This is a genomic window from Lentibacillus jeotgali (assembly GCF_000224785.1).
Classification (GTDB): domain Bacteria; phylum Bacillota; class Bacilli; order Bacillales; family Amphibacillaceae; genus Lentibacillus; species Lentibacillus jeotgali.
On the sequence record NZ_AGAV01000005.1, the window covers coordinates 173,015 to 288,357 of the forward strand.

Below are 115,343 nucleotides of genomic sequence, written 5' to 3' on the forward strand. Positions count from 1 at the left end.
AGCAGCCCGGCCATGTTTTCCCGCTGATCGCCAAAGATGGTGGCGTTTTAACACGACAGGGTCACACAGAAGCTTCCATCGATCTGGCAGATTTAAGCGGTGCCTTCCCGTCAGGCGTCATTTGTGAAATTATCAAAGACGATGGCACAATGGCCCGGGTACCGGATTTACGTAAAATGGCTGATGAATTTGGTCTGAAGCTTATATCGATTGCAGATCTGGTTTCTTACCGGAAGCAGCATGAAATTCATGTCAGCCGGGCTGTAAAAACGACACTGCCGACCGATTTTGGTACGTTTACCGTGTATGGTTACACGAATGATTTAGATGATAAAGAACACATTGCACTCGTGAAAGGTAATGTTCATGAAAAAGAGACTGTATTGGCCAGGGTGCATTCTGAATGCCTGACAGGTGATGTGTTTAGTTCCCATCGCTGTGATTGCGGGCCGCAGCTGTATGAGGCTTTAAATAAAATTAATGAAGCAGGCGCCGGTGTATTAGTATACATGCGTCAGGAAGGGCGCGGAATCGGGCTGCTTAACAAACTGCGTGCCTATCAGCTGCAGGATTCCGGAATGGATACAGTTGAAGCGAATGAACAGCTTGGATTTGCTCCGGATATGCGCGAATATGATATCAGCGCTCAAATTTTGAAGGATATCGGCTCAGAAAAAGTAAATCTTTTGACGAATAACCCTGAAAAAATGCGGGGGCTTCAGTCTCACGGCATTCAAATCGATGCACGTGTACCGATCGAGACGGGTTCAACGGCGGAGAATGAACGCTACATGCACACCAAATCTCAAAAGATGGGGCATTTATTCAGTTTTCATCATAACTAAAGGAGATGATCAATTTGGGGAAAACATTTGAAGGCAGTCTTGTTGGCTCAGACTTGAAAGTTGGCATCGTTGTGGCACGGTTTAATGACTTTATTACGAGTAAGCTGCTGGAAGGGGCAGCAGATACCCTGAAACGGCACGGTGTCAAAGAAGAGAATATTGATATTGCCTGGGTTCCGGGCGCATTTGAAATTCCTGTCGCTGCCGGGAAAATGGTGGCCAAGGATGAATATGATGCTGTTGTGACACTTGGGGCGGTTATACGCGGCTCAACGCCACATTTTGACTATGTTTGCAGTGAAGCGGCCAAAGGGATATCCAATGCGGCAATGCAGTCCGGCAAACCGGTTATTTTTGGTGTGCTGACGACTGAAACCATCGAACAGGCGATTGAACGCGCCGGGACGAAAGCCGGTAATAAAGGATCGGAATCAGCTGCTGCGGCAATTGAAACAGCAAATGTCATCCGAGAACTAAACGGGTAATTGTTCATAGGCTCAATTATTTTTTCAGCTCCTTAAACTTTCATAATGGCATAGTCGGCCTCAGTAAGATACACTAGAGTTAGAAGATTGTATAACTGGAGGCAGTCAAAATTAAAGGCTTAATTTATCAAATCATCATAGTTGGCGTTATCTGGATTGGAATGGCGTTCTACTTCACATATATGGACCCGGCAAGCAAATTTATTTTCTACTTGGTGACATCCTGGCTGTTATTTTTAGTTGTCATGCTGTTAAAACAGCTAATTAAAAACCGCGGTAACGATAAAGATTCAACTACGGGAAGGTAATACAATGCTCACGATCGAGAACTTATATAAAACATATGGCGACAAGATATTATTGAATGATATTTCGTGTATGATCAAACCCAATGACCGAATCGGACTGATTGGTGTCAATGGCACCGGTAAATCCACTTTCTTGAAGGTCATTGCCGGGATTGATACAGCGGAAAAAGGCACCATCAACCATGCAAAAGATTATCAAATTGAATATTTGGCTCAGGAGCCTGAACTGGAGCCGGGATTGAATGTGATTGAGCAAATTTATTACGGGGAAGCAGCCATTATGAAGGTCATGCGTGAATACGAACAGGTACTTCTAGAGCTGCAGCATCATCCCGAAAATGAAAAAGTCCAGGAGCGCCTGATGGAAAAACAGCAGCAAATGGACGAACATGAAGCATGGGAAGCCAATACAGCCGCTAAAACAATTCTTACTAAACTGGGAATCACAAATTTCCATAAAAAGGTAGAGGAGCTCTCAGGCGGTCAGAGAAAACGGATAGCCATCGCCAAGGCACTCATTCAGCCAGCTGATCTTTTAATTCTTGACGAGCCGACCAACCATCTGGATAATGAAACAGTCGACTGGCTTGAGAAGCATTTGGCATCATACAAAGGTGCGCTGATGCTCGTAACACACGACCGTTACTTCTTAAATCGGGTCACCAATCAGATTTTCGAATTGGATAAAGGCAATCTTTATACGTATGACGGCAATTATGAATTATTTTTGGAGAAAAAAGCAGAGCGTGAAGCACTGGAAAGAAGCTATGAAGAGAAGCATCGGAATACATTGCGCCGCGAACTTGCCTGGCTAAAGCGTGGGCCAAAAGCACGCGGAACTAAGCAAAAAGCACGCGTTGAGCGGGTTCAGGAGATGCGACAACAAACATTTGATACGGAATCCCGGGATGTGTCTTTTGAAGCAGGATCCACCAGGCTCGGCAAAAAAGTCATCGAGCTTGAGGGAATTGAAAAAAGTTACGGTTCCGAACAGCTGATAGCGGACTTTGATTTTCTGGTTGTTCCGGGTGATCGTCTGGGGATTGTGGGACCGAACGGCTCGGGAAAAACAACACTTCTGAATATTATAGTCGGACGCCTCGCACCGGATAAAGGTGAAATTGAAATCGGACAAACAGTTAAAATCGGGTACTATACGCAGGGTGATGAAGAACTTGATGACGATAAACGGCTTATTGAGTATATCCGGGAAGTTGCCGAGGTGATCCATACAAAGAATGGTGACGTCATTACGGCGGAACAAATGCTGGAAAGATTTTTGTTCTCGCGCCGTGAACAATGGAATTATATCCGGAAATTGTCCGGCGGGGAACGTCGGCGTCTATATTTGCTTAAAGTTCTGATGTCGGAACCAAACGTGCTGCTGCTGGATGAGCCGACCAATGATTTGGACACACAGACACTGGGAGTCCTCGAAGAATATCTCGATCAGTTTCCGGGGGTTGTCATTACGGTATCGCACGACCGGTATTTTCTAGATCGTGTCGTTGATCATATGCTTGTTTTTAAAGAAAATAACCCGATTGAGCATTTCTACGGCAACTACAGTGAATTTTTGAAATGGGAAAAAGAGGCGCAAAAACAGTACGGACCAAAACCGTCAAAAAAGTCCGGCCAGAAACCGGCTCGAAAGAAGAAGATGTCTTACAATGAGAAGATGGAATGGGAAACAATTGAAGATGATATAACAGAACTGGAGACCATGATTGAAAACCTTCAGGAACAGATAGCCGGTGCCGGGAGCGATACTGGAAAAGTACAAGAACTTTATAAGGAACAACAGGAAATTGAGGAGAAACTGGAAGCAAAAATGGAACGCTGGGAAGAGCTTTCGCTTCTGGCAGAGGAATTGGAAATCAAATAGTTTAAAAAATGGCATGCATAAATTTGTATATTCACCAATTTTATGTTTAATTTGTATCGTATTGCGGAAAATAGAAGTGGTATAATCCATATCGGAGGAGGTAAGAGAATGAAGCTATTTCAAGTCAGAAAAGGACAATTTGTCTATTATAAGAATGAGCTTCATAAGGTGTATTCCGTAAAGCCTATGTTCAAGCAATCCGTACACCTTTATCGTTTAAAGGATATGCAGCAGGACATAACAAGAGCCAGCAATATTGAACCGTGCAGACCAAAACATAACGATTCATTTATTTTTTACGGGAAACGCTACACAGTTGATAAAAACAAGAAACCTGAGCCGGGTGATTACATTTTAATCATTAAGCCTGCGCCAGATTTTCTCGATCATTATTCACTTAATGAAATCGAAAAAGTCGACAATGTAGAAGATGGGAATGTCGTCACAACACGGGATAATGGCGTTAAACACAGCGAGTATGTTGTATTGGTTCCCGGAAAAACGGAAGATAGTGAAGATATAGCCTATTATGATAAAACACTTGTTTCAGAAGTACAGCTTGCAGAAGATGAATCACCGCAGATATCCGGTGACGATGGCAGCGACAATCCGGTAGTCGGGGATATTTATTATGATGTTAAAAACAACACGAAGGCAATGGTTGTTGCGATGACAGAAGATGAAGTATTTTTGGGACATAATGTCAGAGTCCATGTATCGAATTTGTCGGATGAAAACCAATTCCGATTAATCTACCGTTTTGATGAAGGATTTTAATAATTGAATTGAAGTTTAAAAAAGCATCGGCGTTCCGGTGCTTCTTTATCTTTGGCTCTTTTCGTTTACTTTGAATTTTTTCATCGAAGTTGAGATAAATTGCGACATAGTGAAAAATTTGTGTGCGATAAACCGCTTTGGAAATACACTTCGCTAAGTTTTGTTTACGGACTTTATATTTTACGACGGACAAAGCCCCGATTTCTCAACCATTAACCTAGCAGGAATACTTTTGCTGCCTAAATGACTCGCTTTTCTTCCAATCGAAGTTTTGTGTTGTTCGATCGCGTGGCGCTCTAAATTTCGCGCGAGGGTGGCACGGAATCGCGCGACACTCTTGAATTTCGCGCGAGAGTGGCACGGAATCGCGCGACACTCTTGAATTTCGCGCGAGAGTGGCACAGAATCGCGCGACACTCTCTGAATTTCGCGCGAGAGTGGAACAGAATCGCGCGACACCCTCCAGATTTCGCGCGAGAGGATTCTTCGTACTCAGAAATCGTGAACAAAAAATACACTGTCATTACGTCGCAGTTTATGGAAATTGTTAAGGATTCAAATAGTGGGGATAGCAATAAAAATTTCAAAAATAGTCTTACTTATCGACAATTCTTGACCTTGGGCTATCTCTCAACTCGTAGCGGAAAAAGTCAAAAAGTCAAAAAGTCAAACAACTTTAATTTATCCCGCATATAATGGACAGTAATCCGCCAAAGGACATCGACTAACTGTTCCTAAATGCCCGATTCTGTTCAACTAACAACCAGTGGGGAAAAACGCCTCACTGATTGCAGTTTCACTTTATGATTCAAGCATACTTTCCGCTTTATAGCCGAGGACATTAATTGGGTCTTTTGGCGATGAATATGGCGGAGCATAACCAAGCTCCAGCTCCGGAAGATCATAGACGGTCATTTTTGCCTTCATGACTGTTGCCATGACTGCTAGACGTTTATCAACGCCTTCCCTGCCAACGGCCTGAGCGCCATATATACGTCCGTTTTCAGCGTCAAACAAAACTTTTAATGTGATTTTTTCAGCACTTGGATAATATCCGGCATGAGATAGACCCTCATGCACAGCTTCTTTATAGTTGATGTCCAAATGCTTGAGCACGGCTTTATTCAGCCCTGTGGCGCCCGCACTCAAATTAAATACTTTGAATATAGCTGTACCCTGAACACCCGCATATGGATTAGTGCCGCCCTGGAGGTGGTTGACGAGAATAAAAGCCTGCCGGTGTGCCGGACCAGCAAGCGCAACATGTCTTGGTGTCCCGGTCAGCAGATCATTTGTCTGGATTGCATCACCCAGAGCATAAATATCAGGGTCGCTTGTTTGCATATAATCATTTACTTTAATGCCCCCTGTTTCGCCGATCTCCAGTCCACTGTCCTCAGCCAATACCTTATTCGGCCTGATCCCGACGGCCATAATAGTCATGTCCGCTTGAACGCTCTTTCCGCTTGTTAAGTCGAGTGTTGCACCGTTGTTGGAAAATGATTCAAGACTTTCATCAAGCAGAAGCTGGACCCCTTTTGCTTTGAGGTGGTTTTCGATTATAGCAGCCATATCCTGATCAACCAGTTTCATGACTTGTTCGCTACGGTCAATGATTGTACAGTCAATACCACGTGCGTGTATATTTTCCACCATTTCGAGCCCGACGAAACCAGCGCCGACAATGGCGCAACTCTGAGGCTTTTCCGTTTCAATATAATGTTCAATTGCGTCCATATCCGGTATGCTGTGCAGGGTGAATGTCCGATTGTCATTCATTCCTTCAAGTTCAGGCTTTTTGGCGGAAGCCCCGGGCGAGAGAATCAATTTATCATAAGATGTCCGATGTTCCCCTGCAGAGTCCCGATAGGTAAGCTGTTTGTTTTCTCGGTCGATCGAAGTCACTTCCGTATTGGTTCGCAGGTCCAGGTCAAATTTGCCGGCAATTTTATCGCTGCTGACAAGCAGTTGGTCCCGTTTATCAACAACGCCGCCGATATAATATGGCATGCCGCAAGTTGAGAAAGCGACATGTTCATCCTTATCAAACAACGTAATTTTCGAGTCATTATCATTTCGGCGGATTTGGGCAGCAACATTGGCCCCGCCTGCCACGCCTCCGACGATGACAATTTTATTTGCCATATGTAATTACCTCCCTTTTATAGTAAAATTCCCTTTTTTGAACTGGATTAACCTCAAATGCTAAAGTTCACAATTAAGCACACAATTAATCTTATGTTTCAGTATCCCCATAGATAAATGGAAGCCTGCTGTGCAGACTTCCGCGACTAAATGATCCCTAATGAATTTAAAAATACGATAATGATCGTAAGCGGCACGAGCCAGCGCATGATCTGAAACCAGAGCTGGAAAACCCCGGATGAAAGGTTGTTGCCATATAAAAATTCCTGTTTCATCAAGGCGCGATCCATCCTGATTCCGATAAATAACGCCATCAGCAAACATCCGCCCGGAAGCATTATGTTGCTGACAAGAAAGTCACTGGCGTCAAACACGGTCTTGCCAAAAATTTTAAAATCTGAAAGCGCACTTGAAGACAGGGCAGCAGGAATCCCAGCAAAGAAAACGATTAGACCGGAGACCCAGACGACTTTGGTCCGTGAATAGTTCTTTCTGGCAGTGACGGCTGATGTCATAATCTCCAGCATGCTGAATGCAGATGTGAAAATGGCAAATAGGAATAACAACAGGAATAGGGTTAAAAATACCTCACCAAACGGCATTTGCGCGAAAGCTGCCGGCAGTACCATGAACAGCAGACCAGGGCCTTCAGTCGGTTCCAGCCCGAATGAAAATACAACAGGGAAAATGGCCAGCCCTGCCAAAAGCGACACAAAAATGTTCATGAGTGAAACAGACGCTGCTGAAAAGGGTAGACTCACATCTTTTTCAAGATAGGAACTGTATGTCACCATTACGGAAAAACCGACAGCCAGGGCAAAGAAAGACTGTCCGAGCGCGTACAAAATACCTTCTGCTGTCATTTTAGAAAAGTCCGGCTGCAGAAAGAATCTTAAGCCTTCCGCCGCACCTTCAAAGGTAATGGAACGGAAGACCAGTATAATAAAGAAAATAAACAATAATGGCATCATCACTTTGCTTGCTTTTTCAATCCCCTCTTTAATACCAAAGGAAACAATAATGACGGCAAGGATTAAAAACAGGGCATGCCCGGAGATAGCGATAAGCGGATTGCCGGTAATCGCTCCAAATAACTGCTCATAATTGGCATTCTCTGAAATGACGGAGCCAAATAGCGACATGACGCTGTAAATGAGCACCCAACCACCGACAACACTGTAAAATGACAATAGGATAAATGAGCCGGCGACCCCCCAATAGCCGATAATTGACCAACCGCTGCCGGGAGCGAGCTTTTTGAAGGCGCTGACAGCTTCCTTCTGGGCCCCGCGGCCGATAACAAATTCAGTGATCAGCAAGGGGAGCCCGATGATTAATGTAAATACAATGAATAGCAGGAAAAAGGCACCGCCCCCATTCATCCCGGTCATATAAGGGAATTTCCATATGGCGCCGAGGCCGATTGCCGCTCCTGCTGATGATAAAATAAATCCAATCCTGGAAGACCAATAATCCCGCATAATTGACTCCTCTCCATATAAAAATGTAACCAATATTATAAACCATTTTGGACGCCATCCACAATCACAGACTGCAAGGAGTTATATGTCGGTCCGCAGTTCCCATAATTCCGGAAAGAAATAGTGCCCGAGCACCTGCTTCAAATAACCGACACCTGAGGACCCGCCCGTGCCTGTTTTATGTCCGATGATCCGTTCCACTGTTTTCATATGCCGGAAACGCCACTGCTGGAACCAGTCTTCAATATCGACCAGCTTTTCCGCCAGTTCATAAAGTTCCCAATATGTTGATACATCACGGTACACGTCCATCCATGCTTTCTCGACTGAAGTGTTCTTTTCGTACGTTTTGGAAAAATCACGATTGAGTACTTCCTGATCAATATCAAATCCATGCCGGGCCAAAGCCTTGATGGCAACATCATAAAGCCCGGGTTTATGATAGGCTTCCTCCAAATGTGCATAAACTTCCGCGTCTTTTTCATAAATCTTTAAAATATGTGGTGCCTTATAGCCCAACACGAATTCAACCAGACGATACTGGTATGACTGAAATCCTGAGGCATTTCCGAGTTTGTCGCGGAACTCCAGGAACTCGGCAGGCGTCAGGGTTGCCAGGACATCCCAGGCATGAATGATTTGCGACTGTATTTTTGAGACGCGGGCAAGCATTTTAAAAGAAGCCCTTAGATTATCCCGTTCGATCGCTTCAATCGCGCCTTTTGTTTCGTGGATAATCAGCTTTAGCCAAAGTTCGCTCACTTGATGGATGATGATAAACAGCATTTCATCATGATGATTGGAAAGCCGTTTTTGACTGTTTAATAGAGTGTCAAGCTGTAAGTAATCGCCATAGGTCATTTTTTCCAAAAAATCGGTGTGAATGTCTTTTTCCTGTTCGAACGGATTATCGCTCATGGCAAATCACCTCCTATTCGTCAATTGGCTTCAGCACGGCACGGACCGGACTGCCATCAGCACCGTCTATGGCAAGTGGCAGGGCAATCAGTTCGTAGCGTCCGGGCTTTACGTGATCAAGCATCAGGTTTTCCAATATAAAAATATTCTTATCATATAGTGCATGGTGTGCAGCCAAATCCTTACTTTCAGGCGGATCCACAGAGGGCAAATCAACGCCAATAAGCTTGACGTCCTGTTCATGAAGGAATTCCGCAATACTTGGGTCAAGCTCCGGCATTTGATCGGGAAAGCGTTTCGGGTTATTGGGCAATGATGTATGCAGTAAAACACGTGCAGCCCCGTACAGGTTATATGGACGAAGTGTTTCGGCTGTGATTTTGTCGGTATGACTCACGTCAAGCACGACAGCTTCACCGATATACAGGTTGAGGTCCAGCTGATCGACGGTTTTACCGCCGGCATCGTAGTGGAATGGTGCGTCAATATGTGTGCCGGTATGGATGCTACCGGTGATTTGACCGACGTTGACCGACCCGGTTTGTTCTGTCGTATAAGTAAGTGAATAGTCAAATGGCATGTCACCGGGGAAGTGGGCCATGTTATTAGTGAGCGGCTGTGAAATATCGATCCAATTTGCGTGTGTCATCAGGCAATGATACCCCTTTCGTTTTCAAAATGTTTATAGCGTGCCTCAATCATGATTGTTTTCAGAATCTGAATGGTCTCCCATACTTCTGTAAAGGTATTGTACAGTGCAACTGGGGCTAGGCGGATACCGTTGGGTTTCCGAAAATCAGGCACGACACCGTCAGCTTTTAAGGCCTTACAGATACGGGCGGCATCCGGATGTTCAATATAAACGTGACCGCCTCGTGTTGTGTCGTCCTTTGGATTTGCGATTGTAAATCCATAATCGGCCAGCTCAGTTTCAAGCAGATTCATTAAGTATTTTGTTAACTGGAGTGATTTTTGCCGGATATTGTCGATGCCGGCCTGTTTGAACATCTCCAGCGAGCCAATGAGCGGTACAGCACTCAGGAGATGCGGTGTACCAATCTGATAAGTTCCGGCATCCTGAGCGGGTGTGAGGGTATGCTCCATATCAAATTGTTTCGCCTTCGATGAACTGAACCACCCGGCAAGCCCCGGTTCACGGCCAAAATGTTTTCGGTTCACATAAAGCCCGGCGACGCTCCCTGGGCCGGCATTCAAATGTTTATACGTGCACCAGAAGGCAAAGTCGACGCCCCATTCCGACAATTGATGCGGCACCGATCCGATCGAGTGGCAAAGATCAAAGCCAATTGGAATCCCGCGTTTATGTGCTTCATCCGTTAATGTTTTCATGTCGAGCACTTGGCCGCTCCGGTACAGGACTGCTGGAAGTACAATCAGGGCAATGTCATCAGTCATCGCATTGATAATGTTCCTTGTGTCGAGCGTGTTGTCGTCGTTGCTTTCGACTTGAACGAGGTGTTCGGCCGGATCATACCTTTTCAGCTGCAGTTGGCTTTTCAGCGCATAAATATCAGAGGGAAAGTTCAGGGTATCGGCCAGTATCATTGTTTTCATTCCCTCAGGCTGGTAAAAGCTGGCGGTGAGCTGATGAAGGTTAGTGGTCGTCGAGCCGGTAACAACGACTTCTTCAGAGCTGGCACCGATTAACGGAGCTGTCATTGCCCCGAGTTTTTCGGACAGGTAATACCACGGCTCATTGCCTTTCGTCCATCCCTCAATCGCATAAGTTTTCCACGATGCCATCATGTCATCAACAGCCTGTTCTGCCCGCTTTGACAACAGGCCTAGCGAGTTACCGTCCAGATAAATCGTATTTTCAGGCAGATAAAATTCATCCCGGAAACTTGCCAGCTCATCTTGCTGGTCCAAATAAGCCGCATACGTTTTCTCAGTATTCATCATATCACCCCATTTAAATGAATTGGTGGATTTCTTTAATCATAACAATGAAATGAGCTGTTTGAAATATTTAATATGTTTTGCGTTTTAAAACGTGGTCTGGGAGCCTTCAAAAGAAACAGCTTACTCCTTTTAAAATAATTTATTCACAAACAGTTGCAATTTTTCAGACCGTGATTTACACTAACAGCAGATAATTGAAATGGCATTTCATAAAATGAAATGGAGGATACGGAATGTCTTTTGTTTCTGATAAAGTGAGTAATTTGCCGCCATACCTATTTTCCGAAATTCAGCAGATGAAAAAGAAGCTTCAGGAAGATGGTGTTGATGTGATCGATTTGGGGATTGGCGCACCGGATTTGCCGACACCTGACTTTATTGTTGATAAGCTGGCTGAGGAATCAAAAATTCCTGCCAATCATCGTTATTCCGCATATAGCGGTTCTAAAGAATTTAGGGAAGCGGTTGCTCATTTTTACAAAAAGCAGTACGATGTTGACTTGGATACGGAGACAGAAGTGCTCGCTGTAATCGGATCGAAAGAGGGGATTGCCAATCTGATGCATGCGACCATAAACCCCGGGGATATGGTGCTAGTACCTGATCCTGGATACCCAGTTTACGAGACGGCTGTCCATTTAGCTGGCGGGAAGAGCGCAGCATTGCCATTGGATGATACAAATGGGTATGCGCCGCTATATGATCATGTGGACCAGGAATCTATCAATCAGGCGAAATTAATGCTATTAAACTATCCCGGTAATCCAACGGCGGCAACAGCAAATTATGACACATTTTTGAAAGCGGTTGCATTATCCCGGGCAAATCAGCTGTTGCTTGTAAACGATGCAGCGTATGACATGATTACGTTTAAAGGTTATAAAGCGCCAAGTGTGTTGCAGGTACCGGATGCCAAAGAACTTGCTGTGGAATTCGGATCACTGTCGAAGAGTTTTAATATGACTGGCTGGCGGATCGGTTACGTTGTCGGGAACAGGGAGGTCATTAGCGCACTGGCAACGTTTAAAAGCAATATTGACACAAGCCAGTTTTTACCGATTCAAAAAGCGGCTGCTGCTGCACTGCGAAGCGATTTCTCAGCAGTTAAGAAGCATAACACGATTTACCAGCAGCGCATGGAGAAACTTTATAAAGCGTTCAAAAAGCTTGGTATTAAGGCAGACAAACCAAATGGTACGATCTTTCTTTGGGCAAAAGTACCGGATGGTTTCACATCGATGTCGTTTGCAAACAAATTGCTTCACGAAGGGGGTGTGATTGTTACCCCTGGAAACGCGTTTGGTTCACGGGGGGAAGGCTATTTCAGAGTGGCACTGACGGTCACATCTGAACGTTTAGATGATGTTATTGTCCGCATGAGCCAGCTGAATTTAAAGGAGGTGACCGATTAAATGAAAATAACTTCAAATCCCCGAACTACCAAAACGATGACCGCAGCACAAGCAATCGTGGAGTGTATGAAAACGGAAGGTATAAGCGATGCGTTCTGTGTTCCAGGCGAAAGCTATCTGCCTTTAATGGATGCACTGTATGATGAATCCTCCATCAGATTAATATCAGCAAGGCATGAAAGCGGGGCAGCTTTTATGGCGGACGGATATGCCAAGTCATCCCTGAAGCCCGGTGTTGTGATGGCTACACGAGGCGTGGGGGCATCCAATCTTTCCATTGGGGTTCATACCGCTTATCAGGATTCCACGCCAATGATTGTTTTCCTGGGACAGGTACACAGTAAGTTCCGCGGCAGGGAAGGCTTTCAGGAAATTGATCTTGAGCAGTATTTTCGACATACCGCCAAGTGGGCTGTTGAAGTGAAAGCCCCGGAACGCGTGGCGGAAATCGTGCAGCGGGCGTTCCGTATCGCTCAGACAGGAAGGCCAGGACCGGTTGTCGTGTCATTACCGGAAGATGTTCTGCCCGCTGAGGCGGAGATGACGTTCGGGCCGCCTGCTGTTAAACCGAAACCAGTACCGGCTCAGGAAGAAATTAAACTGGTGGAAGAGCTGTTGGCCACATCTGAAAAACCACTGATCATTGCCGGCGGGGGTGTGAAAACTTCAGAAGCTGAAGACGCACTCGTGTCATTTGCCGAAAAATATAGTCTGCCCGTGATTGCAGCGTTTCGCAGGCAGGATGTGTTTCCTAACAATCACCGATTATATGCGGGACATCTTGGGCTGGGGACAAATGCAAATATCCTCCAGACCGTGAAGGAAGCAGGTACGATACTGGCGATCGGAACTCGGCTGTCAGAAGTGACGACACAGGACTATCAGATCCTGGCACCAGAGAAAAAACTGATTCACATCGATATCAGTTATGACGTCATCGGCAAAGTATACAGTCCAGATATAGGTATTGTTGCTGATGCAAAAAAGGCACTTAAGGCACTGGAAAGAATGGAGATTAAAAGCACCTGGAAAAGCTGGGTGAACAGTCGTCGCCGTGCTTTTGAGGAGATAAGCAGTCTGGGTGTTTCGCATAAAGACGCAATCAACAAGCATATAGTGTCAGTGATGGCGGGCATGTTGCCTGATAACGCACTGGTTACCAATGACGCCGGGAATTTTGCTGGCTGGCTGCACGCGTTCTATCCGTTTAAGGGAAAACATACGTATGTTGGGCCGACTTCCGGTGCCATGGGATATGGTCTTCCGGGAGCACTTGGAGCGAAACTGGCACTGCCGGATAAACCGGTCATCGCTCTGGCTGGTGACGGGGGATTCATGATGACGATGCAAGAGCTGGAAACCGCGGTCAGATACAAGATCCCGGTCATCAGTCTCGTGTTTAACAATGACATGTACGGAACAATCCGGATGCACCAGGAGATGCATTATCCCGAAAAAGTTATTGGTACTGACTTGGGGCGTATTTCATTCAAAAATTTGGCCGAAAGCGTCGGGGCAGAGGGCTACTTGGTCAAGAGCGCCGATGAATTTTCTGAAGCGTTTGACGCGGCACTACAAAACAATGTGCCGGCAGTTATTGAAATTATGACCGAAAAGGAACAGATTTCCGTTTCATCCACGATTACACAAATCCGTGATCGTGCTAAGAGATAGGATATACACTATCAATTTTAGGAGGTATAACTTATGGCTCAAAGCTTGCTTGAGACAAAAAAGCTGAACAATTTTATTAACGGCGAATGGGTGGAAACGAGTGAATCCACTCGGGTGATCAATCCGGCCAATGGTGACACAATCGTGAATGTTCCTCTGTCAGATAGCGGGGCAGTCAACAATGCAGTGGAAGGTGCGAAAAAAGCGCAAAAAGAGTGGGCATTGGTACCTGCACCGCAAAGGGCTGAAGTATTGTTTAAAGTCGGGCAGATGATGAAAGAGCGGAAAGAACGGCTTTCCCAGCTGCTGACGATGGAAAACGGCAAAGTGCTGGAAGAGGCGCGCGGTGAAGTACAGGAAGGCATCGACATGGCATTTTACATGGCAGGGGAAGGGCGCCGCCTGTTCGGCCACACTACACCGGCTGAACTACCGAATAAGTTTTCGATGAGCCAGCGCGCTCCGGTTGGCGTTGTCGGTATCATCACACCGTGGAACTTCCCAATTGCAATTGCCACCTGGAAGTCGTTTCCGGCCATTGTTGCCGGCAACGCGGTTATTTGGAAACCGGCAACTGAAACGCCAATTATGGCCTATGAACTGGCAAAAATCCTTGAAGAAGCTGGGCTGCCAAAAGGCATTATGAATGTGGTGTATGGTAAAGGCTCACAGGTCGGTGATGCGATGGTCCATCATGCTGATATCAAGGTCATTTCGTTTACCGGATCGAATGACACTGGACGTCATATCGCCAGCGAATGCGGCAGGCAATTGAAAAAAGTTTCCCTCGAAATGGGCGGTAAAAATGCGATTACGGTCATGGATGATGCTGACCTCGATCTGGCAGTGGAAGGCATTCTCTGGAGTGCTTATGGCACAAGCGGTCAGCGCTGTACGGCGGCCAGCAGAGTGATTGTTCATGAAGACGTGAAAGAACAGCTTGAGGAGCGGCTGCTTGTCGAAATTGAAAAATTAACTATCGGCGACGGATTAGATGAATCCAATACAGTAGGGCCGATCATCAACAAGGCCGGTCTTGAAAAAATCGAAAAATATATTCAGATCGGCAAAGAAGAGGGGGCCAATTTGATTGCTGGCGGCTATGTGCTTGATGACGGTAAATATACAAACGGACACTATTTCGCCCCGACCCTGTTTACCGACTGTACAGCGGATATGCGCATTTCCCAGGAAGAAATTTTTGGTCCGGTTATCTCACTCATACCGGTAAAAAGTTTTGAAGAAGCAATCGAAGTGAACAATGGTGTTTCATACGGTCTTTCAAGTTCGATCTTCACAACCGATGCCAATCGTGTCTTCAAGGCACAGCGTGATCTGGATACCGGTATAGTTTATGTGAACGCCGGTACAACAGGTGCCGAAATCCATCTGCCGTTCGGTGGTACAAAAGGAACCGGTAACGGTCACCGTGACTCCGGCGTACAGGCACTCGATGTATTTACCGAGTGGAAGGCAGTTTACATCGATTACAGTGGAAAGCTCCAGCGTGCACAGATTGATACTGAGTAAACTGGTGGAACCGAGACTCTGTAATCGGAAATTTGATGTGTATACCGGGAAACGGACAGAAGTTTTTATCGGGGGAGTGACGAAACTATGAAAATAGGTGTATTGGGATCTGGACTGATGGGAAAAGAGGCCGCTCGTGATTTAGTATCAAGTAAGGGCGTTACAGCGGTTGGCCTGGCAGATATCGACATGACAATTGCCCAGCATGTTGTGGATCAATTGAATTCTCCAAAACTGACAGCCTATAAAGTTAATGCCAAGGATAAACAGGAGCTTGGCAATTACATGAGGCAGTTTGATGTCGTCATCAATGCGTTATTCTACTCCTTTAATGAAATCGTTGCTAAGACCGCGATTGAGGTTGGTGTCAACTCAGTGGATTTAGGCGGACACATCGGCCATGTGACCGATAAAGTCCTTGAGCTGAAAGAGGACGCTAAGGCTGCCGGGGTTACACTAATCCCCGACCTAGGCGTGGCACCGGGGATGATCAATATTTTATCCGGTCACGGGGTAAGTAAGCTTGACGGGCTGGAAGAGATTAAACTGTATGTGGGCGGAATCCCGGTCAACCCTGAGCCGCCGTTTGAATACAATCATGTTTTTTCCATGGAAGGTGTTTTTGATCATTATACCGATCCGGCATTGATTATCCGTGACGGTGTCAAACAGGAAATCGAATCTTTAACGGAAGTTGAGCGTGTCCATTTTGAGAAGTTCGGGCCGCTCGAAGCTTTCCATACATCAGGTGGTACATCAACGCTGTCCATTTCGTATCCGCATCTGAAGACGCTGGAATATAAAACGATCCGCTACCCTGGCCATGCAGAGAAATTCAAGCTGCTCGTCGACCTGAATCTGACACGCATGGATTATTCAGTCGATGTCAACGGTCGGGAAATCAACCCCAGGGAAGTACTGTTAAAAGTACTTGATCCGATTGTCGATCTTGGGGACAAAGATGATGTTGTATTGCTTCGAGTTAAAGTCAGCGGTACAAAAGATGCGCAAACGGAAACGCACGAATTTGAAATGAGGACGTACAAGGACAGGAAACATAACGTAACTGCTATGGCCCGCGCCACTGCTAACACGATTTCAGTTGTTGCCCAGATGATTGCAAAGGGAACGGTCACCAAGCGTGGTGTTTATCCGCCTGAGCAGATTGTTCCAGGGGATCCTTATATTGAAGAAATGGCTAGACGCGGTGTGAATATCTATGAATCAAACAGTACGAAGAAAGCACATGTAACAAATTAAATTTTATTGAAAGGGCTGCTATGCTTTTGCGGCAGCCTTTTTTCTTTAGGTATTGATAATAAAATAAAAATCACCACTTAGATAACTGCAAGGAGTATTCGCTATGAATCAGAGTGTCATCAAAGCACTGAAATTATTAAATTACTTCTCGCCAGAAACACCGGAACTGACATTAAAGGAAATTGCCGAAAGAGCCGGAATCCCAAAGCCAACCGCTTACCGACTGTTATCAGCACTGGAATCCGGTAATTTTTTATATAAAACAAAAGAGAACGAGCATGACAGCAAGTATCGGCTTGGACTGAAACTGCTCGAGCTGGGACAACTTGTTTCTGATCAGCTGGAAATCCGGTCAATCGCCTTGCCTGACATGCAGAAGCTTGCCGCTGATATTGACGAGGTGATTCACCTGGTTATTGCCAATCAGGATGAAGCTACCTATATTGAAAAGGTAGATAGTTCAAGAGCACTCAGGCTAAATACCAGAGTCGGCAAGAATTCGCCACTTTACTTAGGCTCCGGCCCGAAAATGCTTCTGGCAAACATGTCCGGAGCAAAGCAGAAAGAAATTTTGCGAGGATCTGAATTGCATCGGGCTTCTGAAAACGGTACGATTAATAAACAGGAGTTGCTTCAGGAGCTGCGGCTGATTTATGAAGATGGCTATGCGTACAGTATCGGGGAACAGGATGCTGATACAACAGGAATTTCATATCCCATCTATGATTATAGTAATCAGGTCATCGCAGCGCTTGCAGTCAGCGGTCTGTCCAGTCATTTTGAAGGAGATAACCTGGAACTGCTGAAGGCCAAAACAAAAGCAACAGCTGAAGCAATCTCCAGAAAGCTTGGTTACCGCGGACCGGATTTTTAACTGGAGGGGATGACGGATGATAAATACAGTATTTATCGCAGGACATGCTAGATTGCCATCCGGAATGGCAGCAAAAAGCATTTATGAAACGCTTACGATAACCGCGGAGATTGATAAAAAATATGGTGTGATTGTAGCGGCCAATTGCACCTTGGCAACCGAACACGGCAGGCACTTTGTCCACCATCTTTTAAGAGGGCACAGTCTCGCGGATGGTATTGAGAAGCCTGCTGAAACGATGAAAGAACATTATTTGGGAAAAGCCGGCAATGCACTCGTTTCGGCGCTACATGATCTGTATCGGCAGTATGAGCATTATCGGGAGAATTATTATTAGAGGGACGTCGTTGATTAATTTTAATCACGACGTTTTATCTGTTAGAAAGTGATATGGCAGATGCACTTTTTAACAACAGCTGACGTTTTAAACATCTTGCCTCCTAATTAATCATTAATGGTGTTTTCATGAGAACGCAGAGGGAGGAGGGACAAGAAGTACACATTTCCCTCTGCTGATCAGCAACATATTTTATGAATTGTCTATACTTTTGTCTTGTTACCTTCCCAGGCCGGGAGCATTTTGTTTAATGGTTTATCTTCCCGATAGCCCAATGCATACCCGGCCTGCATGAGTGTATGCACCTCACGCGTTCCTTCGTATATAACCGGTGCCTTCGAGTTGCGCAAATAACGCTCGACCGGGTATTCATCGGAATAGCCATATGCACCATGTACCTGGACAGCATCGTCAGCAGCTTTGTTGGCAAAATCACACGCTTGCCACTTAGCCATGGAGGTTTCTTCCGTGTTGCGTTTCCCTTCATTTTTCAGTTCACCAGCACGGTAGACGAGCAGACTGCTCATTTCAAGACCTGCCTTCATGTTGGCAATCATTTGTTGGACAAGCTGATGTTTACCGATTGGTTTACCGAACGTTTCGCGTTCATTGGCATAGTTGACACTGGCTTCAAGACATGCCCGGATTTGCCCTACAGCCCCTGCAGCCACTGTGAACCGCCCATTATCAAGTGCTGCCATGGCAATTTTGAATCCTTCCCCTTCTTCACCGAGCAGATTTTCTTTCGGTACTTTAATATTATCGAAGAAGATTTCACCAGTATTACCGGAGCGGATGCCAAGTTTGCCTTTTGTCGCTTTTGAATCGAACCCTTCCCAGTCGCGCTCGACGATGAAGGCCGAAATCCCTTTATGGCGTATTTCTTTGTCGGTATAGGCAAACACAAGGAAATGGTCGGCTGTGTCACATAAAGAAATCCATGCTTTTGATCCGTTCAGGATATAATGGTCGCCATCTTCGACTGCAGTTGACTGAAGTGAGGCAACGTCAGAGCCGGCTCCGGGTTCTGTCAGGCCATAGGCGCCGACTTTATCACCTTTAGCCTGAGGGACGAGGTATTTTTGCTTTTGTTCTTCAGTACCCCATTGCAGCAGGGTCATGCTGTTCAAACCGGTATGAACGGAAACTGCCGTACGAAATGCCGTATCTCCGCGTTCGAGCTCTTCACACACAATGGCGAGTGAATTGTAGTCCATGCCACTGCCGCCGTATTCTTCCGGAATGCAGACGCCCATCAGCCCGAGGTCTGCGAGACGCTTTATTATAGCTGGATCGAATTGTCCTTTCCGGTCCCATTCGGCAATGTATGGCATGATTTCTTTATCCACAAAGCTTCTAACCGTGCGGCGCAGCATATTCTGTTCTTCTGAAAAATTAAAATCCATTTAATCAGCTCCTAATTTTTTGATTGATTAAGTTCTAATTCTGCGAGTATGGCATCAGTGTGTTCACCGGCATCCGGCGGGTGGTGCCGTGTACTTACCGGTGTGCGTGAGAGTTTCAACGGGCTGCCGATCATCTGTATATCGCCTGCTGTCGGGTGTTCGGTGTTAATGAACATATCACGCTCATTCAGCTGCGGATCCTTGGAAACCTCATCAATCGTTTGAATTGGCCCGCATGGAATGCTGTTTTTCTGGCATTTTCCCTGCCAGTAAGCAGTCCGTTTGGTTGAAAACACTTCCTGAAGCAGCGGAATCAGCGTCTTCCGGTTTGCTACACGGTCTGGATTTGTCTGAAAGCGTTCATCTGATGCATATTCGGGTCTTTCTAAAATATCGCATAAGCGTTTAAACTGATTATCGTTTCCGACAGCGATCACCATCTCCCCGTCCTTCGTTGAGAATGTCTGGTAGGGGACAATATTTGCGTGCTGATTTCCGAGGGCAGATGGTTTTTTTCCGGCCATCAAATAGTTGCTGCCGATATTGACAAGCGAACTGACAGCTGAATCATAAAGGGAAAGATCAAGCTTTTGTCCTTTGCCTGATTGTGCCCGTTCAAGCAATGCTCCCTGGATACCAATACACGCGTAAAGACCGGTTAGAATATCTGTGATGGCAACACCAACTTTTTGGGGACCGGATTCGCTGTCACCAGTAATGCTCATCAAGCCGCTCATCGCCTGAATGATAAAATCATAGCCCGGCATGTCTTTATATGGTCCTGTTTCACCAAAACCAGTGATTGAACAGTAGACCAGTCCCGGGTTAACCCTGGCGAGTGTCTCATAATCGAGTCCGAGCCGCTGCATGGTTCCGGTTTTAAAGTTATTGATGATAACATCGCTTTCGCGCACGAGTTCTTTTATTGCCGCATTGCCCTCTGGAGACTTCAGATCTAGCGTAAGGCTTCTTTTGTTCCGATTGGCACAAAGGTAATAGGCGCTGACACCATTTTGAAAAGGCGGGCCCCATTTCCGTGTCTCATCACTTCCACCCGGTGCTTCCACTTTGATGACTTCGGCGCCAAGGTCACCGAGAATCATCGTACAATATGGCCCGGCAAGCACACGTGATAAATCGAGAATCTTAATATTCTCAAGTGCTCCAGCCACTTCATCACTCCTTTCTGTGACAATAAAACAAGCCACTTCAAAAAGACCACAGTATTCTGCGAGGTCAATCTGAACTGGCTTTTATCTGTTGATTCAGAACTGGCGTCGAACTGTAAACAGACTAGGCAGTTTTTAGTTTGTAGTTAAAGTATACATCATGGGCATTAGCGTGGAAACGCTTTAACATGATTAATCTTATTATATAGTATTCTGAAAAATATGTAAACAGGTAATCTTAATGATCGGTTGAAAAGGTGGCATTCACAACTTTTCATAGATCAATCATGGCTCTGATTTCATTAAAAAGCTTAATAACCTCGGGGGTTCCGTTCACTTGTCCCATAACATCATCATAGTGTGTTAAAGGGAGGAGTGACAGAAGGAGGCAAACTTCTTCCCGAGAGTGGAATCTTCTGCCCGAAATCCGAAACTTCTTCCTGAAAGTACAACCTTCTTCCGGAGAAAGAAAACTTCTGCCTGAAACCACAAACTTCAGCCCGAAGGCAACAAAAATCAAATCACAAAAAACCGCGCATACTATAATTAGCAAGCGCGGTTTTATGCGAGTATGAAATTATTATTTAGCAGCTTTCTGCAGTTTTGAAATCATCTGCAGGGAACGACCTGTACCAATGGCAACAGATTCGAGCGGATTTGGTGCGATATGGACAGGCACTATGATTTCTCCTGAAAGCCAGTCCTGCATACCGTTCAGTATGGATCCGCCGCCGGTCAGTACAATTCCGCGGTCAACGATATCACCGCTTAATTCAGGCGGGCAATTTTCCAGTGTTGACCGGATAGTTTCCAGAATCTGATCTAATGATTCTTTTAGGGCGGAGTAGACCTCTTTTGAGGAAACTGACACTGTTTTGGGCAAACCGGTTACCATGTCACGTCCGCGGACATCCGTGGATTCTTCAGTATGATTTTCGTCAGCGTGTCCAATCTCCATCTTAATGTTCTCTGCAGTACGTTCACCAATCATAATATTATATTTCTTTCGGATATAATTGATGATTTCTTCATCCATTTTGTCGCCGCCGCTGCGAATGGAATTGCAGGAGACGACGCCGCCGAATGAGATGATGCCAACTTCGGATGTTCCGCCGCCAATATCAACGATGACGTTTGCAATCGGCTCATCAACAGGTAAATCAGCACCGATGGCAGCCGCGACGGGCTCTTCAATCAAATGGACATGTTTGGCACCATAGCTCGAAACGGCATTATGAATTGCGCGCCGTTCCACGGTTGTGCTTCCTGATGGCGTACATACGACAACAGTTGGCTTGCGCATGGATAAGCCCATTTTCTTGCTCACTTTTTTCAAAAATTCCTTTAGCATTTGGGCCGTCACATCATAGTCCGCAATAACACCATCCTTCAATGGTCTGATCGGGACGATGTTCTGCGGCGTTTTGCCGACCATTTCTTTCGCTTCTGACCCAACAGCTACAACATTTTTATTATTTAGATCAATTGCAACAACAGATGGTTCATTTAAAACAATTCCTTTTGATTTTGAATAAATCAGTATGTTGGCTGTACCTAAATCAATTCCGATTTCTGCGGTTGATAACATGGTTATGCTCCTCCAATGGTGTGTAATCTATTAAATAAGGATAAGATCATAAACTCAGATATGAATAGGACATAAGCCATCTTACACTTCTATTTAGGGGGGTGACAAATAGGTGTAAACGCTGGCTCGTTTTGAATCTAAGCTTCACGAAAATATTTCACTCTCTATCTATTTCAAATGATATGCAATAAAAAATCAAGTAACATTTTGTTTACAATTAATGGTTGTTTGTAATATACAGGCTTGTTTTGAGCAGGTGTCAACAGCGATTTCGTTGTAAATTTTACCACTGCATAAAACCTTTTCCTGAGGAGTCGCCGATTTTAAAACATCAATACTTGGTATTAAGCCGATATCTGACAAAATCTGTGTAAGGCATATACGATTGGAATTCAGTTCCAATAATATTACAAAAAATGCATGGTATGATGATTCTGCAATTCAAAAAACACAGGAGAGGTGACATCAATGCTTAACAAATTAATGGTCGGTTCACTGACCGCCGGGTTGTTAATCAGTGGAGCATTTCAAACAACTGCAGATGCTTCCGCCAATACAGATAAATCGGGGAATCAATCAGTTCAGCATAAAGTCTATTATTCTACTAATGGAAGTGATTGGACGGAGTCTTCACCTGAGAAGTTTAGCAACTATTTAAATGAAAACTTCCCGCAGGTCAATTGGAACTGGACCAAGCAGCAAAATAATAATGAACAGTCAAAACAGAATAAACCCGAACAAAAGTCGGAACAGCCTGATAAAAATGATAAGTCTGAGCAACAGCAAGATAAGTCAGAGGATCAGCAAGATAAACAAGACAAGCCAGAGCAGCAGCAAAATAATTCAAAACAACAGCAAGCTGACAAGCAGCAAGAACAGCAAGGTGAGCAGCAAAAAGCTCAAGCACCCCAGCAGCAAGCTGATAAGCAAAATCAGCAAAATCAATCACAGTCACAGCAGCTGAGTGAATTCGAACAGCAAGTGGTTGAATTAACAAACCAGGAGCGCAAAGCACAAGGTCTGGAACCACTAAAAGTTGACACAGAACTAAGCAAAGTTGCTCGTGAGAAGTCCCGTGATATGGCAGAAAACAACTATTTCTCCCATGACAGCCCTAATTACGGGTCGCCGTTTGATATGATGAAGCAGTATGGCATTTCATATCAGACAGCCGGTGAAAACATCGCCAAAGGCCAGCGTACACCGGAGCAAGTTGTGAACGGTTGGATGAACAGTGAAGGTCATCGTGAAAATATCATGAACCCGAACTTCACCCATATCGGTGTTGGCTATGTTGAAGAAGGCAATCACTGGACACAGCAGTTCATCGGCAAGTAAGGTGAAATTTAAATCAGTGGGGAGTAAACCCCCCACTGATTTTTAGTGGAACAGAACGGCCGTTAAATGCGGGAAAAGTAAAATTTAATTTATGTTAAAAGAAAAGGGGACTAGTCTCAATGGCTCAGTCCCCTTTCTTTTTGCTGTTTTTCCTGACCGTACATGGAAATCACTGCTGCCCCGATCGAAAGTATAACGAATAATCCGCCGACTGCCGCGTTTTGTTCCACAGAGGCACGCTCAATCACCAATCCGCCGATCAGTGATCCAAATGCAATGCCAAGATGAAGTGCCGAGTTATTCAGACTTTGCTGGATATCTGATGTATCGGGTGATAAACCGATCAAATAGCTTTGTGTAGCCGGAGCCAATGTCCAGCTCAGCATTCCCCAGATGATCAGAATAGCCAAAAATGCTGGCAGCGCAAACGTCGTGAATGGTATCGTAAACATCACCAGCGTAAGCGAAGCTGTCGTTGCAATAATGGTGTTCTTTGACCCCCATGTATCTGAAAGCGTGCCGCCAATAGCGCCCCCGCTGACAGCTGCGATCCCAAAAATCATGTAAATGACACTGACCCATGTGCCGTCCACCTCCAGAATGGTTTTGGCAAATGGTGTTAAATATGCATAAAGGGTCGTATGACCTGCCATAAACAGAAAGGTAACGGTTTGTCCAAAAAAGATTCCACGGTTTTTCAGCGTTGCCAGCTGCTGTTTGATTGGGCTTGAAGGTTTCGGCTCAACACGTCCCATCAGAAGTAGCACACCGCCCATTGACAACACAGTCAAAATTGAAATCAGTACAAATGGCGCACGCCAGCCAAATGCATTTCCCAGCAGCAATCCGACCGGCAGTCCAAGCACAATAGAAGCACTGACGCCCATGGAGACAATTCCGATTGCACGGCCGCGGTATTTTGGATGTACAATAGATGGTGCAATGGTCAGACATAATATGATAAGCAGTGATCCGCTTAAGGCCGATATGACTCTCCCGATGAATACAACAGTATATGTCGGGCTGAATACGGTGACCAGGTTCCCCATGAGAAATATAGTGAGAGAAATTAGAGTGAGAAATCTGCGTTCAATGTTTGAAGTGAGGATCAGCAAAATAGGGGCCCCAACAGCAAAAATCAGTGAGAATATCGTAATCAAAAAGCCGACCTGACCGAGACTGACGTTCAAATCAGCTGCCATCAAATCCAATATCCCGCCAATAATCAGTTCGACCATTCCGACCACGAATGCGACAATCATTAAAAAGTAGACACGTTTGTTCATATTATGACGCCTTTCTTATTTTGCTCAAAATACAATCGTACTCCCATTTGGATAAAAAAACAAGCAAATACATTGCTCAGTTATCCTGTGTCTGTTTCTTTTCATCATCACGGTTCAACGATATAATAATAGTAATTGTAGGAGGGGAGAAATCTTTACCGCGCTGAAGAATGTGTCACAGAAGATCATTCGGAAATACTGCTTCAGATGTCTGTGTGATTTTTTTGGAACAAAACATGAAGGTTTCATCAGATAGGCATACTATGAGGAGAGGTGATTGGATGGTCCAAGGAGTAGCGAATTGGAATACTGAAGAGACACAGGAATGGCTGCAGCAGTATGTAGATGACTGGGTTGCTTTTTACCGGAAAAATACGGATGATGGAGAAGTGGCGTCATATATTCCGGAATTAAAGAAGGCCGATCCGGATGATTTGGGCATTGTAATCATTGGTAAAGACGGGTTGTCAGTAAAATCCGGGGATACGGAGATTCCGTTTACACTGCAAAGCATATCTAAAGCTCTCACGTTTATCGTGGCCTGCATGAAGCGCGGTGTTTCGTATATGTTGCAGCGGGTTGATGTGGAGCCGACAGGTGAAGCGTTCAATTCGATTATCCACCTGGAGATGAAACCGGTCAAAAAACCGCTGAATCCATTTAATAATGCCGGAGCGATCACGGTGACTTCAGCTTTGCCCGGAAATACATCGAACGAGCGGCTTGAGCCCTTATTTCAGCTGCTTGAGAACATGCTCGGGTACCGCCCGAAATTGAATACAGATGTATTTAATTCTGAGCGGGATTCGTCGACACGGAACAAAGCGATTGGCTATTATTTGCTGGAAGTCGGCTTTTTGGAATCGGATTTGGATATCACACTGGAAACCTATTTTAAACAGTGCTCAATCGATGTGACACTCGACGACCTTGCACGGATTGGGATGATTCTTGCCAATGATGGCATGGATCCCAAAAATGGCGAGGAGATTATCCCGAGACAGATTGCTCGAATAACCAAGGTGCTTATGCTGACTTGCGGGATGTATGATGCATCGGGGAAATTCGCCACCTATGTCGGCATTCCGGCAAAAAGCGGCGTCTCCGGCGGTATTATAGCCGCTGTTCCGCCTAGAGTTCGTGATGAATCAATGCCGTTTACCGACGGCTGCGGGATCGGTGTTTATGGGCCGGCTCTTGGCGATGAAGGCAACAGTGTCGCCGGTATTCGCCTGCTCCGTCATATTGCGACACAATGGGATTTAAGTATTTTTTAATCATTTTTATTGAACGGGAGGGGTGAAACCATGTGTGGACGTTATACATTGCTTGCCGATGAACTGGAGGTTTTGCGGGAGTTTGGAATTGAGCAGCCAATTGATGATTTTCAGCCAAGCTATAATGTAGCCCCTGGACAAAATGTGCTTGCCATCATTCATGACGGCAGGCAGAAACGTGCCGGTTACTTGCGCTGGGGGCTTGTACCATCTTGGGCAAATGATGAAAAAATCGGGTATAAGATGATAAACGCCCGCAGTGAAACAGCCGACGAAAAACCAAGTTTCAAACGGCTCATGCCCCGTAAGCGCTGCCTGATCGTAGCAGACAGTTTTTATGAATGGAGACGCGACGGGGAGGAAAGACAGCCAAAACGGATACAAGTGGAAGACAGGGCCCTGTTTGCATTTGCCGGACTCTGGGATAAATGGGAGAAAGGTGATAAGAAACTTTTCACATGCACCATCCTGACAAAAGAAGCGAATGGTTTCATGCAGGATATTCATCACCGAATGCCGATCATTCTGCCAAAAGGGAAAGAGAATGCGTGGCTCGAAATAGGCGGTCAGACGCCACGAGAGGCCCGTCAATTCCTGGAGTCACTTGAGACAGAAGATTTAAAGGCCTATGACATTGCGAGCTATGTCAATTCGGCAAAAAATAACGACGAAGGGTGTATTGCACCGCTTGCCTAAATTTTTTTGCCGTTTTGTGTCTATCATTCAAACAAGGATAGTGGCATTTAAGCGTATTTCCCATTATAATGACAGCTGGATAATGAATAAATAATAAGCGGGGGATGACCGTGATACGTGTGCTATTCGTATGTCTCGGGAATATCTGCCGGTCACCGATGGCTGAGGCGATTTTTCGAGATTTGGTGAAAAAAGAAGGACTTTCTGATAAAATCGAAGTGGACTCAGCGGGGCTGGGTCATTGGCATGTCGGAGAGTTGCCGCATGAAGGCACAAGGGAGATACTGGAGGAGCAGTGTATTTCCTATGAAGGCATGAAAGCGAGACAGTTCCATATTCGGGACTTCGGTGATTTCGATTATCTGATTGCGATGGATGATCAGAACATCAGCGAGTTGCAGGAATTGAAAGGCAATAATGGTCTGATTAAGGTAGCCAAACTAATGGAATTTGTCGATGAGACCAAGGAAGATGATGTCCCGGACCCTTTCTTTACGGGTAAATTTGATTATACCTATGAGTTAGTGTCAGAAGGCTGTCATGAATTACTTAAATATATCAGGAATGAAAATAATTTATAACGTAAAAGGAGCGATTTAAGATGGGTAAACGAAAATTATGCCTAGGTTTATTAATCGGTACAATCACGGGAGGACTGCTTTCTTTACTAGACCGGGACGCAAGAAACTATGCAAAAGAGAAAATGACCGATATCAGAAGCGGTTCCTCTTATTATGTGAAGCGTCCGTCCGAGGCAGTTAAAGGAGCAAAGGATGCGTTTGGCCGCTTTAATACAACGTTCACTAAAGGTGCGGATAATGCCATCAATGCACTGGAGCAGGTTGAAGGAACATTGGAACAGTTTACAAATAAGAACGATCGGGAAGAGTTGAATAACAATTTGTAAACGACTGAAGTGAGGGCGGTCAGATGTGGCAAAAAACTGTTGAATTCGGTAAAAAATTGTTTCAACGTATAACGGATGATGATATTTTTGGACTTGGAGCTCAGCTTGCCTATTTTTTATTGCTCTCTCTGTTTCCGTTTCTGCTTTTTTTAATGACACTGCTCGGATACTTGCCAATTGATTCGCAAAACGTTACTGAGTTTATTCAGCGCTATGCACCGGGGGAGATCTCCCAGCTGATCAATGATAATGTGTCCGAGCTTGTCAATAATCAGAGCGGATCATTATTATCAATCGGGATTATTGGTACATTGTGGGCAGCTTCAAATGGAATTAATGCGATTATGAAGGGGTTCAACCGTGCTTATAATGTTGAGGAGGACCGCTCCTTTATTGTCATGCGGTTGATTGCCATAGTTTTAACGATTGCAATGGTACTCGTCATTTGCATGGCCTTTTTGCTGCCTGTTTTCGGTAAAATAATCGGTGAATATATTTTTGCCTTCTTTGGGCTGTCTGAAGGTTTTCTGAACGTATGGGATACATTGCGCTGGGTTGTATCATCCGCGGTCATTTTTATCGTTCTGACGGCACTGTATAAAATGGCACCCAATAAACGAATTTATTTTAAAAATGTTATATGGGGTGCTTTGTTTGCAACAATCGGTTGGCAACTGGTCTCACTGGCATTTTCCTTTTATGTCAATTCAATGGGCAATTACTCAGCTACATACGGCAGCCTTGGAACGGTCATTGTATTAATGATCTGGTTTTATCTGTCAGGCATCATTATTATGATTGGCGGCGCCATTAACGCCATTTTCAGAGAAAAAATGAAATCAGATTAATAAAGTGAAACTTCAATCAGTGGGGCGTTTTCCCCCTGATTGTTATAAAGCAGCAGAAGGGACACTCGTTGACGGCGTGTCCCTTAATTAGCATGCTGCGGAGTGGGATCTTTTTTGAAAAAAATCGTTGTCAGCATAGCGATAAGCATAAAGATAATAATATAGAAAAAAGAAACACCAGGGAGGAATTCAATGAATAGACCGCCCAGGTATGGTCCGATAAGGCTTCCGATACTAAAGGCTATACCTGTCATCAGATTGCCTGCCGGAAGAAGTGATACGGGTAGCAGATCGGTCATATAAGCAATGCTTAATGAATACAGGGAGCCAACCAGCATACCCGAAAGTGCAAATGAGACAAATAAAGCGGTGGCAGACGTTTCAAATAAAGCTGCGAAAAGAAATGCGATAATCCCACCAGATATAACGGACATCAGGATTTTTCGTCTTCCCAAACGGTCGCTTAATACACCTAAAGGGATTTGTGTAATGATACTGGCACCGGCAAAAAACGGAATGATAAGTGATAAAATGTTTACGTCATGTCCGATACGCAGGCCATACACAGGAAAAATACCGTGCAGCGTTGCTTCCAAAAATCCATATCCAAACGCCGGTAGCAATGCCACCCAGGCAATTTTTCCAGTTTGAATGAACCTTTTGATGGAGCTTGAACTGCTGATATTGTGAACATCCACGTCCTCAGTGGTACTGTTTCGGACAAAGAACATCGTTGACCAGACAAGCATGCTTAAGGCTGCGGCTATCAAAAACGGTAATGCCTGATGGATTTCCAGCAGGCGTGTCATGAGTGGTCCTACTGTGAAACCCAGGCCAAATGAGAGGCCGTAAAATGAAATACTTTTTCCCCGTGAGTCCTTTGGGCTGGTTGTTGTGATCCAGGTCTGGGTGCTGAAATGAAGCATATTGTCCCCAATTCCAATCATAATCCGCAAAATAAACCAGAACCACAGTGCTTGCCAGACAGGGAACAGCGCCAGCGAAACGAAGACAAGCATGCCGCCGATCATAATCATCGGTTTAAAGCCAATTTTACGCATTGGCTTCTCCATGAATGGTGATGCGATCAGAACACCTATGTACAGTCCGGTCGCATGCAGTCCATTAACAGAGGATGGAATACCATTTTGTTCAAGAATAATGGATAACAATGGGAGAATCATCCCTTGGGAAAAACCTGATATGAAGACGAGTGCGATTAAAATCCAAAACCTTGTCTGTGCTGATACCATAACTTTCCTCTCCCCCTATACACTGTACGAGGCCAATACAAAATATTTCATTTAAAAAGCATTATGATTTAATATTTTGGGTAGATGATAACAAGAGTAATTTTAAAACAAGGAGTTGAAAATCACAATGGATTTTCATATGAAAGATGAAGGAGTACGCATCAATTTGGACTATGGAGACCTGGATATTTCAGGTGATGAAGCATATGGCTTTCGTCCATTTCAATTAATGGTAGCATCGATCGCAGGTTGCAGTGCCTCGGTTTTTAGGAAAATTTTAAAAAAGCAGCGAACTGAAATCGCTGATATGACGATAACGGTAAATGTTGAGCGTAATCCGGACGAAGCAAACCGGATTGAACGGATTGATTTGCATTATGTGATACAAGGTTATCATCTGGATGATGAAAAACTGTATAAAAATCTCGCAGTGGCACGAAAAAACTGCTCGATGATCCGTTCAGTCGAGAACAGTATTACAATTGAAGAAACGCTCGAATCAGTCGAATTAAGCCGTTAAATATTGCTGCGTATAATATTCATGTGTCCGAAAAAACTAACAGCAAAGGCGGAAGCGACCCGTGAGCGGTGTTTTGGCTGAGCCTGACAGCCGCCGGGAGCTGAAGCTGTATAGATAAAAGCGGACCTTTTGAAAGGAATGGGACACATGAATAAACGTTATTACATCACGATATTTATGTTATTGGTTTTATTAATTCCTGTTAATGGTATGGCTGAGGAAAAGGAAGAGTCAAAAGATGAATTTGAGATACCGAGCCATGTTCTGAACATATCAAAGGAAAACACTTACCCTAACTCTACACAGGATCAGGAAGTGGTAGAACCAAGCAAACTGACTCAGGAATTAATTGAAAGTGTTGAGGTTCCGATTGAGAACCCGGATCTGATTAAAATGCTTAATGAAACGTCCATTAACCCATCACCGATTGCTTTCGGCTACCGGGGAATGGTCTATATCGGCAGATGGCCGCTAAGTTATAACTCGAGTGAAACAAACATTAACTGGGAGTATCAGAAAGTTAATGCAAACGAGCTCAATAATATCGGCGGTGATTCTGAAAAAGAAATGAATTATAATCAGCAGGACAAAAAGGAAGTCAAAGGTGCACTGACGAACAAAATTGCCAATCCGGATGATATAAAAAAGATGATGCTGCTTAAGGCAAAAGATAAGATCGAACTGCCACTCGCATACTCAACGGTCATCGGAAAAAATACAAAAAAAGAAAACTCCTACAGTGTACCCGCGAAAAAATACGGTGAACTACAGGCATACGCCCCGGCAGTGAACGAAAAAGGACAAGTGACCTTTGGTGAGGTGTACTTTCAATTGAAAGGTAACGATAAATCCATTGTGATTAAAAATGTCACGAAACAGGGAATAGGCGCGTGGATTCCAATCCAGGACCACGTTTCATTTTCCTTTAATCTTAAGTAGTGGTGGCTGAAGAACCCCCCTGGAAATTTTCCAGTGGGGGTTCTTCAGCCCGAAAAGCAAAACTTCAGCCCGAAAAGCAAAACTTCAGCCCGAAAAGCAAAACTTCAGCCCGAAAAGCAAAACTTCAGCCCGAAAAGCAAAACTTCAGCCCGAAAAGCAAAACTTCAGCCCATATAAAAATTTCCCGCAAAAGGGTTGATCTCCTCGCTTTAATGCTTTATCATGGTAAAGTAATATTAGAGAGAAATCAGAGAGGGGAAACGAAAATGGAATGGGTTGTTGTCATATCCGTACTAGTATTGACTGTGCTCAGCTTGCTGAGAGTCAATGTCATCATTGCGATTATCGCAGCAGCAATTACAGCGGGTTTGATGTCCGGCTTGACGCTTATCGAATCAATTGAAATGATGGTAGGTGGCATGGGCGGTCAAGCAAGCACAGCATTAAGTTATATTCTGCTTGGAGCTTTCGCTGCAGCGATAAGCTATACAGGCATTACAGCTATTCTCGTCAATTATCTGATCAAAGTGCTGACCGGCAGGAAAAGGATGATGGTGCTGGCGATTGCTGGTGTGGCATGTTTATCGCAAAATCTTGTTCCGGTTCATATTGCATTTATACCAATATTAATTCCGCCTTTATTAAAACTATTTGATGAAATGAAGGTTGACCGTCGTGGTGTGGCGGCAGCATTAACATTTGGCTTGAAAGCACCATACGTCATGATCCCGGCTGGCTTCGGTCTGATTTTCCACGAAACCATTCAGAATAGTATGATTGAAAATGGCTCCGATATCACGATAAGCCAGACGACACAGGCGATGCTGATTCCCGGTGCGGGGATGGTTGTCGGCCTGTTGATTGCCATCTTTATCACGTATCGAAAAGATCGGGAGTCAGTTCCTGGCGCGGGTGGAAGTGAGGCGAATTTTACAGCACCACCAGCAGAGAACGTTACCTTTAATCAGAAACATGCTTTAACGCTTGTTGCGATAGCAGGTGCTTTAATCGTTCAACTTATCACTCAAAACCTGATAGCAGGCGCGCTTACAGGGCTGGTTCTGATGTTCGCTCTTGTGGTTGTCCCATTTAGAAAAGGAGACCAGGTCATGGCTGATGGTATTGCGATGATGGGGCAGATTGCATTTGTCATGCTGGTTGCCTCCGGGTTTGGAAAAGTCCTGGAAGACACAGGTGCGGTAAGTGCGCTTGTCGAAATGTCATCCAGTTTCCTTGGCAATAATCAGGCACTTATCGCGCTTGTCTTGCTGCTTGTCGGTCTGGTGGTCACGATTGGTATTGGCTCATCGTTTGGTACCATCCCGATTCTTGCCGCTCTTTTTGTTCCGATTTGTCTGGCTGCGGGCTTTTCAACACTAGCAACCGCCTCGCTGATCGGGACTGCAGGCGCATTGGGTGATGCGGGTTCGCCGGCTTCAGACAGTACACTCGGGCCGACTTCCGGACTGAATGCTGATGGCAAGCACCACCATATATGGGACACATGTGTACCGACATTCCTTCATTTTAATATCCCGCTAATTCTATTCGGCTGGATTGCGGCGATGGTTCTTTAAAGTGTGTTGCACGTTATGAATAATTAAACTTGAGTATGGACAAAGTAAGGAAAAAATAGGTGGGGTGTGCTATGCGAAAATACATTGCTGTGGCAATGACGTTCACTTTGTTTTTCCTTGCTTTTTTGCCATCCGGGTCCGTTACCCATGCTGCTGGCGGCTACGGATGGGGTTTTAAAAAGAATGATGATCATGAAATTCCGGATGTAGGTCAGTACAAAGAGATTCTCGATAAGTATGGTGCTTACTATGCTGATCACTCTGGGGAAAAGGTGGTCTATCTGACATTTGATAATGGCTATGAAGAAGGGTATACCGATGATATCCTTGATGTTTTGAAGGAACACGACGTACCAGCCGCTTTTTTCCTGACGGGTCATTATGTAAAAAGTGAACCTGAGCTTGTTGAACGGATGGCTGATGAAGGGCATATAATCGGGAACCACTCATACCATCATCCTGATTTAACCATCGTGAAGAAAGAAAAAATGAAGGAAGAACTGGAATCACTGGAGAACGCGGTTGCGGAAGTGTCTGATCAGGAGGAAATCAAGTATTTGCGCCCGCCACGGGGGATGTTCAGCGAAAAAACCTTGAAATGGGCGCGGGAACTTGGCTATACGCATATATTCTGGTCGTCGGCATTTGTTGACTGGGAGACAAGTGAACAGAAAGGCTGGCGCTACGCTTATGAAAATATTATGGACAATATCCACCCGGGGGCGATCATTTTGCTTCATACGGTATCGTCCGATAATGCCAAAGCACTGGATAAAATGATAACGGAGATGAGAAAACAAGGCTATCAATTCAAAAGTCTGGACCACCTCGTAATGAAAAATAAACTCCCGAGACCCATTTACGGATATTAATCCCTTATATCGAGATAAAAAGCTGTCCTTCTAATGAAAGGCAGCTTTTTATTTAACTTGAATATTAATTCAAATTTTAGATAAATTCTGATATACTAAAAGAAATCTAAATTGGAGTTGATAGCATGAACAAACAGGATTTAATTGCTCCGCATGACTATAATATCGTAACAGAAATGGAGTATTTTGCAGCAAAAAGCCCTGAAAGAAACGCGGTAGTCTGGTGCAGTGAAAAGGGCGAGTCCAAAGAGATTACATACGAACAGCTAATGAAAAATGTAAATAAAATTGGCAACGCTTTCAAGGAGAAAGGGCTTGAAAAAGGTGATAGGGTTCTTATCATGATTCCGCGATTGATTGAAGCATATGAAACGTATCTTGCTGCATTAAAATCGGGGATTATCGTTATCCCGGGTTCCGAAATGCTGAAAACAAAGGATCTGCAATATCGGATCAGCCATGGTGAGGTCAGTGCAATCGTCAGCTACTATCCGTATGTGGGTCAATTTACAGATGTAAAGGAATTTGAACAGCTGACACTTTTCTCGGTCGGCAATTCGGTCGATGGCTGGCACAACATGGATAAACTGAAGGAAAATGCATCGGACAAGCTCGATATGGCTGATACGACTAAAGATGATGTAGCCTTCTTTTCCTATACTTCCGGCACGACCGGCAACCCTAAAGCGGTTGTTCATACACATGGCTGGGGTTACGCCCACCTGAATACAGCACCAGAGAATTGGCTGTGTATTAATGAAGGGGACAAAGTATGGGCAACAGCCGGTCCGGGCTGGCAAAAATGGATCTGGAGCCCGTTTTTATCGGTGCTCGGCTCAGGTGCAACCGGATTCGTTTACCTGGGCAAGTTCGATCCAAAGACATATCTCGGTCTGTTGCAGGATGAAGATATTAATGTCCTGTGCTGTACACCAACTGAGTACCGGCTAATGGCTAAAGTTGATAATCTGGATGACTATCAGCTGCCTGCCCTGCATAGTGCTGTTTCCGCCGGGGAACCGCTCAACCGTGAAGTCATTGATACATTCCGAAAATATTTTAATGTGACTGTTAGGGATGGCTATGGTCAAACTGAGAATACTTTGTTGCTCGGTTTTATGAAAGATACGAAGGTCAAACCGGGTTCAATGGGTAAGCCGACACCGGGTAATGAGGTGGAAATTATTAATGAAGACGGACAGCCTGTTCCGGCCAATAAAATCGGTGATATTGCTGTGAAACTGGACAGTCCAGCATTGTTCCGTGAGTATTACAAAGATGCCGAACGTACCAGGATGTCTCAGCGCGGTGAATATTATGTAACGGGTGACCAGGCGTCCAAAGATGAGGACGGCTATTTCTGGTTTGAAGGACGCAGTGATGACATTATTATCAGTTCTGGTTATACAATCGGTCCTTTCGAGGTTGAAGATGCATTGGTAAAACATCCATTTGTTCAGGAATGTGCCGTTGTGGCCAGTCCTGATGAAGTCCGGGGGAATGTTGTCAAAGCCTTTATCGTGCTTCAGCAGGGGGTGAATCCTGATGACCCGGATTTGGTCAGAGACCTGCAGAAACATGTTAAAGAATTAACCGCCCCTTATAAATATCCGAGGAAAATTGAATTTATTGATGAATTGCCGAAGACAACGTCAGGCAAAATCAGGCGCGTTGAATTGCGGCAAAATGAAAAGGTCAAAAACTGAGAATGATTTTTCGCCAAGGGCTGCTCGATGTTTAGAGCAGCCCTTTTGACGTTAATAGTAATAGTGAAGTCCTTTAATTGTTTGATCAAAGCGTTGGAGATTAGTATTAAAAAGTGTGTTTACCTCAGCACGCACGCCCTCAAATGAGTAAATAATTTTTCCAAGAAAATTGATCAAAAACACTTGAAAGTCAAAGAAGGTCAGAGTATAATAAGAATCAAAGGTCAAAGAAAGTCAAAGTCAAACCTTTTAATAATATATTTGATATCAATCAAGGAGGAATCACATGATGCAATGTCAAAATTGTGGTATTCGTCCAGCATCAATTAACGTCGCAATGCAAATAAACAATGAACGTATGAATATGCATCTATGTAATCAATGTTTCCGTGAAATTCAGGGAAGCATGATGAACGGTGACAATGGTCAAGGTCAGCAAGGAGATTTTGCCAACAAATTTTTCCAGGGAAATGGTCAGCAAGGTCAAGGTTTCACAGGCACAACAACACAGCAAGGTGCCGGAAATAATGGCTTACTTGATCAGCTCGGCAAAAACGTGACAAATGCAGCCCGTGCCGGACTAGTTGATCCGATTATTGGACGTGACAATGAAGTGAAACGCACCATTGAAACCCTGAACCGCCGGAACAAGAACAATCCGGTTCTAATAGGTGAAGCTGGTGTTGGTAAAACCGCGATTGCAGAAGGACTAGCGTTGAAAATTACGGAAGGCAAAGTGCCGGCCAAACTGATGGATAAAGAAATTTACCTGTTGGATGTCGCATCACTTGTTGCCAATACGAGCATGCGCGGTCAGTTTGAAGAACGCATGAAACAACTCGTACAAGAATTACAGGAACGTCAAAACGTCATTCTGTTCGTTGACGAAATCCATCTGCTTGTAGGAGCAGGCACTGCTGAAAGTTCACAAATGGACGCCGGTAACATTTTGAAACCCGCGTTGGCACGCGGTGAATTGCAATTAATCGGCGCAACAACGCTTAATGAGTATCGTCAAATTGAGAAAGACGCTGCTTTGGAACGTCGTTTTCAACCAATAATGGTTCAGGAGCCATCATTGGAAGACGCTGTTAAGATCCTGGATGGCATCAAAGACCGTTATGAAAAATTCCATGAAGTCCGTTACTCCGATGAAGCGATTCGCGCGTTCGTCACATTGTCACAACGCTATATCCAGGATCGCTTCTTGCCGGACAAAGCGATTGACCTGATGGACGAAGTCGGCTCACGTCTAAATCTCGACAACGCAGAAAAGGACTCGGATTCAATTCAAAGCCGTCTGGATGAAATTGTCCGTGAAAAAGAAGCTGCCGCTGAGAAGGAAGATTATGAAGAAGCAGCACACCTGCGCTATCAGGAAATTCAGCTTCAAAAACAACTGGACAAAGCAAAAGATGAAGAGCAGGTCACCGATGTGGATATTTCCGATATTCAATTGATCGTGGAAGAAAAAACCGGTATCCCGGTAACCAAACTGCAAACAGATGAACAGGAAAAAATGCGTGATCTGGGCAAAAATCTCGGTGAGAAAGTCATCGGCCAGGACGAAGCGGTACAAAAAGTTGCCAAAGCCGTTCGCCGCAGCCGTGCAGGACTGAAATCCAAATATCGTCCAATCGGATCCTTCCTGTTTGTCGGACCAACCGGTGTCGGTAAAACCGAACTGACAAAAGCACTTGCCGAAGAACTGTTCGGTTCACGTGACAGTCTGATTCGGCTTGATATGAGTGAATATATGGAGAAACATGCCACTTCTAAGATTATCGGTTCACCACCAGGATATGTTGGACATGAAGAAGCAGGACAGCTGACTGAAAAAGTGCGCCGCAACCCTTATTCCATCCTTCTGCTGGATGAAATTGAAAAAGCACACCCTGATGTTCAGAACATGTTCCTGCAAATTATGGAAGATGGTCAATTGACCGATTCTCACGGTCGTACTGTGAGCTTTAAAGATACGGTTATCATCATGACAAGTAACGCTGGAACCGGTGAAAAACAAATTAATGTCGGTTTCAACCGGGATGAACATGAATCGGTTCAAACCCTGGAAAACTTAAGTGATTATTTCAAACCTGAGTTTCTGAACCGTTTTGACAGCATCATCACATTCAATGAACTGGCTGAAGAAAGCCTTCTGCAAATTGTAGATCTGATGTTGGCAGAACTGGAAGAAACAATTGAAGAAAGTGACATCTCTATTTCAGTTACGGACGAAGCGAAACATGAGCTTGTCCAACTTGGATATGACCCACGCTTTGGTGCACGTCCATTGCGCCGCGTCATCCAGGACAAAATTGAAGATCAGCTTACAGATTTGGTTCTGGAAGAAGAATCAATCGAGGCTGTCAATGTAGATGTCAAGGACGGCGAAATTGTTGTTGGAAAAACAGAATAAACATTGTAATAGAAAAGAAAAAGCCGCTGACCAGAGTCAGCGGCTTTTTTTCTGTCCGGGATTTATGCGGTAAGAGGACTTCAGCAGAAAGGGAATGGCATTTTCATATGTGCGGGAGAACTGAACATGTTCTGGAGAACCAAAGCATGGCGCCGCATTGAAAAACTTGTTCCACTGCACACTAAAACATCAAATCGGCTTCATCCGAAGCTAATATTTTCACCGATCATGTCGCATAATAGTAACGCGAATTCACAAAAACTATAAGCACTCACGTATAAAAGGATGTTTATGATGCAGCGGCAAATCAGTATATGGACCACACTTTTCATCATGTTTATTTTTATAAATACACCAGCAGCTTTCGCTGAGCAGCAGTCGGATATGGATGTTCATTTCATAGATGTCGGTCAGGGGGATAGTATCCTCGTCCAAACGCCTTCTGATAAAAACGTTCTGATCGATGGCGGACCGCCCGGAGCAGGAAAAAAGGTTGTGGCATTTCTCGAAAAGCAAAATGTGGATAAGCTTGATTTAGTGATTGCGACCCACCCGGACATCGATCATATTGGCGGTCTGGTTGAAGTTTTGAAATCTGTTGAAGTGGGCAGAATCGTGGATACCGGTAAGATTCATTCAACCACAACGTACGCCAGGTACATCAGTCAGGTTCTAAAACGGCAAATTCCAATCGAAATTGCCGAGCGGAATGATCTGTTGAAAATTGATCCTTTATTAAAAGTGAAGATTTTGAATACCCATAACGGCTCGCGGACAAATAATGAATCTTCTATTGTTCTGAAAATGACATTTAACGAGGTGGATTTTCTGCTGATGAGTGATGTTGAAAAAGAACAGGAAAAGCGATTGATGAAACAGCATAATCTGGATTCGGAAATATTAAAAGTAGCCCACCACGGGTCAAACACCAGTACATCATTGAAGTTTGTACAGGCTGTCAGTCCAAACGCCGCCATACTGACATATGGTCAAAAAAATGATTACGGGCATCCGGTTGACCGCGTCATGGAAAATCTCCACAAAGTCAATACAGCAATTTATCCGACGGCAATGTTCGGTGATGTCACCGTTCGGACGGATGGAAAGGGATTCGTCATTTTTAATGAGAAAAGTCCGACAAGCAACTTGGAGGCTGGATAAATAATTTACAAAAATAAACAATTGTGATATCATAATAATATAAAGTCAATAAAATAGGGGAAGGTGTGAATGTCCAGGTGATTCGTGAAAAAGACGCGTGGATGATGAATGGGTATGTCGGAATACTTGCAATCGCAATACTGGTTGCGGTGACGATCATGAGCTTTTATGAGGGGCAGTTTATTATTGGAGGTATTGCTCTGATCGTTGCAATTGTGCTTGGAAGCGGTATTACAGTTGTTCAGCCGAATCAGGCAGCAGTTGTCATTTTTCTTGGGAAATATATGGGAGGCATCCGAAAAGAAGGGATTGCTGTTACCGTTCCATTCTCAATGAGACGGATGGTATCATTGCGTGTCAGAAACTTTAACAGCAGCCGACTGAAAGTGAACGATGTCAACGGTAATCCGATAGAAATTGCAGCTGTGGTTGTGTTTAAAGTGGTCGATGCCGCAAAAGCAGTTTTTGAAGTGGACCGTTATGAAAAGTACGTGGAAATCCAGAGTGAAACAGCCATTCGTGCCGTCGCTACGCAATATCCGTACGATACGTTTACGGATGATGAAATGACACTACGCGGAAATGCGGAAGAAGTATCGAAGGAGTTGGCAAAGGATCTTCAGGAACGGCTGACGGTTGCCGGAGTAGAAGTGTTGGAAACACGACTGACGCACCTTGCTTATTCCACCGAAGTGGCCCAAGCGATGCTGCAGCGCCAGCAGGCAAGTGCAATTATTGCAGCCAGAAAACAAATCGTGGAAGGTGCTGTGGGAATGGTTGAGGACGCCATTGCTCAGCTGGAGAAGGATGGCGTGCTGGAATTAGACGAAGAGCGTCGTGCAACTATGGTCAATAATCTGATGGTCTCGATTGTTTCCGACAATGGGACACAGCCAGTTGTCAACACGGGGTCACTTTATCAATAAAAGAAGGGATTCGATGGCTCAAAAGAAAAATTTCCCGTTAAGGATCGATCCGAAACTATATGAGATCCTACAAATCTGGGCGAAAGATGAATTTCGAAGCGTCAACAGTCATGTGGAATTTTTGTTGCGTGAATCAGCAAAAAAAGCAGGTCGTCTCCCAAAATCAGAGGATAAAAAAATAGGGGAAGACTAAATAAGTTCCGCACTTTATTAGGTGCGGGGCTTTTTACTTCAAAACTGCACTATGTTTCTTGTTAGTACTTTTCAAAAAATTATTGACAAACTCATAATAAGTTACATGGCTGGTTATATAATTAACATAGCTATATCCTTATTTCTTTTTCCTGAGTGTAAATACTGAAGCGACTATCAAGAGTACAATCATGATGACCGTAACAATGGCTGCACCGATTAAATCAGACGGCACATTCCCGGTAACAATCATTTGCTGAATATAGTTGGAAATACGATTAGGACTCCATTCGAGAACATGGGAAAATATTGTGGTCCCCAGTCCCATTAGTATAACTGTTGCAATGGTAAGGAATGCGACAAGACCGGGTGTCTTGAATAATGTATTATAAAAAATCGATAGTGATACGACCAGCAGCAGCCATAAGCCGTAAAAAAACAATACCAGCAGTAGAGTTCCGAATGATAACTCACCGAATAATAAATTGATATAATACCAGCTGGCAAGCATTCCGAGTGAGAAACTGATCAGTATCAGAAGTGCAAATGATGCCCATTTGGCGGTAATATAGTTCATATAGGAAACAGGCTTGACGTTCTGAGACGCCATTTTTGCGTTCGCCGGCAATAGTCCCCATTGAAATGAGTGCCATGATCAGGACGCCAATTGTGTTGAATTGACCAATACTCATCATGACAACATCACTCGGCTGGTAATCCGGCAGCTGAATTTCAGCACCATCAGGCATCCCGCCAGTAGCTTCAATAATTTGCGGCAGGTAGTAATTAGTGAGCGGATCCATAATTGCTATCAGTATCATGATTAGCGGCACCCAGATCCATTTTACGTTTCGTATGTTTTCAATAAGTTCTTTTTGAAAAAGTGTCCACCATTGCATCAGCTATTCACCGCCTTCATGAACATATCCTCCAGTGACGCACGGTTAACGGCAAAAGATGTCACCGGCCATGCTCCAGCTGCAGCAGCTGCCAAAATCTCACGCCGTGCTGCAGACAGATCCTCGCCGGCAATATGCAGAAGATCTCGTTCAATATAGCAGTCAGTAACAGCAGGCAGGGAAATTATCTTTTCCTGAAATTTATCCAAATCCCCTTCAAAACCGAGCTCGATTTTAGCGGTCTGATATTTTTCACGGAGTTCGATCATAGAACCTGATTCAATTCCATCGGATATCGTATTCTTACGGAGTATACCGCAAAAAAGTTTTGCCTAAATCAATAAAAAAGCCGGTATTTGCTGCACTTTTGACAAATACCGGTTAAAGTTTTTCAGTATAGTTATACACAATCATCCACAGAATTACCAACATGATGATTGGCTGTGAGAAAGTAATCAACAGATTTGTGCACATTATCCACATTTGTTCTAAGAGTTATCCACTGACTGCATGTGAATAGGCAATCCTTTTGTGCCGGGATTCCACAAATTTACCCCCGCATCTAATGGTCAGTAATCCCGCCAAACGACGACGGTTAACTGTCCCTGAATGCCCGATTCGGTTCAACTAACACTGTCGTGGATAACAAAGAGGAAACCGCACGATCAACTGCGATTTCCTCTTTGAGACAGTCGGCTATACGCACGGTCAGCCTTCCTGAATTCTTTTTGATAAAGAACCTCCTGTGCCTTGGATAAAAATCTTTCTTGTTCAATTGGTTTTTTTGGCATAAGTAATCCCTCACTTCAATGCTAGGATGCCCCAAATCCATACAAATATACGCGAGAAACAAATCACTGCCGCTCAGTCTCTCTTAATGCCTCTTTCAGGTATGGAAAAGAAAATGAATAGCGGTAATCCTGAGCTTTTTGCGGAAGAACATATTGCCCTTTTGCGATTAACAAACTCATCTCACCGATAATCGTCCGGACCATCATTGCTGGAACAGGAAGCCAAAAGGGACGGTTTAAGACATCAGCAAGGATCCTGGTAAAATCTTTATTCCGTTTCGGATTTGGTGCGGTTACATTGACGGGACCTCTGATATGTTCGTTAAACATACAAAATTCTATCATACCGACGACATCCTCTATGTGTACCCAGGAGACCCACTGTTCACCGTTTCCTATCCTGCCACCGGCAAACATTTTAACCGGCAGTTTCATCAGGGAAAGAGCACCTTGTTGTCCGAGTATGACACCAAATCGGCTGAACACGGTACGGATGCCAAGCTGTTCCGCCTGTTTGGCTGTCTGTTCCCATTCTGTCACAACATCTGCCAGAAAATCATCTCCGGGCTTTGAGGTGTTTTCCGTGAAGATGAGGTCCTCCGAGGTACCATAAAAACCGACTGCCGAGCCGCTGATGAAGACGTCCGGCTTTTGTTCCATTTGTCCCATCATCTGGATAACCTTTTGTGTCGTCTCAATCCGGCTGGTGCGAATAACGGTTTTTTTCTTTTTTGTCCAATAGCCGAACAGCGAATCCCCGGCCAGATTGATGACCTTATTGATTGCCGGCAGGTCTTTAACGGGATGGTCATAGCCGATGAATACGTTATTTGTTGTGTCTGTATACCTCTCGGGTGAGCGTGTCAATATGTAAATGAAATGCCCCTTTTCAGTTAATGCCTTGACTAGATTTCTACCGACAAAGCCGGTTCCGCCGGTGATCATGATATTCATCTTACTCACTCCAATCTTTATAGTTTATTTCAAATAATTCTTTTAGTATGCTGATTTTCCTGGTATTTTTCATGATATAATATTTTTGACAGAGGGGGGAGACGTGTTGGCGAAAATTACTCGAATCACCACACAAAAGAAACATAAAGACCGCTTTAATATTTTTCTGGATGACGGCAATGGTGAAAAGTATGGGTTCAGTGTCGATGAGGCGATATTGGTTGAGTATCGGCTGCGTAAACATTTAGATCTCGATGATGCGACCATAATAGCGCTTGTCCAGAAAGATACGTTACATAAATCATATACCCTTGCGATCAATTTTTTAAGCTATCGAATGCGCACGAAAAAGGAAATTCGCGATTACCTTGTCCAGAAAGAAGCTGATGAGGAACATATCGCTCAAATCATGGACAAACTTAAAGCCGAGCGTCTGATTGATGACAAGCAATTTGCGCACAGCTTCGTCCGGACACGCCTACATACATCAAGCAAAGGCCCGCTGCTCGTCAAACAGGAGCTTTTGCAAAAAGGTGTGGATGATCCAATTGCCGGTGAAGCGATTGCCATGTATACATTCGATATTCAATTCGAAAAAGCAGCAAAGCTGGCCAGGAAAAAGCTTGGTTCAAGCAGTAAAAAGTCATTTCGCCAGCAGGTTCAGCAGCTGCAGGGAACACTGATGCAAAAAGGCTTTGCCAGTGATGTTGTCAGGGAAGTTACCGCAGAACTGCAGGAAGAAAAAGACGATGATGCCGAATGGGAAGCACTTGTCAAGCAGGGCGAAAAAGCTCTGCGTAAACAGCAGCAGAAACACAGTGGCTTGGAGCTTGAGCAGAAAGTAAAAGAAGCCTTGTATCGCAAAGGCTTCACAATTGATCTGATTAATGCGTTTTTGGATCAGAATGTCAGAGACTAGATTTTTAATAGATAGCCATGAAAATTCCCAGGCATCGACTACCGGTCAATAACAATTTCACCCCGGCCGTCATCTTCATTAAAAATCTGCTTGGCCACTACTTCAGGGCCTTTCAGTACAGACGAGTCTTCCACATGTGATGAATCATCCCAGAAAGGCGTGTTCATGCCGCCCATGTAAACAGGTGTTATCGTAACTGGCTCATTTTCCCATTCTTTTTGCAGACTTTCTGTAAAACCTTTCACCGCAAACTTACTTGCACAGTAGATTGACTCATGCACTTTCCCGCGCAGCCCGGCAGTGGAAATGATCGTTAAAATTCGCCCGTTATTTTGACGGATCAGCGGAAGCGCGCACTGGACACTCAGGATGGTTCCTTTGACATTGGTGTGGAGTGTTTTGTCGATATCACTCACAGAGTAATTTTCCAGCGGGCCAAAGATTCCAACTCCTGCATTGTTGATGAACACATCGAGTTCGCCGATTTGCTGAAAGGCAATGCTGACTGATGCAGGCTCCTGAACATCACAAAGGATTACCTCCGCCTGTCCGCTATTTTGCTGAATTTCTTTTTGAACCAGATGAAGTTTTGTATCATTCCGTCCAAGTAAAAATACTTTATAATCATTTTTGGCATATTTCAGTGCAAGCGCACGGCCAAGACCGCTTCCTGCTCCTGTAATTGCAACCGTAGACATGCTTTATCTCCTCCAAATTTCTTCAGTCGTAAGTAATCCCTTGGCATGGCATACTCTTCTAAAATGACTTTAACACAAGGATACCATAACCTGCTGCAATTATACTATTTCTGAATGACACCGGAGTAGACTGACTTGCTCCTAGACTGTGTCAATAAAATAGTTAAATAACGATGTTAAAAAAAATATTGACTTTTAGTGACACGACCCCTAAAATTCACTAGGTGTTTTTATGAGGACAAGTATAAAATATAGCGCCGACTCACTAGCAGCACTGAGCGCAGTCCGTACGTCGGTAAACGGGTGCTTGTGCCTTTGTTCTTAGTGGATAATTGTCCGTAAATGCCCGATTCTGTTCAAGCCTTTTGGAGGGTGATGTCAATGTATCATGTATATAAATATGCAGTTCTGTTTGCAGCTTCTATAGTTTTAGGATTTGCTTTTAATATGTTTTTGCTTCCTCACGAAGTATTATCAGGCGGCGTGACAGGTCTTGCTATGATTTTTGGGCTGCTTTCACCAATAAACTCAGGTATTTGGCTCGTTATTTTAAACATTCCTGTCTTCATTATCGGCTTGATGAGGTTAGGAAGGGGGTTTATATGGAACAGCGTTTTGTCTGTTTTCATCACTTCTGTTTCGATGCAGTATATCCCGGTTTTAAAAATAACCGATGATGCGCTTTTATCTGCAGTGTTTGGTGGCATCATTACCGGTATCGCTATTGGCTTCATTGTACGATTTAATGGGTCCACTGGAGGTGCTGATATCATTGGCCTTGTTGTCACTCAAAAACAAGATATTCCGCTTGGCATACTAATTTTTAGTATCAATAGTATTGTTGTGTTTATATCTGGATTTGTTTTTTCCTGGAATTTGGCAATCTTGACGATGGCTTCGATTTACATTACCGGCGTCGTCATCGACCGAGTTCATACCCGTCATATAAAATTGAGTTTAATGGTGGTAACAACTAAAGGGGAAGAGCTTAAAAATGAACTTATTGGTAATCTTATCAGGGGCATTACCGTCATGAATGGTTATGGAGCCTATACCAATAATGAAAATAAAGTGCTTTATACTGTTATTACGCGCTATGAACTGGCACTGGTCAAGTCACTTATTAAAAATGTCGATCCGAAAGCGTTCGTCAGCATTAGTGAAACCAGTGAAGTGTTAGGAAACTTTAGAAAATCATAATGAGCCGGATGGCAAAGGGATATTCCGCAATGACGCATTTATGGGAGAAGCCGGGTGCGTCTTTTTGCGTTTGAGCGTATTCATTTTCCTGAACTATTGGTAAAGTGTATAGTGATAGAGAAGGGAGCATCAAACAATGGATTACCGATATAGTGATTATACAGTCGAGCAGCTACGTGAAGAGGTTGGCCGGCTGAAGGAAAAAGCACAGAAGGCTGAACAGCTTGGAAATATCAGCGAAGTGGCCATTAACGAGCGCAAAATGCAGGTCGCCATTGCTTATATGATCAATCCGGATGACTTTTCACCACGGGATGTCCACGAATTAAAAGGTGATCCGGGCTATAAATTCAAAATTAATTATATAAATGGGGTGTTTGCCTGGGGGCATCGTCTTAATTTATTGAATGAGGTAAATGAGAAGGAAGAAGCACTTCCGATTTCACTGCTGGGGGATAAGGTCAAGGAATAATTGCTGTCTTCCGCTCCTACGAACTACTAAAGTAACAATAAACTTAGTAACAGCAATGAAAAAGAGGCTGGGAAAGAACTAAAATTATCGACTTTAAAGACGAATAATACTGAGATTGAGCGGAGGAAATATACGTACACTCCTGCGGAAGGAAAGGCATCGGTGAGACCCCCGAAGCGGGTATCTGCACTAACCATTTACGCTAGTCGAATTTTTGTTTGATAAAAGCACTTTTGTCCCAGCCTCTTCATATCAGTATCATTTATTCCTTCAGACCGGGTTGTCGCCAACTTCAAGTTTGTTTTGAAGTTTCTGTTCGGAAAAAATCCAGCCTGTATAAGAGTTCATAATCCGCATACTATCATCGATTTGAACGACAGCCACAAAAGGGTAGCGCTCATTTGACCGGTACCGCAGATCAACGAATCGAACCTCGGTAAAGTCATCGAAGTCATGCACTTCCCAGCGGTAAACCGGAGAAAACGATAAGAATGCAGCAACGTTTTTATCCTGTATAGCCAAATTAAAAAGTTTATTGTCCGGCAAAGGGATTTTCTCGAATTGATCGACAATATCAATATGACCATCGATTACTGATCCTACATAAAAGTAATCTGTTGTTGTAATGGCAACGCGCCACTGATTGTGTTTAATGGTCGGAGAGGTCGCAATTTGTTCGGTATTCGGGTAAAAATCCTTGATCTTCCGGACAATCTCCCGTTTATCCATGTACCGCTTCACATAATAGAGTGCAATAACGGCATAAATGATCAGAAACGTATATCCCGGAGCGGCCCCAAGGAGCCAGGCGACAATTCCGCCGATATGAAGCAGAAATATATACGGATCGAACGTATTAATGACTCCATGTGCGACCCATTTATTTGAAAATGGCCGATAAGCTTGTGTCCCGTATGCATTTGGAATATCAACGAGCACATGGATAACAACCGCCAGTGCCGTCCAGGCATATAGGTGCCAGAAACTGATGTCCGGGACAATCATATGAATGATGCTTGCTATCAGGACTCCCCACATGATCACAGCGGGAATCGAGTGTGTCGCTCCACGGTGATGTCGTATATAAACAGCATTATTTCGTAATTTTAAAACGGTATCGAAATCAGGCGCATGTGAGCCGATAACGGTCCCGGCCAGTACAGCACTGAATAAAGCAGGATCATTTTGCACAGCGGGATCCAGCGTGGCCAGTCCGCCGATTGCAACCCCCATAACGATATGGGTGCCTGTATCCATAAGTTGAATTCCTCCTCGGCAGGATTCATGTTGATTGTTTTTCAGTTATATGCTTACTGATTTTATTTGAAGACGTCCATTTACTCTTTTTATTAAAAATCATTGCCTAAAGCAAATCTTACGGCTTATAGTTATAAAAGAACTTAAAGTGGCAAATCCGAATGCAATAATTTCCTAAAGTTATTAGTGACAGCCTGTTCTTTTTTAATTGTAACATAAAGGGTGTAGTAAAATGACTAGAATATTACAGAATTTCGACATTCATGGTTTCCAGGAAAAATTAATCGGCTGGTATCAGACTAACAAGCGTAATCTGCCGTGGCGGCAAGATCGGGACCCATACAAGGTCTGGGTTTCAGAAATTATGCTGCAGCAGACTCAGGTTGATACTGTTATTCCTTATTTTCAACGGTTTATTTCAAAATATCCAACGCTGCATGATTTAGCATATGCAGATGAGCAGGATGTTCTAAAAACGTGGGAGGGTCTGGGTTATTATTCCCGTGTACGCAACCTGCAAAACGCAGCCCGGGAAGTTGAAGCGTCATATGGCGGAGAAGTGCCTGATGATTCAAAGCAATTAGGGAAACTTAAAGGCATTGGACCATACACAAAAGGTGCGATTTTATCGATTGCGTTTGATCAGCCGGAGCCTGCGGTTGATGGCAATGTCATGCGGGTTCTTTCGCGTGTGTTGAAAATAGAAGATGATATTGCTCAGCCAAAGGTCAAAAAGCAATTTGAAGGTTATGCCAGGGAGCTGATATCATATGATGACCCATCTTCGTTCAATCAGGGGATTATGGAGCTGGGAGCATTGGTTTGTATGCCTAAAGAACCGATGTGCATGTTTTGTCCAGTCCAGGACCACTGTCGTGCGTTTCAGGAAGGGACAGAACGGGAACTTCCCGTCAAATCAAAAGCGAAAAAACAAAAAAAAATTCCCTATACAGTTCTGTTAATCCGTAACGAAAATGACGAGTATTTGATTGAAAAACGCCCGGAAAATGGTCTTCTGGCCAATTTGTGGCAGTTTCCGATGGTACCGGTGGCTGAAATCGGCAATGACCACGTGGTGAACTGGTTTGAAATGGAATATGGAATCGACGTTGAACTGTCAGATAAACAGGGTGATCTCAAGCATGTTTTTTCACATATTATCTGGCAGTTGGAAATTGTCGCAGCGAAAACATCACGTAAAGAGACGGAAGATGATCGTGTGCGATTCGTAAGCCGTGATGAATTGGAGACATATCCTTTTCCTGTCTCGCATCAAAAAATGACACGATATATAACCTGATGGGCAGCCGCAAAATTATGCCTTTTCCATTTTATGCCTCAGTATGCTGTTTTTAACTGCAGTTAAAACGGATAACAGTGTCCGAAATGGAAAAAGTAATAACTGCGGAGGTGATATTGATGGCTAAAAAACAACAGCCAAACCAAACATCTGCTGGTACCAACGTACAAAAAGTAAAAAAGCAAAACCAGCAGGCACAACAAGGACAAGGTCAGTTCGGAACTGAGTTTGCATCTGAAACAGACGCTCAATCAGTAAGACAGAAAAACCAAAAATCGCAACAAAACAAAAAATAACGCAGTCACACCGATTTTAAAGAGCTCCCTTCCTTGGGAGCTCTTTTTAATGCTGTTTTCTTTTCCTTTGTAAATTTCTCTGTTGAATTTATAATGAAAGAATAAAGGTTTTAAAAACCCCGTTAAGGGGATAAGCCGCTGCCGTTATCATAAATGGGTTAGGAGAGATAGGATGCCCGGTCCAAAATCAGGATCAACCATAGAAATACATAGCTTCAAACATAATGGCCAGCTGCATCGTGTATGGGAAAACACGCTTGTACTGAAGGGGACTGAAATGATTGTCATTGGTGCCAATGATAAAACAAAAGTGAAAGAAAGCGATGGCCGGTCCTGGATAACACGGGAACCTGCAATTTGTTATTTCCATTCAGAGTACTGGTTTAACATTATTGGGATGCTCCGCAATGATGGTATTTATTATTATTGCAACATCAGCTCGCCCTTCGTATTTGATCGTGAAGGCCTGAAATACATTGATTATGATCTCGATATTAAAGTATATCCTGATATGACGTTTGATTTGCTGGATGAGGACGAGTATGAAGAACATAAGGCTCAAATGAATTATCCGAGTGCGATGGATCGTATTCTGTACCGGAATATTGACTATCTGACAGACTGGATCAGACAACGAAAAGGTCCATTTTCAGGGGAGTTCATAGATCAATGGTATGAACGGTATCTAACGTATCAATAATGAATCCAAATAATTGATTAACATTACCGAATGGATTTATAATTTAATGAGCGTAAAAGTGACCGAACCTTGTTACCAATGTAGCAAGGGCTTTTCTTTGGTAACTAAGGTTTCCGCCATTAAAGCTTGGCTATAAGCCAAGTTTAACAACAGCGTCGGGAAGGCAGTTATTATATGATTTATAAGGATGCGAAGTTATGAGCAGTATTAAACAGTATTTACAATTCGTCAAACCATACAAATGGAAAATTGTCATAACGGTTTTCGTCGGAATTATGAAGTTCGGAATTCCCCTCCTCATTCCATTGATTTTAAAGTATGTAATTGACAATATCATCAATGCGGAGGATATGGCAGATTCAGCCAAGCTGGAGCAGCTGTTCTGGCTGATGGGGAGCGCATTTGTCATCTTTCTTCTTTTGCGTCCGCCGATTGAATACTTTCGACAATATTTGGCGCAATGGGTGGGGAACACTATCCTGTATGATGTCAGGGATAAACTGTTTGACCACATCCAAAAGCTGAGCCTGAAATTTTATTCTCAGACAAAAACCGGGGAAATTATTTCCCGGGTAATACATGATGTCGAACAAACGAAAAATTTTGTGGTGACGGGCCTCATGAATATCTGGTTAGATATGATCACCATTTTAATCGCTATTGGTATTATGCTGACAATGGATGTCGGCCTGACAATTGTCGCCATTATTTTGTTCCCGATATTCGGATTTTGCGTCAAATTTTTCTATGGAAGACTCAGAAGACTGACACGGGAGCGTTCGCAATCGCTTGCTGAAGTACAAGGGCATTTGCATGAACGTGTCCAGGGTATTCCGGTCACACGAAGTTTCGCGCTGGAAGACTATGAGCAGGGACAATTTGCTTCACGAAATGCCAACTTTTTGCACAAAGCGCTTAACCATACAGACTGGAATGCCAAAACATTTGCCGTCATGAACACCATTACTGATCTGGCGCCATTGTTGGTCATTGCGTTTGCCGGCTATCAGGTAATACAGGGGAATGTAACGGTCGGTACCATGGTTGCCTTTTCCGGTTATATGGAACGGGTGTATAGTCCGCTGCGCCGTCTAATCAGCTCTTCCACAGTCCTGACACAGTCGATTGCCTCGATTGACCGGGTATTTGAATTAATGAATGAATCGTATGATATTGTTGATAATCCAGATGCCAAAAAAATTGACCGTGTTGATGGAGATATCGATATTGATCATGTCTCTTTTAAGTATGAGGATGAAGAAACGCAAGTCTTACGGGATGTCACCCTTAATGTGAAAAGCGGCGAAACCATCGCGTTTGTCGGTATGAGTGGCGGTGGTAAGTCAACATTGATCAGTCTGATACCGCGCTTTTATGATGTGACGGGTGGTTCAATCAAAGTGGATGGAACCGACATTCGAGATGTGAAAGCCCGCTCATTGCGTGATAATATTGGCATGGTTTTGCAGGATAATATATTATTCAGCGAATCAATCGCCATGAATATCCGAATGGGCAATCCCGATGCCACTGATGAAGAAGTGGTCGAGGCTGCCAAAGCAGCGAATGCCCATGATTTTATTCAAGAATTGCATGAGGGCTACGATACGATGGTTGGCGAGCGAGGTGTCAAACTATCCGGTGGTCAGAAGCAGCGTATTGCCATTGCCAGGGTGTTTTTGAAAAACCCGCCAATCCTGATTTTCGATGAAGCCACATCAGCACTTGATCTGGAAAGTGAGCATATTATTCAGGAAGCGATGGAACGCCTTGCTTCCGATCGGACGACATTTATTGTCGCACATCGTCTGGCTACAATCACTCACGCAGATCGGATTGTCCATATTGAGGATGGCGAAATTAAAGAAGTTGGATCACACAGTGAACTGATGGCACAAAAAGGTCATTATTACGATCTGTATCAGGTGCAAAATTTGGATGGAGCTTAACCCTGTATAGTATTCCTTACTTCTATAATCGTATCTAAACTATAAAAAGAGGCATGATTTCAGAAAAATCCTGAGATCATGCCCCTTTTTCATGATTGATTTCGATTATAGGGGAAAGAGGGCTGTTAAGAACTAGCCTTCATGTGGTTTTAACGGTCCTAATCTTCTGCCAAAGCAGCAAAGGCTTTTCCGGCAGCTTCAATCGTTGCGTCGATGTCTGCCTTAGTATGCTCGGTTGTCAAAAACCACGCTTCAAACTTGGACGGGGCCAAATTAATCCCCTGCTTAAGCATTAGGTGGAAGAACCGGGCAAAGGCGTCGCCATCACTGGCTTCAGCCTGCTCATAATTCCCGACGCTGTCACCACCAAAATAAACAGTAAGTGCGCCGCAAACCCTGTTCACGGAAATTGGTATTTCTGCTTCGTTTGCTTTTGCCAAAATGCCCTTTTCGAGACGTTCACCGAGCCAATCCAGTTTTTCGTAAACCCCGTCTTCTGCGAGCACTTCCAGACACGCAATTCCTGATGCCATTGAGGCGGGATTTCCTGCCATCGTTCCGGCCTGATATGCAGGGCCGAGCGGTGCAACTTGTTCCATGATATCTTTACGTCCGCCGTATGCGCCGATTGGCAGACCGCCGCCGATGATTTTGCCCATGGCAGTCATATCGGGTTCGATGCCATAAATCTGCTGAGTGCTGCCGTATGTGAACCGAAATGCAGTAATCACTTCATCATAGATGACCAGTGCACCCGCGTTATGTGTGATCTCATTCACGCCTTGCAGGAAGCCATCATTCGGTTCGACAATACCAAAGTTGCCGACAATCGGTTCAACAAGTACGGCTGCGACCTCGTCACTCCAGCGGTTCATTGCTTGCCGGAATGTTTCCAGGTCATTAAACGGGACGGTAATCACATCTTCAGCAACCGACTGTGGAATCCCTGCAGAGTCAGGCGTTCCCAGTGTCGCCGGACCGGACCCTGCCTCAACGAGAACCGAATCAAAATGGCCGTGATAACTTCCGGAAAATTTAATGACTTTATTTCGCCCGGTATAAGCACGGGCAACCCGGACTGTGGTCATGACTGCTTCCGTGCCCGAATTGGTGAACCGGACTTTTTCCAAAGAAGAGATGGCTTCTTTCAATTTTCTGGCAAACGTATTTTCTAATTTTGTCGGAGTACCATACAAAACCCCGTTGCTGGCTGCATGTTTAATCGCCTCAGCGATATGCGGGTGTCCGTGGCCGGTGATGATTGGCCCGTACGCCCCCAGATAATCAATATATTTGTTGCCATCGACATCCCAGAAATAGGCGCCTTTTCCTCGTTCCATGTAAACTGGTGTGCCGCCTCCGACTCCTTTATAGGCACGTGACGGGGAATTCACGCCACCGACAATAAGTTCGAGCGCTTCGTTGTGTAATGCTTGTGATGTTGAAAAGTTCATTGATAATGCCTCCCAAAAAATGATTACATTAATCCAACTCTGATTATACCCGATTGGATTGATAAGGAAAAATAAATGGCAATTCAGCAGGTGGATAAGCATATGCTGAGAGTAGAGCGGGGGATTCTATGGATATCATTTCCTGGATTGTAATTATTGGTATTATCATTGTCATCACAATCAGCATTATTGAGTTTATCAGAGGCGGACTATTTCGCGGTCATATGCAGATGCGCGACAGCCGTTTTTCAGGTGAACTTTTTTATACATTACTGATTATCTATCTGATTGTCATATTAGGTTTCGGGCTAATCTATTTTGTGTTGTCAATGAATCATATTTTGTTGGTTGAAGATGGGGAGCTTCGTGAGGTGAACGTTGTCGGTTCGTTAATCCATTCATTTTACTTCAGCGGTGTCACCCTGCTGACAATTGGTTATGGTGACATTACACCGATTGGAATCGGCAGGCTTATCGCACTTGTGCAGGCGCTGATCGGGTATGTTTTGCCAACTGCTTTTGTATTAAAACTTGTACAGAACAATCAGGATAATAGAGACAGAAAAAAGGATATGGTATAGTGAACATGTTGGGATGTTCAAAAGTTGGGAATATCCTTCTTATTTAACACACAATCGACAACTTCTAAGGAGGAATATCGATGCGTGCAGAAGCGGGTAAACAAGCACCTGATTTTACATTGCAAAATCAGGACGGTGAACAAGTCAGCCTGTCGGACTATAAAGGTCAGAATGTTGTCCTCTATTTTTATCCAAAAGATATGACACCTGGCTGCACAAATGAAGCGTGTGACTTCCGTGATAACAAGGGAAAATTCAGTGACTTGGATGCGGTTATTATAGGTATCAGCCCGGATCCGATCGAAAGCCATCAGAAGTTTATTGACAAACATGACCTGCCATTTATGCTGCTGGCGGATGTGGATCACAAAACAGCAGAAGACTACGGTGTATGGAATGATGGGATTGAGCGTTCTACTTTCATTATCGACAAAGAAGGCAAGCTGCAAAAGGAATTCCGCAAGGTGAAAGTGGAAGGCCATGTGGAAGAAGCGCTTAAATACTTACGGGAAGCCAGTTAACAAAAAAGCGGGGCAGTTCACATTAAATGAACCGCCCCGCTTTATTTATTTTAGGGGTTGTAATTGCCTGTGAAGATGGAAATTTCAGATGAATACGGTTAAGATGAACATAAGAAACAGCAGGGGGGATTTACTTGAACATCCTATCATCAGCAAAAATTTCAGAAAAACACCGGACTAGGCTTCGTGAAAGCTATCCCGATTCAACATTTATTTTTTGCAGGGACATGGATGAAGCCAGACAGCATATAGATAAGGCGGAAATCCTTATGACATTCGGCGAAGACCTTACCGCTGAATTGATCGGTCAGGCCTCACAGCTGAAATGGATTATGGTACTGTCGGCTGGTATTGATAAATTGCCGTTTAGAGCAATCAGTGAACAGAATATTATGGTAACAAATGCAAGGGGTATACATAAATATCCGATGGCGGAATATGCGATTTCCATGCTGCTGCAAGTCAACCGCCAGGCCAAGCAATTGATGGAAAATGAAAAGGCGAATAAATGGGATCGTTCTGTACGCATGCAGGAAATGACGGATAAAACGATGCTTATAGCCGGGACAGGATCTATTGGACAGGAAGTGGCGAGGCTTGCCAAAGCATTTCGGATGAATGTTTATGGTGTGTCCAGAAGCGGGCAACCCGTGGAATACTTTGACAGGATCGTCAAACAGGATGACCTTGAGGTTTTGCTGCCTGAGGCGGACTATGTTGTTTCGGTTCTTCCGAGCACATCGGAAACAAAAGATTTTTTTACATATGATCAATTCCGGAAGATGCCGGATAACGCCGTTTTTTTAAACATGGGCCGGGGGGAAGCTGTGCGAGAAAAAGCAATCTTAAAAGCGATCCGCGAAGGTGAACTGGCTCACGCAATATTGGATGTCTTTGAAGAAGAACCGCTTCCGGAAAACCACCCTTTTTGGCAGGAAGAGAATGTGACTGTAACGCCGCACTTATCAGGTGTCTCCCCGTTTTACCAACGGCGGGCGCTTGAGATTTTTGAAGAGAATCTGCAAACGTATATAGATGGCGGATCGGAATATGTGAATAAAATGGATATAACAAGGGGGTATTAAAGATGCGCATTTATACGAGAAAAGGCGACAAAGGAAATACGTCTTTAATTTATGGCGAGCGTGTGCCGAAAAGTGATCTTCATGTGGAGGCATATGGCACATGTGACGAGGCCAATTCGATGATTGGACGTGCACCCAGCTTCCTTGATAAGGAAGATCGGGTGGAAAAGGATGTACTTATGGAACAAATGCAGCGCAGCCAAACGATTTTGTTCCACGTGGGGGCAAAACTTGCGATTCCGACAGACAGGGAAGTAGCCTAGAAACTGAAGCAGGAACATATCGATGAACTTGAGAAGCAGATGAATGCTTGGGATAAACACCTGGAAATGCTGCACAACTTTATTCTGCCGTCAGGTCATTCTGCTTCAAGTGCGCTTCACGCCGCACAAACAGTTGAGGCGTGCGGAGCGAACGGCGATCGCCTTGAATGAACAGAACCGCTGGTTATATCCTACCTGAACAGGCTGTCAGATTTTCTATTTGTGGCGGCAAGGTATGTCAATCAGTCCCTGGGGGGGAAGAAATCCCGCTTAAGGCAGATATCTAACTTAAAAACATTTAATTAATAATGTGAACAAGTTGGAAATATACTTTTATTGACAGGATAAAGGGTTAACGAGTAAACTTTAATTATAAGAATTATAATATAATAATATAGCTTAGAATTGCATAAATATTGAAAGTGGGGTGCATGACGGTGTCTGATAATAAATTGCAGGAAGCAATTGATACACTCAGAGACTCTGGCGTTCGCATAACACCACAACGTCATGCGGTTCTTGAGTACCTTCTCAACTCAATGGTTCACCCGACAGCCGATGACATATATAAAGCCCTTGAAGGGAAGTTCCCAAACATGAGTGTTGCAACGGTTTATAACAATTTACGTGTTTTGCGGAAAATCGGGCTTGTGCGGGAATTGACTTACGGTGACTCATCAAGCCGTTTTGATTTTAACTCAAGTGAACATTACCATATTATCTGCGAAGAATGTGGCAAGATCGTGGACTTCCATTACCCGACTTTGGATGAAGTTGAATCGTTGGCTGAACAGGTAACAGGTTTTGACGTCAGTCATCACCGGATGGAGATCTATGGTAAGTGTGAGGAATGCCAGCAGATGGAAACGCAGAAGCATTAATTTTGAATGGTATAAAAAATCCAGTCTGTACAGACTGGATTTTTTTATTGATCATCTTTTATTTTGGCTTTTGCTGCATTCCGAAATTTGCGCTTATTGTATCTTTCATCGAATTCAAAGCCTTCTAGATCTTTATCAAGTGTCAGCGGTTGCTTGCAATGCATGCAGGCATCGACTTTTCCAAGCATTTTTGTCGGCTTTTCGCAGCTTGGACAAATGATCGGAACGGCTTTTGTTGAGAGCATGCCAATCCAGAAGTAAACAACACAGCTTAACAGAATGAACATGACACCGAGCAAAAACAACGTCAGCATCAGCCACTCAATTTTTTTGGAAAGGATCCCGCCGTACATTACAGCAAATCCGACAAAAATCAGTATCAGGGCAAAAGAACGTATTTTATTTATTTTACTGGAATAAACCAATTTATCTGCCATGAATAGTCCTCCTTGTTGTCTACAGTGCCAGTATAGCATATTTTACAGGAATTTGAGGTTCAGAAAAAGGATTTCACAAATTCATAACGAATTATATATAGTACTCAAGATAATGGAGGATTTAGATGATGGAGGATTTATTGCGGCCGATTTATCAGGAGCGTGCGAGCAACCCAAATACATTGGGCATTATTTTAATCGAAAGAAAAACGCCGGACAGTCCGATCACAGACAATTTTGATGTGATTTTGCTTAATATTGTCGGCAATTCCGAAATTAATTGGCGCGAAAAGCACTATGAATTATATAATGGCAATACAGCTGTGATGCATACCATAACCGACGATTTACTCAGACGGTGGATTGATACAAACGGATACCGGAAAGCCATTGAGTGGATCGTAGCAGGAAAAGCGATTTTTGACCGGAATGAGTATGTTTCGGGGCTGAAAAAACAATTAAGAAGTTTTCCGTTTGAAAAAAGAGATTTGAGGAAAGCAATGGAGTTCGGAAAATTGGTCAAAAGCTATACAGAGGTTAAAGATCTTTACATGTCGGAACAGTATAAAGATGCTTTCACCCGAATGGTGCATTCACTTCATTATTTGGCAAGGCTTGCGGTTATTGAAAAAGGGTATTACCCGGAAGTGACATTGTGGAATCAGGTAAGGAAAATTGATCCCGAGGTCTACAAATTATATGATGAATTAATCGAAAGCCATGAAGAGATAGCCAAACGTGTACAATTAATGATACTTGCTGCAGATTTTGCCATCAGCAGAAAAGCAAAAGTTTCAGCGAAGCATTTACTTGATATTATGGAAACAAAAAATAATGTCTTGTCATATGAAGAAATCAAACAGAACCCCAGCGTTAAACCGTATGAGCTTGATCTGGCCGCTATACTCAATTACTTGACTGAAAAAGGAATTCTTTCGCCGGTCAGAATTGGTACAAAAGGCGCCGGTGTATATCAGCGTCAATACCGCGTAAACCAGTCTCGGGGTATTTAAATATGCTATTGCAGGCAAGGCAAGGTAATGTCGTTAAGAAACAGGGCGTTCAGTCTTGTGCATTGTTTTCGGTCTGCCTGTATGAATCTCCAATAGCCTTGATACAAGGCTGCTAATGATTTCTCCTGACAAAATTTCATTTGAAGGCTTAATTACTTTAAAAATCTTGTTGACTTTCCTTTTAAGGCATGGTAAATTTATATCCGTCGCAAAAATTCATATTGGATTTTGAGCGGCACAAAAAACACAAAAATTTCCTCTTGAAATACATGAGGAGAACGTGTTAAATTAAATATCGTTGCACTTCAGCAGGCAACGAACTCTTTCGAAAAAAAGCTGTTGACTTTGGATTCGAAGGGTGATATACTAATTAAGTCGCTGTCGAAAGGCAGTAACGCAAAATTTGCTCCTTGAAAACTGAACAAAACAACCAGTATGACAAAGATGTCAGAGGTAAGAGGTCGGAAGCCGAAACTTGGTTTTGGCAGAAGACCAATGAAACCCTGTATCAATTTTTGAAGCAAAGCCATGAAAGAGATTGATCGGTGTCAATCTCTTAACAAACTTTATTGGAGAGTTTGATCTTGGCTCAGGACGAACGCTGGCGGCGTGCCTAATACATGCAAGTCGAGCGCGGGAAGCAGGTAATCGCCCTTCGGGGCGAGCGCCTGTGGAACGAGCGGCGGACGGGTGAGTAACACGTGGGCAACCTGCCTGTAAGACTGGGATAACTCCGGGAAACCGGGGCTAATACCGGATAATACACAGCATCGCATGGTGCCGTGTTGAAAGGCGGCTTTTAGCTGTCACTTACAGATGGGCCCGCGGCGCATTAGTTAGTTGGTAAGGTCAAAGCTTACCAAGGCGACGATGCGTAGCCGACCTGAGAGGGTGATCGGCCACACTGGGACTGAGACACGGCCCAGACTCCTACGGGAGGCAGCAGTAGGGAATCATCCGCAATGGACGAAAGTCTGACGGTGCAACGCCGCGTGAGTGATGAAGGTTTTCGGATCGTAAAGCTCTGTTGTCAGGGAAGAACACGTGCTGCTCGAAGAGGGCAGCGCCTTGACGGTACCTGACCAGAAAGCCCCGGCTAACTACGTGCCAGCAGCCGCGGTAATACGTAGGGGGCAAGCGTTGTCCGGAATTATTGGGCGTAAAGCGCACGCAGGCGGTCTTTTAAGTCTGATGTGAAATCCCGCGGCTCAACCGCGGGCGGTCATTGGAAACTGGAGGACTTGAGTGCAGAAGAGGAGAGTGGAATTCCACGTGTAGCGGTGAAATGCGTAGAGATGTGGAGGAACACCAGTGGCGAAGGCGACTCTCTGGTCTGTAACTGACGCTGAGGTGCGAAAGCATGGGTAGCGAACAGGATTAGATACCCTGGTAGTCCATGCCGTAAACGTTGAGTGCTAGGTGTTAGGGGGTTTCCACCCCTTTGTGCTGAAGTTAACGCATTAAGCACTCCGCCTGGGGATTACGGCCGCAAGGCTGAAACTCAAAAGAATTGACGGGGGCCCGCACAAGCGGTGGAGCATGTGGTTTAATTCGAAGCAACGCGAAGAACCTTACCAGGTCTTGACATCCTCTGATGGCGGTAGAGATACCGTGTTCCCTTCGGGGACAGAGTGACAGGTGGTGCATGGTTGTCGTCAGCTCGTGTCGTGAGATGTTGGGTTAAGTCCCGTAACGAGCGCAACCCTTGATCTTAGTTGCCAGCATTCAGTTGGGCACTCTAAGGTGACTGCCGGTGACAAACCGGAGGAAGGCGGGGATGACGTCAAATCATCATGCCCCTTATGACCTGGGCTACACACGTGCTACAATGGATGGAACAAAGGGCAGCGAAGCCGTGAGGTGAAGCAAATCCCATAAAACCATTCCCAGTTCGGATTGCAGGCTGCAACTCGCCTGTATGAAGCCGGAATCGCTAGTAATCGCGGATCAGAATGCCGCGGTGAATACGTTCCCGGGCCTTGTACACACCGCCCGTCACACCACGAGAGTTGGCAACACCCGAAGTCGGTGAGGTAACCTTAGGGAGCCAGCCGCCGAAGGTGGGGCCAATGATTGGGGTGAAGTCGTAACAAGGTAGCCGTATCGGAAGGTGCGGCTGGATCACCTCCTTTCTAAGGATTATGAGAAAGCGTAGGCGCCTGTTTATCAATTTGATAGGCGCCGGAGCTGGATTATACGGAACATACTGGGTTGTTTGGTTCAGTTTTGAGGGAGCAAATCTCTCAGTTGTACCTTGAAAACTAAATAAGAGCAAAGACATTCAATGCGATAAGCGAGACGCGTTCATCAGATGGACGCATGAATTAGTTAAGTGAAGAAGGGCGCACGGTGAATGCCTTGGCACCAGGAGCCGAAGAAGGACGGGACTAACACCGATATGCCCCGGGGAGTCGTAAGTAGACTGAGATCCGGGGATTTCCGAATGGGGCAACCCGCTGTCCGTAATGGGGCAGCGCCTGTGTCTGAATCAATAGGGCACAAGCGGCAGACCCGGGGAACTGAAACATCTCAGTACCCGGTGGAAAAGAAAGCAAATGCGATTTCCCGAGTAGCGGCGAGCGAAACGGAAGCAGCCCAAACCGGAAAGCTGAGCTTTCCGGGGTTGGAGGACACTCCATTGGAGTTATCAAGAAACGTCTTAGACGAATCGATCTGGAATGATCAGCCACAGAAGGTAAGAGCCCTGTAGTCGAAAAGAGGTTTCCTCCGGAGTGGATCCTGAGTACGGCGGAACACGAGGAATTCCGTCGGAATCCGGGAGGACCATCTCCCAAGGCTAAATACTCCCTGGTGACCGATAGTGAACCAGTACCGTGAGGGAAAGGTGAAAAGCACCCCGGAAGGGGAGTGAAAGAGAACCTGAAACCGTGTGCCTACAAGTAGTCGGAGCCCGTTAATGGGTGACGGCGTACCTTTTGTAGAATGGACCGGCGAGTTGCGATCATATGCAAGGTTAAGTGGCAGACACGGAGCCGCAGCGAAAGCGAGTCTGAAGAGGGCGTTAAGAGTATATGGTCGCAGACCCGAAACCGTGTGATCTACCCATGTCCAGGGTGAAGGTCAGGTAACACTGACTGGAGGCCCGAACCCACGTATGCTGAAAAATGCGGGGATGAGGTGTGGGTAGGGGTGAAATGCCAATCGAACACGGAGATAGCTGGTTCTCTCCGAAATAGCTTTAGGGCTAGCCTCAAGGTATGCGTGCTGGAGGTAGAGCACTGATTGGACTAGGGGCCCTCACCGGGTTACCGAATTCAGTCAAACTCCGAATGCCAGAGATGCAAGCCTTGGGAGTCAGACTATGGGTGATAAGGTTCATAGTCGAAAGGGAAACAGCCCAGACCGCCAGCTAAGGTCCCTAAGTATACGTTAAGTGGAAAAGGATGTGGAGTTGCCCAGACAACCAGTATGTTGGCTTAGAAGCAGCCATCATTTAAAGAGTGCGTAATAGCTCACTGGTCGAGTGACTCTGCGCCGAAAATGTACCGGGGCTAAACGTATCACCGAAGCTGCGGATTGTTCTGACGAACAATGGTAGGAGAGCGTTCCAAATGCAGCGAAGTCAGACCGTGAGGACTGGTGGAGCGTTTGGAAGTGAGAATGCCGGTATAAGTAGCGAGAAAAGAGTGAGAATCTCTTTCACCGAAAGCCTAAGGTTTCCTGAGGAAGGCTCGTCCGCTCAGGGTTAGTCGGGACCTAAGCCGAGGCCGAAAGGCGTAGGCGATGGCCAACAGGCAGATATTCCTGTACCACCTCGTGAGCGTTTGAACGATGGGGGGACGCAGCAGGATAAGGAAAGCGCACTGTCGGATAGGTGCGCCCAAGCAGTGAGGAAGTCGGACAGGCAAATCCGTCCGATGATTTCTGAGCTGTGACGGGGAGGGAAAATGAGTACCGAAGTTCCTGATTCCACACTGCCAAGAAAAGCCTCTAGTGAGTTCACAGGTGCCCGTACCGCAAACCGACACAGGCAGGCAAGGAGAGAATCCTAAGGTGATCGGGAGAACTCTCGTTAAGGAACTCGGCAAAATGACCCCGTAACCTCGGGAGAAGGGGTGCTCAGACCGAGTCTGAGCCGCAGTGAATAGGCCCAAGCGACTGTTTAGCAAAAACACAGGTCTCTGCGAAGCCGAAAGGCGAAGTATAGGGGCTGACACCTGCCCGGTGCTGGAAGGTTAAGGGGAAGCGTTAGCGCCTTCGGGCGCGAAGCGGCGAACCGAAGCCCCAGTAAACGGCGGCCGTAACTATAACGGTCCTAAGGTAGCGAAATTCCTTGTCGGGTAAGTTCCGACCCGCACGAAAGGTGCAACGACTTGGGCACTGTCTCAACGAGAGACCCGGTGAAATTATACTATGCGTGAAGATGCGCATTACCCGCGACAGGACGGAAAGACCCCGTGGAGCTTTACTGTAGCCTGATATTGAATGTTGGTACAGCTTGTACAGGATAGGTGGGAGCCGTGGAAACGTGAGCGCCAGCTTACGTGGAGGCATCCGTGGGATACCACCCTGGCTGTACGGACATTCTAACCCAGGACCGTTAGCCGGTCCGGAGACAGTGTCAGGTGGGCAGTTTGACTGGGGCGGTCGCCTCCCAAAAGGTAACGGAGGCGCCCAAAGGTTCCCTCAGAATGGTTGGAAATCATTCGCAGAGTGCAAAGGCAGAAGGGAGCTTGACTGCGAGACTCACAAGTCGAGCAGGGACGAAAGTCGGGCTTAGTGATCCGGTGGTTCCGCATGGAAGGGCCATCGCTCAACGGATAAAAGCTACCCCGGGGATAACAGGCTTATCTCCCCCAAGAGTTCACATCGACGGGGAGGTTTGGCACCTCGATGTCGGCTCATCGCATCCTGGGGCTGTAGTCGGTCCCAAGGGTTGGGCTGTTCGCCCATTAAAGCGGTACGCGAGCTGGGTTCAGAACGTCGTGAGACAGTTCGGTCCCTATCCGTCGTGGGCATTGGAAGTCTGAGAGGAGCTGTCCTTAGTACGAGAGGACCGGGATGGACACACCGCTGGTGTACCAGTTGTTCCGCCAGGAGCACAGCTGGGTAGCTACGTGTGGTCAGGATAAGTGCTGAAAGCATCTAAGCATGAAGCCCCCCTCAAGATGAAACTTCCCATCATGTCAAGTGAGTAAGATCCCTCAGAGACGATGAGGTAGATAGGTCCGAGGTGGAAGCGTGGTGACACGTGGAGCTGACGGATACTAATCGATCGAGGACTTAACTAACTTACTTGGCATTGAATGGCGCTCTTATTTAGTTTTCAGGGTATCAAGCAAAAGCGTAAGCGCCCGGTTAGCGACGTACGGACTGGACTGAACCGAAGGAGATAAAGAAAACTCTTTGGGAGCGAAAGCGAATCGATGTTGCCTTATCGTACGGAGGTGAGGGAAGTCGCGCTAGTCGCTGGACGCTGAAGCTGGATGTGGCTTGTCCTGTGAAAGAATGATACAAAGCCAATTTTATATGTCTTTCATTAAAAAAATCCTTGCATTTTTCACTAAAAATGCGTATAATAATTTTTGTCCGTAAAAATCATATAGCGTCTCAATCAGACTAAAAACACATGCATAGGTCTGGCAGCAATAGCGGAGAGGACACACCTGTTCCCATGCCGAACACAAAAGTTAAGCTCTCCAGCGCCGATGGTAGTTGGGGTTTAACCCCTGCAAGAGTAGGACGCCGCCAGGCATTTTCCATTCCACAGTAGCTGGTCGTGAGCAGCCCTGAACCGGCTGCCACGTGCGGACCTGCGAGGAGTGAGGCTACTCCGAATAATCTTGCAACATGACGAGCACAATTATATTAGGCTATACTGCAATGATATTCATTTTGGATTATTCCACAGTAGCTCAGTGGTAGAGCTATCGGCTGTTAACCGATCGGTCGCAGGTTCGAATCCTGCCTGTGGAGCCATGGAGAGCTGTCCGAGTTGGTCGAAGGAGCACGATTGGAAATCGTGTAGGCCGCTATCGCGGTCTCGAGGGTTCGAATCCCTCGCTCTCCGCCACTTATGTAATAAATAATTGGCCCGTTGGTCAAGAGGTTAAGACACCGCCCTTTCACGGCGGTAACACGGGTTCGAATCCCGTACGGGTCACCATACTTACTTATTTTTAGGAAGATCAATATTTGGACATATACTGTACATTTGGAGGATTAGCTCAGCTGGGAGAGCACCTGCCTTACAAGCAGGGGGTCGCAGGTTCGAGCCCTGCATCCTCCACCATATCGCGGGGTGGAGCAGTCTGGTAGCTCGTCGGGCTCATAACCCGAAGGTCGCAAGTTCGAATCTTGCCCCCGCAACCAAAAAAGGTCCGGTAGTTCAGTTGGTTAGAATGCCTGCCTGTCACGCAGGAGGTCGCGGGTTCGAGTCCCGTCCGGACCGCCATTTTAACAGAATTAAGTCATACATATTGTCGGCTCGGTAGCTCAGTCGGTAGAGCAACGGACTGAAAATCCGTGTGTCGGCGGTTCGATTCCGTCCCGAGCCACCATTTTGAATCAGTTCTTACGGAGGGGTAGCGAAGTGGCTAAACGCGGCGGACTGTAAATCCGCTCCCTCAGGGTTCGGGAGTTCGAATCTCTCCCCCTCCACCATATATTTAATAGGGGTATAGTTTAATGGCAAAACGAAGGTCTCCAAAACCTTTGATGTGGGTTCGATTCCTACTACCCCTGCCATAATATTATTATGGCGGTCGTGGCGAAGTGGTTAACGCACCGGATTGTGGCTCCGGCACTCGTGGGTTCGATCCCCACCGGTCGCCCCATATCATTATTTAAATGTTATTGGGCTATAGCCAAGCGGTAAGGCATCGGGTTTTGATCCCGTGATTCGCTGGTTCGAATCCAGCTAGCCCAGCCATTACACGCGGAAGTAGTTCAGTGGTAGAACACCACCTTGCCAAGGTGGGGGTCGCGGGTTCGAATCCCGTCTTCCGCTCTTTTATTTTCCATATTTGGCGGTATAGCCAAGTGGTAAGGCAGAGGTCTGCAAAACCTTTATCACCGGTTCGAATCCGGTTACCGCCTCCATGATAACGACTATGCCTGAGTGGTGGAATTGGCAGACACGCAGCACTCAAAATGCTGTGCCTACGGGCGTGTGGGTTCGAATCCCACCTCAGGTATCTCTAGGATAAATTGAGTTACGATAAAAAATAAAATATACACCTGCGAACACCGATATAAAGGCTTTTGCAGGTGTTTTTATTATGATTAAGAAAACGGCACGAAACGATACTTTTTATTTTGTTTTACACATTTTTTACACAAGCCTCTCAAAAGTATCAATTGTGATCCGTTCATCTTTTTCCCGCCTTTCTTCCATGAGGTGAGAATAAGTTTTCCACGTGGTTCCGATATCCTCATGTCCTAAGCGTTCACTTACATAGTTCATTGATGCTTTTTTGTACTGCAATATATTCGCGTGAGTGTGACGCAGTCCGTGTACCATAATCTGATTAATATTCAATGTGTCAGCAGCTTGTTTCAATACATTATTAGCAGCAGAATTGCTGACCACTTCATATTTTGATGCTTGGCTGTAAAATACAAGCCGATTCAGATTATCGGGCATCTGCATAAACAGCTTTTTAAATTCAACCATTGTTTTTGGATTAATCGAAATCACACGGACAGACTGTTCATTTTTTGTTTCACCGAATCCACTTTTTAAATATCTCCAAGTTCTATCTACACTGATGACATTTTGCTCAAAGTCAAAGTCCTTTCCTGTTAATCCCACAAGTTCACCAAAATGCAGACCACTTACAATACCGAGTAACAACAAATAATACGTCAATCCATTTTCAAGATTGGACATTAAATACTGGATTAATTTTTCGCTTTCTGCATAGTTCAGATGTTTTCGCATGGTTTTTTAGCAGGGGTTGTCCATGTACATATTAACCTACTGAACAGTCTCTTTTGCTTTATTTGCACCAAAATCGTTTATAAATCGCTGGTAATCCTGCCGAGTGATATTTTGTATTGGATCTCTTCCAAAATGATTTTTGACTGCTTTTAAGCTGTACTGATATTGCTTCATAGTAGCATCTGATATTTTTGTTTTGTATAGGGAAATCCACTGTTCAAAATACTCATCGATTGGTAATTCTTTCATAACAACAGCCTTACCCTTATTTAACTTGTCTTCAACCTCAGCAGCTGCGACTTGTGCTTCTTTTTTTGTGCGGAAACCGGATTTTCTGATTGGTTTTTCTTTGTTGCTTATTGTAATTGCCATGTTTTGCCGCGTTTTTGAAAGCTGACCATGAATGCATTTACACCATTAATTGACCTTCTCCAATCGCTTGCCTATCCGGTATCGTTATTCGTGGTTATAGGCGGCGCTATTTTCGTCATGATTGGCAACAAAGAAAAAGGATTCAATGCCGCACTTGGCTACATGCTTGTGGTTATTGCGCTAATAATATTAGATGTGTTGGTTGATGCTCTGGGGAGTGTTGTATCATGATGGACGCTCCCGCAAGAGTACTAATTGCCGCTAATTAGTCGCTGACTATATCAGTGATCTGCCGATTATGCTTGGGGTTTCAGTTGGTGTGTATGCATTGTTGTAGAGGATAAGCTGTAAGTTGGCCAATTTAGGGGTGCTGGGTGTGTTTTTGTATGGTGCGGTTGTTATAGCTTTATAAAAAAATAACAATAATTTATAAATAAGGGTTGCATGTCATGTCATTACATTATATATTATAAGTAACAAATCGCAGAGAGGAATGAAAACAAATGGATGAAGAAAACCAAACAGCAACTTTCCAAATAAGATTGAAACCGCAGTTGAAAGAGGAGTTTAATCGAATAGCGAAAAAGAACGGGGATACACAAACAGAATTAATCAGAAAATGGATTGACGAGTACATTAAAAATGATGATGAAAAAGGGAGAGGATTAAATGATTAAAAAAGTGTTAAAATTTGTGGGTTACGGGTTTTTGGGATTGATCGCACTAGGGATTGTTGTAAGTATTTTTTCTGACGGTGAGGTGGAACAGCAAGCGGTCAAGGATGTGGAAGCAACAGAAGAAACAGAACCAACAACTGAACCAGAAACCACAGAACCAACTGAAAATGAAAATAAAGAAAAACCGACAGAGAGCAAAGAGGAACCAACCGAAGTAGAACAAAACGATAAAGCAAATGAAGTTGAGGAAGAACCAAGTATGACCGTTTCGCAACAAAACGCAGTTGGCTCAGCTGAAACTTATATTCAAACTATGGCGTTTTCAAAATCGGGTTTAATCGAACAATTAAAATTTGATGGTTATCCAGAAGAAGATGCGAAATTCGCCGTTGAAAACATTGAAGTAAATTGGAAAAAGCAGGCGGTGAAATCTGCTAAAACTTATTTGGACACTATGTCATTTTCACGACAAGGGCTGATTGACCAACTAAAATTTGATGGTTATTCAAAAGAACATGCAAATCATGCTGCCGACCAAGTTGGATTCTAATTGAGTAAGAAGGGGGGTACAGTTAATACTATTCCTATTGAATATGTGAGACAGGGTAATGAAATCCTGTCTTTTTTTATATGGCTTAAATTAAGGCCCTATAATGTTGACTATTAAATATTTGTTAGCTATCCATACTATACACACATGTAAAACACATAGTCTTTTAAACTTGAATATTTTAAACAATGGAGATGCTTTTTTGATAATCCAAGTTCTTTCTTCTTGAACATAAAAAGACTCCCTTTATTAACAAGGGAGTCGTTGCCGCATTATTTTTTACAAATAATCTCTTCTTAATTCTTCCGCTGAACGTGGTGAAATATAGGCTGGGGCGACATCATAAACCGTTTTGGCACCAAATTGTTTTTCTTGGCTCATGCGATGGGCAGCTCTTGCGTATGCGACTACTACGCTTGATGTGAATTCAGGGTTGCTGTCCAATGTAAGTGAGAACTCATAAAGCTGGTTGTTATTTTCACCGGTTTTTCCGCTTCGAATGACAAAACCGCCGTGTGGTGCCTTGGAATGGTCGCGTGCCAATTCCTCTTCAGAAATAAAGTTCACTTCGGTATTATAATCCGCAAAATAGTTTGGCATTGTCTTGATTTCATTTTCGATTGCTGCCTTATCTGCACCATCTTCAGGAACGATATAGCAAACGCGACGATGCTTTTCGGAGGTTGTTAATTCCGGATTTTCACCCTTGCGTACTTTTCCAATTGCATCCTCAGATGGGATCGTGTATTGTACGCCACCTTTTACACCTTCGACTCTTCTTACGGCATCAGAGTGTCCTTGGCTCAGACCTTTACCCCAGAATGAATAGTTTTCGCCATTTGGTAAAACCGCTTCGGCCATTACACGGTTGAGGGAGAAAAAGCCCGGATCCCATCCTGTTGAGATAATGGTTGTCGTATTGTTTTTCACCGCAACTTCATTGACCGATTGGTAAAATTCCGGAATTTTTGCATGTGTATCATAACTGTCCACAGTATTGAACATACTTGCAAAGTGCGGGGTTTGTTCTGGCAAATCTGTTGCCGATCCACCGCAGAGCAGCATGACATCGATTTTATCCTGATAATCACTTGCATTGTCAATATGTACAGCCTCTACACCAGCGTCGTCAAGCTTAAGTGTTTGTGGATCTCTTCTCGTGAAAACGGCAACTAATTCCATGTCATCAGTTGCTTTAATAGCTTCTACTGCACCTTTACCAAGGTTGCCATAACCGACAATTCCCAATTTAATTTTGTTGCTCATATGTATCTCTCCTTTTTTAAAAATGACTTCCTTAGAAATAATGGTTCATCAAGGTGTCCCTTATTATAAATGAATTCGACGTCTATTGAAAATATTTAATTTAGCATTGTATGTGTATTTGTGACATTATGAAACATAATATTCGGCATTATGTTAAAATACAGGGTATGAAAAGAGTTACTGTACATATAAAAATGCCTTCTGAAAGGGGGATTTCCTGTGAAACGCAGAGTTGTTGTAACAGGACAAGGCGTTGTATCGCCACTAGGAAATGACGTCACTACCTTTTGGGATAACATTCAAAAGGGCGAATCGGGGATTAAGCTGCTGGAATCAGAAGAGTTTGCGGATATCAACACAAAAATCGCCGGTTATATTGATGATTTTCCAGCTGAAAAGTACCTTGAAGCAAAAGAAATAAAACGATATGACCTGTTTACGCAATATGGGTATGCTGCAGCGGTTCAGGCGCTAGAACAGTCCCAAATCAACCTGGAAACACTGGACGTGGATCGTGCCGGTGTTTATATTGGGTCCGGAACCGGGGGTCTGCAAACACTGTTAAACAATCATGAAACGATGCTTGAAAAAGGAACGAGACGTGTGTCACCGTTTCTGGTTCCGACGATGATTAATAATATGGCTGCCGGTTTAACAGCAATCAAGACCGGTTTTCGCGGGCCAAGTTTTGCTGCTGTGTCTGCGTGTGCTACAAGCAATCATGCGATTGGGGAGGCCTATTTAAATATTGCTCATGGCTATTCAGATGCTATTTTAGCCGGCGGGGCAGAGGCAACAATCACACCGCTTTATTTTGCGGGTTTTTCAAAAATGCGTGCCATGTCAACAAAAAATGACGCACCTGAAGCAGCATCGCGGCCATTCAATCAGAACCGGGACGGGTTTGTCATGTCAGAGGGTGCCGGCGTCTTATTTCTGGAAGCATACGAACATGCGAGGATGCGCGGCGCACCGATACTTGGTGAGATTGTCGGCTATGGCAGTACAACAGATGCCTATCATATAACGGAGCCGGATAACCATGGTGCCGCAAAAGCAATAAAACTGGCGTTAGAACGAGCGGAAGTTAAGCCGGAAGACGTGGATTACATTAATGCTCATGGGACGAGCACACCATCAGGTGATATTTCCGAAACAAAAGCAATTAAAGACGTATTCGGCGAACAGGCCTATCATCTCAAAGTCAGTTCGACCAAATCCATGACAGGTCATATGTTTGGTGCAGCAGGCGGTGCGGAAGCTATTGTGGTACTAAATAGTATGAGAGAAAATATGTTCCCGCCGACAATCAATCTGGATAATCCGGATCAGGAATGTGATCTGGATTATGTGGCCAATGAAGCCACAGAGGGCAATATCAATCTCGCTTTATCTAACGGCTTTGGATTCGGCGGCCATAATGCTGTACTTGCCTTTAAAAAAGTTTAAAAAATCGATAGGGAGGAGAAACCATGTCTGCGAATCAAACAACGTTAAATCAAACTGTATCGAAAAGGCGTGAAGTACTGGAAGCCCGTTTTCCAGTGTGGCCACGTGATACGGTTGCCGGTCATTTCTCGAAAGCATGCCACCAATATCAAGACAGATCGTATATGTATATCAATGATGAAGCATTTACATACGGCGAAGTCTGGGATCGAGCGGTTCAATATGCCAGGGCATTCATAAAACTCGGGGTGAAGCGGAGGGATCATATTGCTGTTTTAATGGATAATGATGCCGCTTATCCATCATTAATGATCGCGACTTCCATCGTCGGAGCCGTTTTTATCCCAATCAATGCGATGCTCGCCAAGGATGAACTCGAATATATCATTTCTCAGTCGGATTCAAAATTTCTGATTTTACATCAGACGGTAAAAGACAAGCAACATGGACAAGCAGTCGCCGAATTACTGGATGATGACGATTTTCAGACACACAGCCAATTAGAGAAGGTTATCTGCCTCCTAATTGGGGACGAGGAACCGGTTGATGACCGTTTTCTGACATGGGATGCGTTTCTGGAAGGGGCAGATATTGTTTCCAGGGGAGAAATGGATGAAAGATGGCGTGTATCGCGTTATCCCGATGAAGTGGCCATTATTATGTACACTTCCGGTTCAACAGGTAGTCCAAAAGGTGTGATGCTCACTGATGATATGCTCCTCCGCTGCGGGTACGGCACATGTATGAGCAGGGCGATTGAAGATGGCCGTGTTACGTTTGCGCCGCTCCCATTCTATCACTGCTTTGCGATCATAGAAGCGATTTTTGCCATGTCATTTGTCGGCGGTTCGTTCATATCTGTACTTGGCGCATCGCCGCTCCTGTCACTGCAATTAATGGAGAAATATAAAGCAAATGATTATCTTTGTGTTCCGTCTACCCTTGTTGCGTTATTGAATCATCCGCGTTTTTCTGAATTTGATTTATCCAGTCTGTTTGCCATGTGGTGTGGTGCTGCCCCGGCTCCTGTGCCTGTATGGGAAAAGGCGATCGATGTGCTGGGTCTGACCGAAGCGATTACAGGCTATGGGCAGACAGAGGTAGCCTCATCAGGTGTTACAACGGAGATTGGTGATCCGCTGGAACGTATTTCTTCCAGGGTTGGCCGTCCTAAACTTGGCGGTGTCAGCGGTCTGCCAGAATTCGATGGCAGTGCTGTTGAATATAAGACGATAGACGTTAATTCAGGCGAAACACTGCCGGAAGGTTCCGTGGGTGAATTGGCCGTAAGGGGCGTCACGGTTTCCCATGGCTATTACAATAAACCGGAAGAAACAGCAGAAGTTATTGATAAAGATGGCTGGCTGCGGACAGGGGATGTTGGAAAGATTGATGATAATGGTTACATTCAGCTTCTTGGCAGAAGTAAAGAAATGTATAAGGTGTCCGGTGAACTGGTTTCGCCGCGCGAGGTGGAAGTTGTCATCTCCCAGCACCCGGCAGTCAATCAAGTGAATATCGTCGGTGTACCGGATAAGTTAACAACCGAAACAGGTGCTGCCTTTATTGAGCTGAAACAGGGTGAATTGTGCACCCGGAGAGATATTATTGACTGGTGTACATCCCGGGTTGCCCGTTTTAAAATCCCGCGTCATGTCTGGTTTGTCGAAGCTACCGAATGGCCAATGACGAGCACCGGGAAAGTGCAGAAATTCCGTTTGCAGGAAAAAGCAGCAGAGAAACTTTCCGGAAAATGATAGAAGGGGGAAATGATATGGCATTTGCCTGGCATCAGACAAAGTTTCGCGTGCCGTATAAGGATACAGACCGCATGGGGGTTGTTCATCATGGCAATTATATAACGTGGTTTGAAAATGCACGCACGGAATGCATGCGTCACTATGGTTTGACTTACAGTGAAATGGAAGATATAGGCTTTTTATTGCCAGTAATGGGTGTCAATGTTACGTATAAGAAGTCAGCCCGATATGATGATTGCATCGTTGTGCTTACAAGAGTAGTAAGCTATTCACCAGTACGGTTAGAGTTTGCGTACGAAGCGCGGAAAATTAGTGAAGAAGAATTTATACATGGAACAGGTAACGAATCGGTTGAACCTTTTGGAGAACTGCTCGCAAAAGGAACCACCGTGCATATGTGGGTGAATCAGGAATGGAAACCAGTCCGAATGGATAAAGCTGCGCCGGAGGTTTATGCGATTCTAAAAAATATAGAATAAAGATAGTAATTTATAATTTGTTGCAAATGATCAACATACATTCCATTTAACAACCTGCCGCTTAATACCTTATAAGGTTTTAAGCGGCAGGGGTGTTCATTTAAAGTAACAAATGCCAGGATCCTTGGTATTGTACTGTTTTGGAAAAAGAAGTCCTTCTGTATATGGCGACTTTTCATTCATGTTGAGGTACATATAGGCGGTGTATGCCAGAAATTCTTTGGCTGTCCGGACATCGCATCTGCCCATCACGATATCGTTCATGACATTCAGGGACAGAATATTCATGGCCTCCTGGTCACACATTGAGCTGATTTCTCCTTTTGTACGGTCGATGTTCAAACTTCCATCAAATACGGCGATATCGTCATATAACTCCAATGGCACGCAGTAATCAACGGCTTGTTCCAAAAAATCAGGATGCGGGTGGGGAAAATGATGTGGAATTGTCTCCCGGTGAACGATTGTGTGTTTCCACGGACCATTATGATGCCAAATAAGTCTATCCATTGTCGCTTCCTGAGGATACCCATATTTATCAATCATTTTCTTTGCTGTCTCTAAAGGTTTATTTTTCCAATTCATCAAGATTCGGTTAATATAATCATCCATATAATCACCCCTATGTCAGTTGCCTAAGGGCATTATATGGGCCGATTTAGTTTTGTGTTACAAATATGAGCAGACATCATTTGGCTGGTCTTTTTTGAATACGATGGAAAAATAGTTGAATAGAGAAGCTTGTGCGACATTCAATTGAGGGGGAGGGAATCCGATGCTTGTATTGTTTCAGGTAGTGATTCCGATTTTCGCAATCATTTTATGCGGCTTTCTGGCTGGACGGTTTTCATTATTATCATTTAATAGTACATCATCATTAAATAATTTTGTATTTTACTTCGCGCTTCCGGCATTGTTGTTCTTTTCGCTTTCAACTGCACCGGTGGACCAAATCTTGAACGTAAACTTCATTCTTGCCAACTTATGTATTATTTTTAGCTGCTTTTTATTGACGCTCCTGATCTTTAAATTCATTTTTAAAAAGCCGTTCCCAGAGATCAGCATGTACGGGATGATTACGACGTACGGCAATACCGGTTTTATGGGTATTCCGCTGCTGGTTGCTGCATTTGGGCAGGAAGCTGCCGTACCAGCCGCCATCGTAACGTTTATTTACGACCTGACCATCATCACATTGGTGGTCGTCTCCTTTGAGACCGCAAAGGTTATGAATAATAAACATCAGGAGAAGGCAAACATCTTTTCCTTGTTAGCGCAGATTGGAAAATCGGTGGTGTTAAATCCGATTAATGCTTCCTTAATATTAGGGATTTTTGTCGCCGTTACCCAAATCCCTGTTCCGGAATCTATAAATGTGTTTACCGAAACGTTAGGTCCTGCCGCCGGCCCGACTGCATTGTTTGCCTTAGGATTGGGATTGACCGGCCAAAGGAATGTCGTAAAAAACAAAAACTATCAATTATCCGAGCTGATCACGCTGCTCGGCTTAAAGTTAATAGCGCTACCATTATTCGCGGCGTTTTTCGTTTACGGTGTATTTCCCCTCGAAGATGATCTTTGGAAAACGTCTGTCGTCATACTGTCAGCGTTGCCGACAGGGGCGATTGTTTATGTGTTTTCCGAAAGATATCACACGCTTGTCAAACAAATTCCATTATACATACTAGCTACGACAATCATCTCTGTGTTCACGATTTCTGTTTTCCTTGTTGTGATGGTAGGGCAGTGAGAGGTAAAAACGGTCCCTCTCATAAAGGTATCTTTAGGGAGAGCCTCTTTTAGTAAGGGTTTTATTTAAAACGCAGCCGTCCACCCACCGTCGGCTGTTACAACAGTTCCGTTCACAAAGCTAGAATCATCAGATGCCAGAAATAGAGCGACCTTTGCAATCTCGTCGGGTTCGCCGGCTCTCGGCATCACTGAATGTACCGGTTTGGTACGCTCCATACCATACTGACTGACACTCTCCATGGAGGATGCAATATTTGTTGCGACACCACCAGGAGCAATGGCGTTACAACGGATGCCTTTCTGGGCGTACATATAGCCGGTATTTTTCGTCATGCCGATAACCGCATGTTTTGATGCGCCATATGCTGCGCCTGCGTGTGCCCCATTGAACCCCCCGGTCGAAGCGGTGTTAATGATGACGCCACTTTCCTTATCCAGGAAAATTGGGATTGCTTTGCGCATTGACCGCATAACCCCTTTCGTGTTGACATCAAAAATCAGGTCCCAGCGTTCATCCAAAACATCTCCAACCGGTTCAAACCCGTCCATAATACCAGCGTTATTGACTAGGATATCCAACGTTCCATGTTCATTTATGGCTGTATCGATCATGTTATCAATGTCGTCTTGCTCTGCGATATTTACCTGAACAGCTTTTGCCACCCCATTATTTTCAGTGATTTCTTTAACGACTGTTTCGACTCCTTCCAGATTCAAGTCCGCTGCAACAACTTTTGCGCCTTCTTTAGCATATAATTTCGCAATTTCTTTTCCCATTCCGGAAGCTGCACCAGTAACAATGGCGACTTTATCTTGTAATTTCATTTTTTCACCCCTGCAGATTTTATCCCGCATGTAACGGGCAGTCAGACCTCCACTAATTGAGGTTTCACTCTTTTGAGCATCTGTTTAGTAAAAATTATACTGGAAACTGAAAGGAACCACAAACAACGGACTATGCTATTAGGAGAATGGAGTTAAAAGATTTGAATCAGCTATGGTGACTGATTAGATAAACTTTTGGTAAGAATATCAAGGAATCCCAACTAGCGGATTCCTTGATTTGAAACGAACATCTAAGACCGATTTCGGCGATGTCTTTCTTTACCGCCTTTCATGGCGTTTAATTCTTCTTTGCTTTTGTTTTTCTTCTTTTTGCCTTTATCAGTACTCAATCGAAGCCCTCCTTTATCCTTAGTCTGAGCTGAACGCCATAAATCATGTAAAGAAGGGAGCATTTTACAGATTGTTCGGGTCGGTACTCGAATTAACCCTTAAAAAATGAGCTCAATCTGAGTTTTTCTTAATTTACTTTTATTTTTTTCAGTTTTCATTGAAGGAGTAATTCTCCGGGCCGTACTTTCCTTTTTTCCATGTAAGAGATAATATAGCACAGTTTGCCCCCTAATGTTAATTACGCTGGGGAGTTTAACCGATCGAATAAGGCAGGATATTTGTTTATTCCTGTTGCGTAAGGGAAAATGAAGAGTAGGGTTAAATATTTATTAAGGAGGAATCATGTTGGCTGATAGTTTTTATGAAAAGAGTCATGCGCAGCATTTAAATCAACTGAAAGAACTTGCACCGGATCAAATTAAGGCTTTTGGGGAGTTTAATAATGGTGTATTCAAGGACGGCGCTTTAACCAAAAAAGAGAAGGAAATCATTGCCGTTACGGTTGCACATGTTACCGAATGCCCGTATTGCATTGATACACATACCAAAAACGCTAAAAAGGAAGGCGCTTCTCTCGAAGAATTGGTTGAAGGTGTCATGGTAACATCCGCAGTGGAAGCAGGCGGAGCTGTCACGCATGGTACCAATATGCATAATGCACTGTCGGAAGATGCAGATGATACGTTGTACGAACGTTCAAATCTTAAGAATCTCAATCAGCTGGGCAAACATGCTAAAGATGCATTCCAGGGCTATTCTGGATTCAACGAAGCTGCCATGAAAGATGGAAAGTTAAGCAGGAAGTTTAAGGAAATAATCGCAGTTGCTGCCGGACATGCAACGCTTTGCCCGTACTGCATTGATGTCCATACGAAAGGTGCGGACAAGCAGGGAGCGACTAAAGAGGAATTATCTGAGGCGGTCTTGGTTGCTTCCGCATTGCTTGCTGGGGGATCATATGCGCATATGGCGAATATGATCGAGAGTTATGGTGAAGCTTAATACTATCGATAAATTCGGAGGGCGGCATGTGCTCTCCGAATTTATCTTTCTTAATAATGAAAAATACAAACTGTCTGTAGAGATGAGTATCCCTGCTATGACATCATGGTAATCGGCAAGAAAGAAGACTGACTGTTTATCTGAATTGAATGAGTGGAAATGAACAGTAACGAAAAATATACTATAGAAAGGGTGGCGAACGGTGAAAAAAATTCTTGTTGCAGGAGCTAACGGTCAAATTGGAAAGCATCTTGTTACGCTTATTCAGAAAAACGATAACATGGAAGCAAAGGCAATGATCCGCAACAGAGAGCAAGCATCTTTTTTTGAAAATCTCGGTGCAGAAACTGTCGTCGTCGATCTGGAGGAAGGCGTTGACGCAATTGCAAAAGCTGCTGAAGGCGTTGATGCGGTCGTATTCACTGCAGGATCCGGCGGGCATACAGGCAAAGACAAAACCATTATGGTTGACTTGGACGGCGCTGTCAAAACGATTGAGGCAGCGAAATCTGCCGCTGCTAAGCGATTTGTATTGATCAGTTCATTTGATACAACACGTGAAGCCATTTTGGAAGCTAAGTCATCATTTGCACCATATGTTGCCGCAAAGCATTATGCTGATGAATGGTTGAAAGGTACCGGTTTAGATTATACAATTATCCATCCAGGTTTGTTGACGAATGATGATGGGATCGGTCAGGTTAATGCGGGTGCCAAGGTTGAAAGGGATGAGGTTCCAAGAGAAGACATTGCAAGTGTCATCCTTGCCAGTTTGGAAAATGACGCAACGATCGGCAAGGAATTTCAGGTAGTCGGTGGAACCACGTCTATTAAAGAAGCATTAAATTCAATATAGTATTGAATGATAAGGAATCATAATTTTACCGTTTAATTAGCAGAGGTCGGGACAAAAGTATCTTTTTCAAACAAAAATCCGAACAACTAGAATAAATGGTTAGTGTAAATAATCCGCTCCGGAAATATACTCCGCTTTCCGCGGGCGGCTGGTGAGCCTCCTCGTGCTTCGCACTGCGGGGTCTCACCTATGCCTCTGCTCCTGCAGGAGTCTACGTATATTTCCTTCGCTAAATCGTAGTATTGTTCGTCTTTAGAGTTGATAAAATTAGTTATGTCCCAGCCTCATTTTTTATAGGAATCAAACGCTAAGTGAATATAATTCATACAATGGATTTTGTATTTTCGAATTAAGCAATAGGTATATAAGTTTTTATTCGGAACACTTGTTCTTATCCAAGTGATTGTGTATACTATTGATAGAAACCCACACCTGGGTGCCTCTACATAATTGAAAGGACGTGTTATCATGCCACTGCCCTCTGCAGTAGGTGAAAGTCACTCCATGTATACCCACCACGATCAGTTATTCAAAGAGTTAATGAATACATTCTTTCCCGAATTTCTTGAAGGCTTTTTTCCAGAAATATATTACCATATTGACTTTAACGCTGTTATTTCATTACCCGCCGAAGACTTTTCAGGGATAAATGACAAGTCATGCCCGAATACACTTGTACTTATGAAAATTAAAATACAGAATCAAGATGCACTATTAATGATTCACTATGAATCGTTATGCTCCGGCAGGATGAACCTTCGGGAAACAATGTACAGTAGTTATAGTTTATTGTATAGCAGATATAAAATGCCAATATTACCTATCGCTGTAACTTGTTGTGATGAAGGCCGGTACGAGTCTGACGAATTTACGATGGGTATTCTCGGTTTCCACATACTGAATTTTCACTACTTAAAACTTGAATTATGGAGATTAAACTGGCGACATTATATCCAATCAAACAATCCTGCAGCAGCAGCTTTATTAAGCAACATGAAGTATACCCGCGATGAAAGGGATGAGGTTAAAAAGGGATTTTTGAGAATGCTGGCCAATATAGAATTAAATCCTGCTCAAATACGTCTGATACATACATTTTTTGAAGCGAATATCAATCCGGATCATTAAATCCTGCCTCCCTTTAATAAAGGTAAATGCCATCCCAAGATCTTAACTCTTTATAAAGTTAGGCAGGTGGTGCATTTGACGACAGATATAGACGCTGGTTATTAATCCTCCATTGTAAACTGCTGGAAGATGGTATCACGTCTGTCCTTGTATACTTCCTGTCCGGCAAGCAAGTTTATGATTTGAATGTTTCTTTGAACGGCCAATCCCAAGTTGGTGGCTGCCGTGCCATGGGAATGCTCCAAATTGGTCATGGTGAAAAAACGGTGGTCCCGCTGACCCTTAAACGCGAGTTGATAATTTCGGGTAACTTTATAACGGTCATCGTCTTCCCACATAATTTTATCCTTAAAACGATCATAGAACCATGCAGGAATATGTGGTTTATAGCCTGTTGCCAGGATAACCTTATTCGTTTCATAGTCAAAGGAATTTTCTTTTTGCCACTGGTGACAGTGCAGTAAATACTTATCATTGTTTTGGCTTATGCGCTTCACCTCTGTATTGGGCTGAATGATTACCGGCTGTTTCGATTGGCCAATTGTTTTATGGTAAAGCGTTTCGTACAATTCTATCAATGTCTGTGGGTTAATCCCTTTTCTGAGCGTTCCTAATGTGTCTAATGTGTCAAGTCGCTGCTTAAAGCCAAGCGAATGAAAATAATCCACAAAGTCGGGTGAAAAATACTCCTGGCCAACTTTGGCTTTCTCCAATTGAAATAGGCCGCTGGAACGGGTGAACAACGTTAATTGAAACACTTTATTCTCCTGTTCTTTTAACAGATCCAGGAAGACCTCGATGGCACTCTGACCAGAACCCACTATTGTAACGTGAGGGGATTCAACTAAGTTTTCCTTTTCGTACATGTATCGTTCTGTATGTAGAACATCTTCCTTAGGGTGTCCTCTCATGGTGTTCAGTACCAAGGGCTCACTGCCAGTTGCCATTGTAATATTCTTTGCGAAGTATGAGGATCGTTTTTGAGTTGAGGGTTCTTCCACGATCACCTCATAGTGAGGCTCATCAGCTTCTTCATGATCTATCACATCGACGACCTCATAACCGAAGTTGAGCTGTTCCAACTGATCGGCAACCCATTGCAGGTATTGGTTATATTCCTGACGGGGAATTTGAAACTTGTTAAAAAAGTAAAATTGGTATAGACGATTGTGTTCATGCAAATAGTTGATATAGGTGAACCGGCTTGTTGGATCAGCGAATGTGACAAGGTCTCCTAAAAAGGGGGTGGTCAAATTCATCCGTTCAATTAACATCCCCGGATGCCATTCAAACGTTGGCGTCTTATCAAAAAATAAGCCATCAAGTTCAGGGATAGTATCCAAGAGAGCAGCTAATCCAAGATTATAAGGGCCTATCCCAATCCCGATTATATCGTACAATTTGTCAGGCATTTGTTCCACTTCCCTCCAGACGAATCTTCACATTATCATCCCCAAGTCTTCAGGGATTATGCTTCGATTGAATCGATTAGAAAGAACGCCTTACAGAATTCTCCGTTAGGCCCCATTTTTGATATAAATTAATTAAAGGCTGCCCCTGCTAACCAGCAAAAGGAACAGCCTCCTGTAATGCCTTTTCTAGAACTCCTCATAAACGGCTGGATCCAGGTCATTCATACGGCCATCCGGACGTGTCAGATTGTTCATAGCTGTCATATCAGCATCATCCAATGTAAAATCAAATATGGACATGTTCTCCAGCTGGCGTTTTGGTGATGCAGACTTCGGAATGGCGACAGCACCATGCTGATAATGCCAGCGCAGAACAATTTGTGAAACGGTCTTACTGTATTTGGCCGCAATCTCTTTGATTGTATCGTTAGTGAATACTTCATTTGCTCGTGCCAGGGGACTCCAGGATTCAGTTGTCACACCGTGCTCTTCATGCCATTTGCGCTGTTCTTCCTGATTGAAGAATGGATGCAGTTCAACCTGATTGATGCTCGGCAATACACCTGTCTCTTTTTCGAGCCGTTCCATATGTTCAGGTAGGAAATTGCAGACGCCGATAGAGCGGATTAGTCCCCATTTTTTCGCGTCAATTAATGCCTGCCATGCCTCAACATATTGATCCTGAATCGGGTTTGGCCAATGAATCAAATATAAGTCATAATAATCCAGATCTGCGCGGTAGAGGGACTCCTGGATGGCTTTTACGGCCTTGTCATAAGTATGGTACCGTCCGGGCAATTTTGACGTAATACGTAACTCTTCGCGGGAGACGGCCGTCCGCTTAAGTGCCGCACCGACCGTTCCCTCATTTTCATAGTTGTAAGCTGAGTCGATCAGGCGATGGCCATGGTCGATGGCATTTGCAATGGCTCCCGCACCTTCATTTCCCCATAGTTTATAGGTGCCAAAGCCAATTGCTGGAATACGCATACCGTCATTCAATTTGATTTCGGGTATTTGGTTTGTCATACATGTGCCTCCTTTGATTACATAGCTAATTCTTTAAACTGGGCATAATAGAATTCTATCATATTGTCATTAAGTATGTTACTAAAGCTGCCAATCAGGCATGCTTCTGAGATATGAAATACGGGCATGATAATTGGAATATGGGCAAGAGTGACAAAACACTATCATAAAAAACTTTAGCCTCAAATCCAATACTTATTCCCGTCAAACAAAATTTCGGCGGGAGGATGAAAACTTCAGGCCGAGAATCAAAACTTCAGCCGTAACCATAAATTACTGCCTATAGCAGAAACTGGTTATTGGAGAGTCTATGGCGATTCTCACATAAACTACAGCGATTTAAGCTCATCCTATAGCGATTATGCTACAATCTACAGCGCATTAAATCCCGAAGAAATGATGTTTAAACAGAGCAGATTAAAACACTTTCGATTCATCGAATGCCCGAAACCAGTAATCGGCCGCTGAATATGATATACTAAACATTCCGTAACTGTGTGCAGAAAGAAGGCATGATGAAATGATCAATGTATTTCGCTGGTCGATTTATTTTATTGGCATCATGATTTTCAGTATGGGGATTACCATCACGGTTAATATGCAGTATTTGGGGATTCATCCGTGGGACGTATTAAATGTCGCATTGTTTGATTTGGTTGGATTGTCCATCGGCTCCTGGGCAATTATTATTTCGTTTGTACTGATCGCCATTTCGTGGATCCTCGATAAATCCTATATTAAAATCGGAACATTTTTGAATGCTGTACTAGTCGGGGCTTTTGTCGATTTTTATATGTGGCTGGATTTCCTTCCAAAAGCGAATGACGGCTGGGCGGATGTTGTCATTATTGTTGCCGGCATTGTCATTATGGGCTTGGGCGGCGGTATATACAACTCGGCCGGCGTAGGCTCGGGCCCGCGTGATGGTTTTATGCTCTCAATTTCCGATAAAACGGGTGCGTCCATTAGGAAAGTACGCATCATAACAGAGAGCGCGGTACTGATACTTGGGTTGATATTGGGAGGCCCGGTCTTTATATTTACATTTATTTTTACGTTCATTCAGAGTCCGATTTTTGAACGGACTTATCTACAGATGCGGCGTGTTGTCGAACGAATGTCCTTAACGAAGAAGCAGTATTCGAACTCAAGTAATCTTGGATAGAATAAGTTTCACATCTGATTCATACCCTGTCTGATGCCGGACATATTATGTCTCATAGTAACATAAACATGCTGAACACGGCTTAAATATGTTATAGTGGTAAAAAAACAGGGGGGATTAATAGTGGAACAAAACACGTTTTATATATACAGAGCGAACGGGAAGCCGCTGCACGTTTATCCGCAGAAAATAGCCCTATACCGTCAGGCCGAAATAGTAGAAGCAGTCAGTGGCAATCATGACATATATTACCTCTTTTTCTATAAACACGATTTTCTCACGGCTTCTAAGGCGAAAAAGCTGCGGCGTCAATCATTCATCGAGTCCGCCTTTAAACAGGGTATTGTTTTTAACGCTCCCCACCCGTTTATCGAGGAATTGCTTTCCACGAATCGCCACTATCGGATCAGCCGGTTTGAACCACTGCTGAAAAAATTGGACAAGCATTATACCCCTCAGGAAAAGGCATTTATCTTAACATTCTTTGAATCCTTCATTTCCAGAAAGCGACTGTTCAATGAAATAAAATCCGTCTTTTATGTGTACCGTCGTAAAGGACAGAACTTTATGGCCTACCAGATTGTCCGGATTTTAATGGACTTCGCGCCAAATCAGGACTTTGTCAGACAACTAAAATCCGATCTGAATTTTAAGCAGTACGCCGATATGTACACTAACCAATCCGAAGAAATACTGACGAAAGATTTAATCTTTGCCGAGAAAGTCTTATACGGCGAAAAGGATAATGACACTTACTTTCAGCAGCTCATCAATCTTCTGGAAGAACAGTCAAGATGGATGGATATAGCTGCTTTGTACGCCAACAGGCTAATCGATACACCATCGGAGAAATATTATGATCCACTCATAAACCTTTTAAGCCGGCATTTGAAAAGCCCGCAAGTCATGCAAATATTGGAAGATTTACACCGCGAACTCCCTCGTTATACCCCGCTGAGTCAGGATTTGCTCAAAGAATATATTGAATTGAACCGACTTGAAAACATATTGAACATGTTTTATAATCCTGACTTTGAACTAAATACCTCACAAGCTTCATCCATGAGAAAAATGCTTGAAAAACTCGATCTCGAATCACAATCATTAACGTCACACCAGCTGCAGTCTTTATTTAAAATAGCCATCAATTTTCACCCGGAAAGAGCCGAGGATTTGATTCATGGCTATACTTCTGTATTGCTGAAAACAAACGAACCGATTTCTCTCAGAGAACTGCTGAAGCCTTTTGCTGAACGCCGGGAAGTTCATCCGGTTTACCAGAAAGTGAACAGGCTGATAACATTCAATGATGATCTGGACCAGATGCAAATGCTGGGTGAACTATATTATGAATTTGCCCAGCCCTATCAGGCAATTGAGTGCTTCAGCTGGGAAATGGAACTAAAGCCCGAAGACCCGATCCCTCTTAAATGGCTGTCCAAAATTTACCAGGAACTGGGGATGAACCAGGAATCGAAAGCGTACAGACAGTTGCTTTCCACCCTGCAGAAACGGGCTTAAGCTAATGAATAGCACTGTCTATTTATACAATTAGAAATATGTATATGGACCAAGACATCTAAATAAGCGGGAACAGTATAGACATAACTTTTTTTATCACTCTGAATTCCTTGTCTGAGCGGGAACCGAATTTTTTTGAAGTCTTGCTTTACCACATCAGTTGTAAAATTGCTTGTAACATGATAATTTTTTATGAGAAGATATGTGTGAAAAAATGCGACTTTTTTATATTGCCTGCTTTAATTGGAATTTCCGGGGCATATAAACAGTCCTGAAAACTGGAGGTAAATGACGTGAAAATTATAGTTGCTGGAGGAGATGGCTTCTGCGGGTGGCCGACTGCTCTTTATTTATCAAAACAAGGACACGATGTAGCAATCATCGATAATATGATTAGAAGAAAAATGGATAACGAATTACACTCAAATTCCATCACACCCATTGCTCCCCTTGAAGAACGTGTAGCAAAGTGGAAGGAGCTGACCGGGAAGGAAATCCGCACGTATGATGGAGATATGGTACACTATGATTTTCTGCGTGAAGTCTTGAAACAGGAGATGCCTGATGCGTTTGTGCATTTTGCTGAACAGCGCTCAGCGCCATATTCTATGATTGACCGCGAACATGCGGTATATACCCAGACAAATAATGTTGAGGGCACTTTGAATCTTCTTTACGGAATTAAAGAATTTGTACCGGATTGTCACTTGATTAAACTGGGTACAATGGGGGAATATGGAACACCGAATATCCCTATTGAAGAAGGGTATATTGAAATTGAGCATAAAGGAAGAAAAGATGTGCTCCCATATCCTAAACAGCCTGGCTCTTTTTATCACCTTTCCAAGGTGCATGACAGCCATAATATTACATTTGCATGCAAAATCTGGGGTATTCGGGCGACCGACTTAAACCAGGGTGTTGTTTATGGATTGGATACGGAAGAAACAAAAATGGATCCAATGCTCACGAACCGCTTGGACTACGATGGTGTATTTGGTACTGCACTGAACCGGTTTATTATTCAGTCTACAATCGGTCATGACTTGACCGTATATGGAAAAGGCGGACAAACACGTGGGTTCCTGAATATCCAGGATACGGTCCGTTGCATTGAAATTGCCGCGGAAAACCCTGCTGACAAAGGTGAATTCCGGGTATTCAACCAGTTCACCGAGGAATTTTCAGTCGGCGAATTGGCTGAGAAAGTCAAGAAGGTTGCTGAGGAAGAGGGTTACGAGACCACCATTGCCAACCTTGATAACCCAAGGGTAGAGCAGGAGGAACATTTCTTCCAGGCCGAGAACACCAAACTGAGGGACCTTGGACTCGAGCCGCATTTGCTTGATGATGAGGTGATTCGTGAAATCTTCAATACTGTCATCAACCATAAGGATCGGGTTATCAAGGAAAACGTGCTGCCGCAAGTATCCTGGAAATAATCGGCCTAAACTAGTAATTCAGACAAAGAGTTGAGGAAGTGTCGACATTGAAAATTGCCATAATTACAGAAACGTTCGTACCTTCCACAGATGGTGTGGTGACAAGGCTAAAAGCATGTATCCGGTATTTTAAACGAGAGGGTCACGAGGTACGCGTGATTGCACCGGATCTTGGCGTGGATGAATTTGAAGGTGTGAAAATCGAAGGGGTCCCGGCAAGGACTCTCCCGCTTTACCGCTCCAAAAAATTCTCACTGCCGACCCGGAAAGTAAAGCGTATGCTTGAAGCGTATGACCCCGATGTTGTTCATGTGGTGAACCCGGCGCTCGTAGGGATGTCCGGCGTTCACTATGCCAAAAAACTCGGGTACCCGATGCTTGCTTCTTTCCACACACAGGTTCCGAAATATGCGGATTATTATAATTTGCCAATGTTTAAAGGATTCCTGTGGTGGTATTTCCGAAAGCTTCATAAGCAGGCAGAGCTGAACTTGTGTACCTCTGAAGCAGTAAAAGAGGAATTGGAGGAGCAGAATTTTAATAATGTTCACGTCTGGAAGCGCGGAGTGGACACGGAATTGTTCCATCCGAACAAATATGATAAAGAAGTACGTGAAAAGCTTTCGGGTGGACAGCCGGAAAAGAAACTCCTGTTATTTGTCGGAAGGCTTGCGCCGGAAAAAGAAATTGAAAAAATCAAATCCGTGCTGGATGCATCAAATGAATTTGCACTGGCAATTGTCGGGGACGGCCCGCACCGCCAGCCGCTTGAAAAGCATTTTGCGGGGACCAACACGATATTCACCGGGTTTATGCACGGTGAAGAACTTGCCAAAGCGTATGCATCTTCGGATGTTTTTGTCTTTCCGTCAACTTCCGAAACACTCGGTCTTGTAATTACTGAGGCTATGGCATCAGGACTGCCGCTGGTTGCGGCCAAAAGCGGTCCGACTTGTGAGCAGATTGAAGACAATCGCACTGGTCTTCTTTATGATAAGGATAAGAAAGGTGACTTCACAAATACCGTTCTGCGTTTTGCAGACGAAACATTGCGAAAACGACTGGCGAAAGATGCCCGGAATAATATTGCAGAAATGAGCTGGGATAGCCAGTCCAAGCAAGTCCTTGACTATTATAAGGAAATCGTCAGTATAGCAGGCAAGAACTTAACGCACAATAACATCAATACATCCGATGTGAGAACGGAAAATAAATAAGTAATGAGATGCTAAGAAGACTGGAAATACATGAGGAGTTCCATGGCACAGCAAAAACAAAAACGAGGCCCTCTGCAATTTCTGCAGTTTGGTGTAATCGGTTTTGCCAATGCAGGAATTGATATTGGGACACTAAACCTGTTGTTAATTCTATTCCATACAGACGACCGAATGCTGCTTTTATTGTATAACACCATTGCGTATACGCTGGCTGTGGCTAATAGCTACTTTTGGAATGCAAGCATCACATTTAAACGATCGGCAAAAGGGAATAACCGCCAGCGTATCCTGTTTATCATCCAGGGGATTATCAGTCTGGGCGTAAGCAACCTTATTTTCCTTGGTGTGAATGAAGTTCTGGATTACACAGCCGTTCCAAGTTGGCTGCGCTATAATATAGCCAAAGGGTTGGCAATGTTTTTGTCCTTCCTGGCCAGCTTTTTCATGATGAAATATTTTGTGTTTAAAGATTTCGGCACCCGATTTATAAAAGATGCCGACTGAGCTGAGAGATGCTCAGTTTTTATGTTAATCAATGGGCGAAAAGCGCATATGTCCGGGGATGGCATCATCCTTTTCAATGTATAGAATCCCATCAGTAAAGAATCCTATGTAATAACCTATATATGTTTCAGGAGGACTTATGATGGGATTTATTGAGCGTGTTAAAAAAGGAAATACATCTTCCGGTATGGCTGCTCTCGGCAATACTTTTCTTGCCGGGATTAAAGGTGTTGCCGCTTTTTTTAGCGGGAGCGGTTCCATGTTTGCGACAGCCATGCATTCACTGGCAGACGCTGTTAACCAGGGGTTTGTTTTTCTCGGGAGTGTACTGGCGCAAAGCCAGCCATCGGAGCGGTTTCCCACAGGTTTTGGCAGAGTTATTAATATTTTTTGTATGGTCGCTGTTGTCGTCGTTACCGTTATGGCTTATGAAACACTTAAAGAAGGGTGGCATCTATTTCAGAATCCATCTGAATCAGGCAATATTTGGTTAAACATAGGTGTGCTGGCTGCTTCTTTCGTTATCGATGGGCTGATATTAGTTAAAGCCATGAAGGAAATTACAAAAGAGACTGATGAAGATCATGATGGCTTCATTTTAACAAGAGCATTTAAAAGTGCACAGAACGCAACCCCTGCTACACGTCTTGTCTTTTATGAGGACTTAGTTGCTACATCCAGTGCGGTATTTGCGATGCTTGGTGTATTATTGGCACAGGTATTTGGCGTACTCAGAGCGGACGGTATTTTTACGATGCTGATCGGTATATTAATGCTGTTTGTCGCTTTTAGGGTCGGTTATGACAATATGGTTGGTTTAATTGGCGTTTCAGCCCCTGCAGAAATTAAGAAGAAGATTTCCGAAATACTTCTGGAGGATGACAAGGTGGTCGACATCTATAAAATGCGTGTCCTTCAGGAAGGGCGGAAATATCACGTAGAAGGGACTGTGGAATTGACAAAAGGCTTATCGCTGGATGAAGCAGATGACATAAGATTTGAATTAACCGATAAATTGTTGCGCTCGTCCGAAGTGGCGGATGTCGTGTTAGGAACCATTGAAGATGACGAAAAAAAGAGCCAGAAGCAGGAATAAGCTCAAGATAATCATACTGCAGAGGTGTGGCGGCATCAAGTTCTTGGGAAAGTTCTCAGTGCCAAAGCGCCCTTCAAGATCGGCAGGAGTATCCGATAGAAGGGCGTCTTTTAATCTTTCAGCTGATCAAAATCGTTTTTTCATATTGTCCAGGCTGGGATGTATCGCGGTCGACATCGTAATTAATCATAACATTTTGCAAAAAGTACCAGCCAAAGACTAAAACGGCCAATGTGACAGCAACAACTAGCAGTACAGCTTTTTTCCCCATGGAAATGCCCCCCCTTATGTACCTGCCATAAGATTAGCAAAATCTTATTCAGCTGTCTACAGCACCGGTTACATCATAGTTGGCCAGGTCGATTTCCAATTCTTTTCCCAGTGCCAGGTTTGCGAGCTGGCTGCCGACATATGGTCCGGTTGTAAGCCCCGATGAACCAAGGCCATTTGCAACCAGAAGCCCATCGTATCCTGGAAGGGGACCAATGATAGGAAGATAACCCGGTGTATGCGGGCGAAAGCCAACACGCGCCTCCAGAATTGTGCTGTCCCATAAACCGGGGGCTACATCCAGTGCCTTGGTTATGATTTCATTAAGTCCGCCTGCGGTTATACGTCCATCAAAGCCGGCATCATCTTCATGTGTTGCGCCAACGATAATTCTGTCATCGAGTGTCAGCATGAATTGATCGTTGGGAGGCATGACGACAGGCCACCTTGATGTATCCATACGCGGAGTTTGCAGGTGCAATATTTGTGCTTTTTGCGATGTGCTTTTAAACTTGATATTTAAGGGTGCGAGCAACTCATGAATCCATGCACCGCATGCTGCAATAACCTGATCGGCTTCGATTGTTTGGCCATTCACAGACGCACCTGTAACCCGGGAACCGACCTGAAGCAGCCGGGCATTGCCTTTTAGTACAATTGCACCATGTTTTTCAGCGCCGCGGATAAATGCATTCCGCAGTTCACGTCCGTTAACCCGGGCGGCTCCGCTGACATGGACAGAGGCAAAGCGGTCGGAAAGGTGCGGGAACACGTCCTGCGTCTGTTTTGCATCAAGTAGCGTCACCTCTCCGATTTCCGGAGCATCTTCACGGCGTTTCAGTGCTCGTTCCTTCATGCCGGCGAGCTTTTGTTCATCGGTGTGTATACTGATGGCCCCGGTCTGCGCGTAGCCAGTCGCTGTTTCACCCTCATCACTCAGCTCCTGGATTAAATCATGGTAAATGCGTGCACCGCCTTTAGCGAGCTTGTACCATGCCTTATTCCTGCGCTGTGAGAGCCACGGGCAAATAATGCCGGCAGCGGCGTCAGTGGCCTGTCCGGTATCATGCCGGTCAATGACGACAACTTCCGACCCGGACTTGGCCAGTTTGTATGCGGTAGTGGCACCTAATATACCTGCGCCGATTACAATAAATTTTTCCATCAAAAAAACCCTTTCTGACTTTCTCCATCAACTATAAGAAAAAAATTGTATAATTGAAAGTGAGACATAATCGATATCCGAAAAAGAAAGGAGATAGGTTCCTTGAACGAGAATATTATTGCCAAAATTTTATTCATTATAGGTATTGCCCAGATGGCAGCGGGATTAATCATTGGCATTATTGCAGTGAGCGCTAATTATTATATGGTGAGCTGGTCCGTATTCTTCGCCTGGACAGGAGGCGGTTTTGTGATCGGGATGCTGTTTATCGGATTTGCTGAAAATATCCGCCTGCTCAACAGCATAAATGAAAAAAACGCCTTGCTCAAAGCCAGTCCAAAGCAAGTACAGCACAATGCGGAATCAAATGTAAGGGATCCGCAACCAGAATGGACTTTAGAAGAAGATGAAAAAGCAAAGATTCGGGAAACGTATCAGGACGAAACGATTGTCGAGATTGTTCCCGCACCTAGGGAGAATTACTGTTTGGTCAGACTTCAAAGGGGTGATGAATTTTATGTAAGGGTTGTTTACGTTGGGGAATTTGGTGCACAGGAGACAGAAGATGCCGGTATCAGACAATCTGTCATTCAATGGTATAATGAAAAGAACTAAGCCTTTTTTAGGTCCACAACAGTGTACTGCCTGTGTGTTATACTTTCAGATACTGATATAATGTTAGGAGTGTCTTTTTGACTAAACGGAAGTTTTTGAAAATGGGCTGGCTCGGCTGGACGTTTACTGCCATCATTGCTGTCACATTAATTGGTTCCTTACTGTTCTTTTTTAATATATTTAATGTGAATGCCATGTCGCTGTTGGGAGGCAGTGACAAACAGGCAACAGAGGCGGATGAGTTATCGAAGGAAACCGTGGAACAGGTAGAGGAAACACGGGAAACTGTCGGAGAAGCGAATCAGGACATCGGCCAGTTTGTTTCGGAAACGCACGATTTTTATAATGAAACAACCGGCTATGGGGGCATCTCTTCACTTGATTGGAATGAGCAGGAAAAAAGAGCCAACACCATTCTATCAACATTGGATGAAGAGATAGCAAACATTAATGATGAAGCGCTAACAAAAGACCTGAAACAAATCCAGGGGCTGGCGAATGCTGTTAAAAACGAGGAGAAAACGGAAAATATACGCACGCTGCACCGGATGTTTCATGACCTTGATATCGCATTAAATGATTACAATGCGTATGACGTTATTTGGAATGCCACGAATACATTGGAAGCAACAAATTAGTGTTCATTCGACATACGTTTATGATAATCTTATAGATGGGATAAAGGAAACTTGTTTAAAGGAGTAATGGATATGAGCAAAACATTAATTTTTGGACACAAAAGTCCCGACACAGATACGATTGCATCTGCATTAGTATATGCTGATCTAAAAAATACACTCGGTTTCGATGCACAGCCTGCACGTTTGGGTGAGGTCAGCAAGGAAACACAATTCGCACTCGATTATTTTGGTGTGGAAGCACCGATGTATATCGAAAAAGTGGATGAGAGTGTCGATAACGTTATTTTAGTGGACCACAATGAATTCCAGCAGAGCGTTGATAACATTAACGATGTGCGCATAGCTGAAGTGATCGATCATCACAAGGTATCCAATTTTGAAACGAAGGAACCGCTCTATTTCCGTGCAGAGCCTGTCGGATGTACAGCGACAATTTTAAATAGGATGCATAAAGAGAACGGCGCGATTCTTTCCAAAGAAAACGCCGGATTGCTGCTGTCTGCGATTATTTCTGATACATTGCTGCTGAAATCACCGACATGTACAGCAGCAGATATAGAAGCGGCGCATGAATTGGCGGAGATTGCCGGTGTGGACCTTGAAACGTATGGCCTTGATATGTTGAAGGCCGGTGCTGACTTAAGCGACAAATCAGCACTTGATCTGGTGACAATGGACGCCAAAGAATTTACGATGGGCGATGCGAAAGTTCAGATCGCACAGGTGAATGCGGTTGATACAAGCCAGATTTACGAATCACAGGCAGCCATTGAAAAGGAAATGGAACAAATCATTAGTGACAAAGGACTGGAATTGTTCCTGTTCGTGACAACTGATATTTTGGAAAATGATTCAGACGTACTGGCATTAGGCAGTGCAAAAGGCAACGTTGAAAAAGCATTTGACGTTACTCTTGATGAAAATAACCGTTCCCTGCTGAAAGGCGTCGTCTCCCGTAAAAAACAGATTGTAACAAATCTGACGGATGAATTTACGAAATAGTATGATTGAAAAATCCCTGCATACACGGCTGCAGGGATTTTTAATCTCTTTAAATGTCGAAAACTTCTTCATCTACTGTAAATGCCTCCAGAGCCTCGTCATCAATTTCATATCCGATGCCCGGTTTGTCAGGTACGGTTATGACGCCATCGTTAACCGTGACTTCAGGTTTGATGATATCCTTTTTCCAATACAGCGATGAGCCCGCAGTATCCCCGGGCAGTGTGAACTGGGGCAAGGCGGCCAAGGCGATGTTATGTGCACGGCCTACTCCTGCTTCAAGCATGCCGCCGCACCAGATGGCAATGCCGTTATCCCGGCATAGATCGTGAATCTGTTTTGCTTCGGTGAGGCCGCCAACCCGTCCGATTTTGACATTGATGATCCGGCAGCTTTTCAGTTCGATTGCCTTTTGAACATCTTCCACTGAATGGATGCTTTCATCAAGGCAGATGGGCGTTTTGATAGCGGCCTGAAGCTTCGCATGATCAATAATATCGTCATGTGCCAGGGGCTGCTCGATCATCATCAGATCCAGCTCGTCCAGCTTTTTCAGCTGATTGATATCTTCGAGTGTATAGGCTGAATTGGCATCAGCCATAATCGGTGTGTCGGGGAAATGGGTTCGGGCTTCACGCAGCACCTCATAATCCTACCCCGGCTTAATTTTCATTTTGATCCGTTTGTATCCCTGATTCACATGAATGCTGATTTTTTCAGCAGATCGCTCACGGTCGGCTGGATCCCGATGCTGATACCGGCATTTATTTGTGCCGGGGCGCCGCCGAGTGCTTCGGAAAGTGTAATGTTTTGCCGTTTAGCATAGAGGTCCCAGATAGCCCCTTCCAATGCAGCTTTGGCCATATTGTTGCGCTTAATCGGCTTGAATATTTTTTGAACATCATCCGGGTGGCGGACATCATTTTCCTGCAGTAATTTAATTAAAAAGTCTTTCATGATATGATGATTTGTTTCAACCGTTTCCTCCGTGTACCAAGGAGCGGGGAAGGCGACTGACTCGCCAAATCCGCGATTACCGCTGTGATCTATGGCTTCAGTGATAAAGAATTCTTTTTCCTGCATGGTTCCGAAACTTGTGGTGAATGGGTTGTTGAGGGTCATTCCAGCCGTCTGAGTTTTATTTGTTTGATAGGGATTGTCATGGTTTGAGCCTCCGGTTAATAGGTTCTGTTTGTAAGTTTACTATACGACACCATATATTTCATGAAATCAGGCTGTATGAATCGCTTCATATCAAACATAGAATAGTACAAGTCCGAAATGGAGGGAGAATATGTGGTCAGACTTTAAAGCATTTGCGCTGAAAGGTAACGTTCTGGATCTGGCGATTGCGGTCATCATCGGGTCAGCATTCGGAAAAATTGTCACATCACTTGTTGAAAATATTATGATGCCTTTAGTAGGTGTTTTGGTAAGCGGGGTGGACTTCACAAATTTAAAATATACGTTCAAAAATGCAGATGTGCTATATGGTGAATTTCTGCAATCTGTATTTGATTTCGCAGTCATTTCAATCTCCATTTTTATTTTCATTCGCCTGATTGGGAAATTTAGGAACGAAAATGACTCGAAAAAGGTGTCCAAGCCAGATAAAAAAGAAAAATTGCTCACAGAAATCCGTGATCTATTAAAAAACGAAAATCAACAGGAAGTGAAAAAGAAAATGATAGTTAATGTAAGCACAAGGAAAGACAGAGAAGAATAGTTTTTGAAAAATGCCTGTGCATCACGTAATATGATATTGAGTGATATTTTGGAGGGAGTGGATCGAATGGCTGAAAAAGTAGCTTTGTCATTCAGCGGCGGAAAGGACAGCTGTCTGGCGCTTTATTATTTGCAAAAGCAGGGCCTGCAGGTGGAGTGCCTGCTGACGACGGTCTGGAAAGAAAGTCAGGAAACGGTTGCCCATGATGAGAAGCGTGAACGCGTTTTGAATCAGGCAGATCGACTCGGCATCCCAGTTCATTTTATCAAAACTAATTTTAATACATATACAAATGATTTTATCTTTTATATCAACGAGATGAAGCAGCATTATGGTATTGATGGGATGGCGTTCGGTGATATTTATCTTGAAGGCCATCGCAAATGGGGCGAACAAGTCACAAAGGAAGCTGGTGTTGAGGCTGTCTATCCGTTATGGACGGATCAACAAAAAGTGATCCGCTTGCTGCGTGAATTTATGGTGCTTGGCTTCGAGGCTGAAGTAATCAAGGTCGATGCGGAAAAGCTGCCAGAAAGCTGGGATGGCCGGCGCGTTGATGAAGCATTTGTGAAAGATATTCTGACATATGAGGATGTCTGCCCAATGGGCGAATCGGGCGAATATCATACCTATGTGCGCGACGGGCCGATTTTCGGGAAGGAGTAAACATCATGAAAGTGCTGGCGGTAACAGGCTACAAGCCGATGGAGATAAATATTTTTAAGCACGATGATGAACGGATCGATATAATTAAAGCGGCAATCACAAAGCGGTTGATCGGTTTTATTGAAGAAGGTCTTGAATGGGTACTTATTTCCGGCAAAATGGGCGTTGAACTTTGGGCCGGGGAAGCAGCACTTGAACTGCGAGACCAATATGGGCTTAAATTTGCTGTCATTCCACCATTTGAAAATCAAGAAGAACGCTGGCCTGAGCCGATTCAGCAAGCTTATCAGGAATTAACGGCAGCTGCGGACTTTTTTCGGCCGCTTTATAAAGGTGGCTATAGCGGGCCGTATCAGTATCAGACAAATAACAAGTGGCTGATCGATAAAAGCGACGGCTGCTTGATGCTTCTGGATGAGGAGTTCCCCGGCAGTAACCGCTATTTTTATGATGAAGCCAGGCAAGTTGAAAACGATTATCCGATATATGTGATCACTCCTGCAGATCTCGAGGATATGGTGGAAGAAATGCGGATGACCGATCCGGATTATTGGGCGTGACTTGATTGAGCCAGATGACGAACAGCTGTCAAAATGCTAAAGTTCACATCTTCAACTCAGTCTCAGCCATAAAAAAGCAACTTGACATCATGCCAAGTTGCCCTCCTTAACCTTGTCATATTGCTTTAAAATGCGTGATTAAAACCAATTAACGGGTTCTGGCTTCAGATTTTGGAAAATGTGCTTGGTTTCCTGATATTCTTCCAGGCCTGTCTTGCCGAGTTCACGGCCGATGCCGGACTGTTTATAGCCGCCCCATGGTGCATGCGGGAAGTACAGGTTCACGTCGTTGATCCAGACAGTGCCCATCCGCAGTTTCGCAACACAGCGCTCGGCTTTGGCAATGTCATTGGTAAAGACACCGCCGGAAAGCCCGTAGATGGAATCATTGGCGAGACGGACCGCTTCTTCTTCGGTCGTGAATTTTTCCACGGTAATCACCGGGCCAAAGCCTTCATCCTGTACAACACGCATGTCACTCGTGCACCCCGTCAATATGGTCGGCAAATAGAAAAGGCCGTTTTGCAGTTCCGGATCGTCGGGGCGGCTGCCGCCAACAGCAACCGTTGCGCCTTCTTGTTTGCCGTTTTCAACATAATTGACCACTTTATTTAAATGGTCCTCAGAAATGAGTGGTCCCATTTGAGTTGATTCATCAAAACCGCTGCCAAGTTTGATGTTTTTCACACGGTCAACGATCGCACTGACAAAAGCATCATGAATGCTTTCTTCAATAATCAGACGAGTTCCCGCTGAACAAATTTGGCCGGCATGGAAAAATACGGCGTTCATCGCTTGGTCGACAGCTGTTTCAAAATCAGCATCGGCGAAGACAATATTCGGGTTTTTCCCGCCCAGCTCCAGTGCCAGATTTTTCACGTTCGAACTGGCTGCCTGCATGATCTTCTTGCCCGTATGAATACCGCCGGTAAACGAGATCAAATCGACATTGTCATTAGCCGAAAGTTCTGCACCAACGGAATCGCCGGGTCCGAGCACCAGATTGACAACACCTGCCGGAACGCCGGCTTCTGCCATTAATTCAAACACTTTAATTGACGTAAGCGGCGTGATTTCACTCGGCTTCATGACAAGTGTGTTGCCTGCTGCCAATGCCGGTGCCAATTTCCATGATGCCTGCAAGAGTGGATAGTTCCATGGCGTAATCTGGCCACAGACGCCGACAGGTTCATGAACCACCTTGCTGGTTGAATTTGGAATAGGGGATTCGATGATCTCGCCGCCGTCTTTATCAGCCATCTCAGCGAAATAACGGAACACACCAGCAATATCATCCATGTCACCAAGGCTTTCTTCAACTGTTTTACCGGTATCGAGTGATTCGAGCTCAGCCAATTCTTCGCGGTCGCGCTCGATCAAATCGGCAATTTTATGGACAATTTTTCCGCGCTCAGCAGCGGGAGTGGTTGCCCAATCTCCCTGATCAAAGGCTTTTCGTGCCGCAGTGATTGCAGCTTTTGTATCCGATTCATCACTCTCAGTGACTGTTGCAACAATCTTCTGATTAAAAGGGTTAATAATGTCACGGACGGCATCGGAATTGGATGTCACCCATGAGCCATCGATCAATTGTTTTTTGATGTCCATAGTAAACCTCCTTTGTAAATTAATTTTATTTAAAACTTATTTAACATTTTGAACAAGGATACTTTATCATGTCGATTTTGGTTTGTCAAAAGGAATAATTTTGGGAGTTAACACGGATCTTTCATACACAAATGTGCAGATGGTAAAAGAGTACATTCATGATAAGGGACAAAGCAACAACTGCAGATAGAAATTTAAAATAATTTCAATTGGCATTTGACATATTTCGTATATACGTTATGATTAATTTTGTAAAGAATATATTTAATGTATTAAATTTATTTAAAGCGAGGTGAACTTGAATGACTGGTTCCAACGATGAAATGGCGAAGGAAAAATTGGAACAGGCAAAAGGATACGTTATTGAAGCCATTGCCGAGACAATGGATGTATACGGTGTGACGCCTGCTGCCGGAAAATTATACGCCACCATGTATTTCGAGGATCAGATGAATCTTGACGAAATGCGGGAACAACTGGACATGAGCAAACCGAGCATGAGCACAAGCGTCCGCAAATTGCAGGAAATTGAAATGGTCAAAAAGAAATTCCAGCGCGGTTCAAGGAAACATACGTATGCGGCCGAAAAGAATTTTTTCAATACATTTATGTCCTATTTCTGCCAAATGTGGGACCGTGAAGCAAAAATGAATATTGAAGCCGTTAAACAGGCTGAGTTTGAATTGGACCAGATTTTTGAAGATGAAGATGTTTCGGAAGAATTAGTTGAAGAAGCACGAAGGATTTATCATCAGCTTGATCAGTCAAAAACATATTACCGCTGGCTGGAACGTTTGGTGGCAAGCATCAGGTCAGAGGAAATTTATGAATTTTTACCAGTACATCCAGATAATAATAAATAGGAGAGGATTATTCATCTATGAAGTTCATGAAAAATAAATTAGTCGTACTTGGACTGACATTAGTCGTTATATTGGCAGCATGTGGTTCAAATTCCGGTGCAGAAGAATCAGGAAATTCCGGCAGCGGCTCATCGGACAGCAAAGGCACGATTAATATGGCGCAGATCAACTGGGCGGAAAATATTGCCGTTACGAATATGTGGAAAGTTATCCTGGAAGAAAAGGGCTATAATGTCAATTTGAAAACGCTGGATATGGGTGTCATTATGCAGTCGTTGGCATCGGGGGATCTGGATATTAATCTGGAAGTATGGCTCCCGGTACAGGACAAGGCTTATCTGGAAGAATATAAGGATGAAGTTTTCTTCTCAGAGGCAACCTGGTATGACAACGCAAAAGTGGGTCTTGTTGTCCCGAAATACATGGAAGACATCAACAGCATTGAAGATCTGAACGCTAATAAGGAGAAGTTCGAGGGCGAGATTACCGGATTTGATGCAGGTGCAGGCACGATGGAAGTAACAAAAGAATTGATACCTGAATATGGTCTTGACTATGAATTGATACCAAGTTCCGAACCAGCTATGATTTCGGCCATTGGTGATGCCATCGAGAATAAGGAGCCGGTTGTTGCACCATTGTGGAGCCCGCACCGTGTTTTTTCGCAATATGATCTGAAATTCCTCGAGGATCCGAAAAATGTTTATGGACAGACCGAAAAGATCCATCATGCAACACGTCAGGGATTTGCTGATGATTTTCCAAAAGTGAGCGAATGGATGAAAAACTGGAAAATGGATGACGACGCAATCGGTCAGCTCATGACTTATGTAAACGATGCTGAGGAACCAATTGACGGTGCCAGGAAATGGGTTGAAGAAAATCAGGATCTGGTTAATGAGTGGATCACAGAATAACCTCAAATAGGTAGAAGGTTTTGTGGTTTCGCAATAAGTTTAATGCCAAAGCTTACACTAACTTCGCTAAAGTTCACAAAAGATAAAAGTCCCATAACGTTCATTAAAACAAAGAAAGGAAGCCTGCTGCGCTAAAGCACTGGGCTTCCTTTCTGTATATGTCATTCTGGAAGTAGATGTCACTGCCACATTGTATAGCTGACAGAATCAACACCCCAGTAAATTTCCTGTCCATTGTCACCATTCCGGTATTCATTTAGTGAATTGGATTGTTCAGATGGATTATACAATAAAAAGGCTAAAATTAAAGCACCTGCCATCAAAAGTCCTATTCCAACGAGATAATAAATTTGGTATCTGTTCATATAAGACCTCCCTTCAACCCTTACTGCAGTATATTGATGCAAGGGCGAATGTGTATAGGCGGGAAGGGCGGAAGTACCAAAATAGGCGTATGTCTGTGGGGAGCTATTTTGTTTCTTCTTTTAATAACCTTTGTTAGACTGTAATAATGGAAACGAAGAATATTTAAAGATGCTTTTTGCTGGTTAAAAAAGGCGGAAAGCTGATTTTCAATAAAGATTTGAAACAGAAAGGAAGTGGTATCATGCGGCTGATTCGTGCAGGTATTCATTATTATCTGACCGGTCTTATTATCCTAACGCTTGGCATTGCATTGACAATCCAATCAACAATGGGTGCTTCGCCGTTTGATGCGCTTCTGGTGGGGCTGCACCGGACGTTTGGACTGACGGTCGGCAGCTTTGAAATAATTGTTGGTTTAACAATGGTGCTGGGAAACGCCCTCGCAGAGAAAAAAAGACCGGAGTTTTTTGCCCTGATCACCTCGCTCGTCACCGGAATTGGGATTGACACGTGGCTGTTTTTGCTCGGCGATATTGTGACGCCAGGGACGTGGTATGGCAAATGGGCAGCGCTGTTATTGGGGACAATACTAATGGCGCTGGGCGTGGCATTTTATTTGCATTCGAAAATTGCTCCTAACCCGCTTGACCGTTCCATGCTGGTCATATCAAGCCTGACCGGCTGGCATGTTTCCTATTCAAGGGCAGCCATTAGCGTTGTGCTTGTTATCCTGGCAGCCAGCTTCGGCGGAGCAGTCGGAATCGGCACATTGATCAATGCATTATTTGGCGGCTTCATCATCAGCTTCTTTTTGCCATATGTGAAAATGATTAAAACAGGATTCCGGAAGCGCGGGGAGAACATGGTTTCCTGAACAAGTCCGTATAGATTTTGTTTCCTCGTTAAAAACTATGCGAGAAAGCACAAAGGAGGAAATGGAAAATGGGCGGAAAACCTAAAGGACCAAAGCAGCAGGAAAAACCGAACCTGCCTAAGAGCCCAAAACAGCCGTACGGCGAGCCTATGCAGGGATCCCACAAGGTAAAACAGCGTAACCATTCACGGCAAAAACAAAATCCACATCATGATATGTAACAGGTTGATCAAGATAGCACGCAATAAAATTGCGTGCTATTTTTGTGTGAGTGGCAGGGAATTTACTCTACGTTACCATAATCGCTATAGATTGCTAATAAAGTTTCTTATAGTCTCATCATAGCTCTAAATTTATTGGAATGTTGTGTTATCATGAAGTGAACTGGAGAAATCCAATAGAGGAGGGCTTCCATTTTATGAAGATCAGAAAAGCAGTTGAGCAGGATGCACCAGGTATTGCAAAAGTCCATGTTGACAGCTGGCAAAAATATTGTTCCTGATGAGTTTCTGGAAAATTTAAATCATGAAGATCGTACAAAACGCCAGTAAATGTCAGGTTCTGTTCAGCTAACAATCAGTGGGGATAAAGGAAGTCCCCCCACTGATTGAATTTTAACTTCTTCCGATCCTTTCAAGTAGACAGATCCCTGTCACTTTTCGGCGTTTCAGCTGGTTGTCTCATGTCAGATTCATCGTCGTGGTCACTCATCAGTTTGTTGGCGGAGCCTTTAAATTCCGATAGTGTCTGTCCAAGGGCACGCCCGATTTCAGGCAGTTTTCTCGGTCCAAATATAATGAGTGTGATGGCCAGAATGAGAATTAGCCCAGGAATGCCCATATTTGTTAAACTCATTGGAATCTCTCCTTTCCTCCTTAAGTTTAAGCAAGTTTACCATTTTTATTACGCTTAACCAGCTGGCCTTTTTCTTTCCGATATTTTAAAATGCCCTCTGCTGCACGATAGGCGAGAGCACCAACCGTTCCTGTTGGATTATAGCCGCCATTGTGGGCGAATGCCGATGCTCCAATAACGAACACATTATCAACATCCCACATTTGCAAATAGTTGTTCAATGCGGATGTTTCAGGATCTTCTCCCATAATGACGCCACCGGTGATATGGTCATTCTGGGAAGGGACGATGTCAAAATGATCCGTCAGTTCTTTTGGTTCTACAACTTCGGCGCCCATCTCTTCCAGAATCTCAGCACACCTTGCTGTGATATATTCATATAACGCATGGTCCTGTTCCGTGAAATCATACGTCATTCGCAGCAGTGGATTTCCAAAGCTATCCTTATACGTCGGGTCAAGACTTAAATAATTATTCTTGTGCGGCATTGAAGCCCCTTGTGATGTCACCGGTATGGAGCGGTTAAACCATTTGATCGACTCTTGTTTAAATTTTTTCCCCCAGCGTGGTATATCACCCGGGACTGCATTTTCGTTAATTGGTCTTTTACCCAGTTGCTTCATCGTTATCGAACCGCCGTGGATAAAGTCCAGGTCGGAATGGTCAAAGTTGTCATTATTATAGTCGTCCAGAGTTGTTCCAAGTGACCCGGCTCCCATAGCGGCGTTGAAATTGTCCTTAAAAAATCCGGTTGCGATAGCGGTAATCTGGTAGCAGTAATTTTTTCCTATGACACCTTTTCCTGTTGAGGGGTCATATGGACGGCCAAGATTGGATTGCAGGAGCAAGCGGCAATTATTCAATGTGTAACTTGTTAAGGCAACGACATCTGCCGGCTGCTCAAATTCTTCTCCTGTCTGGACATCCACATATCTTACACCTGTCGCCTTATTTCCATCATGGGTTATTCCTGTTACATAGGAATTTGTCCTAAGCTCAAAGTTACCCGTTTTCTGAGCGGTCGGAATAACGGTTACAGTCGGGTCGGATTTTGCTCCGTACTCACACCCGAACTTTTCACAAAATCCGCAATACTGACATTGGTTTAATGTCTGACCATCCGGGTTTGTATATTGTTCCGAAATATTAGCGGATGGCTGTCGGAATGGATGCAGTCCCAAGTTTTTGGCTGCTTCCATATACTGGTCAAGAATTGGCGTGCTTTTCATCGGTGGTGTTGGATATTCCTCTGTTCGCTCTGGTCTCAATGGATTAGGCTCCCCGCTTGTGCCAGCCATTTTTTCAAACTTGCGGTAGTACGGTTCCAATTCGTCGTATGTGATGCCCCAGTCTTGAAGCGTATATTCCTCAGGGAGTTTATTTTTACCGTATTTCTCATCTGTCATCGTCTTGATTTGAAAATCATAGGGTGCAAAAAACCATGTATCTCCATTCCAATGGACGCCTGCTCCGCCGACACCAGTTCCAATCAGAAATGCCCCAAATTGGCGCATCGGCAATGCACGTTCGTCCAGGTTATTTCGGAATGTAATTGTCTCCTGGGAAAGATCCTGCATTAGTTCATAACGGATTGCATATCTATATTCGTCATGAACCATCTGAAAATCTTCTGTTGACCTATCATCACCCCGTTCAAGACCAACAACTTTTACACCTGCTTTCGCAACTTCAGAGGCGATAATACCGCCCGCCCAGCCAACGCCAACCGTAACGACATCGACTTTGTCAAGCTTTTTCACCATTCTAATCCTCCTCGACTGTGCTTTTTTATGATTGATGATCCCCCAGTGATTTTGGTTCGACTTCAATAAATTCCTCGCTGCCGATTCGATTAATATAACTCATTTGACTGCCAGGGAAGTCCTTCATCTTCCAGCCCTGCATGTCAGCATTGCCGCCATATAGTGGGTCTGCATATGTTCCGGAAAGTGTCGCTGAGCGCAGCAAATCGAAAAAGTATGCTGAGCTGACATGTTTCAGTTTCACCTCATCATTCTCAAACTTTTTCAAGATTTCATCCTGCTGTTCGCCCTCTAAATCAACGAAGAACTTATCATGCTTGGATTTACTTTGATTCTCCAGTTCTCTGATTCCAGCCATGAAAATTGCATTGCGTTTCAGCGGTGTCTGAAATCCTTGATACTCAGTCCCTTCGAAAAATGGACCTTTTATATATTCTCTTTCGTTATTTCCATAGGATCCCGCCAGCTCATGATCGATAAAGTAGGGAGCACCCAACTCTATTGCTCCAGGTCCCAGTTCGTCCTTAGGATAAATCCTCTCACTTGCAGCACTTAATATTTGGAAATCGGATCGTCTGGTAAAAAATTTCAGTGCACGGTTATAATTAGTTGAATTATTCTCTTGGGACCTGTTTTCTGTGTCATCGAGGAAGTTGGTACCAATAAAGGTGCCAAGAATACCACCGCCAATAGCACCCCCAGCTACATAGCCCGAATTTCTTATGAATCTGCGGCGTGACATTTTATCATCTTGTTTTTCTTCATCAGCCATTTTTATCCCACCCTTCCATGTTTTAGCTATTATTATAATTACTAATATATCCAGTTTTTGTCACTTTATGCAGTACATAAATAAGAATGCTTTGCAGGGAGGATTTTTAGCGAATGAAGTCGAAATAGTTTAGTATCTATTGAAATGAGAAATGAATATGAAACATTATCGATATCCAATTATCAGCCGGGTTTGGAAGTTATGCCGCCCTGATTAAGTATGAGGATTGAGAAGTAACCAATCTATAGCGATTCCCTGGTCAGCTGTAGCGCATTCGTCTAATTGAATGAATCTGTTTTAATTCTCCTCTGAAAAGGAATAATACAAGTAACCAAAAGAAAGCGGAGGAGATTATATGAAGAAACTGATAAGGCGATTAATCAAATACGGGCCGATCATTTATCCGATGGTGCGGAAGTTTTTGAATAAACGGAAAAACAAACAGTATAACCGTTAACATAGGGGGGCTCCCACCTTACTAAAAAATGGCATGAATTTAACGTTCATGTCATTTTTTAATTCACGAAGATTATGACGCTTCCTCAAAGCTTTTAAATTAAATAGCCTATCAACTTTCACTGGAACATGATAATATAAATCTATCATTTGAAAAAAGGTGGTGCACATATGCTCAAAACTATCATGTTCGATCTCGATGATACATTGATTTGGGATGAGAAAAGTATTGATGAGGCGTTCAAGGCAGCGTGCAGGCTTGCTGCACAAAAAAGTGACGCTGACCCGAATTTATTGGAAACTAAGATTCGTGAACATGCGCAAAGCTTATTCGCCTCCTATGATACATATGAATTCACTGAGATGATCGGCATCAGCCCGTTTGAAGGATTATGGGGTGAATTTGATGATGAAGGGGAATCCTTCCGTCAGTTAAATGAAATTGCTCCGATATATCGGAAGGAATCCTGGGCGAAAGCACTAAAAGAAGCGGGAGTTGATGATCCGCAGCTGGGCTTAGAGCTTGCTGAGGCATTCCAGGAAGAACGACGGAAAAATCAGTATGTGTTTGAGGAAACATTTGATGTGTTGAATAAGCTGAGAGGGGATTACCAGCTTCTAATGCTTACCAACGGTTCCCCGGATCTTCAGCAGACAAAATTGAATATCACACCGGAAATAAAGCCCTATTTTGATCATATTGTCATTTCGGGAGCATTTGGAAAGGGAAAACCGGATCCATCCATTTTCGACCATGCATTGAGTCTGTTATCCGCAGAAAAAGATGAAGTGCTAATGGTGGGCGATAATCCGAATTCAGATATATTGGGCGCATCACGGGCTGGTGTGCAATCTGTCTGGATCAACCACCAAAAATATGAGATTGGTGATAACAATCCAACATTTGAAATCACAAGGTTAGAAGAGCTGTTGGAAGTGTTGGCGAAGCTGGATTGAGGTCAGAAATGGGGGGAAAAGATACGCGTTATCAGACATTGTGAAGCGGAAGGTCAGGCGTGTGAGGCGGTGCTGACAGATAAGCCGTGACACAAAAAAGCGCTTGAGACACTTCAAGCGCTTTTTTCAAATTTCTAGTTATATCAAGCCCAACGGCATTCTACAAATCAACTGCGGTGACGTCGTTAATTTCCTCAAGTTTTTTCAATGCTTCGAGATCCTGCTGCTCCGGATACTTATCAATGGTCAGAATCATGATGGCGTTGCCGCCGACATCAGAGCGGTCGACCTGCATCGTGGCGATGTTGATATGCTGATCGGAAAGAAGGCTCCCCATTTTTCCGATAACACCTGGCTGGTCATTGTGATGGATGACAACGAGGTGTCCTTCAGGCATCACGTCAACACTGTAATTATCAACCCTGACGATACGGGCCCCGAGTCCGTTCAGAAGTGTCCCGGAAACACTGCGTACGCCTGACTTCGTTTTAACTTCAACAGTCATCAGGTTAGTGAATCCTTTTGTAGTTGATGTCCGGTTCTCATGAATGGTAATGTCTTTTTTTTCGGCAAGGAACAGCGCGTTCACATCATTCACGTGACTGCCGAGGTGGCGCTCAAGCATTCCCTTCACAGCGTTCCGGGTGATTGGAGCTATTTCAACTTCTGACAGGTCGCCGGAGTAGTAAATGTTCACTTCTTCCGGTACGTCCTCTGTTAGCCGGATCAAGAACATGCCGAGCTTTTCAGCCAGATTGAAATATGGCTCGATCTGACTGAGGATGTCACCCGGTAGTGACGGCAGGTTAACCGGGTTTTTGACCATCTCGCCGCTTAAATGGCTAAGAACGTCGCGGCATACATCGATAGCGACATTTTCCTGAGCCTCTACGGTGCTGGCGCCCAGATGCGGTGTAGCAACCACTTGAGGTAATTCCAGCAGTTTATGATCATGAAATGGCTCCTCCTCAAGCACGTCGATGGCAGCACCGTCCACTTTTCCGGAAACAATTGCATCATACAGTGCATCTTCCTCGATGATACCGCCGCGTGCACAGTTGACAATATGAACGCCATCCTTCATTTGCCGGAAAGCTTCGGCTCCGATCATGTGTCGGGTCTCCTGCATGAGCGGCGTATGGACGGTAATATAATCTGCTTCTCGCAAAACGTCTTCCAATTCGCCGTACTGAATCCCCATTTTGTCTGCTTTTTCCTCGGTTAAAAACGGGTCATAGGCTATGATGTTCATCCGCTGACCTTTGGCACGATAAGCTACTTCTGTTCCGATTCGTCCGAGACCGACAATGCCGAGTGTTTTATTCTTCACTTCAACACCGACATACTTTGAGCGTTCCCACTTATGATTCTTTAAGGCTGAATGGGCCTGCGGGATCTTGCGGGAAAGCGTCATAATCATGGCCATGGTATGTTCAGCCGCTGAATTGGTGTTGCCGTTTGGTGCATTGACGACGATGACCCCGTTTTCAGTTGCAGCGTCAAGATCAATATTGTCAACACCGACGCCGGCACGTCCAATGATTTTCAGTTTGTCCGCCCTTTCAATGATGCTGCGGGTCACTTTGGTTTGGCTCCGCACCAGCAGGGCATCGAATTCCGGTATTCGTTTTTCCAGTTCTTCAGGCTTCAGATCCGTTTCCTTTGTGATGGAAACATCTTTACCTTTATGCAGAACGTCAAGTCCTTCGTCACTGATTGGGTCTGCTATTAATATATGAAACATTTAAGAACCTCCTGAAAGCATAATTTCCTGAGCTGCCCTGACGCCTCTTCCAAGCTCGGCAGGTTTTCCGATTTTATTTAAACCCACTTCAACCATACTGATGGTCTGGAGAATATCTGCCGGTGAACAGTAACCCATGTGACCGATGCGGAATATGCTGCCTTTCAAATGCTTCTGGCCGCCAGCTACGGTTAGATCGAATTCAGTTTTCAGCACTTTCCGAAGCGCATCCGGATCAAAATCGTCCGGCTTTATGGCTGTCACTGTTGGGGATGCGGCCTGATCACTCGTCAGAAGCGGTATATCGAGCGTTTTAAAAGCCGCCCGCGTCATATCCCTCATTTGCCGGTGCCGTAAAAAAACCGCCTCAAGTCCTTCTTGCTCTATAAGCTCAAGCGCTTGGCTGAGTCCAAATAATAATGATAAAGCCGGTGTGAAAGGTGTCGAGTCATTCTCCAGCTGATCGCGGTACTTCGCTAAATCAAAATAAAAGGAAGGACGGCTGTTATTTTCAATCACTTTCCAGGCCCGACCGCTTACGGCAGCAAACGTCAGACCTGGAGGAAGCATCATAGCTTTTTGGGAACCGGTTATGAGAATATCAATCTCCCAGTCATCCATTCTAACGTTTGCACCACCAACACCGGAAACACCATCCACGATAAAAAGCGCATCTGAATGCTTCCGAATAATCTGGGCTAGTTCCTTAATCGGATTCAAAACCCCGGTGGATGTTTCACAGAGGGTCGCAAAAACTGCTTTAATATACGGGTGTTTTTTTAAATATTTTTCGATTTTCTCCGGAGCGGCAGCTTCTCCCCATTCCACGTCACAACGATGAGTGAGGATTTGGTGCTCAGTGCAAATTTGGGCAAAACGGTCACCAAACGCGCCTGTCACAATGACCAGAACTTCATCACCAGGTTGAACGGCATTGACGACTGCAGTCTCCAAGCCAGCGGTGCCGCTCCCGGCAATCATCAGAACATCCTGGTTGGTTCCAAACACTGGCTTTAATTTCGGTTTAATACTATGTAATAGATCCTTCGTTTCCTGATCACGGTGACCGATCATCGGCTGGTTCATCGCGTGCTGGACACTTGGCGGGATTGGTGTCGGCCCTGGAATCCGTAAAAACTGTTGATCCGGCAACATGCTATATCTCCTTTCTTCCTGAACGTGTCGTTAGTTTGATTCATCTATCATAGCAAAAATGCGATTATTGTCAATAATTCGGGATTATCAGAAAGATTATTATCAGGCACTATTTTGATTAGAATGGTAGACAAAATGATTTCCAATGATTATTCTTAATATTAACTATAAATTCTGGGGAGGAGAGAGTTCTGATGCGTATCGTTGTATTGGGAGCAGGAGCATTGGGTGTCTACTTCGGCGGGCGCTGGATTCAGGCAGGCGCCGATGTGACATTTTTGGTCAGAGAACAAAGAGCGGCACAAATTAAAGAAAATGGTTTGATAATTAAAAGTACACATGGAGATTATGAGATAAGGGATCCTCACGTAATAACAGCTCCAAGCGAGGTTAAATCAGCAGACCTCGTGCTGTTCAGTGTTAAAGGATTTCATCTTGAAGGAGCACTGGATAATTTAATTGCTTTGGCGGCAAAAGGAGCTTATGTACTGCCGGTACTCAATGGCATCGAACACATAAAAATTCTGCAGGAAACAATCGGCAGGGACTATGTGATCGGCGGTTTGTCCTATATTTTTGCTGCGTTAAATGATAAAGGGCATGTCAAGCAGGCGGGGGATATGCATCATTTGTATTTTGGGCCGCTCGAACCTTCTCAGGAAAATATCTGCAAACAGCTGGCGGAGATCTCAGAGAACGCTGGATTCATTTCAAAAAACAGCAGGGACATAATGCAGGAACTCTGGAAAAAGTATATGTTCATCACGGCATTGTCGGGTGTGACCACGGCTGCTAATCTGCCAATCGGAGCAGTCCGGGAGCAACCTGAAACACTGCATATTGCCGAAATGATACTTCGAGAAATTCAGGAACTGGCGAAAAAATATGGTGCTGTCATAATAGATGCCGATGTCGAGGCAGCCATGAAGAATGTACAATCGCTGGATTCTGAAGCCACGTCATCCATGCACAAAGACCGGCGAAAGGGCTTGCGTCTTGAAGTCGATCATTTGCAGGGAGGGGCAGTAAGGCTGGCTGAGAGTGTACAATTGGATGTTCCTTATATAAGAGCTGTGCTGGGGATGATCAAGCCGTTTGATATGCTTAAATGACACAGAACAAAAAGCCAGCCTGCCGCTTAGCATTCAGCGTGCAGGATGGCTTTTTTAGATTATTTTTTAGCCGCGTCCTTTGATTGCCTGAACCTCTTTGTTCAGTGCTTTAAATAGGGCAATGATCATGAGTATCATCACAAAAGAGAACGGGAGTGCTGCAACGATGATGGTATTCTGGATTGCTTGGAGTCCGCCTACATAAAGCAGGATCAGTGCAACCGACGACTGGGCAATCCCCCATGCGATCTTGATCTTGTTTGCCGGCTCCAATGAACCATGTGTCGATTGCATGCCGAGAACGAATGTGGCTGAGTCGGCCGATGTAATAAAGAATGATCCAATCAGCAATATCGCTATAACCGACAGGACAAGTGATAATGGCAGCTGGTCAAACATATTGAACAGAACCAATTCGGTTGTGTATTGTGTCAGTTCAACACCGCTGTTTTGTACGTTGCCTGCCGTTGTACCGAATGTCGCGTACCAGATGGAGACAAGCAGGGTCGGCAAAATCAGGACACCGGTCATAAATTGACGGATAGTACGTCCGCGTGATACACGGGCAATAAACATACCGACAAATGGTGCCCATGAAATCCACCATGCCCAGTAGAAAATGGTCCACGCATCAAGCCAGCCGCGGTTATCGCTTTCCAGCGGCGAGGTGCGGAAGCTTGTTTGGATGATGTTTTGCATATACATGCCAAACGTCTCGGTAAACATGTTAAGTATGAGCAATGTCGGACCGACGACTAATACAGCGATCAGCAGGATAATCGAGAGCACCATGTTAGTATTGGATAAATATTTAATACCTTTACTCAACCCGGACCATGCTGAAATCAAAAACAGCAGCGTCACAACGGTTATAATGATGAATTGTGATGTGAAGCCAACTTCAAAGTTGAACAGATGCGACAGTCCGCCGTTAATTTGCACAGCACCAAAGCCAAGTGAGGTGGCTACCCCAAAGACCGTTGCAAAGACAGCCAGCACGTCAATTAATGTGCCAAGCGGACCGTCCATCTTTTTGCCAAACAATGGCTTCAGTGTTGAGGAAATCAATCCCGGTTCATCTTTCCGGAATTGGAAAAATGCCAACGCCAGTGCGGTTACACCATACATGGCCCAAACGTGAAGCCCCCAGTGAAAATAGGCATAGGACAGACCTTCTTTAAATGCCTGACCGGAACCTTCTTCTGCTGTCGGTGCGTCAGACATATAATGGAAAAGTGGTTCAGCCGCACCATAAAAGACAAGCCCGATTCCCATTCCCGCTGAGAACAGCATGGCAACCCATGTTGCCGTGGAGAAGTCCGGCCTGTCATTATCCTTGCCGAGACGGATTTTTCCCATTGGGCTGACGGCAATAAAAATCGCCACGATAACCAGTGCGGACATGAGGAGCATATAATACCATCCGAATGTTGTGGCAACGTAGGATTTGATACTTCCGGTTATTGCTTCGAATTGGGTCGGGAATATAGCACCGAATATAACAGTGATAATAACTAAAGCAACTGTGATATAAAAAACTCTAGATACGTTTTTCATGTAACCCCCTGATGTAATTTTGACGTCATAACAATGCTGTGAGATATTAAATCGTATTTAGACATAAATGCTCGATTCTGTTCAACTAATATTCAGTGGGAAAAAAGACACCCACTGAATGAAGTTTCACTTTATTATTATACGTCTTTTCTGAAGAAATACAAATATAATTATTAGCTAGATGCCACAGAAAGCTGATATGACAGTAAAATGGCTGCTCCAAATTGAATTGGAGCAGCCAGAAGCTAAAGAGGAAGGTATAGAGGCTGAGTGATAATCAAAACAGAGAACCTCCGCTTAATTGAAGGTTCTCTGCTAATCATCAGTTTTCCATCATTTTTTTCCGCCGGTGTTCTTCTGATAGGAAGTTAAAAAAGGTCTGCATGCTGAATTTTGGCTTGGCTTTAACGTTATTGATGTATTGATCTTTTGTATAATCATTCACATGCTCGCTGTCCTTAATCCGTTTGATGATATGATTTATTCCGATTTGCTGTATTTCTTTATTCACGTGCTTGGACTCTTTGTACAGCGCAGCTCCAATCGCGCCAAGCAGCGCGTAAAGACCGAGGGCCAGCATCATATCCTGACCGTGTCCTTGGATAACCAGCATGAAAAATAGATTGATAATCGAAATACTTAATAATGGAATGGCAACAAGCATATACTTGGAACTTTTCTTAAGTTTTGGTTTGACCAGCTCATCAATAATCTCCAGTTCCTTCTCGATGAATGTAGGCATCCCTTTGGACATAAATTGATTCATATAAGTCATACGCTCCTCAAAATTAATTTAATCAAGTGTATGTCGTAATCGGCTGCGGATAATACCAATTATATAGACTGAATGATATGAAAAAAGACCTGACCATTTGAATGGCAAGGTCTTGCTAACAACTGTCCGTTGCCAGCAAAGCCGGGAATATAAGATACACTCCGAAATGACGACTTTGCTGTAAAAGCTACTCCCCTTAAGGAATTTACTCCTATACTTATTATATAATGATAACCGTTATTTGTCATATTAAAAGTCTGGTATAGAAATTTCAAACAGTTATAGTGGAAAAAGCAGGAATACATAAGCATTTTCGCGAAACTATTAACTTGGGAAAGGAAAAATTATTTGGAGGGATTTGCGTTGGCTACAATTGATGACTTTATGGAAATTGATATGCGTGTTGGTACGGTTATTAGGGCAGAACCATTTCCGGAAGCCAAAAAGCCGGCTATTAAACTGGAGATAGATTTTGGTGAGGCGATTGGAACGAAACAATCCTCGGCACAAATTACTCGGAGATATGAGCCGGAAGAGCTGGAAGGACGCCAGGTTGTCGGTGTCGTGAACTTCCCGTCGATGCGGATTGCCGGTTATAAATCAGAAGTCCTAGTCATTGGCGGTGTCCAGGAGGAGAATGATGTTGTACTGCTGAGACCGGATGAACCGGTTGCGAATGGTACAAGGATTTCGTAGAGGATGACTCCGATACCGATCGCATTCATAATCCCCTATATCAGTGGAATAACGATCTGGATTGCCTTTACTTTGGCTTTGATTGTAAGTGCTATTACAATCAGTCTCATGCCGGCTTTTATGAAATTATCCAATGAAGAGGGACCGTATTGGTAGGTGGTACAATGCGCAAAGTAGACGTGGTTCATTATGATGCATTTTGGCCGATTTTATTTGATATTGAAGCGGGGAAATTGCAGCGGATATTTAGTGACGAAATAATTGATATTCATCATATCGGCAGTACATCCGTGGAGGGCCTTTATGCCAAACCGGTGATCGACATGATGCCGGTCGTAAGGGACATCAACCGGATTGATCAATTCGACCTGGGGATGGAGACAATTGGCTATGAAGCGAAAGGGGAATTTGGGATAACCGGAAGGCGCTTTTTTCAAAAAGGCGGAAATGAACGGACCCATCACATACACATATTTGAAGCGGGAAATCACCACATAGAGCGCCACTTGGCATTCCGGGACTATTTGCGGGAACATCCGGATAAAGCTGTCAGCTATAGCCGTTTGAAATTGGAATTGGCTGCATGTTTTCCGGATGATATAGATGCTTATATAGATGGCAAGAATCGGTTTGTACTGGAAACTGAACGGAAGGCGCTGGCTTGGTATCAGAAAAGGGTATGACTTGAATGGGTAACTGGGATTTTATGGTAAATTTGTGACAACTTGAGCGGGGAAATTGTGAACTTGAGCTGATTTTGTGACAGTTTGGGCCGAAATATGTCTATTCGAGCCAAATCTGTGACATCTTAAGCCGACTTTAATCAGACTGACATTCTAGCCTGAAATCCGCTCCTCCTTTTGCGGTTGTTTCATAATGGTGGCCATGAGGAATACTCCGGCCATCCCCAACACTAAAAACCCCAGACTCATAATATACCCCGGAACAACCCCTCCAATCGTGATAGCGGCACCGCCGATAATCATCATACTCTGTTCCATAAAACTGTCGATTGCCAGATAGGAACTGCGCTGGGAATCAGGGGTGAGCTCTGCAAGCAAGCTTTGCCGCACTGGAACAAGAATAAGTTCCCCGAGTGAAATCAGTACCATAAAGCTAATCAGAAGTGATGGTCTGACCGTAAAACTCAGTAAAGCGTAACTGACGACATAAATAGTCATGCCATAAATTAACCTGCTATAATCGGAAGTGCGTCTGATCAGCCAGGTCACCAGACTCACCGCAAATACGACAATCAGCGTGTTCTCAGCCTGCAGGATGCCAGTCATATTGATCCCATTAATGGAAAACGAGCCGAACCAGGTTGTTTCTGTCATGTTTTTTTCCAGGTTAACCGCAATATAGTTCGTCAAATGACTTTCAAGTGATAGGACAAGCATTGAGGCGATCATGAATATCATAAAGGTGCGATCCTTGAAAACGGATTGGTAATTGCTCAGGATCGAAGTGCGCTCCATAGCGGTTCCACCTATTTCGGCTTTTACAAACGTTTCATCGATGAAAAGTAGCGTCACAAGACCGGAAACTATCGTAACTGCCGCAACCGTCAGAAACAAATAAAAATGATAGTCTTCAAACAGGAAGGCTCCGGTTATGCTGCCGATCGCCATAGCCAGGTTGGTAACCCAGTACTGGACAGTGAACACAAAATTTCGCTCTTTTTTACGGACAAGGTCAAAAATCATCGCCGTTGATACAGGAATGTACAGTCCGCTGAAAAACATGTTGATCATAAACAGTACGAAACTGATGTATGGTATGACAGCCCACGGTGAGTTAATAAATGCAATCGCTAGAAACGAGACCCCCATCGCAATTTCGGATGAAACTAACAATTTTTTTCGGCCAATCTGATCCGACACATAACCACCGAGGAATCCCCCAACTATTCCAGAAGAAATAACCAGCATTACAAGAATTCCTGTGATTTTTGCTCCGACAAGCTGGGTGAAATAGATAGCTATGAACGGCATGATGGTCGTGATTGCTATGGTGGTGGCAAATTGCAGATACAGACGTATTTTAATGGAACGATGGAGCAGACGGAACTGACGCATTGAAAGTACCTCCTAAGTACCAAATAGGCGGAGCGCCTAGCTTGCTTTTTTGAATTGTTATCCGACCGATTGATTAATCAATTATTATAGGCTAATAGTTTCTTTATCGCAACGAATATAGGATTTTTTCTGGAAATATCGAATTAGGAATGGGGAGATCTATAGCTCTGCATTAATTTGCCGCGCAGTAGAGAAATGATAAAGGTCACATTTCAAACAAAGTAAACCCCCGTAGGAGAGGAAAGCGAACATGGAACTGACATTAAAAAACAATCAGAAGGTAAACGTGCGTCCTTTTCGCCGCGATGAATTTGTAGCGATTCAGTGTTTGAATAAAATAGATTGCATTCAATAAGTCTCCATAACCGTTCTAAGAATGGATATGGAGACTAATTCTGATATTTGGCCAACATCCTTGTATTAAAATATTCCAATATTCCTGCTATAATGGATATAAATGAATGGAGGATCGACATGCGAATTAAAATCACAAGTGTATTTGTAGAAGATCAGGAGAAAGCGCTGCAATTTTATACGGAAGTTCTCGGATTCCAGAAAAAGATGGACATGCCGGCAGGGGATTTTAAGTGGCTGACTGTCGTATCACCGGAAGAGCCTGATGGGGTTGAATTGCTTCTGGAGCCAAATGAAAATGATGCTGCAAAGACTTATCAAAAAACAATATATGAAGAAGGGATTCCAAGCACATCATTTGTCGTCGATGATATTCACGCGGAATATGACCGCCTGAAAAGGCAAGGTGTGGAATTTTCGATGGAACCGACTGAAACAGGACCGATCACGTTTGCGATTTTTGATGATACGTGCGGCAACTTGATTCAAATCTCACAGGCCCGATGAAGGATAAGCTAAAAACAATTGGGGGAATGTATTCATGAAGGGGACACAAGCGAACACAAAACTGGTGGAAGAATTGCAGCAAGCTCTGGCAAAAGAACGTGTGACCACCAATGAGACGATGCTGGAGCAGCACAGCTCGGATGAATCATATCACACACCGCATTTGCCGGATATTGTTGTATTTCCTGAAAATGTCGATGAAGTGAGTGAGACAGTTAAACTGGCAAGTCAGTACGATGCACCGGTTGTGCCATATGGGTACGGGTCCAGCTTGGAGGCCAATGTCATTCCGGAGCATGGTGGTGTCGTGATTGATTTTGGCAATATGAACAAGGTACTGGAGGTACGCCAGGATGATTTCCTTGTTAAGGTACAGCCGGGTGTCACCCGTTCACAGCTGGAAAAAGAATTGAAAAAGTACGGCCTGTTTTTCACAGTCGATCCCGGCGCAGATGCAACACTCGGAGGCATGGCAGCTACTAACGCAAGCGGGACAACATCGGTTAAATACGGCATTATGCGGGATAATGTACGTGATATGGAAGTTGTGTTGGCAGATGGCACGATCATACATACCGGCAGCATGGCAGCGAAATCGTCGTCCGGTTATAACTTGAACGGACTTTTCATTGGTTCGGAAGGGACACTGGGATGCTTTACTGAACTGACCTTGAAAGTCATTGGAATCCCTGAGCACATTATGGCCGCCAGGGCGGAATTTTCCAGTGTGGATGATGCGGTCGATGCCGTCATTGCCATCATGCAGGCCGGGATCCCAATCGCTCGCGTGGAATTGGTGGATGAAGAATCGATTAAGCAAATGAACCGGTACAGTGAAACAGATTATAGTGAAGTACCGACATTATTCCTGGAATTGCATGGCAATGAACCAGGCCTGAAGCATGATATCGCATTCATGGAAGAAATCGTCAGTGATATGCGCTGCCGGCAGATTGAATTCGAAACGGAAACCGCTGGACGCAACAAACTTTGGGAAGCCCGGCATAACGCGGCCTATGCATTTATTCACAATCATCCGGGCAGAAAACAGATGGTCACCGATGTCTGTGTGCCGATTTCCGAGCTGGCCGGTGCGGTTAAAGATGCACGGGGAGCTATTGGCGAATCAGGACTTTCCGGTGGAATTGTCGGCCACGTCGGTGATGGGAACTATCATATTCTTCTGATGCTTGACCCGGATAATCCGGATGATATTGAGCGTGCGAACCAAGTGAACGAGCGGATTGTCAGTTATGCACTTGAGCGGGGAGGTACCTGCACCGGTGAACATGGTGTCGGTACCGGTAAGCAAAAATATCAAGGGCGCGAACATGGTGAGGCGCTTCGTGTCATGCGCAGAATCAAGCAGGCACTCGATCCTGAAGGTCTTTTGAATCCAGGAAAAATTATAGATTGACTTAAAGCGGAAACCTTGGTACAAGGTTTCCGCAGATACTCGATCGAAGCGAATACCGTAAATTCCTGCATAAGCTTAGCCCGCTGTCTGATTAAAAAATGGATCTGTATCAATTCTCAGCATAGTTTGATAAACTAAAAGGAATAAAAGCCTGCCGGCGACAGAATGGTGGTGATTTAGAATGGGGTCTTTACTTGCTGATTATGCGTGGTATGAACTGGTTAGCCCCTTAACGCTAATTGCTGCGTTGCTACTTGGTTATTGGTATGGAAGAACAGTTATTAAATCACCTCATTATAATGTGACAAACAGGCATAAGACGTATTTTGTCACAGCGGTTATTTTATTCTATTTAGTGGAAGGATCACCATTTTCTCTGGCTGCCGATGATTATTTAGTCAGTGCGTTGATATTCCAGTTGTCTGTGATGGCTTTTGTTGTGGCTCCGTTATTTATCTTGAGTCTGCCGAGGGAGTATTTGAAAGTCTTTTTTTGGCGTCACAGACGGTCAA

At 44.2% G+C, this 115,343-nt stretch carries 108 protein-coding genes, 14 tRNA genes, 3 rRNA genes and 2 pseudogenes (2 of these 127 running past the window's edge); 88 read left to right on the forward strand and 39 right to left on the reverse strand.

The genetic code is table 11. The features are described from left to right. The 4 genes from ON01_RS03595 to ON01_RS03610 all read left to right on the forward strand — a co-directional run. Positions 1 to 845, forward strand: the 3' portion of a protein-coding gene (locus tag ON01_RS03595) for a bifunctional 3,4-dihydroxy-2-butanone-4-phosphate synthase/GTP cyclohydrolase II (protein ID WP_010529643.1). 358 nt of this gene lie to the left of the window's left edge; 845 of the gene's 1,203 nt are visible here — the last part of the coding sequence; its start codon lies beyond the left edge, outside the window; it ends in the stop codon at positions 843 to 845. 14 nt (positions 846 to 859) lie between these two features. Continuing rightward, entirely contained in the window at positions 860 to 1,330 is a 471-nt protein-coding gene (gene ribH / locus ON01_RS03600; protein WP_010529644.1) for a 6,7-dimethyl-8-ribityllumazine synthase, read from the forward strand. 312 nt (positions 1,331 to 1,642) lie between these two features. Continuing rightward, entirely contained in the window at positions 1,643 to 3,523 is a 1,881-nt protein-coding gene (locus ON01_RS03605) for an ABC-F family ATP-binding cassette domain-containing protein (RefSeq protein WP_010529645.1), read from the forward strand. A 108-nt stretch (positions 3,524 to 3,631) separates the two neighbouring features. Beyond that, entirely contained in the window at positions 3,632 to 4,300 is a 669-nt protein-coding gene (locus ON01_RS03610; protein ID WP_010529646.1) for a hypothetical protein, read from the forward strand. A gap of 801 nt (positions 4,301 to 5,101) precedes the next feature. Here ON01_RS03610 and ON01_RS03615 read toward each other — a convergent pair. The 5 genes from ON01_RS03615 to kynU all read right to left on the reverse strand — a co-directional run bounded on the left by ON01_RS03615 (position 5,102) and on the right by kynU (position 10,764). Further along, a complete protein-coding gene (locus tag ON01_RS03615; protein WP_010529647.1) occupies positions 5,102 to 6,445 on the reverse strand; it encodes a CoA-disulfide reductase in 1,344 nt (447 codons plus the stop codon). 146 nt (positions 6,446 to 6,591) lie between these two features. Further along, entirely contained in the window at positions 6,592 to 7,926 is a 1,335-nt protein-coding gene (locus tag ON01_RS03620; protein WP_010529648.1) for a sodium-dependent transporter, read from the reverse strand. A gap of 81 nt (positions 7,927 to 8,007) precedes the next feature. After that, positions 8,008 to 8,844: a tryptophan 2,3-dioxygenase gene (kynA, locus tag ON01_RS03625; protein ID WP_010529649.1), complete on the reverse strand. Its 837-nt coding sequence runs from the start codon at positions 8,842 to 8,844 to the stop codon at positions 8,008 to 8,010. A 13-nt stretch (positions 8,845 to 8,857) separates the two neighbouring features. Beyond that, positions 8,858 to 9,493, reverse strand: a complete 636-nt coding sequence (gene kynB / locus ON01_RS03630; RefSeq protein ID WP_010529650.1) for an arylformamidase — start codon at positions 9,491 to 9,493, stop codon at positions 8,858 to 8,860. Then, positions 9,493 to 10,764, reverse strand: a complete 1,272-nt coding sequence (kynU, locus tag ON01_RS03635; protein ID WP_010529651.1) for a kynureninase — start codon at positions 10,762 to 10,764, stop codon at positions 9,493 to 9,495. Before kynU ends, kynB begins: the two co-directional genes overlap by 1 nt. A 236-nt stretch (positions 10,765 to 11,000) precedes the next feature. Between kynU and ON01_RS03640 the strand changes: the two genes are divergently transcribed. The 6 genes from ON01_RS03640 (at position 11,001) to ON01_RS03665 (ending at position 17,854) form a co-directional block, all read left to right on the forward strand. After that, positions 11,001 to 12,179 carry an LL-diaminopimelate aminotransferase gene (locus tag ON01_RS03640; protein ID WP_010529652.1) on the forward strand — a complete coding sequence of 393 codons (1,179 nt, stop codon included), beginning with the start codon at positions 11,001 to 11,003 and terminating at the stop codon, positions 12,177 to 12,179. Then, positions 12,180 to 13,853 carry a thiamine pyrophosphate-dependent enzyme gene (locus ON01_RS03645; RefSeq protein WP_010529653.1) on the forward strand — a complete coding sequence of 558 codons (1,674 nt, stop codon included), beginning with the start codon at positions 12,180 to 12,182 and terminating at the stop codon, positions 13,851 to 13,853. A 33-nt stretch (positions 13,854 to 13,886) separates the two neighbouring features. Then, positions 13,887 to 15,383, forward strand: a complete 1,497-nt coding sequence (locus ON01_RS03650) for an aldehyde dehydrogenase family protein (protein WP_010529654.1) — start codon at positions 13,887 to 13,889, stop codon at positions 15,381 to 15,383. Positions 15,384 to 15,470: 87 nt separating this feature from the next. Beyond that, positions 15,471 to 16,643: a saccharopine dehydrogenase family protein gene (locus ON01_RS03655; RefSeq protein WP_010529655.1), complete on the forward strand. Its 1,173-nt coding sequence runs from the start codon at positions 15,471 to 15,473 to the stop codon at positions 16,641 to 16,643. 103 nt (positions 16,644 to 16,746) lie between these two features. Beyond that, positions 16,747 to 17,517, forward strand: a complete 771-nt coding sequence (locus ON01_RS03660; RefSeq protein ID WP_010529656.1) for an IclR family transcriptional regulator — start codon at positions 16,747 to 16,749, stop codon at positions 17,515 to 17,517. 19 nt (positions 17,518 to 17,536) lie between these two features. Next, positions 17,537 to 17,854, forward strand: coding sequence for a DUF3870 domain-containing protein (locus ON01_RS03665; RefSeq protein WP_029328973.1), 318 nt, complete (start codon positions 17,537 to 17,539; stop codon positions 17,852 to 17,854). A 203-nt stretch (positions 17,855 to 18,057) separates the two neighbouring features. Here the strand turns inward: ON01_RS03665 and ON01_RS03670 are convergent, their stop codons facing one another. From ON01_RS03670 to mreBH, 3 genes are all read right to left on the reverse strand, one after another. Next, positions 18,058 to 19,260, reverse strand: a complete 1,203-nt coding sequence (locus ON01_RS03670) for an acyl-CoA dehydrogenase family protein (protein ID WP_010529658.1) — start codon at positions 19,258 to 19,260, stop codon at positions 18,058 to 18,060. An 11-nt stretch (positions 19,261 to 19,271) separates the two neighbouring features. Then, positions 19,272 to 20,432, reverse strand: coding sequence for a CaiB/BaiF CoA transferase family protein (locus ON01_RS03675; protein ID WP_010529659.1), 1,161 nt, complete (start codon positions 20,430 to 20,432; stop codon positions 19,272 to 19,274). A gap of 577 nt (positions 20,433 to 21,009) precedes the next feature. Next, positions 21,010 to 22,017 carry a rod-share determining protein MreBH gene (gene mreBH, locus ON01_RS03680; RefSeq protein ID WP_010529660.1) on the reverse strand — a complete coding sequence of 336 codons (1,008 nt, stop codon included), beginning with the start codon at positions 22,015 to 22,017 and terminating at the stop codon, positions 21,010 to 21,012. 468 nt (positions 22,018 to 22,485) lie between these two features. Between mreBH and ON01_RS03685 the strand changes: the two genes are divergently transcribed. Beyond that, positions 22,486 to 23,355 (forward strand): CAP domain-containing protein, encoded by an 870-nt coding sequence (locus tag ON01_RS03685; protein ID WP_010529661.1) that lies wholly within the window; start codon positions 22,486 to 22,488, stop codon positions 23,353 to 23,355. A 116-nt stretch (positions 23,356 to 23,471) separates the two neighbouring features. Here ON01_RS03685 and ON01_RS03690 read toward each other — a convergent pair whose 3' ends face one another. Next, on the reverse strand, positions 23,472 to 24,641 hold the full coding sequence (locus tag ON01_RS03690; RefSeq protein ID WP_010529662.1) for an MFS transporter: 1,170 nt from the start codon (positions 24,639 to 24,641) through the stop codon (positions 23,472 to 23,474). A gap of 281 nt (positions 24,642 to 24,922) precedes the next feature. Between ON01_RS03690 and ON01_RS03695 the strand changes: the two genes are divergently transcribed. The 5 genes from ON01_RS03695 (at position 24,923) to ON01_RS03715 (ending at position 28,369) form a co-directional block, all read left to right on the forward strand. Further along, entirely contained in the window at positions 24,923 to 25,918 is a 996-nt protein-coding gene (locus ON01_RS03695) for a glutaminase (protein ID WP_010529663.1), read from the forward strand. Positions 25,919 to 25,948: 30 nt separating this feature from the next. Beyond that, on the forward strand, positions 25,949 to 26,614 hold the full coding sequence (locus ON01_RS03700) for an SOS response-associated peptidase (protein WP_010529664.1): 666 nt from the start codon (positions 25,949 to 25,951) through the stop codon (positions 26,612 to 26,614). A gap of 110 nt (positions 26,615 to 26,724) precedes the next feature. Next, positions 26,725 to 27,195, forward strand: a complete 471-nt coding sequence (locus tag ON01_RS03705; protein WP_029328974.1) for a low molecular weight protein-tyrosine-phosphatase — start codon at positions 26,725 to 26,727, stop codon at positions 27,193 to 27,195. Between the two features lie 20 nt (positions 27,196 to 27,215). Further along, entirely contained in the window at positions 27,216 to 27,521 is a 306-nt protein-coding gene (locus ON01_RS03710; RefSeq protein WP_010529666.1) for a hypothetical protein, read from the forward strand. A gap of 23 nt (positions 27,522 to 27,544) precedes the next feature. Then, positions 27,545 to 28,369 carry a YihY/virulence factor BrkB family protein gene (locus ON01_RS03715; protein ID WP_010529667.1) on the forward strand — a complete coding sequence of 275 codons (825 nt, stop codon included), beginning with the start codon at positions 27,545 to 27,547 and terminating at the stop codon, positions 28,367 to 28,369. 83 nt (positions 28,370 to 28,452) lie between these two features. Here ON01_RS03715 and ON01_RS03720 read toward each other — a convergent pair whose 3' ends face one another. Further along, positions 28,453 to 29,622 carry an MFS transporter gene (locus ON01_RS03720; RefSeq protein ID WP_010529668.1) on the reverse strand — a complete coding sequence of 390 codons (1,170 nt, stop codon included), beginning with the start codon at positions 29,620 to 29,622 and terminating at the stop codon, positions 28,453 to 28,455. Positions 29,623 to 29,749: 127 nt separating this feature from the next. On the opposite strand from ON01_RS03720, the gene ON01_RS03725 reads away from it, so the two are divergent. From ON01_RS03725 to ON01_RS03765, 9 genes are all read left to right on the forward strand, one after another. Next, on the forward strand, positions 29,750 to 30,142 hold the full coding sequence (locus ON01_RS03725; protein WP_010529669.1) for an OsmC family protein: 393 nt from the start codon (positions 29,750 to 29,752) through the stop codon (positions 30,140 to 30,142). Positions 30,143 to 30,289: 147 nt separating this feature from the next. Continuing rightward, the gene (locus tag ON01_RS03730; RefSeq protein WP_010529670.1) at positions 30,290 to 31,081 is read left to right on the forward strand and encodes a YfkD famly protein; all 792 of its coding nucleotides are present in this window, start codon (positions 30,290 to 30,292) and stop codon (positions 31,079 to 31,081) included. Positions 31,082 to 31,347: 266 nt separating this feature from the next. After that, positions 31,348 to 32,658, forward strand: a complete 1,311-nt coding sequence (locus ON01_RS03735; RefSeq protein ID WP_029328975.1) for a Na+/H+ antiporter family protein — start codon at positions 31,348 to 31,350, stop codon at positions 32,656 to 32,658. Positions 32,659 to 32,729: 71 nt separating this feature from the next. Then, the gene (gene pdaA, locus ON01_RS03740; protein WP_010529672.1) at positions 32,730 to 33,530 is read left to right on the forward strand and encodes a delta-lactam-biosynthetic de-N-acetylase; all 801 of its coding nucleotides are present in this window, start codon (positions 32,730 to 32,732) and stop codon (positions 33,528 to 33,530) included. A 125-nt stretch (positions 33,531 to 33,655) separates the two neighbouring features. Continuing rightward, the gene (mbcS, locus tag ON01_RS03745) at positions 33,656 to 35,236 is read left to right on the forward strand and encodes an acyl-CoA synthetase MbcS (RefSeq protein ID WP_010529673.1); all 1,581 of its coding nucleotides are present in this window, start codon (positions 33,656 to 33,658) and stop codon (positions 35,234 to 35,236) included. A gap of 289 nt (positions 35,237 to 35,525) precedes the next feature. Continuing rightward, positions 35,526 to 37,655 (forward strand): ATP-dependent Clp protease ATP-binding subunit, encoded by a 2,130-nt coding sequence (locus tag ON01_RS03750; protein ID WP_010529674.1) that lies wholly within the window; start codon positions 35,526 to 35,528, stop codon positions 37,653 to 37,655. Positions 37,656 to 37,949: 294 nt separating this feature from the next. Next, entirely contained in the window at positions 37,950 to 38,816 is an 867-nt protein-coding gene (locus ON01_RS03755) for a ComEC/Rec2 family competence protein (protein WP_010529675.1), read from the forward strand. Positions 38,817 to 38,896: 80 nt separating this feature from the next. Next, positions 38,897 to 39,742 (forward strand): SPFH domain-containing protein, encoded by an 846-nt coding sequence (locus tag ON01_RS03760; RefSeq protein ID WP_029328976.1) that lies wholly within the window; start codon positions 38,897 to 38,899, stop codon positions 39,740 to 39,742. Between the two features lie 13 nt (positions 39,743 to 39,755). Then, entirely contained in the window at positions 39,756 to 39,935 is a 180-nt protein-coding gene (locus ON01_RS03765; protein ID WP_010529677.1) for a type II toxin-antitoxin system antitoxin, read from the forward strand. 138 nt (positions 39,936 to 40,073) lie between these two features. Here the strand turns inward: ON01_RS03765 and ON01_RS19820 are convergent, their stop codons facing one another. The 5 genes from ON01_RS19820 to ON01_RS03780 all read right to left on the reverse strand — a co-directional run bounded on the left by ON01_RS19820 (position 40,074) and on the right by ON01_RS03780 (position 42,578). Continuing rightward, positions 40,074 to 40,511: a hypothetical protein gene (locus tag ON01_RS19820; RefSeq protein WP_245544972.1), complete on the reverse strand. Its 438-nt coding sequence runs from the start codon at positions 40,509 to 40,511 to the stop codon at positions 40,074 to 40,076. Beyond that, complete coding sequence (locus ON01_RS19825; RefSeq protein WP_245544973.1) at positions 40,405 to 40,833, reverse strand: ABC transporter permease; 429 nt, start codon at positions 40,831 to 40,833, stop codon at positions 40,405 to 40,407. The genes ON01_RS19820 and ON01_RS19825 overlap by 107 nt, the downstream gene beginning before the upstream one ends. Then, positions 40,833 to 41,102, reverse strand: coding sequence for an ATP-binding protein DrrA1-3 family domain-containing protein (locus ON01_RS03775; protein ID WP_010529678.1), 270 nt, complete (start codon positions 41,100 to 41,102; stop codon positions 40,833 to 40,835). Before ON01_RS03775 ends, ON01_RS19825 begins: the two co-directional genes overlap by 1 nt. Before the next feature lie 396 nt (positions 41,103 to 41,498). Then, positions 41,499 to 41,624 carry a YfhE family protein gene (locus tag ON01_RS20175; protein ID WP_083838340.1) on the reverse strand — a complete coding sequence of 42 codons (126 nt, stop codon included), beginning with the start codon at positions 41,622 to 41,624 and terminating at the stop codon, positions 41,499 to 41,501. Between the two features lie 63 nt (positions 41,625 to 41,687). Beyond that, on the reverse strand, positions 41,688 to 42,578 hold the full coding sequence (locus tag ON01_RS03780; protein WP_010529679.1) for a TIGR01777 family oxidoreductase: 891 nt from the start codon (positions 42,576 to 42,578) through the stop codon (positions 41,688 to 41,690). A gap of 106 nt (positions 42,579 to 42,684) precedes the next feature. Here ON01_RS03780 and recX point away from each other — a divergent pair, with 106 nt between their 5' ends. After that, complete coding sequence (recX, locus tag ON01_RS03785) at positions 42,685 to 43,497, forward strand: recombination regulator RecX (protein ID WP_010529680.1); 813 nt, start codon at positions 42,685 to 42,687, stop codon at positions 43,495 to 43,497. A gap of 38 nt (positions 43,498 to 43,535) precedes the next feature. Here recX and ON01_RS03790 read toward each other — a convergent pair whose 3' ends face one another. Next, positions 43,536 to 44,195 (reverse strand): SDR family NAD(P)-dependent oxidoreductase, encoded by a 660-nt coding sequence (locus tag ON01_RS03790; protein ID WP_010529681.1) that lies wholly within the window; start codon positions 44,193 to 44,195, stop codon positions 43,536 to 43,538. Positions 44,196 to 44,576: 381 nt separating this feature from the next. Between ON01_RS03790 and ON01_RS03795 the strand changes: the two genes are divergently transcribed. Next, positions 44,577 to 45,395 (forward strand): YitT family protein, encoded by an 819-nt coding sequence (locus ON01_RS03795; protein WP_010529682.1) that lies wholly within the window; start codon positions 44,577 to 44,579, stop codon positions 45,393 to 45,395. Positions 45,396 to 45,531: 136 nt separating this feature from the next. After that, complete coding sequence (locus tag ON01_RS03800) at positions 45,532 to 45,867, forward strand: YfhH family protein (RefSeq protein ID WP_010529683.1); 336 nt, start codon at positions 45,532 to 45,534, stop codon at positions 45,865 to 45,867. Positions 45,868 to 46,137: 270 nt separating this feature from the next. Here the strand turns inward: ON01_RS03800 and ON01_RS03805 are convergent, their stop codons facing one another. Continuing rightward, complete coding sequence (locus ON01_RS03805) at positions 46,138 to 47,124, reverse strand: metal-dependent hydrolase (RefSeq protein WP_010529684.1); 987 nt, start codon at positions 47,122 to 47,124, stop codon at positions 46,138 to 46,140. 232 nt (positions 47,125 to 47,356) lie between these two features. On the opposite strand from ON01_RS03805, the gene mutY reads away from it, so the two are divergent. From mutY to ON01_RS03825, 4 genes are all read left to right on the forward strand, one after another. Next, a complete protein-coding gene (gene mutY / locus ON01_RS03810) occupies positions 47,357 to 48,424 on the forward strand; it encodes an A/G-specific adenine glycosylase (RefSeq protein ID WP_010529685.1) in 1,068 nt (355 codons plus the stop codon). Positions 48,425 to 48,543: 119 nt separating this feature from the next. After that, entirely contained in the window at positions 48,544 to 48,720 is a 177-nt protein-coding gene (locus ON01_RS03815; RefSeq protein ID WP_010529686.1) for a gamma-type small acid-soluble spore protein, read from the forward strand. 172 nt (positions 48,721 to 48,892) lie between these two features. Then, a complete protein-coding gene (ntdP, locus tag ON01_RS03820; RefSeq protein WP_010529687.1) occupies positions 48,893 to 49,420 on the forward strand; it encodes a nucleoside tri-diphosphate phosphatase in 528 nt (175 codons plus the stop codon). Between the two features lie 197 nt (positions 49,421 to 49,617). Next, a complete protein-coding gene (locus tag ON01_RS03825) occupies positions 49,618 to 51,369 on the forward strand; it encodes an ABC transporter ATP-binding protein (RefSeq protein WP_010529688.1) in 1,752 nt (583 codons plus the stop codon). 158 nt (positions 51,370 to 51,527) lie between these two features. On the opposite strand, the gene ON01_RS03830 is transcribed toward ON01_RS03825, so the two are convergent. Continuing rightward, positions 51,528 to 52,823, reverse strand: coding sequence for a glutamate-1-semialdehyde 2,1-aminomutase (locus ON01_RS03830; protein WP_010529689.1), 1,296 nt, complete (start codon positions 52,821 to 52,823; stop codon positions 51,528 to 51,530). A 128-nt stretch (positions 52,824 to 52,951) separates the two neighbouring features. Between ON01_RS03830 and ON01_RS03835 the strand changes: the two genes are divergently transcribed. The 5 genes and pseudogenes from ON01_RS03835 to perR all read left to right on the forward strand — a co-directional run bounded on the left by ON01_RS03835 (position 52,952) and on the right by perR (position 56,154). Further along, positions 52,952 to 53,404 (forward strand): potassium channel family protein, encoded by a 453-nt coding sequence (locus tag ON01_RS03835; protein ID WP_010529690.1) that lies wholly within the window; start codon positions 52,952 to 52,954, stop codon positions 53,402 to 53,404. An 80-nt stretch (positions 53,405 to 53,484) separates the two neighbouring features. Then, positions 53,485 to 53,925 carry a thioredoxin-dependent thiol peroxidase gene (bcp, locus tag ON01_RS03840; RefSeq protein WP_010529691.1) on the forward strand — a complete coding sequence of 147 codons (441 nt, stop codon included), beginning with the start codon at positions 53,485 to 53,487 and terminating at the stop codon, positions 53,923 to 53,925. A gap of 134 nt (positions 53,926 to 54,059) precedes the next feature. After that, positions 54,060 to 55,010, forward strand: coding sequence for a D-2-hydroxyacid dehydrogenase (locus ON01_RS03845; RefSeq protein WP_010529692.1), 951 nt, complete (start codon positions 54,060 to 54,062; stop codon positions 55,008 to 55,010). Positions 55,011 to 55,012: 2 nt separating this feature from the next. Continuing rightward, positions 55,013 to 55,579 (forward strand): annotated as a pseudogene (locus ON01_RS03850) (cob(I)yrinic acid a,c-diamide adenosyltransferase). 125 nt (positions 55,580 to 55,704) lie between these two features. Then, a complete protein-coding gene (gene perR, locus ON01_RS03855) occupies positions 55,705 to 56,154 on the forward strand; it encodes a peroxide-responsive transcriptional repressor PerR (protein WP_040912224.1) in 450 nt (149 codons plus the stop codon). 44 nt (positions 56,155 to 56,198) lie between these two features. Here perR and ON01_RS03860 read toward each other — a convergent pair whose 3' ends face one another. Continuing rightward, positions 56,199 to 56,591, reverse strand: coding sequence for a YgzB family protein (locus ON01_RS03860; RefSeq protein WP_010529696.1), 393 nt, complete (start codon positions 56,589 to 56,591; stop codon positions 56,199 to 56,201). A gap of 125 nt (positions 56,592 to 56,716) precedes the next feature. Here ON01_RS03860 and ON01_RS03865 point away from each other — a divergent pair, with 125 nt between their 5' ends. The 18 genes from ON01_RS03865 to ON01_RS03950 all read left to right on the forward strand — a co-directional run bounded on the left by ON01_RS03865 (position 56,717) and on the right by ON01_RS03950 (position 64,761). Beyond that, positions 56,717 to 57,604 carry a nucleotidyltransferase-like protein gene (locus ON01_RS03865; RefSeq protein WP_342632875.1) on the forward strand — a complete coding sequence of 296 codons (888 nt, stop codon included), beginning with the start codon at positions 56,717 to 56,719 and terminating at the stop codon, positions 57,602 to 57,604. 566 nt (positions 57,605 to 58,170) lie between these two features. Beyond that, a 16S ribosomal RNA gene (locus tag ON01_RS03870) occupies positions 58,171 to 59,736 on the forward strand. Positions 59,737 to 59,930: 194 nt separating this feature from the next. Further along, positions 59,931 to 62,856: ribosomal RNA gene (locus ON01_RS03875) — 23S ribosomal RNA — on the forward strand. Positions 62,857 to 63,203: 347 nt separating this feature from the next. Next, positions 63,204 to 63,319: ribosomal RNA gene (gene rrf / locus ON01_RS03880) — 5S ribosomal RNA — on the forward strand. Together the 16S, 23S and 5S rRNA genes with 14 tRNA genes alongside form the textbook arrangement of a ribosomal RNA operon. Positions 63,320 to 63,469: 150 nt before the next feature. Next, a tRNA-Asn gene (locus tag ON01_RS03885) sits at positions 63,470 to 63,544 on the forward strand. Between the two features lies 1 nt (position 63,545). Next, positions 63,546 to 63,638 (forward strand) — tRNA-Ser (locus tag ON01_RS03890). An 18-nt stretch (positions 63,639 to 63,656) separates the two neighbouring features. Continuing rightward, a tRNA-Glu gene (locus ON01_RS03895) sits at positions 63,657 to 63,731 on the forward strand. A 50-nt stretch (positions 63,732 to 63,781) separates the two neighbouring features. Next, positions 63,782 to 63,857: transfer RNA gene (locus ON01_RS03900), tRNA-Val, on the forward strand. A 3-nt stretch (positions 63,858 to 63,860) separates the two neighbouring features. Next, positions 63,861 to 63,937 (forward strand) — tRNA-Met (locus ON01_RS03905). A 5-nt stretch (positions 63,938 to 63,942) separates the two neighbouring features. Next, positions 63,943 to 64,019: transfer RNA gene (locus ON01_RS03910), tRNA-Asp, on the forward strand. A 30-nt stretch (positions 64,020 to 64,049) separates the two neighbouring features. After that, positions 64,050 to 64,125: transfer RNA gene (locus ON01_RS03915), tRNA-Phe, on the forward strand. 18 nt (positions 64,126 to 64,143) lie between these two features. Beyond that, positions 64,144 to 64,228 (forward strand) — tRNA-Tyr (locus ON01_RS03920). A 10-nt stretch (positions 64,229 to 64,238) separates the two neighbouring features. Further along, positions 64,239 to 64,312, forward strand: a tRNA-Trp gene (locus ON01_RS03925). Between the two features lie 13 nt (positions 64,313 to 64,325). Further along, positions 64,326 to 64,401, forward strand: a tRNA-His gene (locus tag ON01_RS03930). A 20-nt stretch (positions 64,402 to 64,421) separates the two neighbouring features. Then, a tRNA-Gln gene (locus ON01_RS03935) sits at positions 64,422 to 64,496 on the forward strand. Positions 64,497 to 64,502: 6 nt separating this feature from the next. After that, a tRNA-Gly gene (locus ON01_RS03940) sits at positions 64,503 to 64,574 on the forward strand. 18 nt (positions 64,575 to 64,592) lie between these two features. Next, a tRNA-Cys gene (locus ON01_RS03945) sits at positions 64,593 to 64,666 on the forward strand. 13 nt (positions 64,667 to 64,679) lie between these two features. Then, positions 64,680 to 64,761: transfer RNA gene (locus ON01_RS03950), tRNA-Leu, on the forward strand. A 137-nt stretch (positions 64,762 to 64,898) separates the two neighbouring features. On the opposite strand, the gene ON01_RS19830 is transcribed toward ON01_RS03950, so the two are convergent. Continuing rightward, the gene (locus ON01_RS19830) at positions 64,899 to 65,507 is read right to left on the reverse strand and encodes a site-specific integrase (RefSeq protein ID WP_050901096.1); all 609 of its coding nucleotides are present in this window, start codon (positions 65,505 to 65,507) and stop codon (positions 64,899 to 64,901) included. A gap of 36 nt (positions 65,508 to 65,543) precedes the next feature. Next, positions 65,544 to 65,879, reverse strand: coding sequence for a tyrosine-type recombinase/integrase (locus ON01_RS19835; protein WP_050901097.1), 336 nt, complete (start codon positions 65,877 to 65,879; stop codon positions 65,544 to 65,546). Positions 65,880 to 65,906: 27 nt separating this feature from the next. Between ON01_RS19835 and ON01_RS03960 the strand changes: the two genes are divergently transcribed. The 3 genes from ON01_RS03960 to ON01_RS18500 all read left to right on the forward strand — a co-directional run bounded on the left by ON01_RS03960 (position 65,907) and on the right by ON01_RS18500 (position 67,106). Continuing rightward, a complete protein-coding gene (locus ON01_RS03960; protein WP_010529698.1) occupies positions 65,907 to 66,110 on the forward strand; it encodes a hypothetical protein in 204 nt (67 codons plus the stop codon). Positions 66,111 to 66,382: 272 nt separating this feature from the next. Beyond that, positions 66,383 to 66,556: a ribbon-helix-helix domain-containing protein gene (locus ON01_RS18790; protein WP_010529699.1), complete on the forward strand. Its 174-nt coding sequence runs from the start codon at positions 66,383 to 66,385 to the stop codon at positions 66,554 to 66,556. After that, complete coding sequence (locus ON01_RS18500; protein ID WP_010529700.1) at positions 66,549 to 67,106, forward strand: Ltp family lipoprotein; 558 nt, start codon at positions 66,549 to 66,551, stop codon at positions 67,104 to 67,106. Before ON01_RS18790 ends, ON01_RS18500 begins: the two co-directional genes overlap by 8 nt. A gap of 279 nt (positions 67,107 to 67,385) precedes the next feature. Here ON01_RS18500 and ON01_RS03970 read toward each other — a convergent pair whose 3' ends face one another. Next, on the reverse strand, positions 67,386 to 68,372 hold the full coding sequence (locus ON01_RS03970; RefSeq protein WP_010529701.1) for a diaminopimelate dehydrogenase: 987 nt from the start codon (positions 68,370 to 68,372) through the stop codon (positions 67,386 to 67,388). Between the two features lie 219 nt (positions 68,373 to 68,591). On the opposite strand from ON01_RS03970, the gene fabF reads away from it, so the two are divergent. Genes fabF through ON01_RS03985 form a run of 3 tightly spaced genes read left to right on the forward strand, consistent with a single transcriptional unit; the run spans position 68,592 to position 72,060 of the window. Further along, the gene (gene fabF, locus ON01_RS03975) at positions 68,592 to 69,821 is read left to right on the forward strand and encodes a beta-ketoacyl-ACP synthase II (protein WP_010529702.1); all 1,230 of its coding nucleotides are present in this window, start codon (positions 68,592 to 68,594) and stop codon (positions 69,819 to 69,821) included. Positions 69,822 to 69,844: 23 nt separating this feature from the next. After that, positions 69,845 to 71,578: a class I adenylate-forming enzyme family protein gene (locus ON01_RS03980; RefSeq protein ID WP_010529703.1), complete on the forward strand. Its 1,734-nt coding sequence runs from the start codon at positions 69,845 to 69,847 to the stop codon at positions 71,576 to 71,578. 17 nt (positions 71,579 to 71,595) lie between these two features. Continuing rightward, positions 71,596 to 72,060 (forward strand): acyl-CoA thioesterase, encoded by a 465-nt coding sequence (locus tag ON01_RS03985; RefSeq protein WP_010529704.1) that lies wholly within the window; start codon positions 71,596 to 71,598, stop codon positions 72,058 to 72,060. Positions 72,061 to 72,156: 96 nt separating this feature from the next. On the opposite strand, the gene ON01_RS03990 is transcribed toward ON01_RS03985, so the two are convergent. Further along, on the reverse strand, positions 72,157 to 72,672 hold the full coding sequence (locus ON01_RS03990; protein WP_010529705.1) for a hypothetical protein: 516 nt from the start codon (positions 72,670 to 72,672) through the stop codon (positions 72,157 to 72,159). A 163-nt stretch (positions 72,673 to 72,835) separates the two neighbouring features. Here ON01_RS03990 and ON01_RS03995 point away from each other — a divergent pair, with 163 nt between their 5' ends. Further along, positions 72,836 to 73,810, forward strand: a complete 975-nt coding sequence (locus ON01_RS03995; RefSeq protein ID WP_010529706.1) for an AEC family transporter — start codon at positions 72,836 to 72,838, stop codon at positions 73,808 to 73,810. Between the two features lie 65 nt (positions 73,811 to 73,875). On the opposite strand, the gene ON01_RS04000 is transcribed toward ON01_RS03995, so the two are convergent. Continuing rightward, positions 73,876 to 74,637, reverse strand: a complete 762-nt coding sequence (locus ON01_RS04000) for an SDR family oxidoreductase (RefSeq protein WP_010529707.1) — start codon at positions 74,635 to 74,637, stop codon at positions 73,876 to 73,878. 693 nt (positions 74,638 to 75,330) lie between these two features. On the opposite strand from ON01_RS04000, the gene ON01_RS04005 reads away from it, so the two are divergent. The 3 genes from ON01_RS04005 to ON01_RS04015 all read left to right on the forward strand — a co-directional run bounded on the left by ON01_RS04005 (position 75,331) and on the right by ON01_RS04015 (position 77,974). Beyond that, complete coding sequence (locus ON01_RS04005; protein WP_040912226.1) at positions 75,331 to 75,990, forward strand: carboxymuconolactone decarboxylase family protein; 660 nt, start codon at positions 75,331 to 75,333, stop codon at positions 75,988 to 75,990. A 202-nt stretch (positions 75,991 to 76,192) separates the two neighbouring features. Beyond that, complete coding sequence (locus tag ON01_RS04010) at positions 76,193 to 76,846, forward strand: SDR family oxidoreductase (RefSeq protein ID WP_010529709.1); 654 nt, start codon at positions 76,193 to 76,195, stop codon at positions 76,844 to 76,846. 468 nt (positions 76,847 to 77,314) lie between these two features. Continuing rightward, the gene (locus tag ON01_RS04015) at positions 77,315 to 77,974 is read left to right on the forward strand and encodes an RpnC/YadD family protein (protein WP_010529710.1); all 660 of its coding nucleotides are present in this window, start codon (positions 77,315 to 77,317) and stop codon (positions 77,972 to 77,974) included. Between the two features lie 101 nt (positions 77,975 to 78,075). Here ON01_RS04015 and ON01_RS04020 read toward each other — a convergent pair whose 3' ends face one another. Together ON01_RS04020 and ON01_RS04025 are read right to left on the reverse strand one after the other, a co-directional pair. Continuing rightward, a complete protein-coding gene (locus tag ON01_RS04020; protein WP_010529711.1) occupies positions 78,076 to 79,386 on the reverse strand; it encodes a lysine N(6)-hydroxylase/L-ornithine N(5)-oxygenase family protein in 1,311 nt (436 codons plus the stop codon). 186 nt (positions 79,387 to 79,572) lie between these two features. Beyond that, positions 79,573 to 80,415: an aldo/keto reductase gene (locus tag ON01_RS04025; protein WP_010529712.1), complete on the reverse strand. Its 843-nt coding sequence runs from the start codon at positions 80,413 to 80,415 to the stop codon at positions 79,573 to 79,575. 520 nt (positions 80,416 to 80,935) lie between these two features. On the opposite strand from ON01_RS04025, the gene ON01_RS04030 reads away from it, so the two are divergent. From ON01_RS04030 to ON01_RS04055, 6 genes are all read left to right on the forward strand, one after another. Then, entirely contained in the window at positions 80,936 to 81,580 is a 645-nt protein-coding gene (locus ON01_RS04030; protein ID WP_010529713.1) for a YczE/YyaS/YitT family protein, read from the forward strand. Between the two features lie 123 nt (positions 81,581 to 81,703). After that, positions 81,704 to 83,101 carry a hypothetical protein gene (locus tag ON01_RS04035; RefSeq protein ID WP_010529714.1) on the forward strand — a complete coding sequence of 466 codons (1,398 nt, stop codon included), beginning with the start codon at positions 81,704 to 81,706 and terminating at the stop codon, positions 83,099 to 83,101. A 293-nt stretch (positions 83,102 to 83,394) separates the two neighbouring features. Beyond that, complete coding sequence (locus ON01_RS04040) at positions 83,395 to 84,543, forward strand: NAD-dependent epimerase/dehydratase family protein (protein ID WP_010529715.1); 1,149 nt, start codon at positions 83,395 to 83,397, stop codon at positions 84,541 to 84,543. 47 nt (positions 84,544 to 84,590) lie between these two features. Further along, positions 84,591 to 85,760, forward strand: coding sequence for a glycosyltransferase family 4 protein (locus tag ON01_RS04045; protein ID WP_010529716.1), 1,170 nt, complete (start codon positions 84,591 to 84,593; stop codon positions 85,758 to 85,760). Positions 85,761 to 85,802: 42 nt separating this feature from the next. Beyond that, entirely contained in the window at positions 85,803 to 86,264 is a 462-nt protein-coding gene (locus ON01_RS04050; RefSeq protein ID WP_010529717.1) for a GtrA family protein, read from the forward strand. 142 nt (positions 86,265 to 86,406) lie between these two features. Further along, positions 86,407 to 87,360: a cation diffusion facilitator family transporter gene (locus tag ON01_RS04055; protein WP_010529718.1), complete on the forward strand. Its 954-nt coding sequence runs from the start codon at positions 86,407 to 86,409 to the stop codon at positions 87,358 to 87,360. A gap of 118 nt (positions 87,361 to 87,478) precedes the next feature. Here the strand turns inward: ON01_RS04055 and ON01_RS19445 are convergent, their stop codons facing one another. Together ON01_RS19445 and ON01_RS04060 are read right to left on the reverse strand one after the other, a co-directional pair. After that, on the reverse strand, positions 87,479 to 87,631 hold the full coding sequence (locus ON01_RS19445; RefSeq protein ID WP_175284925.1) for a hypothetical protein: 153 nt from the start codon (positions 87,629 to 87,631) through the stop codon (positions 87,479 to 87,481). Between the two features lie 48 nt (positions 87,632 to 87,679). Continuing rightward, positions 87,680 to 88,795, reverse strand: a complete 1,116-nt coding sequence (locus tag ON01_RS04060; RefSeq protein WP_010529719.1) for an NAD(P)/FAD-dependent oxidoreductase — start codon at positions 88,793 to 88,795, stop codon at positions 87,680 to 87,682. A 102-nt stretch (positions 88,796 to 88,897) separates the two neighbouring features. Between ON01_RS04060 and ON01_RS04065 the strand changes: the two genes are divergently transcribed. From ON01_RS04065 to ON01_RS04075, 3 genes are all read left to right on the forward strand, one after another. Further along, positions 88,898 to 89,410, forward strand: a complete 513-nt coding sequence (locus ON01_RS04065) for a hypothetical protein (RefSeq protein WP_010529720.1) — start codon at positions 88,898 to 88,900, stop codon at positions 89,408 to 89,410. A gap of 77 nt (positions 89,411 to 89,487) precedes the next feature. After that, entirely contained in the window at positions 89,488 to 90,048 is a 561-nt protein-coding gene (locus ON01_RS04070; protein WP_010529721.1) for a hypothetical protein, read from the forward strand. A gap of 72 nt (positions 90,049 to 90,120) precedes the next feature. Then, positions 90,121 to 91,053, forward strand: coding sequence for a manganese-dependent inorganic pyrophosphatase (locus tag ON01_RS04075; protein WP_010529722.1), 933 nt, complete (start codon positions 90,121 to 90,123; stop codon positions 91,051 to 91,053). Positions 91,054 to 91,102: 49 nt separating this feature from the next. On the opposite strand, the pseudogene menC reads toward ON01_RS04075, so the two are convergent. Then, a pseudogene (gene menC, locus ON01_RS04080) lies at positions 91,103 to 92,216 on the reverse strand (o-succinylbenzoate synthase). Between the two features lie 131 nt (positions 92,217 to 92,347). On the opposite strand from menC, the gene mscL reads away from it, so the two are divergent. The 3 genes from mscL to ON01_RS04095 all read left to right on the forward strand — a co-directional run bounded on the left by mscL (position 92,348) and on the right by ON01_RS04095 (position 94,005). Continuing rightward, the gene (gene mscL / locus ON01_RS04085) at positions 92,348 to 92,779 is read left to right on the forward strand and encodes a large-conductance mechanosensitive channel protein MscL (protein WP_010529725.1); all 432 of its coding nucleotides are present in this window, start codon (positions 92,348 to 92,350) and stop codon (positions 92,777 to 92,779) included. Between the two features lie 66 nt (positions 92,780 to 92,845). Continuing rightward, positions 92,846 to 93,445, forward strand: a complete 600-nt coding sequence (locus ON01_RS04090) for a Dph6-related ATP pyrophosphatase (protein ID WP_010529726.1) — start codon at positions 92,846 to 92,848, stop codon at positions 93,443 to 93,445. A 5-nt stretch (positions 93,446 to 93,450) separates the two neighbouring features. After that, complete coding sequence (locus ON01_RS04095; protein WP_010529727.1) at positions 93,451 to 94,005, forward strand: SLOG family protein; 555 nt, start codon at positions 93,451 to 93,453, stop codon at positions 94,003 to 94,005. Positions 94,006 to 94,143: 138 nt separating this feature from the next. Here ON01_RS04095 and betB read toward each other — a convergent pair whose 3' ends face one another. Further along, a complete protein-coding gene (betB, locus tag ON01_RS04100) occupies positions 94,144 to 95,613 on the reverse strand; it encodes a betaine-aldehyde dehydrogenase (RefSeq protein WP_010529728.1) in 1,470 nt (489 codons plus the stop codon). A 302-nt stretch (positions 95,614 to 95,915) separates the two neighbouring features. Here betB and cudC point away from each other — a divergent pair, with 302 nt between their 5' ends. Next, positions 95,916 to 96,476: a choline uptake/conversion transcriptional regulator CudC gene (gene cudC, locus ON01_RS04105; protein WP_010529729.1), complete on the forward strand. Its 561-nt coding sequence runs from the start codon at positions 95,916 to 95,918 to the stop codon at positions 96,474 to 96,476. Positions 96,477 to 96,493: 17 nt separating this feature from the next. Further along, positions 96,494 to 97,393, forward strand: coding sequence for a glycine betaine ABC transporter substrate-binding protein (locus ON01_RS04110; protein ID WP_010529730.1), 900 nt, complete (start codon positions 96,494 to 96,496; stop codon positions 97,391 to 97,393). A 179-nt stretch (positions 97,394 to 97,572) separates the two neighbouring features. On the opposite strand, the gene ON01_RS04115 is transcribed toward ON01_RS04110, so the two are convergent. Continuing rightward, complete coding sequence (locus tag ON01_RS04115) at positions 97,573 to 97,758, reverse strand: hypothetical protein (protein ID WP_010529731.1); 186 nt, start codon at positions 97,756 to 97,758, stop codon at positions 97,573 to 97,575. Positions 97,759 to 98,000: 242 nt separating this feature from the next. On the opposite strand from ON01_RS04115, the gene ON01_RS04120 reads away from it, so the two are divergent. Beyond that, positions 98,001 to 98,633 (forward strand): YczE/YyaS/YitT family protein, encoded by a 633-nt coding sequence (locus tag ON01_RS04120; RefSeq protein ID WP_050901105.1) that lies wholly within the window; start codon positions 98,001 to 98,003, stop codon positions 98,631 to 98,633. A gap of 68 nt (positions 98,634 to 98,701) precedes the next feature. After that, on the forward strand, positions 98,702 to 98,854 hold the full coding sequence (locus ON01_RS04125; protein WP_010529733.1) for a small acid-soluble spore protein P: 153 nt from the start codon (positions 98,702 to 98,704) through the stop codon (positions 98,852 to 98,854). A 412-nt stretch (positions 98,855 to 99,266) separates the two neighbouring features. Here ON01_RS04125 and ON01_RS04130 read toward each other — a convergent pair whose 3' ends face one another. Genes ON01_RS04130 through ON01_RS04140 form a run of 3 tightly spaced genes read right to left on the reverse strand, consistent with a single transcriptional unit; the run spans position 99,267 to position 102,023 of the window. Next, positions 99,267 to 99,488, reverse strand: a complete 222-nt coding sequence (locus ON01_RS04130; RefSeq protein WP_010529734.1) for a twin-arginine translocase TatA/TatE family subunit — start codon at positions 99,486 to 99,488, stop codon at positions 99,267 to 99,269. Between the two features lie 26 nt (positions 99,489 to 99,514). Next, the gene (locus tag ON01_RS04135) at positions 99,515 to 101,251 is read right to left on the reverse strand and encodes a GMC family oxidoreductase (RefSeq protein WP_010529735.1); all 1,737 of its coding nucleotides are present in this window, start codon (positions 101,249 to 101,251) and stop codon (positions 99,515 to 99,517) included. Positions 101,252 to 101,276: 25 nt separating this feature from the next. After that, a complete protein-coding gene (locus ON01_RS04140; protein WP_010529736.1) occupies positions 101,277 to 102,023 on the reverse strand; it encodes a gluconate 2-dehydrogenase subunit 3 family protein in 747 nt (248 codons plus the stop codon). A gap of 627 nt (positions 102,024 to 102,650) precedes the next feature. Here ON01_RS04140 and ON01_RS04145 point away from each other — a divergent pair. Then, entirely contained in the window at positions 102,651 to 103,436 is a 786-nt protein-coding gene (locus ON01_RS04145) for an HAD family hydrolase (protein WP_010529737.1), read from the forward strand. Positions 103,437 to 103,596: 160 nt separating this feature from the next. Here ON01_RS04145 and serA read toward each other — a convergent pair whose 3' ends face one another. Together serA and ON01_RS04155 are read right to left on the reverse strand one after the other, a co-directional pair. Then, positions 103,597 to 105,180, reverse strand: coding sequence for a phosphoglycerate dehydrogenase (gene serA, locus ON01_RS04150; protein WP_010529738.1), 1,584 nt, complete (start codon positions 105,178 to 105,180; stop codon positions 103,597 to 103,599). Then, positions 105,181 to 106,335 carry a pyridoxal-phosphate-dependent aminotransferase family protein gene (locus tag ON01_RS04155; RefSeq protein ID WP_010529739.1) on the reverse strand — a complete coding sequence of 385 codons (1,155 nt, stop codon included), beginning with the start codon at positions 106,333 to 106,335 and terminating at the stop codon, positions 105,181 to 105,183. A gap of 194 nt (positions 106,336 to 106,529) precedes the next feature. Here ON01_RS04155 and ON01_RS04160 point away from each other — a divergent pair, with 194 nt between their 5' ends. Next, positions 106,530 to 107,447 carry a ketopantoate reductase family protein gene (locus tag ON01_RS04160; protein WP_010529740.1) on the forward strand — a complete coding sequence of 306 codons (918 nt, stop codon included), beginning with the start codon at positions 106,530 to 106,532 and terminating at the stop codon, positions 107,445 to 107,447. 66 nt (positions 107,448 to 107,513) lie between these two features. On the opposite strand, the gene ON01_RS04165 is transcribed toward ON01_RS04160, so the two are convergent. Both ON01_RS04165 and ON01_RS04170 read right to left on the reverse strand, forming a co-directional pair. Further along, positions 107,514 to 109,004, reverse strand: a complete 1,491-nt coding sequence (locus ON01_RS04165) for a glycine betaine uptake BCCT transporter (RefSeq protein ID WP_010529741.1) — start codon at positions 109,002 to 109,004, stop codon at positions 107,514 to 107,516. 322 nt (positions 109,005 to 109,326) lie between these two features. Beyond that, complete coding sequence (locus ON01_RS04170) at positions 109,327 to 109,770, reverse strand: DUF5392 family protein (protein WP_010529742.1); 444 nt, start codon at positions 109,768 to 109,770, stop codon at positions 109,327 to 109,329. Between the two features lie 372 nt (positions 109,771 to 110,142). On the opposite strand from ON01_RS04170, the gene csaA reads away from it, so the two are divergent. Both csaA and ON01_RS04180 read left to right on the forward strand, forming a co-directional pair. Further along, complete coding sequence (gene csaA, locus ON01_RS04175) at positions 110,143 to 110,475, forward strand: chaperone CsaA (protein ID WP_010529743.1); 333 nt, start codon at positions 110,143 to 110,145, stop codon at positions 110,473 to 110,475. A 164-nt stretch (positions 110,476 to 110,639) separates the two neighbouring features. Further along, on the forward strand, positions 110,640 to 111,158 hold the full coding sequence (locus ON01_RS04180; RefSeq protein WP_029328977.1) for a GrpB family protein: 519 nt from the start codon (positions 110,640 to 110,642) through the stop codon (positions 111,156 to 111,158). A 153-nt stretch (positions 111,159 to 111,311) separates the two neighbouring features. On the opposite strand, the gene ON01_RS04185 is transcribed toward ON01_RS04180, so the two are convergent. Continuing rightward, on the reverse strand, positions 111,312 to 112,553 hold the full coding sequence (locus ON01_RS04185) for an MFS transporter (RefSeq protein WP_010529745.1): 1,242 nt from the start codon (positions 112,551 to 112,553) through the stop codon (positions 111,312 to 111,314). Between the two features lie 474 nt (positions 112,554 to 113,027). On the opposite strand from ON01_RS04185, the gene ON01_RS04190 reads away from it, so the two are divergent. The 3 genes from ON01_RS04190 to ON01_RS04200 form a co-directional block, all read left to right on the forward strand. Further along, positions 113,028 to 113,414 (forward strand): VOC family protein, encoded by a 387-nt coding sequence (locus ON01_RS04190; RefSeq protein ID WP_010529746.1) that lies wholly within the window; start codon positions 113,028 to 113,030, stop codon positions 113,412 to 113,414. Positions 113,415 to 113,448: 34 nt separating this feature from the next. After that, positions 113,449 to 114,831: an FAD-binding oxidoreductase gene (locus ON01_RS04195; protein ID WP_010529747.1), complete on the forward strand. Its 1,383-nt coding sequence runs from the start codon at positions 113,449 to 113,451 to the stop codon at positions 114,829 to 114,831. Positions 114,832 to 115,012: 181 nt separating this feature from the next. After that, positions 115,013 to 115,343, forward strand: the 5' portion of a protein-coding gene (locus ON01_RS04200) for a cytochrome c oxidase assembly protein (RefSeq protein WP_010529748.1). The gene runs 548 nt beyond the window's last position; only the first 331 of its 879 coding nucleotides appear in the window; the start codon lies at positions 115,013 to 115,015; the stop codon falls past the right edge of the window.

Coding starts and splice junctions, on each gene's coding strand:
- ON01_RS03755 (WP_010529675.1), top strand. CDS start 37,950: ATGCAGCGGCAAATCAGTATATGGACCACACTTTTCATCATGTTTATT.
- ON01_RS03610 (WP_010529646.1), top strand. CDS start 3,632: ATGAAGCTATTTCAAGTCAGAAAAGGACAATTTGTCTATTATAAGAAT.
- ON01_RS03765 (WP_010529677.1), top strand. CDS start 39,756: ATGGCTCAAAAGAAAAATTTCCCGTTAAGGATCGATCCGAAACTATAT.
- kynB (WP_010529650.1), bottom strand. CDS start 9,493: ATGACACACGCAAATTGGATCGATATTTCACAGCCGCTCACTAATAAC.
- ON01_RS04095 (WP_010529727.1), top strand. CDS start 93,451: ATGAAAGTGCTGGCGGTAACAGGCTACAAGCCGATGGAGATAAATATT.
- ON01_RS18790 (WP_010529699.1), top strand. CDS start 66,383: ATGGATGAAGAAAACCAAACAGCAACTTTCCAAATAAGATTGAAACCG.
- ON01_RS04185 (WP_010529745.1), bottom strand. CDS start 112,553: ATGCGTCAGTTCCGTCTGCTCCATCGTTCCATTAAAATACGTCTGTAT.
- ON01_RS04015 (WP_010529710.1), top strand. CDS start 77,315: ATGCCACTGCCCTCTGCAGTAGGTGAAAGTCACTCCATGTATACCCAC.
- ON01_RS03645 (WP_010529653.1), top strand. CDS start 12,180: ATGAAAATAACTTCAAATCCCCGAACTACCAAAACGATGACCGCAGCA.
- ON01_RS04155 (WP_010529739.1), bottom strand. CDS start 106,335: ATGTTGCCGGATCAACAGTTTTTACGGATTCCAGGGCCGACACCAATC.
- ON01_RS03790 (WP_010529681.1), bottom strand. CDS start 44,195: ATGTCTACGGTTGCAATTACAGGAGCAGGAAGCGGTCTTGGCCGTGCG.
- ON01_RS03695 (WP_010529663.1), top strand. CDS start 24,923: ATGGTCCAAGGAGTAGCGAATTGGAATACTGAAGAGACACAGGAATGG.
- ON01_RS04140 (WP_010529736.1), bottom strand. CDS start 102,023: ATGGCTGATGAAGAAAAACAAGATGATAAAATGTCACGCCGCAGATTC.
- ON01_RS03795 (WP_010529682.1), top strand. CDS start 44,577: ATGTATCATGTATATAAATATGCAGTTCTGTTTGCAGCTTCTATAGTT.
- mreBH (WP_010529660.1), bottom strand. CDS start 22,017: ATGTTATCAACCGCAGAAATCGGAATTGATTTAGGTACAGCCAACATA.
- betB (WP_010529728.1), bottom strand. CDS start 95,613: ATGGACATCAAAAAACAATTGATCGATGGCTCATGGGTGACATCCAAT.
- ON01_RS04110 (WP_010529730.1), top strand. CDS start 96,494: ATGAAGTTCATGAAAAATAAATTAGTCGTACTTGGACTGACATTAGTC.
- ON01_RS04165 (WP_010529741.1), bottom strand. CDS start 109,004: ATGAAAAACGTATCTAGAGTTTTTTATATCACAGTTGCTTTAGTTATT.
- ON01_RS03700 (WP_010529664.1), top strand. CDS start 25,949: ATGTGTGGACGTTATACATTGCTTGCCGATGAACTGGAGGTTTTGCGG.
- ON01_RS03690 (WP_010529662.1), bottom strand. CDS start 24,641: ATGAACAAACGTGTCTACTTTTTAATGATTGTCGCATTCGTGGTCGGA.
- ON01_RS04180 (WP_029328977.1), top strand. CDS start 110,640: ATGCGCAAAGTAGACGTGGTTCATTATGATGCATTTTGGCCGATTTTA.
- ON01_RS04160 (WP_010529740.1), top strand. CDS start 106,530: ATGCGTATCGTTGTATTGGGAGCAGGAGCATTGGGTGTCTACTTCGGC.
- mutY (WP_010529685.1), top strand. CDS start 47,357: ATGACTAGAATATTACAGAATTTCGACATTCATGGTTTCCAGGAAAAA.
- ON01_RS19830 (WP_050901096.1), bottom strand. CDS start 65,507: ATGCGAAAACATCTGAACTATGCAGAAAGCGAAAAATTAATCCAGTAT.
- ON01_RS19825 (WP_245544973.1), bottom strand. CDS start 40,833: ATGCAATGGTGGACACTTTTTCAAAAAGAACTTATTGAAAACATACGA.
- ON01_RS03985 (WP_010529704.1), top strand. CDS start 71,596: ATGGCATTTGCCTGGCATCAGACAAAGTTTCGCGTGCCGTATAAGGAT.
- bcp (WP_010529691.1), top strand. CDS start 53,485: ATGCGTGCAGAAGCGGGTAAACAAGCACCTGATTTTACATTGCAAAAT.
- ON01_RS03995 (WP_010529706.1), top strand. CDS start 72,836: ATGCTTGTATTGTTTCAGGTAGTGATTCCGATTTTCGCAATCATTTTA.
- ON01_RS03825 (WP_010529688.1), top strand. CDS start 49,618: ATGAGCAGTATTAAACAGTATTTACAATTCGTCAAACCATACAAATGG.
- ON01_RS03730 (WP_010529670.1), top strand. CDS start 30,290: ATGAATAAACGTTATTACATCACGATATTTATGTTATTGGTTTTATTA.
- ON01_RS03805 (WP_010529684.1), bottom strand. CDS start 47,124: ATGGATACAGGCACCCATATCGTTATGGGGGTTGCAATCGGCGGACTG.
- ON01_RS04005 (WP_040912226.1), top strand. CDS start 75,331: ATGTTGGCTGATAGTTTTTATGAAAAGAGTCATGCGCAGCATTTAAAT.
- ON01_RS03830 (WP_010529689.1), bottom strand. CDS start 52,823: ATGAACTTTTCAACATCACAAGCATTACACAACGAAGCGCTCGAACTT.
- ON01_RS03860 (WP_010529696.1), bottom strand. CDS start 56,591: ATGGCAGATAAATTGGTTTATTCCAGTAAAATAAATAAAATACGTTCT.
- ON01_RS04030 (WP_010529713.1), top strand. CDS start 80,936: ATGATCAATGTATTTCGCTGGTCGATTTATTTTATTGGCATCATGATT.
- kynA (WP_010529649.1), bottom strand. CDS start 8,844: ATGAGCGATAATCCGTTCGAACAGGAAAAAGACATTCACACCGATTTT.
- ON01_RS03655 (WP_010529655.1), top strand. CDS start 15,471: ATGAAAATAGGTGTATTGGGATCTGGACTGATGGGAAAAGAGGCCGCT.
- perR (WP_040912224.1), top strand. CDS start 55,705: ATGACGGTGTCTGATAATAAATTGCAGGAAGCAATTGATACACTCAGA.
- ON01_RS04190 (WP_010529746.1), top strand. CDS start 113,028: ATGCGAATTAAAATCACAAGTGTATTTGTAGAAGATCAGGAGAAAGCG.
- ON01_RS20175 (WP_083838340.1), bottom strand. CDS start 41,624: ATGCCAAAAAAACCAATTGAACAAGAAAGATTTTTATCCAAGGCACAG.
- ON01_RS04020 (WP_010529711.1), bottom strand. CDS start 79,386: ATGCCTGACAAATTGTACGATATAATCGGGATTGGGATAGGCCCTTAT.
- serA (WP_010529738.1), bottom strand. CDS start 105,180: ATGTTTCATATATTAATAGCAGACCCAATCAGTGACGAAGGACTTGAC.
- ON01_RS03720 (WP_010529668.1), bottom strand. CDS start 29,622: ATGGTATCAGCACAGACAAGGTTTTGGATTTTAATCGCACTCGTCTTC.
- ON01_RS03970 (WP_010529701.1), bottom strand. CDS start 68,372: ATGAGCAACAAAATTAAATTGGGAATTGTCGGTTATGGCAACCTTGGT.
- ON01_RS03640 (WP_010529652.1), top strand. CDS start 11,001: ATGTCTTTTGTTTCTGATAAAGTGAGTAATTTGCCGCCATACCTATTT.
- ON01_RS03685 (WP_010529661.1), top strand. CDS start 22,486: ATGCTTAACAAATTAATGGTCGGTTCACTGACCGCCGGGTTGTTAATC.
- ON01_RS04135 (WP_010529735.1), bottom strand. CDS start 101,251: ATGGTGAAAAAGCTTGACAAAGTCGATGTCGTTACGGTTGGCGTTGGC.
- kynU (WP_010529651.1), bottom strand. CDS start 10,764: ATGAATACTGAGAAAACGTATGCGGCTTATTTGGACCAGCAAGATGAG.
- ON01_RS03775 (WP_010529678.1), bottom strand. CDS start 41,102: ATGATCGAACTCCGTGAAAAATATCAGACCGCTAAAATCGAGCTCGGT.
- pdaA (WP_010529672.1), top strand. CDS start 32,730: ATGCGAAAATACATTGCTGTGGCAATGACGTTCACTTTGTTTTTCCTT.
- ON01_RS04050 (WP_010529717.1), top strand. CDS start 85,803: ATGGCACAGCAAAAACAAAAACGAGGCCCTCTGCAATTTCTGCAGTTT.
- ON01_RS19835 (WP_050901097.1), bottom strand. CDS start 65,879: ATGGCAATTACAATAAGCAACAAAGAAAAACCAATCAGAAAATCCGGT.
- ON01_RS03735 (WP_029328975.1), top strand. CDS start 31,348: ATGGAATGGGTTGTTGTCATATCCGTACTAGTATTGACTGTGCTCAGC.
- ON01_RS04090 (WP_010529726.1), top strand. CDS start 92,846: ATGGCTGAAAAAGTAGCTTTGTCATTCAGCGGCGGAAAGGACAGCTGT.
- ON01_RS03605 (WP_010529645.1), top strand. CDS start 1,643: ATGCTCACGATCGAGAACTTATATAAAACATATGGCGACAAGATATTA.
- ON01_RS03670 (WP_010529658.1), bottom strand. CDS start 19,260: ATGGATTTTAATTTTTCAGAAGAACAGAATATGCTGCGCCGCACGGTT.
- ON01_RS03865 (WP_342632875.1), top strand. CDS start 56,717: ATGATGGAGGATTTATTGCGGCCGATTTATCAGGAGCGTGCGAGCAAC.
- ON01_RS04025 (WP_010529712.1), bottom strand. CDS start 80,415: ATGACAAACCAAATACCCGAAATCAAATTGAATGACGGTATGCGTATT.
- ON01_RS04120 (WP_050901105.1), top strand. CDS start 98,001: ATGCGGCTGATTCGTGCAGGTATTCATTATTATCTGACCGGTCTTATT.
- ON01_RS04060 (WP_010529719.1), bottom strand. CDS start 88,795: ATGGAAAAATTTATTGTAATCGGCGCAGGTATATTAGGTGCCACTACC.
- ON01_RS03660 (WP_010529656.1), top strand. CDS start 16,747: ATGAATCAGAGTGTCATCAAAGCACTGAAATTATTAAATTACTTCTCG.
- ON01_RS04130 (WP_010529734.1), bottom strand. CDS start 99,488: ATGAGTTTAACAAATATGGGCATTCCTGGGCTAATTCTCATTCTGGCC.
- ON01_RS03725 (WP_010529669.1), top strand. CDS start 29,750: ATGGATTTTCATATGAAAGATGAAGGAGTACGCATCAATTTGGACTAT.
- ON01_RS03960 (WP_010529698.1), top strand. CDS start 65,907: ATGAATGCATTTACACCATTAATTGACCTTCTCCAATCGCTTGCCTAT.
- ON01_RS19820 (WP_245544972.1), bottom strand. CDS start 40,511: ATGAACTATATTACCGCCAAATGGGCATCATTTGCACTTCTGATACTG.
- ON01_RS04125 (WP_010529733.1), top strand. CDS start 98,702: ATGGGCGGAAAACCTAAAGGACCAAAGCAGCAGGAAAAACCGAACCTG.
- cudC (WP_010529729.1), top strand. CDS start 95,916: ATGACTGGTTCCAACGATGAAATGGCGAAGGAAAAATTGGAACAGGCA.
- ntdP (WP_010529687.1), top strand. CDS start 48,893: ATGCCCGGTCCAAAATCAGGATCAACCATAGAAATACATAGCTTCAAA.
- ON01_RS03980 (WP_010529703.1), top strand. CDS start 69,845: ATGTCTGCGAATCAAACAACGTTAAATCAAACTGTATCGAAAAGGCGT.
- ON01_RS03615 (WP_010529647.1), bottom strand. CDS start 6,445: ATGGCAAATAAAATTGTCATCGTCGGAGGCGTGGCAGGCGGGGCCAAT.
- ON01_RS03780 (WP_010529679.1), bottom strand. CDS start 42,578: ATGAATATCATGATCACCGGCGGAACCGGCTTTGTCGGTAGAAATCTA.
- ON01_RS19445 (WP_175284925.1), bottom strand. CDS start 87,631: ATGGGGAAAAAAGCTGTACTGCTAGTTGTTGCTGTCACATTGGCCGTT.
- ON01_RS03715 (WP_010529667.1), top strand. CDS start 27,545: ATGTGGCAAAAAACTGTTGAATTCGGTAAAAAATTGTTTCAACGTATA.
- mscL (WP_010529725.1), top strand. CDS start 92,348: ATGTGGTCAGACTTTAAAGCATTTGCGCTGAAAGGTAACGTTCTGGAT.
- ON01_RS18500 (WP_010529700.1), top strand. CDS start 66,549: ATGATTAAAAAAGTGTTAAAATTTGTGGGTTACGGGTTTTTGGGATTG.
- ON01_RS04170 (WP_010529742.1), bottom strand. CDS start 109,770: ATGAATCAATTTATGTCCAAAGGGATGCCTACATTCATCGAGAAGGAA.
- ON01_RS03710 (WP_010529666.1), top strand. CDS start 27,216: ATGGGTAAACGAAAATTATGCCTAGGTTTATTAATCGGTACAATCACG.
- ON01_RS03750 (WP_010529674.1), top strand. CDS start 35,526: ATGCAATGTCAAAATTGTGGTATTCGTCCAGCATCAATTAACGTCGCA.
- ON01_RS04195 (WP_010529747.1), top strand. CDS start 113,449: ATGAAGGGGACACAAGCGAACACAAAACTGGTGGAAGAATTGCAGCAA.
- ON01_RS03990 (WP_010529705.1), bottom strand. CDS start 72,672: ATGGATGATTATATTAACCGAATCTTGATGAATTGGAAAAATAAACCT.
- ON01_RS03620 (WP_010529648.1), bottom strand. CDS start 7,926: ATGCGGGATTATTGGTCTTCCAGGATTGGATTTATTTTATCATCAGCA.
- ON01_RS03835 (WP_010529690.1), top strand. CDS start 52,952: ATGGATATCATTTCCTGGATTGTAATTATTGGTATTATCATTGTCATC.
- ON01_RS04115 (WP_010529731.1), bottom strand. CDS start 97,758: ATGAACAGATACCAAATTTATTATCTCGTTGGAATAGGACTTTTGATG.
- ON01_RS03650 (WP_010529654.1), top strand. CDS start 13,887: ATGGCTCAAAGCTTGCTTGAGACAAAAAAGCTGAACAATTTTATTAAC.
- mbcS (WP_010529673.1), top strand. CDS start 33,656: ATGAACAAACAGGATTTAATTGCTCCGCATGACTATAATATCGTAACA.
- ON01_RS04000 (WP_010529707.1), bottom strand. CDS start 74,637: ATGAAATTACAAGATAAAGTCGCCATTGTTACTGGTGCAGCTTCCGGA.
- ON01_RS04075 (WP_010529722.1), top strand. CDS start 90,121: ATGAGCAAAACATTAATTTTTGGACACAAAAGTCCCGACACAGATACG.
- ON01_RS03815 (WP_010529686.1), top strand. CDS start 48,544: ATGGCTAAAAAACAACAGCCAAACCAAACATCTGCTGGTACCAACGTA.
- ON01_RS04055 (WP_010529718.1), top strand. CDS start 86,407: ATGGGATTTATTGAGCGTGTTAAAAAAGGAAATACATCTTCCGGTATG.
- ON01_RS04145 (WP_010529737.1), top strand. CDS start 102,651: ATGCTCAAAACTATCATGTTCGATCTCGATGATACATTGATTTGGGAT.
- ON01_RS03800 (WP_010529683.1), top strand. CDS start 45,532: ATGGATTACCGATATAGTGATTATACAGTCGAGCAGCTACGTGAAGAG.